The sequence below is a fragment of the Caulobacter sp. LjRoot300 genome, assembly GCF_964253875.1.
In the GTDB taxonomy this organism is placed as follows: Bacteria; Pseudomonadota; Alphaproteobacteria; order Caulobacterales; family Caulobacteraceae; genus Caulobacter.
Genome location: NZ_CAXUSA020000002.1, coordinates 836,409 through 950,097, shown reverse-complemented (window position 1 = coordinate 950,097; position 113,689 = coordinate 836,409). Strand labels below are relative to the sequence as shown.

The 113,689-nt window shown below is 69.4% G+C and carries 97 protein-coding genes and 1 riboswitch (2 of these 98 only partly in view); of the genes, 52 read left to right on the top strand and 45 right to left on the bottom strand.

Annotated elements, in window-relative coordinates; all coding sequences use genetic code 11:
* Together ACSQ2G_RS09705 and ACSQ2G_RS09700 are read left to right on the top strand one after the other, a co-directional pair.
* Window positions 1-464, top strand: partial view of a penicillin acylase family protein gene (locus tag ACSQ2G_RS09705; RefSeq protein ID WP_436030337.1) — the 3' portion only. It extends 1,747 nt beyond the left edge of the window; only the last 464 of its 2,211 coding nucleotides appear in the window; its start codon lies off the left edge, out of view; the stop codon is at window positions 462-464.
* A gap of 39 nt (window positions 465-503) precedes the next feature.
* On the top strand, window positions 504-2,210 hold the full coding sequence (locus ACSQ2G_RS09700; protein ID WP_436030335.1) for a carboxylesterase/lipase family protein: 1,707 nt from the start codon (window positions 504-506) through the stop codon (window positions 2,208-2,210).
* 111 nt (window positions 2,211-2,321) lie between these two features.
* Here ACSQ2G_RS09700 and ACSQ2G_RS09695 read toward each other — a convergent pair whose 3' ends face one another.
* The 3 genes from ACSQ2G_RS09695 to ACSQ2G_RS09685 all read right to left on the bottom strand — a co-directional run bounded on the left by ACSQ2G_RS09695 (window position 2,322) and on the right by ACSQ2G_RS09685 (window position 5,993).
* Entirely contained in the window at window positions 2,322-3,551 is a 1,230-nt protein-coding gene (locus tag ACSQ2G_RS09695; protein WP_436030333.1) for an argininosuccinate synthase, read from the bottom strand.
* Between the two features lie 122 nt (window positions 3,552-3,673).
* A complete protein-coding gene (locus ACSQ2G_RS09690; protein WP_310082878.1) occupies window positions 3,674-4,033 on the bottom strand; it encodes a hypothetical protein in 360 nt (119 codons plus the stop codon).
* A 1-nt stretch (window position 4,034) separates the two neighbouring features.
* Window positions 4,035-5,993, bottom strand: coding sequence for a potassium transporter Kup (locus tag ACSQ2G_RS09685; protein ID WP_436030331.1), 1,959 nt, complete (start codon window positions 5,991-5,993; stop codon window positions 4,035-4,037).
* A gap of 171 nt (window positions 5,994-6,164) precedes the next feature.
* On the opposite strand from ACSQ2G_RS09685, the gene ACSQ2G_RS09680 reads away from it, so the two are divergent.
* The 3 genes from ACSQ2G_RS09680 to ACSQ2G_RS09670 all read left to right on the top strand — a co-directional run bounded on the left by ACSQ2G_RS09680 (window position 6,165) and on the right by ACSQ2G_RS09670 (window position 8,460).
* Window positions 6,165-6,602 (top strand): Rrf2 family transcriptional regulator, encoded by a 438-nt coding sequence (locus ACSQ2G_RS09680; RefSeq protein ID WP_028038899.1) that lies wholly within the window; start codon window positions 6,165-6,167, stop codon window positions 6,600-6,602.
* Between the two features lie 210 nt (window positions 6,603-6,812).
* Window positions 6,813-7,418 (top strand): flavodoxin family protein, encoded by a 606-nt coding sequence (locus ACSQ2G_RS09675; protein ID WP_436030328.1) that lies wholly within the window; start codon window positions 6,813-6,815, stop codon window positions 7,416-7,418.
* Between the two features lie 241 nt (window positions 7,419-7,659).
* Window positions 7,660-8,460 (top strand): SDR family NAD(P)-dependent oxidoreductase, encoded by an 801-nt coding sequence (locus ACSQ2G_RS09670; protein ID WP_436030326.1) that lies wholly within the window; start codon window positions 7,660-7,662, stop codon window positions 8,458-8,460.
* 106 nt (window positions 8,461-8,566) lie between these two features.
* Here ACSQ2G_RS09670 and ACSQ2G_RS09665 read toward each other — a convergent pair whose 3' ends face one another.
* Window positions 8,567-9,262 carry a MarC family protein gene (locus ACSQ2G_RS09665; protein ID WP_436030325.1) on the bottom strand — a complete coding sequence of 232 codons (696 nt, stop codon included), beginning with the start codon at window positions 9,260-9,262 and terminating at the stop codon, window positions 8,567-8,569.
* Between the two features lie 85 nt (window positions 9,263-9,347).
* Between ACSQ2G_RS09665 and pyrF the strand changes: the two genes are divergently transcribed.
* Both pyrF and ACSQ2G_RS09655 read left to right on the top strand, forming a co-directional pair.
* Complete coding sequence (pyrF, locus tag ACSQ2G_RS09660) at window positions 9,348-10,049, top strand: orotidine-5'-phosphate decarboxylase (RefSeq protein WP_436030323.1); 702 nt, start codon at window positions 9,348-9,350, stop codon at window positions 10,047-10,049.
* Between the two features lie 419 nt (window positions 10,050-10,468).
* Window positions 10,469-13,582: a GH12 family glycosyl hydrolase domain-containing protein gene (locus tag ACSQ2G_RS09655; protein WP_436030321.1), complete on the top strand. Its 3,114-nt coding sequence runs from the start codon at window positions 10,469-10,471 to the stop codon at window positions 13,580-13,582.
* A 6-nt stretch (window positions 13,583-13,588) separates the two neighbouring features.
* On the opposite strand, the gene ACSQ2G_RS09650 is transcribed toward ACSQ2G_RS09655, so the two are convergent.
* Window positions 13,589-13,789, bottom strand: a complete 201-nt coding sequence (locus ACSQ2G_RS09650; RefSeq protein ID WP_028038906.1) for a DUF1674 domain-containing protein — start codon at window positions 13,787-13,789, stop codon at window positions 13,589-13,591.
* 69 nt (window positions 13,790-13,858) lie between these two features.
* Here ACSQ2G_RS09650 and ACSQ2G_RS09645 point away from each other — a divergent pair, with 69 nt between their 5' ends.
* The 6 genes from ACSQ2G_RS09645 to purH all read left to right on the top strand — a co-directional run bounded on the left by ACSQ2G_RS09645 (window position 13,859) and on the right by purH (window position 23,810).
* Window positions 13,859-15,139 carry an RsmB/NOP family class I SAM-dependent RNA methyltransferase gene (locus tag ACSQ2G_RS09645; protein WP_436030318.1) on the top strand — a complete coding sequence of 427 codons (1,281 nt, stop codon included), beginning with the start codon at window positions 13,859-13,861 and terminating at the stop codon, window positions 15,137-15,139.
* 206 nt (window positions 15,140-15,345) lie between these two features.
* Complete coding sequence (rpe, locus tag ACSQ2G_RS09640) at window positions 15,346-16,005, top strand: ribulose-phosphate 3-epimerase (RefSeq protein WP_310082887.1); 660 nt, start codon at window positions 15,346-15,348, stop codon at window positions 16,003-16,005.
* 9 nt (window positions 16,006-16,014) lie between these two features.
* Window positions 16,015-17,778 (top strand): heparinase II/III family protein, encoded by a 1,764-nt coding sequence (locus ACSQ2G_RS09635; RefSeq protein ID WP_436030316.1) that lies wholly within the window; start codon window positions 16,015-16,017, stop codon window positions 17,776-17,778.
* Between the two features lie 112 nt (window positions 17,779-17,890).
* On the top strand, window positions 17,891-19,618 hold the full coding sequence (locus tag ACSQ2G_RS09630; protein ID WP_436030314.1) for a PAS domain S-box protein: 1,728 nt from the start codon (window positions 17,891-17,893) through the stop codon (window positions 19,616-19,618).
* A 544-nt stretch (window positions 19,619-20,162) separates the two neighbouring features.
* The gene (locus ACSQ2G_RS09625) at window positions 20,163-21,977 is read left to right on the top strand and encodes a heparin lyase I family protein (protein WP_436030312.1); all 1,815 of its coding nucleotides are present in this window, start codon (window positions 20,163-20,165) and stop codon (window positions 21,975-21,977) included.
* A gap of 134 nt (window positions 21,978-22,111) precedes the next feature.
* Window positions 22,112-22,192: riboswitch (ZMP/ZTP riboswitch) on the top strand.
* A gap of 28 nt (window positions 22,193-22,220) precedes the next feature.
* A complete protein-coding gene (gene purH, locus ACSQ2G_RS09620) occupies window positions 22,221-23,810 on the top strand; it encodes a bifunctional phosphoribosylaminoimidazolecarboxamide formyltransferase/IMP cyclohydrolase (protein WP_436030310.1) in 1,590 nt (529 codons plus the stop codon).
* Between the two features lie 45 nt (window positions 23,811-23,855).
* Here the strand turns inward: purH and ACSQ2G_RS09615 are convergent, their stop codons facing one another.
* From ACSQ2G_RS09615 to ACSQ2G_RS09605, 3 genes are all read right to left on the bottom strand, one after another.
* Window positions 23,856-26,102 (bottom strand): TonB-dependent receptor, encoded by a 2,247-nt coding sequence (locus tag ACSQ2G_RS09615; protein WP_436030308.1) that lies wholly within the window; start codon window positions 26,100-26,102, stop codon window positions 23,856-23,858.
* Between the two features lie 197 nt (window positions 26,103-26,299).
* Window positions 26,300-27,022, bottom strand: a complete 723-nt coding sequence (locus ACSQ2G_RS09610; RefSeq protein ID WP_436030306.1) for a TetR family transcriptional regulator — start codon at window positions 27,020-27,022, stop codon at window positions 26,300-26,302.
* Window positions 27,023-27,097: 75 nt separating this feature from the next.
* Window positions 27,098-27,655 (bottom strand): DUF2306 domain-containing protein, encoded by a 558-nt coding sequence (locus ACSQ2G_RS09605; protein ID WP_436030304.1) that lies wholly within the window; start codon window positions 27,653-27,655, stop codon window positions 27,098-27,100.
* Window positions 27,656-27,742: 87 nt separating this feature from the next.
* On the opposite strand from ACSQ2G_RS09605, the gene ACSQ2G_RS09600 reads away from it, so the two are divergent.
* Window positions 27,743-28,546, top strand: coding sequence for a LytTR family DNA-binding domain-containing protein (locus ACSQ2G_RS09600; protein ID WP_436030302.1), 804 nt, complete (start codon window positions 27,743-27,745; stop codon window positions 28,544-28,546).
* 92 nt (window positions 28,547-28,638) lie between these two features.
* Here ACSQ2G_RS09600 and ACSQ2G_RS09595 read toward each other — a convergent pair whose 3' ends face one another.
* The gene (locus tag ACSQ2G_RS09595; protein ID WP_436030300.1) at window positions 28,639-30,549 is read right to left on the bottom strand and encodes a methyl-accepting chemotaxis protein; all 1,911 of its coding nucleotides are present in this window, start codon (window positions 30,547-30,549) and stop codon (window positions 28,639-28,641) included.
* Between the two features lie 288 nt (window positions 30,550-30,837).
* Window positions 30,838-33,756, bottom strand: coding sequence for a DNA polymerase I (gene polA, locus ACSQ2G_RS09590; protein WP_436030298.1), 2,919 nt, complete (start codon window positions 33,754-33,756; stop codon window positions 30,838-30,840).
* Window positions 33,757-33,898: 142 nt separating this feature from the next.
* Here polA and ACSQ2G_RS09585 point away from each other — a divergent pair, with 142 nt between their 5' ends.
* Window positions 33,899-35,233 (top strand): TonB family protein, encoded by a 1,335-nt coding sequence (locus tag ACSQ2G_RS09585; RefSeq protein ID WP_436030297.1) that lies wholly within the window; start codon window positions 33,899-33,901, stop codon window positions 35,231-35,233.
* On the opposite strand, the gene ACSQ2G_RS09580 is transcribed toward ACSQ2G_RS09585, so the two are convergent.
* Entirely contained in the window at window positions 35,230-36,030 is an 801-nt protein-coding gene (locus ACSQ2G_RS09580; protein ID WP_436030296.1) for an isocitrate lyase/PEP mutase family protein, read from the bottom strand. The two genes, ACSQ2G_RS09585 and ACSQ2G_RS09580, sit on opposite strands and share 4 nt — an antisense overlap.
* Window positions 36,031-36,308: 278 nt before the next feature.
* Here ACSQ2G_RS09580 and ACSQ2G_RS09575 point away from each other — a divergent pair, with 278 nt between their 5' ends.
* From ACSQ2G_RS09575 to rplS, 3 genes are all read left to right on the top strand, one after another.
* A complete protein-coding gene (locus tag ACSQ2G_RS09575; protein ID WP_028038807.1) occupies window positions 36,309-36,503 on the top strand; it encodes a hypothetical protein in 195 nt (64 codons plus the stop codon).
* Between the two features lie 70 nt (window positions 36,504-36,573).
* Entirely contained in the window at window positions 36,574-37,311 is a 738-nt protein-coding gene (trmD, locus tag ACSQ2G_RS09570; RefSeq protein WP_436030294.1) for a tRNA (guanosine(37)-N1)-methyltransferase TrmD, read from the top strand.
* A gap of 4 nt (window positions 37,312-37,315) precedes the next feature.
* A complete protein-coding gene (gene rplS / locus ACSQ2G_RS09565; protein WP_436030293.1) occupies window positions 37,316-37,711 on the top strand; it encodes a 50S ribosomal protein L19 in 396 nt (131 codons plus the stop codon).
* A 282-nt stretch (window positions 37,712-37,993) separates the two neighbouring features.
* Here rplS and ACSQ2G_RS09560 read toward each other — a convergent pair whose 3' ends face one another.
* Window positions 37,994-39,556, bottom strand: a complete 1,563-nt coding sequence (locus ACSQ2G_RS09560) for an MFS transporter (RefSeq protein WP_436030292.1) — start codon at window positions 39,554-39,556, stop codon at window positions 37,994-37,996.
* 125 nt (window positions 39,557-39,681) lie between these two features.
* Between ACSQ2G_RS09560 and leuC the strand changes: the two genes are divergently transcribed.
* The 6 genes from leuC (at window position 39,682) to ACSQ2G_RS09530 (ending at window position 46,975) form a co-directional block, all read left to right on the top strand.
* A complete protein-coding gene (gene leuC, locus ACSQ2G_RS09555) occupies window positions 39,682-41,124 on the top strand; it encodes a 3-isopropylmalate dehydratase large subunit (RefSeq protein ID WP_436030290.1) in 1,443 nt (480 codons plus the stop codon).
* Window positions 41,124-41,732: a 3-isopropylmalate dehydratase small subunit gene (gene leuD, locus ACSQ2G_RS09550; RefSeq protein WP_436030288.1), complete on the top strand. Its 609-nt coding sequence runs from the start codon at window positions 41,124-41,126 to the stop codon at window positions 41,730-41,732. The genes leuC and leuD overlap by 1 nt, the downstream gene beginning before the upstream one ends.
* A 136-nt stretch (window positions 41,733-41,868) precedes the next feature.
* Window positions 41,869-42,171, top strand: a complete 303-nt coding sequence (locus ACSQ2G_RS09545) for a putative quinol monooxygenase (protein ID WP_436030286.1) — start codon at window positions 41,869-41,871, stop codon at window positions 42,169-42,171.
* Window positions 42,172-42,183: 12 nt separating this feature from the next.
* Complete coding sequence (gene leuB, locus ACSQ2G_RS09540; RefSeq protein WP_436030284.1) at window positions 42,184-43,242, top strand: 3-isopropylmalate dehydrogenase; 1,059 nt, start codon at window positions 42,184-42,186, stop codon at window positions 43,240-43,242.
* Window positions 43,243-43,339: 97 nt separating this feature from the next.
* Entirely contained in the window at window positions 43,340-45,244 is a 1,905-nt protein-coding gene (locus tag ACSQ2G_RS09535; RefSeq protein WP_436030282.1) for a methyl-accepting chemotaxis protein, read from the top strand.
* 99 nt (window positions 45,245-45,343) lie between these two features.
* Entirely contained in the window at window positions 45,344-46,975 is a 1,632-nt protein-coding gene (locus ACSQ2G_RS09530; protein WP_436030280.1) for a long-chain fatty acid--CoA ligase, read from the top strand.
* A gap of 3 nt (window positions 46,976-46,978) precedes the next feature.
* On the opposite strand, the gene ACSQ2G_RS09525 is transcribed toward ACSQ2G_RS09530, so the two are convergent.
* The 5 genes from ACSQ2G_RS09525 to ACSQ2G_RS09505 are packed head-to-tail and all read right to left on the bottom strand — an operon-like array spanning window position 46,979 to window position 49,341.
* Window positions 46,979-47,455, bottom strand: a complete 477-nt coding sequence (locus tag ACSQ2G_RS09525) for a GNAT family N-acetyltransferase (RefSeq protein WP_436030278.1) — start codon at window positions 47,453-47,455, stop codon at window positions 46,979-46,981.
* Window positions 47,452-47,850, bottom strand: coding sequence for an SRPBCC family protein (locus ACSQ2G_RS09520; protein ID WP_436030276.1), 399 nt, complete (start codon window positions 47,848-47,850; stop codon window positions 47,452-47,454). The genes ACSQ2G_RS09525 and ACSQ2G_RS09520 overlap by 4 nt, the downstream gene beginning before the upstream one ends.
* Before the next feature lie 3 nt (window positions 47,851-47,853).
* Window positions 47,854-48,264, bottom strand: a complete 411-nt coding sequence (locus tag ACSQ2G_RS09515; RefSeq protein ID WP_436030275.1) for a PaaI family thioesterase — start codon at window positions 48,262-48,264, stop codon at window positions 47,854-47,856.
* Between the two features lie 11 nt (window positions 48,265-48,275).
* Complete coding sequence (locus ACSQ2G_RS09510) at window positions 48,276-48,911, bottom strand: lysoplasmalogenase family protein (RefSeq protein ID WP_436030274.1); 636 nt, start codon at window positions 48,909-48,911, stop codon at window positions 48,276-48,278.
* Window positions 48,904-49,341: a YkvA family protein gene (locus tag ACSQ2G_RS09505; protein WP_310082915.1), complete on the bottom strand. Its 438-nt coding sequence runs from the start codon at window positions 49,339-49,341 to the stop codon at window positions 48,904-48,906. Before ACSQ2G_RS09505 ends, ACSQ2G_RS09510 begins: the two co-directional genes overlap by 8 nt.
* Before the next feature lie 54 nt (window positions 49,342-49,395).
* On the opposite strand from ACSQ2G_RS09505, the gene ACSQ2G_RS09500 reads away from it, so the two are divergent.
* Window positions 49,396-50,178, top strand: coding sequence for an SDR family NAD(P)-dependent oxidoreductase (locus ACSQ2G_RS09500; RefSeq protein ID WP_436030273.1), 783 nt, complete (start codon window positions 49,396-49,398; stop codon window positions 50,176-50,178).
* 171 nt (window positions 50,179-50,349) lie between these two features.
* Here the strand turns inward: ACSQ2G_RS09500 and ACSQ2G_RS09495 are convergent, their stop codons facing one another.
* From ACSQ2G_RS09495 to ACSQ2G_RS09485, 3 genes are all read right to left on the bottom strand, one after another.
* A complete protein-coding gene (locus tag ACSQ2G_RS09495; protein WP_436030272.1) occupies window positions 50,350-50,955 on the bottom strand; it encodes a CC0125/CC1285 family lipoprotein in 606 nt (201 codons plus the stop codon).
* A 112-nt stretch (window positions 50,956-51,067) separates the two neighbouring features.
* The gene (locus tag ACSQ2G_RS09490) at window positions 51,068-51,703 is read right to left on the bottom strand and encodes a LysE family translocator (RefSeq protein WP_436030270.1); all 636 of its coding nucleotides are present in this window, start codon (window positions 51,701-51,703) and stop codon (window positions 51,068-51,070) included.
* Window positions 51,704-51,749: 46 nt separating this feature from the next.
* Window positions 51,750-52,154, bottom strand: a complete 405-nt coding sequence (locus tag ACSQ2G_RS09485; RefSeq protein ID WP_436030269.1) for an MAPEG family protein — start codon at window positions 52,152-52,154, stop codon at window positions 51,750-51,752.
* A gap of 162 nt (window positions 52,155-52,316) precedes the next feature.
* On the opposite strand from ACSQ2G_RS09485, the gene ACSQ2G_RS09480 reads away from it, so the two are divergent.
* From ACSQ2G_RS09480 to ACSQ2G_RS09460, 5 genes are all read left to right on the top strand, one after another.
* A complete protein-coding gene (locus ACSQ2G_RS09480; protein ID WP_436030267.1) occupies window positions 52,317-52,517 on the top strand; it encodes a KTSC domain-containing protein in 201 nt (66 codons plus the stop codon).
* An 87-nt stretch (window positions 52,518-52,604) separates the two neighbouring features.
* Complete coding sequence (locus ACSQ2G_RS09475) at window positions 52,605-53,921, top strand: PQQ-dependent sugar dehydrogenase (protein WP_436030266.1); 1,317 nt, start codon at window positions 52,605-52,607, stop codon at window positions 53,919-53,921.
* Between the two features lie 35 nt (window positions 53,922-53,956).
* Window positions 53,957-54,925 carry a cation diffusion facilitator family transporter gene (locus ACSQ2G_RS09470; RefSeq protein WP_436030264.1) on the top strand — a complete coding sequence of 323 codons (969 nt, stop codon included), beginning with the start codon at window positions 53,957-53,959 and terminating at the stop codon, window positions 54,923-54,925.
* Window positions 54,926-55,024: 99 nt separating this feature from the next.
* Complete coding sequence (locus tag ACSQ2G_RS09465; RefSeq protein ID WP_436030262.1) at window positions 55,025-55,159, top strand: DUF3606 domain-containing protein; 135 nt, start codon at window positions 55,025-55,027, stop codon at window positions 55,157-55,159.
* A 10-nt stretch (window positions 55,160-55,169) separates the two neighbouring features.
* Window positions 55,170-55,409, top strand: a complete 240-nt coding sequence (locus ACSQ2G_RS09460) for a DUF6894 family protein (protein WP_436030261.1) — start codon at window positions 55,170-55,172, stop codon at window positions 55,407-55,409.
* Window positions 55,410-55,439: 30 nt separating this feature from the next.
* On the opposite strand, the gene ACSQ2G_RS09455 is transcribed toward ACSQ2G_RS09460, so the two are convergent.
* Complete coding sequence (locus ACSQ2G_RS09455) at window positions 55,440-59,774, bottom strand: Ig-like domain-containing protein (RefSeq protein ID WP_436030259.1); 4,335 nt, start codon at window positions 59,772-59,774, stop codon at window positions 55,440-55,442.
* A 1,433-nt stretch (window positions 59,775-61,207) separates the two neighbouring features.
* Between ACSQ2G_RS09455 and ACSQ2G_RS09450 the strand changes: the two genes are divergently transcribed.
* Window positions 61,208-62,779 carry a response regulator gene (locus ACSQ2G_RS09450; RefSeq protein ID WP_436030257.1) on the top strand — a complete coding sequence of 524 codons (1,572 nt, stop codon included), beginning with the start codon at window positions 61,208-61,210 and terminating at the stop codon, window positions 62,777-62,779.
* 34 nt (window positions 62,780-62,813) lie between these two features.
* Entirely contained in the window at window positions 62,814-64,529 is a 1,716-nt protein-coding gene (locus ACSQ2G_RS09445) for an AmpG family muropeptide MFS transporter (protein WP_436030255.1), read from the top strand.
* A gap of 148 nt (window positions 64,530-64,677) precedes the next feature.
* Here the strand turns inward: ACSQ2G_RS09445 and ACSQ2G_RS09440 are convergent, their stop codons facing one another.
* Window positions 64,678-65,517, bottom strand: coding sequence for a S1 family peptidase (locus ACSQ2G_RS09440; protein WP_436030253.1), 840 nt, complete (start codon window positions 65,515-65,517; stop codon window positions 64,678-64,680).
* Window positions 65,518-65,540: 23 nt separating this feature from the next.
* Window positions 65,541-65,969: a DUF350 domain-containing protein gene (locus tag ACSQ2G_RS09435; RefSeq protein WP_436030251.1), complete on the bottom strand. Its 429-nt coding sequence runs from the start codon at window positions 65,967-65,969 to the stop codon at window positions 65,541-65,543.
* Between the two features lie 191 nt (window positions 65,970-66,160).
* On the opposite strand from ACSQ2G_RS09435, the gene ACSQ2G_RS09430 reads away from it, so the two are divergent.
* A complete protein-coding gene (locus ACSQ2G_RS09430; protein ID WP_436030250.1) occupies window positions 66,161-66,616 on the top strand; it encodes a VOC family protein in 456 nt (151 codons plus the stop codon).
* Between the two features lie 5 nt (window positions 66,617-66,621).
* On the opposite strand, the gene ACSQ2G_RS09425 is transcribed toward ACSQ2G_RS09430, so the two are convergent.
* Window positions 66,622-67,047 carry a hypothetical protein gene (locus ACSQ2G_RS09425; RefSeq protein WP_436030248.1) on the bottom strand — a complete coding sequence of 142 codons (426 nt, stop codon included), beginning with the start codon at window positions 67,045-67,047 and terminating at the stop codon, window positions 66,622-66,624.
* Window positions 67,048-68,250, bottom strand: a complete 1,203-nt coding sequence (gene rlmN, locus ACSQ2G_RS09420; RefSeq protein WP_436030246.1) for a 23S rRNA (adenine(2503)-C(2))-methyltransferase RlmN — start codon at window positions 68,248-68,250, stop codon at window positions 67,048-67,050.
* Between the two features lie 309 nt (window positions 68,251-68,559).
* Between rlmN and ACSQ2G_RS09415 the strand changes: the two genes are divergently transcribed.
* Entirely contained in the window at window positions 68,560-70,227 is a 1,668-nt protein-coding gene (locus tag ACSQ2G_RS09415; RefSeq protein WP_436030244.1) for a pilus assembly protein TadG-related protein, read from the top strand.
* Between the two features lie 85 nt (window positions 70,228-70,312).
* Here ACSQ2G_RS09415 and ACSQ2G_RS09410 read toward each other — a convergent pair whose 3' ends face one another.
* Window positions 70,313-71,248 (bottom strand): isopenicillin N synthase family dioxygenase, encoded by a 936-nt coding sequence (locus tag ACSQ2G_RS09410; protein ID WP_436030242.1) that lies wholly within the window; start codon window positions 71,246-71,248, stop codon window positions 70,313-70,315.
* A 211-nt stretch (window positions 71,249-71,459) separates the two neighbouring features.
* On the opposite strand from ACSQ2G_RS09410, the gene ACSQ2G_RS09405 reads away from it, so the two are divergent.
* Entirely contained in the window at window positions 71,460-72,143 is a 684-nt protein-coding gene (locus ACSQ2G_RS09405; protein ID WP_436030562.1) for an OmpA family protein, read from the top strand.
* Window positions 72,144-72,816: 673 nt separating this feature from the next.
* Here ACSQ2G_RS09405 and ACSQ2G_RS09400 read toward each other — a convergent pair.
* The 3 genes from ACSQ2G_RS09400 to ACSQ2G_RS09390 form a co-directional block, all read right to left on the bottom strand.
* A complete protein-coding gene (locus ACSQ2G_RS09400; RefSeq protein WP_436030240.1) occupies window positions 72,817-74,367 on the bottom strand; it encodes a YifB family Mg chelatase-like AAA ATPase in 1,551 nt (516 codons plus the stop codon).
* A 130-nt stretch (window positions 74,368-74,497) separates the two neighbouring features.
* Complete coding sequence (gene gshB / locus ACSQ2G_RS09395) at window positions 74,498-75,445, bottom strand: glutathione synthase (protein WP_436030238.1); 948 nt, start codon at window positions 75,443-75,445, stop codon at window positions 74,498-74,500.
* 110 nt (window positions 75,446-75,555) lie between these two features.
* Window positions 75,556-76,128 carry a DUF308 domain-containing protein gene (locus ACSQ2G_RS09390; protein WP_436030237.1) on the bottom strand — a complete coding sequence of 191 codons (573 nt, stop codon included), beginning with the start codon at window positions 76,126-76,128 and terminating at the stop codon, window positions 75,556-75,558.
* Window positions 76,129-76,290: 162 nt separating this feature from the next.
* Between ACSQ2G_RS09390 and ACSQ2G_RS09385 the strand changes: the two genes are divergently transcribed.
* Window positions 76,291-76,752, top strand: a complete 462-nt coding sequence (locus tag ACSQ2G_RS09385) for a MarR family winged helix-turn-helix transcriptional regulator (protein WP_436030235.1) — start codon at window positions 76,291-76,293, stop codon at window positions 76,750-76,752.
* Between the two features lie 91 nt (window positions 76,753-76,843).
* Here ACSQ2G_RS09385 and ACSQ2G_RS09380 read toward each other — a convergent pair whose 3' ends face one another.
* The 5 genes from ACSQ2G_RS09380 to rdgB form a co-directional block, all read right to left on the bottom strand.
* Window positions 76,844-77,659 carry a SirB1 family protein gene (locus ACSQ2G_RS09380; protein ID WP_436030234.1) on the bottom strand — a complete coding sequence of 272 codons (816 nt, stop codon included), beginning with the start codon at window positions 77,657-77,659 and terminating at the stop codon, window positions 76,844-76,846.
* On the bottom strand, window positions 77,656-78,087 hold the full coding sequence (locus tag ACSQ2G_RS09375; protein ID WP_436030232.1) for a YraN family protein: 432 nt from the start codon (window positions 78,085-78,087) through the stop codon (window positions 77,656-77,658). Before ACSQ2G_RS09375 ends, ACSQ2G_RS09380 begins: the two co-directional genes overlap by 4 nt.
* Window positions 78,084-78,953: a 16S rRNA (cytidine(1402)-2'-O)-methyltransferase gene (gene rsmI, locus ACSQ2G_RS09370; RefSeq protein ID WP_436030230.1), complete on the bottom strand. Its 870-nt coding sequence runs from the start codon at window positions 78,951-78,953 to the stop codon at window positions 78,084-78,086. Before rsmI ends, ACSQ2G_RS09375 begins: the two co-directional genes overlap by 4 nt.
* 100 nt (window positions 78,954-79,053) lie before the next feature.
* Complete coding sequence (gene hemW / locus ACSQ2G_RS09365; RefSeq protein WP_436030560.1) at window positions 79,054-80,184, bottom strand: radical SAM family heme chaperone HemW; 1,131 nt, start codon at window positions 80,182-80,184, stop codon at window positions 79,054-79,056.
* Between the two features lie 174 nt (window positions 80,185-80,358).
* Complete coding sequence (rdgB, locus tag ACSQ2G_RS09360; RefSeq protein ID WP_436030228.1) at window positions 80,359-80,964, bottom strand: RdgB/HAM1 family non-canonical purine NTP pyrophosphatase; 606 nt, start codon at window positions 80,962-80,964, stop codon at window positions 80,359-80,361.
* A gap of 27 nt (window positions 80,965-80,991) precedes the next feature.
* Between rdgB and ACSQ2G_RS09355 the strand changes: the two genes are divergently transcribed.
* The 3 genes from ACSQ2G_RS09355 (at window position 80,992) to ACSQ2G_RS09345 (ending at window position 82,708) form a co-directional block, all read left to right on the top strand.
* Window positions 80,992-81,582 carry a glutathione S-transferase N-terminal domain-containing protein gene (locus tag ACSQ2G_RS09355; protein ID WP_436030226.1) on the top strand — a complete coding sequence of 197 codons (591 nt, stop codon included), beginning with the start codon at window positions 80,992-80,994 and terminating at the stop codon, window positions 81,580-81,582.
* Between the two features lie 338 nt (window positions 81,583-81,920).
* Window positions 81,921-82,454 (top strand): DUF2975 domain-containing protein, encoded by a 534-nt coding sequence (locus ACSQ2G_RS09350; protein ID WP_436030224.1) that lies wholly within the window; start codon window positions 81,921-81,923, stop codon window positions 82,452-82,454.
* 23 nt (window positions 82,455-82,477) lie between these two features.
* Complete coding sequence (locus ACSQ2G_RS09345; protein ID WP_028040500.1) at window positions 82,478-82,708, top strand: helix-turn-helix domain-containing protein; 231 nt, start codon at window positions 82,478-82,480, stop codon at window positions 82,706-82,708.
* Between the two features lie 160 nt (window positions 82,709-82,868).
* Here the strand turns inward: ACSQ2G_RS09345 and rph are convergent, their stop codons facing one another.
* The gene (rph, locus tag ACSQ2G_RS09340; RefSeq protein ID WP_436030222.1) at window positions 82,869-83,585 is read right to left on the bottom strand and encodes a ribonuclease PH; all 717 of its coding nucleotides are present in this window, start codon (window positions 83,583-83,585) and stop codon (window positions 82,869-82,871) included.
* A 113-nt stretch (window positions 83,586-83,698) separates the two neighbouring features.
* Here rph and hrcA point away from each other — a divergent pair, with 113 nt between their 5' ends.
* Window positions 83,699-84,775 (top strand): heat-inducible transcriptional repressor HrcA, encoded by a 1,077-nt coding sequence (gene hrcA, locus ACSQ2G_RS09335; RefSeq protein ID WP_436030220.1) that lies wholly within the window; start codon window positions 83,699-83,701, stop codon window positions 84,773-84,775.
* Window positions 84,776-84,783: 8 nt separating this feature from the next.
* Window positions 84,784-85,419, top strand: a complete 636-nt coding sequence (gene grpE / locus ACSQ2G_RS09330; RefSeq protein ID WP_436030219.1) for a nucleotide exchange factor GrpE — start codon at window positions 84,784-84,786, stop codon at window positions 85,417-85,419.
* Window positions 85,420-85,507: 88 nt separating this feature from the next.
* On the opposite strand, the gene ACSQ2G_RS09325 is transcribed toward grpE, so the two are convergent.
* On the bottom strand, window positions 85,508-85,978 hold the full coding sequence (locus tag ACSQ2G_RS09325) for a low molecular weight protein-tyrosine-phosphatase (protein WP_436030217.1): 471 nt from the start codon (window positions 85,976-85,978) through the stop codon (window positions 85,508-85,510).
* A gap of 98 nt (window positions 85,979-86,076) precedes the next feature.
* Between ACSQ2G_RS09325 and msrA the strand changes: the two genes are divergently transcribed.
* The 10 genes from msrA (at window position 86,077) to ACSQ2G_RS09275 (ending at window position 95,680) form a co-directional block, all read left to right on the top strand.
* Window positions 86,077-86,595 carry a peptide-methionine (S)-S-oxide reductase MsrA gene (msrA, locus tag ACSQ2G_RS09320; RefSeq protein ID WP_436030215.1) on the top strand — a complete coding sequence of 173 codons (519 nt, stop codon included), beginning with the start codon at window positions 86,077-86,079 and terminating at the stop codon, window positions 86,593-86,595.
* A gap of 160 nt (window positions 86,596-86,755) precedes the next feature.
* Window positions 86,756-87,874 carry a DNA polymerase III subunit beta gene (dnaN, locus tag ACSQ2G_RS09315; protein ID WP_028040494.1) on the top strand — a complete coding sequence of 373 codons (1,119 nt, stop codon included), beginning with the start codon at window positions 86,756-86,758 and terminating at the stop codon, window positions 87,872-87,874.
* Between the two features lie 144 nt (window positions 87,875-88,018).
* Window positions 88,019-88,522: a hypothetical protein gene (locus tag ACSQ2G_RS09310; RefSeq protein ID WP_436030213.1), complete on the top strand. Its 504-nt coding sequence runs from the start codon at window positions 88,019-88,021 to the stop codon at window positions 88,520-88,522.
* A 327-nt stretch (window positions 88,523-88,849) separates the two neighbouring features.
* Window positions 88,850-89,224: a VOC family protein gene (locus ACSQ2G_RS09305; protein ID WP_436030211.1), complete on the top strand. Its 375-nt coding sequence runs from the start codon at window positions 88,850-88,852 to the stop codon at window positions 89,222-89,224.
* 78 nt (window positions 89,225-89,302) lie between these two features.
* Window positions 89,303-90,052 (top strand): SDR family NAD(P)-dependent oxidoreductase, encoded by a 750-nt coding sequence (locus ACSQ2G_RS09300; RefSeq protein WP_436030209.1) that lies wholly within the window; start codon window positions 89,303-89,305, stop codon window positions 90,050-90,052.
* A 68-nt stretch (window positions 90,053-90,120) separates the two neighbouring features.
* On the top strand, window positions 90,121-90,276 hold the full coding sequence (locus ACSQ2G_RS09295; RefSeq protein WP_436030208.1) for a hypothetical protein: 156 nt from the start codon (window positions 90,121-90,123) through the stop codon (window positions 90,274-90,276).
* Window positions 90,277-90,334: 58 nt separating this feature from the next.
* Window positions 90,335-91,513, top strand: a complete 1,179-nt coding sequence (gene recF / locus ACSQ2G_RS09290) for a DNA replication/repair protein RecF (protein WP_436030206.1) — start codon at window positions 90,335-90,337, stop codon at window positions 91,511-91,513.
* Entirely contained in the window at window positions 91,510-94,002 is a 2,493-nt protein-coding gene (gene gyrB, locus ACSQ2G_RS09285; protein ID WP_436030204.1) for a DNA topoisomerase (ATP-hydrolyzing) subunit B, read from the top strand. Before recF ends, gyrB begins: the two co-directional genes overlap by 4 nt.
* Before the next feature lie 352 nt (window positions 94,003-94,354).
* Complete coding sequence (locus ACSQ2G_RS09280) at window positions 94,355-94,585, top strand: DUF5961 family protein (protein WP_436030203.1); 231 nt, start codon at window positions 94,355-94,357, stop codon at window positions 94,583-94,585.
* A 135-nt stretch (window positions 94,586-94,720) separates the two neighbouring features.
* The gene (locus ACSQ2G_RS09275) at window positions 94,721-95,680 is read left to right on the top strand and encodes a bifunctional helix-turn-helix transcriptional regulator/GNAT family N-acetyltransferase (protein ID WP_436030201.1); all 960 of its coding nucleotides are present in this window, start codon (window positions 94,721-94,723) and stop codon (window positions 95,678-95,680) included.
* Window positions 95,681-95,806: 126 nt separating this feature from the next.
* On the opposite strand, the gene ybaK is transcribed toward ACSQ2G_RS09275, so the two are convergent.
* The 8 genes from ybaK to ACSQ2G_RS09235 form a co-directional block, all read right to left on the bottom strand.
* Window positions 95,807-96,280, bottom strand: coding sequence for a Cys-tRNA(Pro) deacylase (gene ybaK / locus ACSQ2G_RS09270; RefSeq protein ID WP_436030199.1), 474 nt, complete (start codon window positions 96,278-96,280; stop codon window positions 95,807-95,809).
* Between the two features lie 211 nt (window positions 96,281-96,491).
* Entirely contained in the window at window positions 96,492-98,963 is a 2,472-nt protein-coding gene (locus ACSQ2G_RS09265; RefSeq protein ID WP_436030197.1) for a glycoside hydrolase family 3 protein, read from the bottom strand.
* 386 nt (window positions 98,964-99,349) lie between these two features.
* Window positions 99,350-100,855, bottom strand: coding sequence for a tryptophan halogenase family protein (locus ACSQ2G_RS09260; RefSeq protein WP_436030196.1), 1,506 nt, complete (start codon window positions 100,853-100,855; stop codon window positions 99,350-99,352).
* A gap of 177 nt (window positions 100,856-101,032) precedes the next feature.
* Window positions 101,033-103,945, bottom strand: coding sequence for a TonB-dependent receptor (locus ACSQ2G_RS09255; RefSeq protein WP_436030194.1), 2,913 nt, complete (start codon window positions 103,943-103,945; stop codon window positions 101,033-101,035).
* Between the two features lie 266 nt (window positions 103,946-104,211).
* Entirely contained in the window at window positions 104,212-104,955 is a 744-nt protein-coding gene (locus tag ACSQ2G_RS09250; RefSeq protein WP_436030192.1) for an SGNH/GDSL hydrolase family protein, read from the bottom strand.
* The gene (locus tag ACSQ2G_RS09245) at window positions 104,955-108,398 is read right to left on the bottom strand and encodes a glycosyl hydrolase 2 galactose-binding domain-containing protein (RefSeq protein WP_436030190.1); all 3,444 of its coding nucleotides are present in this window, start codon (window positions 108,396-108,398) and stop codon (window positions 104,955-104,957) included. Before ACSQ2G_RS09245 ends, ACSQ2G_RS09250 begins: the two co-directional genes overlap by 1 nt.
* A gap of 56 nt (window positions 108,399-108,454) precedes the next feature.
* Window positions 108,455-109,951: a carboxylesterase/lipase family protein gene (locus ACSQ2G_RS09240; protein WP_436030188.1), complete on the bottom strand. Its 1,497-nt coding sequence runs from the start codon at window positions 109,949-109,951 to the stop codon at window positions 108,455-108,457.
* On the bottom strand, window positions 109,938-110,864 hold the full coding sequence (locus ACSQ2G_RS09235; protein WP_436030186.1) for an ROK family protein: 927 nt from the start codon (window positions 110,862-110,864) through the stop codon (window positions 109,938-109,940). Before ACSQ2G_RS09235 ends, ACSQ2G_RS09240 begins: the two co-directional genes overlap by 14 nt.
* Before the next feature lie 182 nt (window positions 110,865-111,046).
* Between ACSQ2G_RS09235 and ACSQ2G_RS09230 the strand changes: the two genes are divergently transcribed.
* On the top strand, window positions 111,047-112,270 hold the full coding sequence (locus ACSQ2G_RS09230; RefSeq protein WP_436030185.1) for an ROK family transcriptional regulator: 1,224 nt from the start codon (window positions 111,047-111,049) through the stop codon (window positions 112,268-112,270).
* A 15-nt stretch (window positions 112,271-112,285) separates the two neighbouring features.
* Here ACSQ2G_RS09230 and ACSQ2G_RS09225 read toward each other — a convergent pair whose 3' ends face one another.
* A protein-coding gene (locus ACSQ2G_RS09225; RefSeq protein WP_436030183.1) for a flavin monoamine oxidase family protein crosses the window boundary here: on the bottom strand, window positions 112,286-113,689 show its 3' portion. 192 nt of this gene lie beyond the right edge of the window; 1,404 of the gene's 1,596 nt are visible here — the last part of the coding sequence; its start codon lies off the right edge, out of view — the gene reads right to left on this strand; its stop codon occupies window positions 112,286-112,288.

The following is a 113,689-nucleotide window of genomic DNA, read 5'->3' as shown; positions in this document are numbered from 1 at the left end:
CCGAGCGCACGACGCCGGCCCAGAAGCTGGCGGCCCTGGCCGAGGCCTCGGACCGCCTGACGGCCGACTTCGGCGACTGGCGCACGCCGTGGGGCCGGATCAACCGCTTCCAGCGCAACGACGGCGCCATCGTCCAGACCTTCGACGACGCCAAGCCCTCGACCCCCGTGCCCTTCACCTCGGGCCAATGGGGCTCGCTGGCCTCGTTCGGGGCCAGGCGCTATCCGGGGACGAAGAACTACTACGGGACCAGCGGCAACAGCTTCGTGGCCGTGGTCGAGTTCGGGCCCAGGGTGAAGGCCCTGGCCGTGTCGGCCGGCGGCGAAAGCGGCGATCCGGCCTCCAGGCACTTCGCCGACCAGGTCCAGCGCTATGCGAAGGGCGACCTGCGGACGGTCTATTTCTATCCGGACCAGCTGGCCGGCCATGTCGAGCGGACCTACCGGCCGGGCGAGATCAAGTGACGGACCAGGCTTGAGGCCGGCGTTTCGTCGACACTGTCGGTGAAATCGAAGATGGAAATCTCGGTCGGTATTGTGGGCCGGGTGTTTTCGATCGAAAAGTCGCGAACAGAAAAACAAGCCGATCGATGGCGTGGCCGAAAGATACCGCAGGGGGATGAAATCGTGAAACATTTGGGGATGAGGACCGCCGCCGCCGGCCTCTTGAGCCTGTTCCTGGCTCATGCCAGTTACGCCTTGCCGGCAACCCGCCCCGTGAAGGTGACCGGGGGTGCGATCGTGGGATCGCAAGACGGCGGCCTCAATGAATATTTCGGAATCCCGTTCGCGGCGCCGCCCCTGGGTGAACTCCGCTGGCGCGCGCCGCAACCCGTCGTCGCGTGGGAAGGGCAAAGGGCGACGCGGGAATTCTCAGCCGCATGCGCTCAGACGGCGACCTGGATTTCAATCCCCAAAAGCGAAGACTGTCTGTATTTGAACCTATGGGCGCCGGCCAAGGCCGAAAAACTGCCGGTCGTCGTGTGGATCCACGGGGGCGCCATGGACAGCGGCGCCGCCGCCGTGCCCGTGCAGAACGGCGCCAACCTGGCGAGGCGCGGGGCCATCGTGGTCACCCTCAGCTATCGCCTGGGCATATTCGGTTTCTATGCGTCTCCCGAACTGAGCGCCGAGTCGCCGGACCACGTGTCCGGAAACCAGGGCATTCTCGACCAGATCGCGGCCTTGCATTGGGTCAAGACGAACATCGCGGCCTTCGGCGGGGACCCCGATCGCGTGACGATCATGGGCAACTCCTCGGGGGGCGAGTCGGTCGCGCTGCTGGTCGCGTCTCCCCTGGCCAAGGGCCTGTTTCAGCGCGCCATCGCCGAGAGCGGAAACGATGCGATGCCGATCAACCCCGAGGACGACCACCGCTTCGACCAGAAGTCGGTCGCCGAAGCAAAAGGCCTGGCCTTCGCCAAGGCCGTCGGCGCGGAACGTCTGGCGGATCTGCGCAAGCTGAGCGTCGAGGACCTGCAGAAGCAGGCATGGCTGCCACGCGTCTATGTCGACGGGCGCCTGCTGCGCTCGGATCTGACCACCACCTATCGCGATCGCGGTCAGAACGACGTGCCCCTGCTGGTGGGATGGACCGCCGAGGAAGGCAAGGACCTGATCGGGTTCTACCTGGACCCCCGTGCGTCCACCTCCGCCGGACGCCGCGACCAGATGGCCAAGCTCCTGGGCCATCCGCCGTCCGATCGCCTGCTGGCCGCCTATCCCGGCGCGACCGATTCCGAGGCCGCCGCCTCCATCAACCAACTGACCAACGACTGGTGGGGCTGGCGCATGGAGCACTGGGCCGCCCTGCAGGCGAAATTCGGCCGCTCCAAATCGTATGTCTACTACTTCGCACACCGTCCGGCGGAACCGCCGACGCCCTGTTCCTGGGGCTGTGGCGCCGGCCACGGCGTCGACGTCCAGTACATGTTCGACAATCTCGCCGTGGACCCGCGGTCCTGGACCGCGGAAGATCGGCGATTGGCGGATCGGCTGGCCGACACCGTGGTTCAGTTCGCGCGAACAGGAAGCCCGACGGGCGATGGGCTGCCGGCCTGGCCGGCGTTCGATGGGTCGAGGGCGTCCATACTGCCGATCGGGAACGACGCCGAACTCCAGGCGCATCCGCTGCCGGATTTCTCGGTTTTTTCGCAACGGGCGGAGACGACGCCCCCAACCCGATCGGCCCCCGCGGCCCCTCGAAAGTAGGCCGTGGCCGAGAACGGCGTTTGCTGACGCCCGACTTGGGTCGAAAGCGGATCCAGCAAAAAAGCCCCGCCGTCGCCGGCGGGGCTTTGTCGTGCCGCAAGGCCGTGAACCCTAGCCTTCGCGCTTGTCGCGCTTGGCCAGGACGCGCAGGCGCAGGGCGTTGAGCTTGATGAAGCCGCCGGCGTCGCGGTGGTCGTAGGCGACCTTGCCCTCCTCGAAGGTGACCAGGTCCTGGTCATAGAGGCTGTAGCGGCTGGTGCGGCCGATGACGGCGACGTTGCCCTTGTAGAGCTTGACCCGCACCTGGCCGGTGACCTTCTGCTGGCTGTAGTCGATGGCCGCCTGCAGCATCTCGCGCTCGGGGGCGAACCAGAAGCCGTTGTAGACCAGCGATGCGTATTTCGGCATCAGCTCGTCCTTCAGGTGCATGGCGCCGCGGTCCAGGGTGATCGACTCGATGCCGCGGTGGGCGGCCAGCAGGATCGTGCCGCCCGGGGTCTCGTAGACGCCGCGCGACTTCATGCCGACGAAGCGGTTCTCGACCAGGTCCAGCCGGCCGATGCCGTTGTCGCGACCCAGTTCGTTCAGCTTGGTCAGCAGGGTGGCCGGGCTCATCGCCACGCCGTCGATGGCGACGGGGTCGCCCTTCTCGAAGTCGATGGTGATGACCGTCGGCTTGTCGGGGGCGTCCTCCGGCGCGATCGTGCGCATGTGGACGAACTCGGGGGCCTCGACCGCCGGGTCTTCCAGGACCTTACCCTCGGACGAGCTGTGCAGCAGGTTGGCGTCGACGCTGAACGGGGCCTCGCCGCGCTTGTCCTTGGCGATCTGGATCTGGTGCTTTTCGGCGAACTCCAGCAGGGCCTCGCGGGACTTGAAGTCCCATTCACGCCACGGGGCTATCACATGGATGTCGGGCTCCAGGCCATAATAGCCCAGCTCGAAGCGGACCTGGTCGTTGCCCTTGCCGGTCGCGCCGTGGCTGACGGCGTCGGCGCCGGTCTTGCGGGCGATCTCGATCTGCTTCTTGGCGATCAGCGGGCGGGCGATCGAGGTGCCCAGCAGGTACTGGCCCTCATAGACCGTGTTGGCCCGGAACATCGGGAACACGAAGTCGCGGACGAACTCCTCGCGCACGTCCTCGATGAAGATGTTCTCCGGCTTGACCCCGGCGGCCAGGGCCTTGGCGCGCGCCGGCTCGATCTCTTCGCCCTGCCCCAGGTCGGCGGTGAAGGTGACGACCTCCGCCCCGTACTCGGTCTGCAGCCACTTGAGGATGATCGAGGTGTCGAGACCGCCCGAATAGGCGAGCACGACCTTCTTCACGGGCTTGCCAGCCATGAGGGGGTCCTTCCGGGAAACACAAAGTCGCAGCGTGTTTCTCCGCCGGAGAAACACAAGGTCGCGGGGCGTTTAGCGCGGTTTCGCGACGATTGAAACGGCGTCGCGCGACAAGGGCGGCGTCAGAGCTTGATCTGGCCTTCGGCGGCCAGCTGGTTGAGGGCGCGGCGCACCTGGGTCAGGTGAACCACCGCGAAGATCGCCGCCACGATGGCGCGCACACACAGCAGGATGATCCCGACGTCCAGGCTTGTCGGCCGGCGGCTCTCGACCAGCAGCCACAGGCTGAGCAGGAAGGCGAAGGTCGGCAGCGAAGCCAGGGCCACGGCGCGCGGCGCCCGCAACACGGTCTGGCCCGAAGGCGCCCACAGCACCGGCACCAGCACGTCCTTGACCTTGCCCCAGGCCATGCGCGAGGCGCCGCCCATGATCGACAGGGCCAGCAGCCACAGCACGTCGCCGATGACGCCGAGGATGTTCATCCTACACCGTCACCTGCGCGCCCAGCTCGACCACGCGGCCGGGCGGGATCTTGAAGAAGTCGGTCGGGTTGGTGGCGTTCTTCATCAGGAAGATGAAGATCCGGTCCTGCCACAGCGGCATGCCGCTGTTGGCCGACGGCACGATCGAGCGGCGGCCCAGGAAGAAGCTGGTGGCCATGATGTCGAACTTCAGGCCCTGCTGCTTGCGCAGGATGGCCAGGGCCTTGGGCACGTTCGGGCTTTCCATGAAGCCGTAGAAGATCTCGACCTTCTTGAAGTCGGCGTTGATCGCCTGGGTGCGGACGCGATCCTCGTCGGCGACCCGCGGCGTCTCGGCCGTGCGGACGGTCAGGATGACGTTGCGCTCGTGCAGGACCTTGTTGTGCTTGAGGTTATGCATCAGGGCGACGGGGGTCATGTCCGGGTCGGAGGTGAGAAAGATCGCCGTGCCCGGGGCGCGGTGCGGGGCGCGGGCCCGCAGGATCTCCATCAGGTCGACCAGCGGCACGCTGTCGCGGCGGGTCTTGTCGGTCAGGATCTGGGCGCCGCGCGTCCAGGTCCACATGACCAGCACCAGCACCGCGCCGAAGGCCAGGGGCAGCCAGGCGCCGTCCGGGATCTTCAGCATGTTCGAGGCGATGAACACCAGGTCGATCATCGCCAGCGGGATCAGCAGGGCGGCGGTCTGCCAGAGGTTCCACTTCCACACCAGGCGCAGCACCACATAGGCCAGCAGGGTGTCGACGAACATCGCCCCGGTCACGGCGATGCCGTAGGCGCTGGCCAGCCTGTGCGAGCTTTGGAACATCACCAGCAGGACCAGCACGCCGACCAGCAGGAAGGTGTTGACGGCCGGAACGTAGATCTGGCCGGCCTGGGTCTCGGAGGTGCGCTTGATGTCCAGGCGCGGCAGCAGGCCCAGCTGCACCGCCTGCTGGGTCATCGAGAAGGCGCCGGTGATCACCGCCTGGCTGGCGATCACCGTGGCCACCGTGGCCATCAGCAGCACGGGCCAATAGGCGAAGGTCGGCACCATGTCCCAGAACGGGTTGTGCCGCGAGGCCGGGTGGTCCAGCACCAGCGAGCCCTGGCCCAGATAGTTCAGGGCCAGGCAGGGGAAGGCCAGCCACAGCCAGGCGGCGCGGATCGGGCCTTTCCCGAAATGGCCCATGTCGGCGTACAGCGCCTCGGCGCCGGTCACCGCCAGGAACACGCTGCCCAGGATCACGAAGCCCAGGAAGCCGTTCTCGAGCAGGAAGCGCACGCCGTACCAGGGATTGAAGGCGCGCAGGATCGACAGGTCGTCCACCAGGTGGAACAGGCCCAGGGCCCCCAGGATCAGGAACCAGGCGGCCATGACCGGTCCGAACAGGGCGGCCATCCGGTGGGTGCCCTTGGCCTGGACCAGGAACAGCGCCACCAGGATCCCGGCCGAGATCGGCAGGATGTAGGGCGTCAGGGCGTGGCCGACGTGCGGCGCGTCCTTCATGCCCTCGACCGCCGACAGCACCGAGATCGCCGGGGTGATGATGCCGTCGCCGTAGAACAGCGCCGCGCCGATCACGCCCAGGAAGAACACCGCGGTCGAGCGCCGGTTGCCGACTTTGCCCAGCGCCCTCTGGGCCAGGGCCATCAGGGCCAGGGTGCCGCCCTCGCCCTTGTTGTCGGCCCGCATGAAGAAGATCACGTACTTGATCGTGACGAACAGGGTCAGAGTCCACAGCACCAGCGACACCACGCCCAGCACGGCGTGCTCGGTGGCGGTGGTGCTGCGCGAATGAGCCAGGGCCTCGCGCATCGCGTACAGCGGACTGGTGCCGATGTCGCCGAACACCACGCCCACCGCGCCGAGCGCGAGGGCGAGGAAGCCGTGCCCTTTCAGGTCATGGCCGGCTTGCGGAGGGACGTCACATGAGGCGGCGCTTTCGGGAGCGGGGGCGCCAGAGGCTTCGGAAGCCATTCAATCCCTCCGGGGTCGCCCTCGCAAAACGCGGTGCGGAGCCCCATATCGATCAAGCGGGGCGCGATACACCCAATCCCGTCCCGGTTCAATCGCGACCTGCCGCCGAACCGCGGTGACAGTTTTTGGTTGAACGCACGAGCGACGCCCTTAGGGTCCTGCCATAGAAAAATGTCTGACAGTCAGAAATTCCCCGTCGCCGCGCACGCCCTGGCCTATCTGGCGCACAAGAGCGCCTTTTCGGCCGACCGCGCCGTGGCCAGCGCGGAGCTCGCCGCCTCGGTCCCGACCAACCCGGTCGTGGTGCGTCGCGTGACGGCCATGCTGGGCAAGGCGGGGCTGATCGGCGCGCGCGCCGGCGCCAACGGCGGGGCCTGGCTGCTGAAGCCGCCCGAGACCATCACCCTGGACGTCGTGCTGCGGGCCGTGAACGGCTGCGCCCACCTGGGCGTCGCCCCCAAGGGCGTCAAGGGCTGCCCGGTCGGCGAGAAGATCCCCGACGCCGTGCGCGGGGCGATGATCGCCGCCGACACCGCCGTCGCCGACCGCCTGTCGCAGATCTCGGTCGCCGACCTGCTCAACAGCGCCTCGGTCGAGGCGGCGGCTTAAGCGCTCCCCCAAACGTTTTCCTGGATCGGCGGCCCGAGCGCGCGGCGGGCGGCCGCCTGTTCGGCCGCGTTTTTATCCGCGCTGAATCGGCCCGCAGAATAACTGCATCAACATCTGTTGCCGATCCTCCTGGAAAGTCGCGGCGGGCGCCATATGTAATCGCCACGGTTTCAGTTGCGAGACCGCGAAACATTTTCAGGGCTCACCACCATGACCAAGGTCGCCATCGTTTATCACTCGGGTTACGGCCACACCGCCGTCCTGGCCGACAAGATCGCCGAGGGCGTCCGCGACGCCGGCCAGACTCCCGTGGTGCTGAAGATCGACAACGCCGCCCAGGACTTCGCGCCGATCATCGAAGAGATCACCGCCGCCGACGCCGTGGTGTTCGGCGCCCCGACCTACATGGGCGACGTCTCGGGCGTGTTCAAAGTGTTCGCCGACGCCACCGCCGGGGTGTTCTTCACCGGCGCGTGGAAGGACAAGCTGGCCGCGGGCTTCACCAATTCGCACAGCTTCGCCGGCGACAAGGGCCACGCCCTGGAAAGCCTGACCATCCTGGCGGCCCAGCACGGCATGAACTGGGTGAACCTGGGCCTGGCCCCTCCCGGCGTGATCGCCGCCGAACGCGGGCCCGACACGATCAACCGCGTCGGCTCGTTCATTGGCCTGGCCGGCCAGTCCGACAACGCCTCGCCCGAGATCAGCCCGCCGGCTGGCGACCGCGAGACCGCCCGCCTGTTCGGCGTCCGCATCGCCGAGGCCGCCGTACGCTGGACGCGCGGCGCCCAGCCGGCCCTCAGCGAGGCGGCCTAACACGACAAGCTCCGTCCTTCCTGATCCCCCAGCCCGAAGGACGGGCCCGCGGCGCTCCGGCGCCGCCGAGGGGGCGCTTGAGCCCGAGCGCCCCCTCCCCCTCTCCTCACCCGCGTAGCGGGGGAGGTGGCGCGCTGTGAATACGCAGCGTGACGAAGGGGCGTCTCGCGCACGTGCTTGAACCAAATCGGCGGTCGTGCTTCGTCTCGGTGACGTTTGCAGTTGCCTGGACACACGCCGCATGGCCCGCCGTCTCGCCCTGATCACCGGCGCCTCCGCCGGCATCGGGGCCGCCTTCGCCCGCATCTACGCCAGCCACGGCTACGACGTGGCCCTGACCGCGCGCCGGCTGGACCGGCTGGAGGCCCTGGCCGCCGAGATCCGCCTGCGGTTCGGCGTCGAAGCCTATCCGATCGCCGCCGACCTGGCCCAGCCCGACGCCGTCGACCAGGTGCTGGCCGCCATCGAGGCCGAGGGCCGGGTGGTCGACGCCCTGGTCAACAACGCCGGCTACGGCCTGCCCGGCGCCTACGCCCAGACGACCTGGGCCGACCAGAGCGCTTTCCTGCAGGTGCTGCTGGTCTCGGTCTGCGGCCTGACCCACAAGGTGCTGCCAGGCATGGTCGAGCGCGGCTTCGGCCGGATCGTCAACGTCGCCTCCCTGGCCGGCCTGGCCCCCGGCGCGGCCGGCCACACCCTCTATGCGGCGACCAAGAGCTTCCTGGTGAAGTTCTCCCAGAGCCTGCACCTGGAGACGCAAGGCGCCGGCGTCCACGTCAGCGCCCTGTGCCCAGGCTTCACCTATTCGGAATTCCACGACGTCAACGGCACCCGCGCCCAGGTCAGCCAGAGCCTGCCGACCTGGCTGTGGCTGGGCGCCGACGAGGTGGCCGCCGCCGGCTACGAGGCGGCCGAGGCCAACCGCGCCATCTGCGTGCCGGGTTCGCCCAACAAGGCCATCGCCGTGCTGGCCAAGCTGATCCCCGACGACTGGGCCCTGGCCCTGATGGCCAGCCAGGGATCGCGGTTCAGGAAGGTTTAGACGGCTTCTGAAGGCGGGGACACACACTCGCCCCCGCGCCTATCGAGAGAACTCACCCACGCCGTGCGGCGAGTGTGTGTCCCCAGTTTGGTCCCAGTTTGGTCCGCTATCGATGATCCGCGTACGGCGCCTTGGCGTCGGCCCGGATCAGGCCCCGCGTCGCGTCGCCCACGCCGATCAGCACGAACTGCACCGCCAGGGCGCAGAGGATCAGGCCCAGCACCCGCACCACGATGCTCATACCGATCCGGCCCAGCACCCGGCTGATGATCGGCGAGGCCCAGAAGGTGGCGACCAGCACCACCGCGACGGCCGCGATCACCCCGCAGCCGATGGCCATGCCGGCCAGGCCGAAGCTCTTGGCCTCGCTGGCGTAGATGATCACCGTCGAGATCGCGCCCGGCCCGATCAGCAGCGGCATGGCGAACGGCACGATCAGCCGCTCGAACCGCTGCTTGGCGTAGACCCGCGCCGACTGGCCCTCGATTCCCTCGGCCGCGTCGGCGAACATGGTGGTGAAGTCGTCGCGCACCATGTCCAGGCCCAGGATGAACAGGATGATGCCGCCGGCGATGCGGAAGGCCGGCATCGAGATGCCGAAGAACTCCAGCAAACCGACGCCGGTGAAGTAGAAGAAGATCAGGAAGGCGGCGACGAACAGGCCGATATAGACCGCCACCATCCGCCGGCCGGCGGCGGCCGCGCCCAGGGTCGCGGCGGCGAACAGCGGCACGTTGCCGATCGGGTCGATCAGGGCGAACAGGGCGACGAAGAAGTTGACGGCGAGCTCGGCCTGGCTCATTCGGGGTGCTTAGCTTTCAATTCGCGCGGATCCGCACCCTTCTTAGGGTGATGCGACCCCGCGCGCCACACCCCGGGAAACGCCCATGACCCCCAAACTCCTGGCAGATCCGCGCCTGATCCTGCCGCTCGACCTGCCCAGCGTCGCCGAAGCCCGAGCGATGGTCGACACGCTGGGCGACGCGGTGTCGTTCTACAAGATCGGGCTGGAGCTGCTGGCCACCGACGGCATGGCCCTGGCGCGCGACCTGAAGGGCGAGGGCAAGTCGATCTTCCTGGACTGGAAGCTGCACGACATCGGCGCGACCGTGGAACGGTCGGCCCGGGTGCTGGCCGGGGCCGGCTGCGACCTGCTGACCGTCCACGCCGAGCCGCAGGTGATGCAGGCCGCCGTCAAGGCCAAGGGCGGCTCGGACCTGAAGATCCTGGCCGTCACCGTGCTGACCAGCCTGAACGACGCCGACCTGATCGAACTTGGTTATGCTTTTTCGGCCCGCGACCTGGTCGCCCGGCGCATCCGTCAGGCCGTGGACTGCGGCGTCGACGGCATCGTCTCCTCGCCGCACGAGGCCGCCCTGGCCCGCGAGATCGCCGGACCCGACTTCCTGGTGGTGACCCCCGGCGTGCGCCCCTTCTGGTCGGCCAAGAACGACCAGGTCCGCGCCGCCACCCCGGCCGACGCCCTGAAGGCCGGCGCCAGCCACCTGGTCTGCGGCCGCCCGATCACGGCGGCCAACGACCCGCGCGAGGCGGCCCTGAAGGTGGTCGCGGAGATGGCGGAAGCCTGAACCGAAAACAGGACTCGAACCGGCGCCCGCGAGGCGCGGTCCGAACCGCGCGACAAAATGGCGCGCCGGCCGCTTTGCCCCGAGCAGCTCGTGGCGAATTTCGAACCTTGACCATGCCGCTATGGCGTTCGAGCGCCGCGGACTCTGCGTCCGCGGCGCTCTGCTTTTGGCCTACGCCCAACCGGAGCCCCGGCAACCGCCCATCTATACTGGCATATGCCAGCATTTTCGCGGCTATGTTTAGTAAGATCGTAGCAAGTCTCGATCTATACACTTTGTAGAAGCGAGCATGATTGGGTACTTTCGGCCAGGTTGCAGATCTTAACGCTACATTATACTTCAGTAACTGCAGATTAATCACGAAGATCTACTCATCGTTCAGGCCAAAAGCCTAGACCCTCCGGTGTTCGGAGGGGTACATGCCTAAATACATCACCGCCAAGGGGCTCGAGCTGACGCTCTCGGGCGCGGCCAGCAACTGGGTGGCCAACAGCTCGGCCAAGGAAACCCAGCTCGGATCGAGCAGGAACGACGTGTTCCACGGCTCGGGCGGCGACACCCTGATCGGCGGAGCGGGCGACGACACCTACTACCTGTGGGACAGCGCCTCGGTCGTGGTCGAGAAGGCCGGCGAAGGCGTCGATACCGTCGACGCCCGGTTCTGGGGCCCGGCGACGCTGGCGGCGAACGTCGAGAACCTGCTGCTGAACTCCCCCGGCTCGACGGCGGGAACCGGCAACGCCCTCAACAACATCATCGTCGCCGGCGCGGTCGGCGCGACGCTGAACGGCCTGGCCGGCGACGACGTGCTGGTTGGCGGCGCGGGCGCGGACCTGTTCAAGGTCGCCGCCGGCAACGGCTCCGACGCGATCATGAACTTCAAGCCCGGCAGCGACGTCATCCAGCTGGGCGGCTATGGCGTCAGCACCTTCGCCCAACTTCAGGCCGTGGCCACCCAGAGCGGCGCCGACGTCAAGCTCGGCTTCGCCAATGGCGAGACCCTGGTGATCCGCGACGTCGCCCTGTCCAGCCTGACCGCCTACGACTTCGGCCTGAAGGCCGACCCCGTCGCCATTCCCGCCGGCTATTCCCAGCTGACGGGCCCCGGCGCGGCCTGGACGGCCCACGGCTGGTACGTCCTCAACAACGTCTGGAACCCCGGCGACCTCGTCTACAAGACGGATTACGTGATCGACAGCGCCTACAGCGCCTCGGACATGACGGCCAAGACCACCTTCAACTGGTCCTTCCCCGTCGTCACCGAACCCTACCCGACCATCCGCGCCTATCCCGAAGTGATCTTCGGCCCGGCTCCGATGAGCGGCGGTCACAAGGCCAGCGACATCGGCGGCGTCTTCCCGGTCCAGGTGAGCACGCTGAGCCAACTCACCGCCGACTACGACGTCAGCTACAAGGGCAACACCAGCGGCTTCAACGTCTCGTTCGACATCTGGCTGACCGACACGCCCAACGGCGGCGCCGACACCATCACCAGCGAGGTGATGGTCTGGGTGCACAAGGGCGGCTTCGATCCCACGGGGGAGGTCGTCGGGACCTATTCCAACGGTTCGGTCACCGGCAAGATCTACGCCAGCAAGGCCGGCGACTGGACCTACACCGCCGTGGTCCTGGACGCCGACACGCCCAAGGGCCAGATCGACATCGCCAGCATCCTCAAGACCCTGGAGGGGCTGAAGCTGGTCTCCTCGGCGGACTACGTCGCTTCGGTCGAGCTGGGCGCCGAGGTCGTGTCGGGCGCCGGTTCGCTGACCATCAACAACCTGGACCTCGACGTTCGGGCCCACAACACGGACGGCTCGACCAAGGTCATGCACGTCGAGGGTTCGGGCACGACCACGACGACGATCCTGGCCAGCCCCGACCCTGTCGCCACGCCGGAGAAGGCGCTGGACCTGTCCGGCGACGACACCTTCACCTACGACCGCGCGGTCGCCGCCATCAGCGGCGGCGCGGGCCATGACACCCTGGTCCTGAAGGCGTCCGCCACGGTCAATCTCGGCGACGCGGTCAACCAGGTGGCGGGTGGAACCGCCGTGGTCACCGGCTTCGAGGACGTCGACGCCTCGGCCGCCAGCGGCGCCGTCGTCCTGACCGGATCGGCCGCCGACAACAGGCTGATCGGCGGAGCCTATGCCGACGTCCTGACGGGCGGCGGCGGCGCGGACATCCTGAGCGGCGGCGCGGGCGCCGACTCGCTCGACGGCGGAACCGGTTCGGACCAGCAGCGCGGCGAGGCGGGCGACGACCGTATCGTCTACGACGCCGCAGACACCGTCATCGACGGCGGGGCCGGTCGCGACACCCTGGTGCTGAACACCGCCGCCACGGTGAACCTGGGCAACTTCTCGACCACCCAGATCAGCGGCGGATCGGCCTATGTCGCGGGCTTCGAGGACGTCGACGCCTCGGCGGCCAACGGGGCGGTTGTCCTGAACGGCTCGCAGTTCAACAACACCCTGACTGGCGGAGCCTTCGCCGACACCCTGATGGGCGGAGCGGGCTTCGACATCCTCAAGGGCGGACTGGGCAATGACTTCCTCGACGGCGGGGCCGACGCCGACCAGGTGCGCGGCGAGGCCGGCGATGACCGCATCGTCTACGACGCCGCCGACACGGTCATCGACGGCGGGGCCGGTCGCGACACCCTGGTCCTCAAGGCGGCGGCCGTCGTGCATCTGGAAAACTTCTCGTCCAGCCAGGTCACCGGCGGCTCGGCCTATGTCTTGGGCTTCGAGGACGTCGACGCCACGAACGCCGCCGGCGGGGTCACCGTCACCGGCTCGCAGTTCAACAACACCCTGACCGGCGGAGCCTTCGCCGACACCCTGAGGGGCGGAGCGGGTTTCGACGTGCTCAAGGGCGGACTGGGCAATGACTTCCTCGACGGCGGCGCCGACGCAGACCAGCTACGCGGCGAGGCCGGCGACGACCGCATCGTCTACGACGCCGCCGACACCGTCATCGACGGCGGGGCCGGCCGCGACACCCTGGTGCTCAACACCGCCGCCACGGTGAACCTGAGCGCCTTCTCGTCCAGCCAGGTCGTCGGCGGAACCGCCTATGTGTCGGGCTTCGAGGACGTCGACGCCTCGGGCGCCACCGCGGCGGTCAGGCTGAACGGATCGGCGTTCAACAACACCCTGATCGGCGGAAGCGGCGCCGACACCCTGGCCGGGGGCGCGGGCTTCGACACCCTGACCGGCGGCGCGGGCTCGGACCTGTTCGTGTTCGGCGCTTTCAACCCAGGCGACGTCGACAAGATCACCGACTTCTCGCACGCCCAGGGCGATCGCATCGACCTGTCGGCCATCGACGCGGTGGTCGGCGGCCTCGACGACCCGTTCGCCTTCATCGGCCAAAGCGCCTTCCACCACGTGGCCGGCGAGGTCCGCTACGGCGCTGCCGCCGGGGGCCTGATGGTCCAGGCCGACGTCAACGGCGACGGCTTAGCGGACTTCTCGATCCTGGTGGCCAACACCACCTCGCTGGTCCACGGCGATTTCATTCTGTAGCCAGGGCTAGAAATCGACCGCGACCCCCTTGCGCTCCCAGTCGCCGAACCGCGTCGGCTCGGGCCCGTCGCGGCCGCCCTCCTCGGTCGGCAGCGTGGCGGCGTGGTCGGCCGCGCGGCGGGCGGCGGCCTCTTCCAGGGCGCGGCGGGCGGCGGGGCTGAGCGGCTTGTCGGGCGCCGCGCCGGGCGGCAGATCGGTCTCGGACATGACCGCCTTCCTAGCACCGTCGACGCCAAAAAGCTTGCGCTCGTCGTCGCCTCGGGGCACGGCGGGCGGGTGACTCAGGAACTCAATGACGGCCTCCCGGCACGGGAAGGCGCCCTCGCCCTCATCGACGCGGCCCTGTCGCGGCGCGGCGGCCTCGACGAAGCCGCCTCGGCCAACGCCTTCCGCTTCCTCGAACCGCGGGAGCGGGCCTTCGCGCGCGCCCTGGCCATGGCCGCCCTGCGCCACCTGGGCCCCATCGACCGCGCCCTGGCCGGCAAGCTGGCCAAGGAGCCGCCGCCGCGCGTGCGCAACCTGCTGCGCCTGGGCGCCACCCAGGCCTTCTTCCTGGAGGTTCCGGCCTTCGCCGCCGTGGCCACCAGCGTCGAGCTGGCCGGCGTCAACAAGGCCAGCCGCCCGTTCAAGGGCCTGGTCAACGCCGTGCTGCGCGGCCTGCTGCGCGACGGCCCGCCCTCGGCGGAGCCCGAACATCTGGCGCCGCCGTGGCTCTACGCTCGCTGGGTCGGCGCCTGGGGCAAGGAGACCGCCGACGCCGTCGCCGCCCAGATCGGCTTCGAGCCCGCCACAGACCTGTCGCTGAAGCCTGGCGTCGACGCCGCCGCCCTGGCCGCCGAACTGGAAGGCGAGATCCTGCCCGGCGGCACGCTGCGCACCGAGCGCCGGGGCGACGTCTCGGCCTGGCCGGCCTTCGATGACGGGGTCTGGTGGGTGCAGGACGCCGCCGCCGCCATCCCCGCCCGCCTGCTGGACGTCCAGCCCGGCCAGACCGCCCTGGACCTGTGCGCCGCGCCCGGCGGCAAGACCCTGCAGCTGGCCGCCGCCGGCGCGGCCACCGTCGCCGTCGACCGCTCGGCGCCCCGTCTGCAGCGCGTCACCGAGAACCTGGCCCGCCTGAAGCTGGCCGCCGAGGTGGTCGCCGCCGACGCCGGAGCCTGGGAGGACGACCGGACCTTCGACGCCGTGCTGCTGGACGCCCCGTGCTCGGCCACCGGCACCTTCCGCCGCCATCCCGACGTGCTGTGGGCCGCCCGCCCCGGCGACGTGGCCAGCCTGGCCGCCGTCCAGAGCCGCCTGCTCGACAGCGCCGCCGGCCGGCTCAAGCCCGGCGGCCGCCTCGTCTACTGCGTATGCTCGCTTGAACCCGAAGAGGGCGAGGCCCAGGTCGAGGCCTTCCTGGCCCGCCGCCCGGATATCGCCCTGGACCCGATCGCCCCGGAGGAAGGCGGCGCCCCGGCCGCCAGCCTGACGCCGCGCGGCACGCTGCGGATCCTGCCGCATCACCGCGAAGGCGGGCTGGACGGCTTCTTCGCGGCGCGGTTCGTGAAGGTCTGAGTCTCAAGGCTGTCATCCCGGACAAGCCCGGCGAAAGCCGGGCGCAGATCCGGGACCGCCGCACGCGCCGAGTTCACGCGTCGGTCCCGGATCTTCGCGCTGCGCGCTCGTCCGGGATGACAAGTTTTGGGGAAGTGTGAAAGCAGCGCCCCCACACGACAACGGGCTCGCTTGTGGCGCGAGCCTTAGCCCGCTAAGCCATGGACATGACCGCGCCGCTGATCGCCCCGTCCATTCTCGCCTCCGACTTCGCCAAGCTGGGCGAAGAGGTCGCCGCCATCGAGGCGGCCGGCGCCGACTGGGTGCATGTCGACGTCATGGACGGCCATTTCGTGCCCAACATCACCCTGGGCCCGGACATCGTCAAAGCCATCCGGCCGCACGCCAGCATCCCGTTCGACGTCCACCTGATGATCAGCCCGGCTGATCCGTACCTGGAGGCGTTCCGCGCCGCCGGCGCCGACCTGATCAGCATCCATCCCGAGGCCGGCCCGCACCTGCACCGCTCGCTCAAGCGCATCCGCGAGCTGGGGGCCAAGGCCGGGGTGGTGTTCAACCCCTCGACCTCGATCGACCACGTCGAGTGGATCCTGGAAGACGTCGACCTGCTGCTGGTGATGTCGGTCAACCCCGGCTTCGGCGGCCAGAGCTTCATTCCAGGCCAGCTGCGCAAGGTCGAGGCCCTGCGCCGGATGGTCGACAAGGCGGGCGCGGACATCATCATCGAGGTCGACGGCGGCGTCACCCCGGTCACGGCCCCGCAATGCGTGGCGGCGGGAGCCACGGCCCTGGTCGCCGGCTCGGCGGTGTTCAAGGGCGGACCGTCGGCCTATGCCGACAACATCCGCGCCCTGAAGGGGGGCTGATCCAGCGGCATGGAGGGGGCTCCAGAGACAGGTTCCGCCCGCAAGACCTCCGCCCTGGCCGGCGGCCCTAAAGCCCGTGGTCGCGGCAGGCGCACCCGGGGGGTGTTCCTCAAGGCTCTGGGCGCGGCGATCAAGGGCAACGTCGAACGCGAGTGGTTCGGCTCGCCGCCGCACCGGGCGCTGATCAGCCGGCCGCGCCCGGTCGGCCTGGCCGGCCATCCGCACGACCCCCGCCCCGTCGACGCCGAGCGCGGCCGCCAGCTGCTGGAAGGCCTGATGGTGCTGGACGGCGGCGCCCTGCGGCTGGGCGAGACCGGCGACCCGTTCGACCAGCCCAGCCCGACCCGCCAGTTCGCCACCGCCCTGCACGGCTTCGACTGGCTGCCGCACCTGCTGGCGGCCGGCCCGGGCTCGGCTCGGCTGGCGCTGCGGCTGCTGCAGGACTGGCGGCGGGTGTTCGGAACCTGGAACGAATTCTCATGGAGCGGCGAGCGCCTGGAACGGCGCACCTTCCACCTGGCCTGCGCGGCTCGCGCCCTGTCGCCCGAGGCGTCCGACGCCGAGATCTCGGCCATGGCCCTGGACATCGCCCGCGGCGCGCGCCAGCTGCTCAAGGCCTCCGACGCCCCCGAGCGCAAGCTGGAACGGGCGGCGGTCGCGACCATCGCCGGCTGCGCCCTGACCGGCAAGGCCAGCGACCGGCTGATGGCCCGGGGGCTGAAGCGGGTGATCGCCCTGCTGGAGGCGACCGTCCTGCCCGACGGCGGCCACGCCAGCCGCTCGCCGGAGGCGGGGCTGGAACTGCTGTTCGACCTGCTGACCCTCGACGACGCCCTGGGCCAGCGCGGCCGCCCCGCGCCCGAGGGCCTGAGCCGCGCCATCGACCGCCTGAGCGCGTCGGTGCGGTTCTTCACCCTGGCCGACGGCTGCCTGGCGGCCTTCCAGGGCGGCGAAGCGGTCGAGGCGCGCCGGATCGCGGCGGCCCTGGCCCATGACGACCATGGCCCGCGCCCGCCCGAGACCGCCCCGCACGTCGGTTACCAGAAGATGCAGGGCGGCAGCCTCCAGGTGATGGCCGACGCCGGTCCGCCGGCCGTCGGCCCGCTCAGCGTCGCCGCCTGCGCCCAGCCGGCCGCGGTCGAGATCGTCTTCGGCAAGGACCGGCTGATCACCAGCTGCGGCTGGAGCCCCGAGGCGACCGGGGCCAACGCCTTCCGGCTGTCGGACGCCGCCTCGACCGTGTCGGTGGGCGACGGCTCGGCCGGACGACCGCTGTCGGGCTGGCGCGCCCGGGCCCTGGGGCCGTGGCTGATCGACGGCGCCGCCGAGGTCGAGATCAAGCGGCACGACGCCGATACCGGCGTCTGGCTGGACATCGTCCACGACGGCTGGCGGCGGCTGGGCCTGACCCACGCCCGGCGTCTCTATCTGGACATCAAGGCCGACGAACTGCGTGGCGAGGACAGCCTGATCCCGATCGGCTCGGCCAATCCCGACGGCCCGCGCCGCTACCTGCCCTTCTCGGTCACCTTCCACCTGCACCCGGACGCCCGGGCCTCGCTGGCCCGCGACGGCAAGAGCGTGCTGATCAAGGGCCCGTCCAATGTCGGCTGGTGGCTGCGCAACGACGCCGTCGACGTCAGCATCGCCCCCTCCGCCCATTTCGACCACGGTCACGTCCGGCGGGCCGGCGCCATCGTGCTCAAGAGCCAGGTCCGCCCCGAGAAGGGGGCCAAGATCCGCTGGAAACTGGCCCGCGCGGCGGACCACTAGGATCGGGCAAGGCTGCGACATTACGTCCCACACCCGGGTTTGGTGACGGAATTCACAGTCAACATCCCGTCCTGTAGCTGTTTTCGACCGCGTCAGCCGGAGGGAGGGGCAGATGTCGAATCTCACCGCCCTGTCGCCCATCCTGCGGACCGCGATCGATCCCGTGGTGGTCCTCGACCCCCAGGGCGTGATCCTGGACTGGAGCGCCCGCGCCGAAGCGGCCTTCGGCTGGCCGCGCGAGGAGGTCCTGGGCCGGGGCCTGATCGAGGTGCTGGCCCCGTTGCGCCACCAGACCGCCTATCGCCAGATCCTGAGCCGGCGGCTGGCCTCGGCCGAGCCGCCGGTCGAGCGTCAGAAATCCCAGCTGATGGCGGTGCGCAAGGATGGCGTGGAGATCCCCATCGAGGTGTCGCTGGCCGCGTTCGGGGAGGCCGACGCGACGGTGTTCCTGGGCTTCATCCGCGACGTCACCGATCGGGTCGTGGTCCATGAGCGGCTGGCCGCCGGCGAGGCGCGGTTCCGGGCCGCCATCGGCGCGGTGAACGGCATCCTGTGGACCAATGACGCCTCGGGCCGGATGGTCGGCGACCAACCCGGCTGGTCCGCGCTGACCGGCCAGACGCCCGAGCAGCACCAGGGCTTTGGCTGGGTCGACGCCGTCCATCCCGACGACGCCGGGCCGACCCTCCTGGCCTGGAACGCCGCCGTCGCCCGGGGCGGCCCCTTCACCTTCGAGCACCGGGTGCGGCGCCACGACGGCGCCTGGCGCGACTTCGCGGTCCGCGCGGTCGCCGCCCTCGAAGCCGACGGCTCGATCCGCGAGTGGATCGGCGTGCACGCCGACATCACCGAACGCAAGCGGGCCGAGGAACGTCTGCGCGAAAGCGAGGCCCGGTTCCGGGCCATGGCCGACTCGGCCCCCGCCCCGGTCTGGATGACCTCGGCCGCCGGCGGCATCACCTTCGCCAACGAAGCCTTCGCCGAGTTCGCCGGCATAGACGCCGAGGCCCTGCTGGGCGACGCCTGGGTCGGCATGATCCATCCGGAGGACATCGCCGAGGTCGGGGCTCGGCGGGCGGCGGCGCGCGGCGCGCCCGAGGGTCCTCGGGCCTACGGCTTCGAGGCGCGGTTCCGGTGCGGCGACGGCGGCTATCGCTGGATGGTGGCCAACGCCCGGCCGCGGATCGACGCCCGAGGCCAGTTCCAGGGCTATATCGGCATGGCCATGGACATGACCGAGACCAAGGCGGCCGAGGCCCGCCAGCGGCTGCTGATCAACGAGCTCAACCACCGGGTCAAGAACACCCTGGCCTCGATCCAGTCGATCGTCCGCCAGACCCTGCGCGCGGACGAGACGCCGGTGCGGGTGCGCGAGCGGCTGATCGACCGGCTGCTGGCCATGTCGGCCGCCCACGACGTGCTGACCCGCGAGAGCTGGGAAGGCGCGGCGCTGGACGACATCGTGCGCCAGGGGGTCGCCCCGTTCATCGACGATCGCGAGCCGGGGCGTGTGAGCATCGACGGCCCCAGCCTGCGGGTCGGCGCCAGCACCGCCCTTTCCCTGGCCCTGGCCGTGCACGAGCTGGCCACCAACGCGGCCAAGTACGGCGCCTTATCGACCCCGGCCGGCAAGGTGGCCATCGCCTGGGACCAGACGGGCGAGGACGGGGCGGTCCTGACCTGGGCCGAGCGCGACGGCCCTCCCGTGGTCCCTCCCGACCGAAAGGGCTTCGGCACCCGCCTGCTGGATCGCGGCCTGTCGGCCGACCTGGGCGGCCAGCCCAAGCTGACCTTCGCCGTCGAGGGCGTGCGCGCCGTATTGCCGGTCAGGCTGGCCTAGGAGCGCCTTCCAGACCGCCCGTGAAATGGCGACAATCGCCCCCGCGTCGCGCCTTGAAGTGTTCGGACATCTTCGGATCCCAATGGAAACGCGATTTCCGTCCAAATTTTTCGCTGCGATGCAGCGCGTCGTTTCGCCACGCCCGGACAACGGCGGGGCGACGACGCGTTCGCAATGGCTAAGCTTAACAAGCGCCGCGGGGCCCCAAGCCGCGCCGACACGACGCATCGACAAAAGCATGCGCCAGATCTCGGCGATCGTTAACGCGTTTCGTCGTCCCCAGTATTTCAGTTTTTAGAGCGAAAGCGCCTCATCAACTCGATCTATTAGAGACCATAATGGGTCATTGCAGATCGTACACTTTGTATAATTAGGTCCATATCTTTGCTATTTACTCAAAATTAATTTAACAAAACGCTCGATAAGTGGAACGAAAGCCAGATCACGGCCCAGCGTTATCTTGTTAGGACTCTTTTATCCGACTTTCTTAAACGCGAATATAGGACGCCCAGCCATTTTCCCCACGGGTCGGGGAGCAAGGTCCATGAATTCGGAAAACCAAGTCTATTACGTGCAAAACGTCGGGAACGCCTGGAACTATCAGGCCGCCAACGGCGTCTCGCGCTTCGAGGTGCGGGCGGGCGACAACCTGGCCGGCGACGGCGCGACCAAGGAACGGTCGGAGATCGCCAGCGCCGCGAAGCTGCAGGCCGGGCAGACCTACGAGATCAGCTTCAGCGTCATGATCGAACCGGGCGCGAAGAACACCGCCGACTGGATGACGCTGGTTCAGCTGCAATCGACCTTCGACAAGGGCGAAGCCGGCCACAGCCCGGCCTTCGCGCTCGAGATGGTCGGCGACAAGATGCGCATCGTGACCCGCGACTCCAGCGCGGCGATCTCGACCGAGGCCGACATCCGCTATGTCCGGCACTACACCGACACCGCGGACGTCGTCCGGGGCCAATGGTACGACTTCAAGCTCCAGATCAAGTTCGACCCCTTCGGTCAGGGCCACCTGGTGGTCTGGCGTAACGGCGTCGAGCTGGTCGACTTCCACGGCGCCCTGGGGTTCAACGACCTTGTCGGCGCCTATTTCAAGGAAGGGGTCTATCGGGAGTCTTCGCCCGAGACCTTCGCGGCCAACTTCAAGGGCCTTTCCATCACGACCGTCAGCGACAAGGTCCTTCCCCAGCCCTCGGCCGGCATCGGACTCGCCGACAGCGTCTTGGCCGCGCCGGCGGCGCCGGCGGCGCCCGTGACGCCGGCCGCGCCGGTCCACGCCATCCTTTCGGGCACGGCGAACGCCGACACCCTGACGAGCGCGTCCAAGACCGACATCCTGCACGGCGAGGCCGGCAACGACATCCTGATGGCCGCGAACGGCGCCTACGAGCTGGATGGCGGCGCGGGCGTCGATACGGTCTCGTTCAAGGGGCTGACCAGCGCCATGATCGTCGACCTGGGCGTGACCACCGCCCAGACCACCGTGCTCGGCTCGATGACCTTCATCAACATCGAGAACCTGACGGGCGGGTCGGGCGCCGACAGGCTCACGGGCAACGACTTCGCCAATGTCCTCGACGGCGGCGCCGGAAACGACTTCCTGTACGGCAAGGCCGGGGACGACATCCTGCACGGCGGCGCGGGCAACGACGTGCTCGACGGCGGCCTGGGCCGCGACACCGGCGACTGGTCGGACGTCACCACCGCCATCGTCGGCAACGAGGCGGCCGGCGTGGTCAACACCGGCGACGGCTTCGTCGACACGGTCAGCTCGATCGAGGTCTGGAAGCTGGGCAGCGGCTCGGACACCCTGGTGACCCAGGGCGCCAGCACCGTCTATGCCGGGGCAGGTAACGACACCTTGTCCGACAGCGGAGCCCAGGCCAACACCTTCTACGGCGAGGCGGGCGACGACCGTATCGACGGCATGGGCGGCAACGACTTCATCAGCGGCGGCGACGGTAACGACCGCCTGCTGGGCGGCAGCGGCAACGACATCCTGGTCGGCGGCGCCGGGGCCGACACGATGGACGGCGGCGCCGGCAAGGATGTCTTCCAGTTCCTGGCCATGGGCGACCTGCCGATCGGCAAGTACGAGACCATCAATGCGTTCGAGTCCGGGATCGACAAGCTGGACTTCAGCGCCATCGACGCCGACGGCAAGGCCGCCAACGGCGACACCGCCTTCAAGCTGGTGAGCCAGTTCCACGGCGTGGCGGGCGAGATCCTGATCTCGCACCCGGCGGGCGCCAACTACTACACCGTCCAGCTCGACAACAACCTCGACCACATCGCCGACGCGACCCTGATCGTCTACGGGCCGACCCTGGTCGCCACCGACTTCATCCTCTGAACCGGACCAACGCGCCGACCCCTCGGGTCGGCGCGAAGGCGGCGTATGGGAAGTTCGCGCGGCCGCCGACGCGGACCGTGTCCGCGGCGGCCGGAAACCCGCATTGACTCCCCCGCCGACCCCCGTATTTTCCGCGCCGTCCGCGTGACTGGCGCTAGTGATGGGCAACCATCGGGGAGCGCGGACCTCAACCGCCGCGCGCCTGGGCTCCATTCCGTCGTCAACAGACCCGAGGAGTCCGCCGTGCCCGCCGCCCCCGACTATCCGTCCGCCCCCGATCTCGTCGCCCCCCGGCGCGCCCTGCTGTCGGTTTCAGACAAGACCGGCCTGGTCGAGGCCGCCCAGGTCCTGCACGCGGCGGGCGTCGAGCTGGTCTCGACCGGCGGCACCAAGGCGGCGATCGCGGCGGCCGGGATCCCGGTCAAGGACGTTTCGGACCTGACCCAGTTCCCCGAGATGATGGACGGCCGGGTCAAGACCCTGCACCCGATCGTCCACGGCGGGCTGCTGGGCGTGCGCGACGCGCCCGAGCACGCCAAGGCCATGGCCGACCACGGCATCGGCGGCATCGATATCCTGTACGTGAACCTCTATCCGTTCGAGGCCACGGTCGCCAAGGGCGGGTCCTACGCCGAATGCGTCGAGAACATCGACATCGGCGGCCCGGCCATGATCCGTTCGGCCGCCAAGAACCATGGCTATGTCGCCGTCTGCACCGATCCGTCGGACCTGGCCGAGGTGCTGGACGCCCTGAAGGCCGGCGGCACCACCCTGGCCCTGCGCCAGACCCTGGCGGCCCGCGCCTACGCCCGGACGGCGGCCTATGACGCGGCGATCTCCACCTGGTTCGCCGCCCAGCTGGGCCAGGACTTCCCGGCCCGCAAGTCGATCGCCGGCGAGCTTCGCCAGACCATGCGCTACGGCGAGAACCCGCACCAGAAGGCGGCCTTCTACACCTTCCCCAACCCGCGCCCCGGCGTGGCGACGGCTGTCCAGCTGCAGGGCAAGGAACTCAGCTACAACAACATCAACGACACCGACGCGGCCTTCGAGCTGATCGCCGAGTTCGATCCGGCCGCCGGTCCGGCCGTGGCGATCATCAAGCACGCCAACCCCTGCGGCGTGGCGGTCGGCGCCACCCAGCGCGAGGCCTACGAGCGGGCCCTGGCCTGTGACCCGACCAGCGCCTTCGGCGGCATCGTCGCGGTCAACACCCGCCTGACCCGCGAAGCGGCGCTGCAGATGGTCGAGATCTTCACCGAGGTGGTGATCGCCCCGGAAGCCGACGACGACGCCGTCGCGGTGTTCGCCGCCAAGAAGAACCTGCGCCTGCTGGTCACCGGCGGCCTGCCCGACGCTCTGTCGACCGGCGACACCTTCAAGTCGGTGGCCGGCGGCTTCCTGGTCCAGTCCCGCGACGACGCCCGGATCAAGGCTTCGGACCTGAAGATCGTCACGAAGCGTCAGCCGACGGACGAGGAGGTGCGCGACATGCTGTTCGCCTTCACCGTGGGCAAGCACGTCAAGTCCAACGCCATCGTCTACGCCCGCGCGGGCCAGACCCTGGGCGTCGGGGCCGGCCAGATGAACCGCAAGGACTCGGCCCGCATCGCGGCCCTGCGGGCCGCTGATTTTGGCTTGGACCTCCGTGGGTGCGCCTGCGCCTCGGAAGCCTTCTTCCCGTTCGCCGACGGCCTGATCCAGGCGGCGGAGGCCGGGGCCACGGCGATCATCCAGCCCGGCGGCTCGATGCGCGACCCCGAGGTCATCGAGGCCGCCGACCGCCTGGGCCTGACTATGGCGTTCACCGGCGTGCGGGTGTTCCGCCACTAGGGCAAGCCGCGCGGAAAAGCGGATGTCGATCTTCCGCGCGACGCTCTAGAACTTGACCTCGAGCGAGGCCGAATAGGTGCGCGGCGGGCCGTAGAAGCCGATCACCGAGTTGTTGTAGGTCGCGACGCCGAAGTTGTAGCCGCCGGTGCGATAGCGTTCGTCGGTCAGGTTCTTGCCGGCCACCGAGATCTTGTAGCGGCCGCCTTCCGGCGCCCAGCTGGCGGTCAGGTCCACCAGGGTGAAGGCCTTCTGGTCCAGCAGCGGCAGGGGCAGCTCAAACTGCTGGTAGTCGTCGCGATAGCTGACCATTGGGGTGACCTGCAGCTGGCCGCCGGCCACGGTCCCGCGCCAGGTCAGGCTGGCGTTGCCCGTCCATTCCGGGGTGTTCTGGAAGCCGTAGAGGTCGGCCACGTTGACGACCTGGCCGCCGGCTGGGATCGTCTGCGACGGGTTGACCGGGTTCGGCGCCCCGGCCGGCACGAAGCGGTTGAAGGTGTCGTACTTGGCGTGGATGTAGCCCAGGGCCACCGTGCCCGACAGGTGCTGGCTGAACGCCGCCTTGGCCTCGAACTCGACGCCGTACAGGGTGGAGGCGCCGGCGTTGTCGACCGAGCTGGCGATGCCCGAGGGCACGACCACCTGGGTGGTGACCTGCTGGTCCTTGTACTTGGACAGGAAGGCGGCCGTGGCGAACGACACCCGGCGATCGAACAGGTTGCCCTTCAGGCCCACCTCGTAGGCGTTGACCGTCTCAGGATCGTAGCCCTCGACCGTCTGGGGGGTCAGGAAGGCGTCGCCGCGCATGTCCCAGCCGCCCGACTTGTAGCCCTTCGAATAGGACACGTAGGTGTTCAGGTCGTCGGTCAGCTCGTACGAGGCCGACAGGCGGGGGGTGAACTCCTCGAAGGTCTTTTCGGCGCTGTAGTTGGTGCGCACCTGCAGGATCGGCCGCGGCGTTCCCCCCTGGTAGGGCGAGCGGGTGGCGCCCAGGTAGAAGAACCGGAAGGTGTTGCTGCGCTTGTGGTCGCGGGTGGCGCGGGCGCCCAGCGAGACCTTGAAGCGGTCGGTGAAGCTGGCGGAAACGTCGAAGAAGGCCGCGAAGCTCTGGGTGCTGACCTTGCCGCCGTCGGCGATCGAGACGCCCAGGTTGCCGGCGATGGTGTCGAACTCGCCCGAGGCCTGGCTGTTCATGTAATAGAGGCCGAACACGCCCTGGACGGTGTCGTCCGAATAGACCGCCTGCAGTTCCTGCGAGAACGAGCGGTCGTCATAGGTGGCCGGCACGTCCAGGGTCGGCAGCGGCGTGCCGTCGAAGTCGATCAGGGTCTGGGTGTGGCCCTTGCGACCGGCGGTGATCGACTTGAAGGTCAGGAACTCGCTGGCGTGATACTCCCCGGCCAGCGACAGCCCCTCGGTCTTGACCGCGTTCTTGTCCCCGAGGCCCGCCTGGGTGTCGTAGGCGTCCAGCACCTTGTAGCCGCCGACCAGGGCCGGCAGCTCGCGGTGGCCGTGGCGAGGATTGGAATCATCCTGCACCTTGTCGTAGGCCAGCCGGAAGAACAGGTCGTCGTTCGGCTTGTACTCGGCGCTCAGCCGATAGGCCTGGACGTCCTTGTTATAGTGCTCGGCGCCGGTCGTCAGGTTCGTGCCGTAGCCGTCGCGCTTGTAGAGGGCGTAGGCGCCGCCCACCGACAGGCCGCCGCCGACCGGCGTATGCCCTTCGACCAGCAGGTCGGTCTGGTTGTAGCTGCCGTAGGTCCCGCGGATCTTGCCGCCGGCCTCGTCGCCCAGGCGGTTGGTCACGTACTTGATCGCCCCGCCGATGGTGTTGCGGCCGTAGAGCGTGCCCTGCGGACCGCGCAGCACCTCGATCCGCGAGACGTCGAACACGTCCAGCACCGCGCCCTGCGGGCGATAGATGTAGACGTCGTCGACATAGAGGCCGACGCCGGGCTCGTAGCCCCACAGCGGGTCCTGCTGGCCGATGCCGCGGATGTAGGAGATCAGGGTCGAGTTCGAGCCGCGCGCGGTCTGCACGGTGATGTTCGGCGTGGTCTGCGACAGGGTGGTGATGTCGTTGGCGGCCTGGCGCTCCAGGGTCTCGGCGCTGAAGGCCGAGACGGCGATCGGCACGTCCTTGAGGGTCTCCTCGCGGCGGCGGGCGGTGACGACCAGTTCGTCGACCGCGACCTGGTCGGCGCCGGCGGGCGCGGCGTCCTGGGCGAGCGCGGTGGAAGCGGCGGTCGACCAGGCCGCGCCGGCCAGCAGCGCGAGCTTGAGCATCGTCTTCATGGGTTTTCCCCTCCCCTATGCGTTCCGTCCCGTGCCGGACAGCCCCGTCGAACGGACGCATTTCCCGGCGTTCGCGAATTCATGCGTTCGCGAATTGGAGAACACTGTCACCCAGAGTTGCGCTTCGCGCCAGCCCTTTTTCACCAACTGATGAAATGAGCGCACGGGACAGCGGAAGACGTTGGGAAGGTTCGGAATCAGCCCCGCGGCGCGCGGGCGATCACGGCCTCGAAGCCGGCGGCGCAGTAGGCGAACAGTCGGGCCCGCACCGCGCCCAGGTCGCTGGAATGGCACTCCCCGCCCGACAGGGAATCGATGCGGCCGGTCTCCGACAGGGCCAGCATCATCGAACCGGTCAGGAACTGGTAGCTCCAGTAGAGGTCGCGATAGGCCGCGTCCGGACGAACCACCTTCAGGGTCTCGACCAGCCGGTGGACGACGGGGTCGAAGAACCGCGCCATAGTTTCGCCGCCCCAGGCCGGGGTGTTGTTCACCTGGGCCACGAGGGCGAAATAGCTTTTCCAGCCCTGGCCGCCGTCCTGGGAGATGCGCAGCAGGGGCTCGATGAAGGCCTCGATCACCCCTTCGACCGTCATGACCCCGGCATGGCGCTTCTCGTAGGCGTCCATCGACACGCTGCGGGCGGTGTTGAGGATCTCGGCTCGGCGCAGGAACACCGCGTCGAACAGCTCGCGCTTGGCGCCGAAATAATAGTGGATCAGGGCGGTGTCGACGCCGGCCTCGGCGGCCACCTGGCGGATGGTGACGCCGTGGAAGCCGTGGCGCGCGAACAGCCCCTCGGCGGCGTCGAGGATGGTCTCCTTCAGGTCCCGTCCCGCGGCCTTGGATGGTCGGCCGCGTCCGGCCGGCTTGGCGCGGGCGGCGGGCTGGGCGCGAGGGGCTCGAACTTGCGACGTCATGTTCCGTGGTCCGCGCATGGCTTGACCGTTCGTAGGCCTCCCGGCGCGGACCTGGCAAGCGCGACGCGCTCCCGTCTAGCCGAACGCCATCTGCCACATCAGCCGACCGGGCAGGAAGGCGAAGGCGCCGGCGATCAGCAGGCCGCCGACGAACAGTCCCGTCATCGTCCGGCCATGCAGGCGGACATTGTGCTTGCGAGCCGCGAACACCCCCATGGGCAGGGCGATCAGGGTCCAGCCGGCGAACAGGTGCAGGAAGCTGTAGCCGCCGGGATTGGACCGGTGGATGAACAGCGACGAGATCGCCGCGGTCGCCATGGCCACGACCCACAGCCAGCCCAGCGTGCGGTGGACGGTGTTCCCCTTCAGGCCCAGCAGCAGGACGACGCCGATCGCCAGGGCGGTGGTCACCGCCGCCACATGAAGCTGGATCTGGATCGGCGCGGCCGCCAGCAGGCCCAGGTGGGGCGCGTGCAGGTGGCCCTTGAGGTGCGCGAGGCCGCCCAGCACCGTCCCCGGCCCATGGCCCCGGGCGGCGCCCGTCGCCAGGATCAGGCCCACCGTGACGGCCAGGCCGATGGCGACCATGCGGATAAAGCGGGCCGGACCGATTGACAGGCTGGTGTCGGACATCTTGTTTCTCCCGAAGCGATCGCGCCGTGCCGGGGCGATCAAGGTCGGGTCCGGCTTAGGATCGGCGGCGACGGGGGTCATCCGAAGGTGCGTGAGAAAGCGTCGGCAGTTCGTGAACGGCGGGCCGCCGCCATTGGCGAAGCGCCAACGGACACGCCCGTCCCGGCGCTCCTGCGCGGCTACCTGCGGCCGCTGGCCGTGGCGGTGGTCGCCGGCGCCTTCCTGGCTCTGGTCGGCGCGCTGGGCACCAGCGACACGCCGCTGGTTCCGCGCCTGGGCTACTGGATCGGACTGTCCACCCTGGGCGCGGTGCTGGGCACGACCGTGGCCCAGGCGGTCGGCGGACTGTGGCCGGGCCTGGCCTCGACCTGGTGGCGGGCCCTGATCATCGTCGTCGTGCTGACCCCGCTGTTCACGGTTCTGGTCTGGCTGGCCGGCGGCCGCTCGCCCCCGACCCCGCGCGTCGCGGCGACCTATTTCGGCGTCACCCTGCTGATGACCGGCGGCATGACCGCCCTGATGACCCTGGCCACCCGACGGGTGATCGAGACCCACGCCGCGCCGCCGGAAGCGCCGCCGCCCCGCTTCCTTGAACGCCTGCCTCCGCGCCTGCGCGGCGGCGAGATCTACGCCGTCGAGGCCGAGGACCACTATCTGCGCCTGCACACCTCCAAGGGCCAGGACCTGATCCTGCTGCGCCTGTCCGACGCCGTGGCCGAGCTGGAGGGCATCGAGGGCGCCCAGACCCACCGCTCCTGGTGGGTGGCCAAGGCGGCGGTGCGGGACGCCCGGCGGGGCGACGGCCGCGCCACCCTGGTCCTGGCCAACGGCGTCGAGGCGCCGGTCAGCCGCGCCTACGCCCGGACGCTGCGCGAGGCGGGCTGGTACTAGGCAAGCGCTGGATCCAGCCGCTGAAAAGCAGAAGGCTCCCCGGGGGCGAATCCGGGGAGCCTTCGTTCATCCGATCGTCGAGGGGACGCCGATCAGAACTCTTCCCAGTCGTCGACCTTGGTGGCCAGGGCGGCGTTGCTGGCCCGGCCGGGCCGGGCGGCGGTGGCGGCGCGGGGCTGGGCCGGCCGCGCGGCCGGCGCCGTCGCGGACGCGTCGCCGACCCGGAAGCGGTCGACCAGGGCCGCCAGCTGGCTGGCCTCGTTCTTCAGCGAATGGCTGGCCGCCGTCGCTTCCTCGACCATGGCGGCGTTCTGCTGCACCACCTGGTCCATCTGGTTCACCGCCTTGTTGACCTCCTGCAGGCCGGTCGACTGCTCGACGGCGGAGGCGGCGATCTCGGTGACCAGGCCATCGATCGAGGCCACCTGGGCGACGATGCGCTGCAGGGCCTTGCCGGTCTGGCCGACCAGGTCGACCCCGGCCCCGACCTGCTGGGTCGAGGTCGAGATCAGGGTCTTGATCTCCTTGGCGGCCTCGGCCGAGCGCTGGGCCAGGGCCCGCACTTCCTGGGCGACGACCGCGAAGCCGCGGCCCGCGTCGCCGGCCCGGGCGGCTTCGACACCGGCGTTCAGGGCCAGCAGGTTGGTCTGGAAGGCGATCTCGTCGATCACCCCGATGATCTGGCTGACCTGGGCGGACGAGGTCTCGATCTCGGTCATGGCATGGACCGCCTGGCCGACGATACGGCCGGACTCCTCGGCGTCGGTGCGGGCGGTGGCGACCACGGAGGAGGCCTCCTTGGCGCCGGACGCGGTCTTGCGGACCGTGGCGGTGATCTCGTCGAGCGCGGCGGCGGTCTCTTCCAGGCTGGCGGCCTGCTGTTCGGTGCGGCGGGCCAGGCTGTCGGAGGCGTCGGCGATCTCGTCGGAGCCGCTGCGCACGCCGTTGGTGGAAACGATGATGGCCGCCATGGCCTCGCGCAGCTTTTCGACCGCCAGGTTGAAGTCCTCGCGCAGTTGGCGGTAGCGGCCGGCGAAGTCGGCGTCGATGCGGCAGGTCAGGTCGCCCTGGGCCAGGCGCGCCAGGCTCGCGGCCAGTTGGTCGACCACGGCGCTCTGCTCGGCGGCGACCACGCGGCGCTCGTCGTCATTGGCGGCGCGCTCGCTTTCGGCTGTCAGGCGGGTCTGTTCGGCGACGGCCTCCAGCCGGATCTTGGCGATCGCCGCTTCCTTGAAGGTGGCGACGGCGGCGGCCATCTGGCCGATCTCGTCCTTGCGGCCAGTGGCCGGGATGCCCACGCCGTTGTCGCCCGAGGCCAGGCGGCGCATGGCCGCCGTCATGGCGGTGACCGGCGCGGCGATGACGCCCGACAGCAGCAGGCCGCCGCCCAGGGCGATGGCGATGGCGACGCCGATCCCGATCGCCAGGGTCAGGCGGGCCTCCAGGGCGGACCGCTTCTGGGCCGCGGCCTCGGCGGCGACGACGGCTTCCGAATTCTTGACGATCAGCTCGATGTCGTCCTCGACGACCGAGACCGCCTGGTCGGCGACGCCGTCGTGCTTGACCAGGTCTACCGCCTGCTGGTGGGTGGCCGGATCGCGCGCCAGGGTCTCGCCCGGCTCGATGGCCTTCTTGCGGTAGTCGGCGTAGGCGGCGTCGACGTCGGCGATCCGGGCCAGCTGGGCCTCGTCACCCTTGGCCAGGGTGCGCAGTTGCTCCAGCGCGGCCAGGAACTTCGGCTTGTGGGCCTCTTCCAGGCGCTTGACGTAGTATTCGTCGCCCGACAGCAGGAAGCCGCGCAGCGAGTTTTCCTGGCGGGTCAGCCGGAAGGCGGCGGTGTCGGCGGCCCGCAGCGACAGGTAGGCGCGCTCGGTGCGCTCGATCGAAGCTTCGTATTTGGTCTGGTTGACGAAGAGCGTCACGCCCATCACCGCGATCGCCGAAAGCATCACGGCGAAGACCGCCATCAGCTTATGGGGGATTTTCAGATCGCCGAAGGTCATGGACGCGCTCCACTTGAGATCGCGACGCAAAAACTTCATGGACCACGGACAGTTAGGCGGCAGTCGGAAGCGCGCGTCGCACGTCCCATCTGTTGCGGCGGCAGGGTTTCCACGGCCTTAACCGTGCTGTGACGCAAGGTCGCAGGCGCAAAGCGGAAGGTCAGACGACGGCGGCGTTTCGCGGCGCCGCCCCAATTCAGGATTGCATGCCCAAAGGCTTCGAGCGTGACACAAGCCGAGACGTTCTACCTGAAGCGGTAGCCGCCGAAGGTCGCAAAAAATTTCGCCTTAGTGCGCCTCGTCCCAGTTGGCGGCGGCCCGGGCTTCGACCGTCAGGGGCACCGAGATGGCCACCGCCGGCGCGGCCGCGCCCTGCATGATCTCGCGGGCGACCCTGATCGTGGCCTCGGCCTCGGCCTCCGGCGCCTCGAACACCAATTCGTCGTGCACCTGCAGCAGCATCTTCGCCGAGAGGCCCGCCGCTTCCAGCGCGCCCGGCATGCGGATCATGGCCCGGCGCATGACGTCGGCCGCCGCGCCCTGGATCGGGGCGTTGATCGCCGCCCGCTCGGCGAACTGCCGGTGGGCCACCGACTTGCCGCCGATGTCGGGGATGTTGATCTTCCGCCCGAAGATGGTGGTGACATAGCCGTGCTCGCGCACGAAGGTCTTGGTCGCCTCCATATAGGCCTGGATGCCCGGGAAGCGCTCGAAATAGGTCTTGATATAGGCCCCGGCCTCGCCCTGCGGGATCGACAGCTGGTTGGCCAGGCCGAAGGCCGAGATGCCGTAGACGATGCCGAAATTGATCGCCTTGGCCCGGCGACGCACCTCGCTGGGCATGCCCTCGATCGGCACGCCGAACATCTCCGAGGCGGTCATGGCGTGGATGTCCAGGCCCTCCTGGAAGGCCGTCTTCAGCTGAGGGATGTCGCCGATGTGGGCCAGCAGGCGCAGCTCGATCTGGCTGTAGTCGGCGCTGATCAGCACCTTGCCCGGGGCGGCCACGAAAGCCTTGCGGATCTTGCGGCCTTCCTCGGTGCGGATCGGGATGTTCTGCAGGTTGGGGTCGGACGACGACAGGCGACCCGTGGTGGTCGAGGCCAGGGCGTAGGAGGTGTGCACCCGGTTGCCGCCGCCGGGCGCGATGGCCGCGATCAGGTTCTCGGTGTAGGTGCCCTTCAGCTTTGACAGCTGGCGCCAGTCCAGCAGCACGCGCGGCAGCTCGTGCTCCAGGGCCAGGGCCTCCAGCACGTCGCTGTCGGTCGACCACTGGCCGGTGGCGGTCTTCTTGCCGCCCTTCAGGGCCATCTCGCCGAACAGCACGTCGCCGATCTGCTTGGGGCTGCCCAGGTTGAACGGACGGCCGACCAGTTCCTGGGCCCGGGCCTCGAACTCGGCCATCCGCATCGAAAACTCGTTGGACAGCCGGCGCAGGGTGTCGGGATCGACCCGGATGCCCTCGTTCTCCATGGCCGCCAACACGGCCGGCAGCGGGCGCTCCAGGGTCTCGTAGACGGTCAGCAGACCCTCGCGGGCCAGGCGGGGCTTGAGCGCCTCATAGAGCCGCAGGGTGACGTCGGCGTCCTCGGCGGCGTAGGCGGTCGCCTCGGCCAGACCCACATGCTTGAAGCTGATCTGGCCCTTGCCCGAGCCGGCGACCTGCTTGAACGGAATGGGCTTGTGGCCCAGCCACAGCTCCGACAGCTCGTCCATGCCATGGCCGTGCAGCCCCGCCTCCAGCACGTAGCTGATCAGCATGGTGTCCTCGATCGGACCCACCTTGATCCCGTGGCGGGCCAGGACGGCGATGTCGTACTTGGCGTTCTGGGCCACCTTCAGCACCGCCGGATCCTCCAGCAGCGGCTTGAGAGCGGCGATGGCTTCTTCCAGTGGGATCTGCACGAGGTCGGCGGCGGCTTCCAGGGCCAGGCCGTCCTTCTCGCAGTGGCCGACCGGGATGTAGCAGGCCTCGCCCGGCGCGATGGCCAGCGACACGCCACACAGGCCGGCGGTGGCCGACGACAGGGCGTCGGTCTCGGTGTCGAAGGCGACGATCCCCTTGGCCGTGGCCTTGGCGATCCAGGCGTTCAGGGTCTCCAGGTCCTGGATGCGGACATAGGCGGCGTGATCGACGCTGGCCGGCTGGGCGACCGGATTGGCGGCGGCCCGGGCGGCGGCGCCCATGTAGGACACGCCCAGCACCGGAGCGGTCGGCGTCGCGGCCGGGCGGTCGAGCGTGCGCGGCGCGGCCGAGGCGTTGCCGTCGCCGACCCGGCGGGCCAGGGACCGGAACTCCATCGTCTCCAGGAAGTCGGCCAGCACCTGCTTGTCGGGCTCGCGCACGACCAGGTCGTCGATCGGCTCGGGCAGCGGGGTGTCGCAGTCCAGCTGCACCAGCTGCCGCGACAGCCGGATCTGGTCGGCGTATTCGATCAGGGTCTCGCGGCGCTTGGGCTGCTTGATCTCGCCGGCCCTCGCCAGCAGGGTGTCGAGGTCGCCGTATTCGTTGATCAGCTGGGCGGCGGTCTTGATCCCGATGCCCGGCGCGCCCGGCACGTTGTCGACGCTGTCGCCGCACAGCGACTGTACGTCGACCACCCGCTCGGGATAGACGCCGAACTTCTCGAACACCTGCTCGCGGTCGATGCGCACGCCCTTCATGGGGTCGAACATCGACACCCCGTCGCCGACCAGCTGCATCAGGTCCTTGTCGGACGAGACGATCACCGTCTCGCCGCCCTGCTCGCGCACCCGGCAGGCATAGGCGGCGATCAGGTCGTCGGCCTCGTAGCCCGGCAGCTCGATGGCCGGGACGCCGAAGGCGCGGGTAGCCTCGCGCACCAGCGGGAACTGCGGGATCAGGTCCTCGGGCGGCGGCGGCCGGTGGGCCTTGTACTTGTCGTAGAGCGTGTTGCGGAACGTCTTCTCGGAATGGTCCCAGATCACCGCCAGGTGGGTGGGCGTATCGCCCTGCATGTCGCGCATCAGCTTCCACAACATGTTGCAGAAGCCCTGGACGGCGCCCACCGGCAGGCCGTCGCTCTTGCGGGTCAGCGGCGGCAGGGCGTGATAGGCGCGGAACAGATAGGCCGAGCCGTCGACCAGGAACAGCCGTACGGCGGGGCCGTCCTGGGTCAGGGGACGGTCGGCTTCCACCGCGGTCGGCAGGGAAGCGGCGGAATCGGGCGCGAGCGTGTCGGTCATGGCCGGGAAGATAGGCGGTCACGGCCCGCGCGGAAACACCCTCGGAGGCCGCTGATGACAGTGGCGCTTCGACGAAAGGCGCCATAGGCTCCACCCTAGGCTGCAACCTGGTGCGCGGCCCGAAGCGTTCATTGGGGGAATGATGAGGATCTGGGTTCTGGCGGCGTTCGCGACGGCGGCGTTGAACGGCGTGGCGGCGGCGGACGACGGGAAGGTCCACCCCCAGCTATTGCGGCGGGTCACGGCCGCCGAGAAGGCGGCGGCCTATCCCAAGACGGCCTTCGACAGGAAGATCTCGGGCGAAGCGACGCTGGACTGCACGGCAGACGACGCCGGCCGCGAGGTCGATTGCCGGGTCATCGACGAGAAGCCCGCCGGTCTGGGCTTTGGTGAGGCGGCCCTGGCGCTGTCGGCCAAGGAGCGCGTCAAGACCACGGACGGCCAGGGCGGATCGATCGTCGGCAAGCGTTTCGAGACGGACTTCTCGTTCCTCGCCCCGGGCGATTCCAATCCCGACTGGTTGCGCAAGCCCTCGGCCCAGGATCTGGCCGCCGCGTTCCCGACCAAGGCCCTGCGGGATGGTGCGGCCGGCAAGGCGACGATCAAGTGCAACGTCACGATCGAGGGGTTCCTGGAGCGCTGCGCCGTGCTGTTCGAAAGCCCCGCGGACTTCGGCTTCGGCGCGGCCGCGCTGCAGCTGTCACCGCAGTTTCGCATGTCGCCGAAGATCCGCGGCGGCAAGCCCGTGCCCGGCGGCGACGTCACCATTCCGATCAATTGGGAAGCCCCCATCGCCAGGGGTCCCGCCGCCACGTTCGGTTCGCGTCGGCTGATGGTCGATCCGCCATGGGTCCGCGCGCCCAGCCTCGAACAGGTGCGCGCGGCCTGGCCGGCGGCGGCCAAGGACACGGCGTCGGGGCAGGCGGCGCTGCGTTGCGGGCTCAGCCCGACCGGCGCGCTGAAGGACTGCGAGGTGATTTCGGAAATCCCGTCGGGCAAGGGCTTCGGCCGCGCCGCCAAGAGCTTGGCGAGCGCCTTCCAGATCTATGTGCGGCCGGAAGACGCCAAGGCCGTTCGAAACCTCAACATCGACGTGCCCTTCCGCTTCCGCGACCCGGCCACGCCGGACACGCGACAACTGACCCGTCCGCGCTGGACCACCACCCTGACCGCCGAGGGCATGTCGGCGATCTATCCCGCCGCCGCGGTCAAGGCCGGCGTCTTCAGCGGCCTGGGCGTGGTCGACTGCGCCGTGGACGCCGGCGGCCGCCTGGTGGACTGCTCGGCCAGGCGCGAAGAGCCCGCGAGGCTTGATTTCGGGGCGGCGGCGCTGGAAGCCGCCAAGGTGATGGCGATGAACCCGTGGACCAAGGAGGGCGATACGGTCGAAGGTCTCCGGATCGCCTTGCCGATCCGCTTCACCTGGCAAGAAACGGCGGCCGAGGCCGCGGCGCCTTCTGCGCCCGCCAAGCCCTAGCCGAACCGGGCGTTCAGGTTGGGAAGGTTCTTGCCGAACGCCGCGTAGTCGGTGGTGTCGCCGTCGGCCAGATAGGTGCGGGTTCCCGCCAGCATTGCGCCATAGGCCGCGTTGAACGGGCCGGTGGCCGAGCTCAGCCGCCGAACGCCCAGTTCCGCCAGGCGCCGGGCCGAGGGCATGCCCGGGCGGCCCATGACGTTGAGCGGCAGGGTGATCCCGGCGGCGAGGGCCGACAACAGGTCCTCCTCGATCGGTAGCGGCACGAAGATCCCGCTGGCCCCGGCCTCAGCGTACAGCGCCGCGCGGCGCAGGGCCTCGGCCAGGGCCGCCTCGCCCTGCGCCAGGCCGGCCAGATAGACGTCGGTGCGGGCGTTGATGAACAGGTTCACGCCCGCCTGGTCGGCGGCGGCGCGGACGGTCTGGATCTTGCGCGCGTGCAGGTCCGGATCGCGGCGGCCGTCCTCGAAATTGATCCCCACGGCCCCGGCCCCGACCACGGCCTTGATCGTTTCGGCCAAGGTCGCCAGGTCGTCGGTGTAGCCGCCCTCGATGTCGGCGGTGACGGGGACCGACACCACCCGGGCGATGCCGGCGACGGTGTCGATGACCGCCGCCACGGGCACGGCGTCGCCGTCGGCATAGCCCCGCGCCCAGGCCACGGCGGCGCTGGAGGTCGCCACGGCCTTGGCCCCGGCGTCCTCCATCAAGGCCGCGCTGGCCGCGTCCCAGGCGTTGGGCAGGACCAGCACCTCGGGTCCGGCGTGCAGGGCGTGAAAGCGGTCGGCGGTCGTGGTCATGGCGGCGCTCCGAGGGTCAGGCGAGCGGACTATCGGCAATCGCGCCCCGGCCGTCTCGCGAAAATCGGACCTTATTGCCCCGTCGCCGACACGCCTTGGCGACGGGCGCCCGCGAAAACGGCGATCGTCGAATTACGGCAAACGCGTCGTATTGCCGCCTTGGCGAGGTCAATTGCCTCGCCTAGAGGCAGGAGGTTCGCCATGGCCGCAAAAACGGGAACCTCCCCTTCTCCCGGGCTTTGGTTTGAACGACCCGAAACACAGGAAGACCCTGGCCCATGGTTTCATGGAAGAAGATCCGTGTCGGTACGGCGCTCGTCGCCGCCACCCTGACCACCGCCGCCGTGCTGGCCGTGGCCCCCGCCCATCCTGTCGCGCCGCCCGCCGGCCCGACCAGCGAGCCGGTCAAGCTGACCCCGCCGCTGATGCCCGCCGAAGCGGGCAAACCGCTGCCCAAGACGATCCTGACCTGACGGACCGTCCTGGCCCAAGAATCCGGGCCTGACCTAGATTTCCAGCGGCTTTGGGCGCTATGGAGCGCCCATGCCCTTCACCGCCACCGTCCTGACCATGTTCCCCGAGGCCTTTCCCGGCCCGCTCGGCGTTTCGCTGATCGGCACGTCGTGGAAGGAACAGGACCTGTGGCGATTGGAAACACTGGACATTCGGGGGTTTTCCAAGGATAAGCGCGGCTTCCTCGACGACACCCCCGCGGGTGGCGGCGTGGGAGCGGTACTGAAAGCGGACGTCATCGCCGCCGCGCTGGACAGCGTGGATGTCGGTGGGCGGCCGCTTTTGTACATGAGCGCCCGGGGTCGGCCCCTGACCCAGGCGCGCGTCAAGGAATGGGCTAAAGCGCCGGGCGTCATCGTCCTGTGCGGCCGTTTCGAGGGGGTGGACCAGCGGGTGCTCGACGCCCGGGGGTTCGAGGAGGTCTCGGTCGGAGACGCTGTTCTTGCCGGTGGCGAGGCGGCGGCGATGGTCGTGATCGAGGCGTGCGTTCGATTGGCTCCAGGGGTTCTGGGCAATTTCGAGAGCACGCAGGAAGAAAGCTTCGAGGACGGGCTCCTCGAGCATCCGCAGTACACCAGGCCGCGGACGTTCGAAGGGCTCGACATCCCCGAGGTGCTGCTGTCGGGCGACCACAAGAAGGTGGCCCAGTGGCGGAAAAGCATGCGTGAAGAAACCACCCGCGAGCGGCGTCCAGACCTCTGGGAAGCGCATCTCGCCAATCAACAGGCAAAAGGCGGCCCGAAAACGGGTAAGCCCAAAGGAGACTAGAGTTATGGCTGCTAACATCATCAAGGAACTCGAGCGCGAAGAAGCCCAGCGTCTGCTGGCCGCCCGCGCCATCCCCGAGTTCGAGCCGGGCGACACCCTGCGCGTCAACGTCCGCATCAAGGAAGGCGAGCGCGAGCGCGTCCAGGCCTATGAGGGCGTCTGCATCGCCCGTTCGGGCGGCGGCGTGCACGAGAGCTTCACCGTCCGCAAGATCTCGTTCGGCGAAGGCGTGGAGCGTCTGTTCCCGCTGCTGTCGCCGAGCATCGAAAGCATCGAAGTCAAGCGTCGCGGCGTCGTCCGTCGCGCCAAGCTGTACTACCTGCGCGACCGTCGCGGTAAGTCGGCCCGGATCGCCGAACGCTCCAACATCCGCAAGGTGGAAGCCGCCGACGCCGAATAGGCTTGGCGACTTGCCGAAGATCAGGGCCCCGGCGAAAACGCCGGGGCCTTTTTCGTATGGGTTTCAGCGGCCAAGCTTGGGTGCAAGCGCACGAATGTATTGACAAAACGTCGTTGTCTGGTGTTTGGTGAACGCACCCCCACCGCTCTGCGACGGGCTTATAGACCGCCCCCTTGCTAGGGAGTGGCCCTCTTCAGGAACGGCGTCATGGCCCCTGAAGGAAATGCGATATGAGGGCGCGCCCCAAACACATGGGCGCGCCCTCTTTGCGTTCGGAAAGCCCTATCTGATCGTGGCCCGGTGCGGCGGCGAGCGGCGCTTGCGCGGCGGCGCGGCGGCCTGGGCGTCCCGGCGGTCGCGCATCCGCTGCAGGCGCTTGCGGACCCGCGCGTCGCGCAGCAGGGCGGCGGGAACGTCGGTCAGCATCTTCAGGCCGGCGATCGGCGAGACGTTGCGCACGTCGCGGCGGGCCTGGGCCAGCACCTCGCCGACCATCAGCCGGTTGTCGATCTCGCCCTGCTCCTTGACCATGGCCAGGCGGTGCAGGGCGTAGAGACCCAGGATCGCGGCGATCAGGAAATAGAAGTCCCAATTGGAGATCCGCAGCGGCATCAGGGTCAAGACGTCGCCGGGGCTGGTCCAGCGCAGCAGGATCTCCAGCTGGCGGGCGGCGAAGAAGTCGGCGAACATCCCGCCCAGCAGCGGCGCCAGGCCGGCGGCGGCCGAGCTGATCAGGGCGTTGGCGGCGATATAGGCCGTGGCCGAGCCGCGCGGCGACAGCTTCAGGGCGATATTGCCCGACGACAGGGTCACCCCGGCGGTGGCCAGCCCCATCAGGGCGTGCAGGCCCACCAGATAGGCCATCACCCAGGGCCGGTCGTGGATCTGCGAGGCGCCGACCATGGCGGCGATGCAGGCGATGAACAGCGGCGCGGCCACGGCCAGCACCGACTTGTTGGCGAAGCGGTCCGACAGCAGACCCCAGCTGCGCAGGGCCAGGACGTTGGTGGCCTGGCTGACCACGCTGAGCACCACCACGAAGGTGACCGAAAGCCCCAGCTGCTTGACGAAGAACACCGTGAAGAACGGCGTGGCCAGGTTCACCGCGAACTGCCAGCTGGCCAGGAAGGCGATCAGCCGGCGAAAGTTCCTGTCCTTCAGCGGGGCGCGCAGCAGCGGGACCAGCTTCACCCGCTCGGCCGGGGCGGGCATCTGCGGCTCGGGGGTCAGGGCCAGCTCGCGGCAGCTGAGCAGGCCGGCCAGGAAGGCGGCCAAGTACAGACCCGCGAACACGAACGGCCGCAGGAACGAGCCTTCCGGCGCGCGGTCCAGGGCCACGGCGGCGGCCAGGCTGGCGACCAGGCCGACGATGGTGGCGTTGATGGTCCGCTTGGCGAAGATCTGCCCCATCCGCTGCTCGGGGGCCAAGTCCCGCACCCAGGCGTTCCAGGCGCAGCCGCCGAAGGTCGCGACCCCGCAATAGAACACCTGCGCCGCGACAAGCCCCATCAGGGGCAGCTGGCCGCCGCCGGTCAGGGCCAGCAGGGCCATGCCGATCAGGGCGCAGCGGCTGATCAGGCTGGCCAGCACCGAGATCCGCTTGCGGGTGCGCAGCCCCTCGACCAGCAGCACGCCGGGCAGCTGCAGCAGTTGCACCCAGAAGGTTATCGCCGCCAACAGGCCGATGGTGGTGTTCGACGCCCCCAGTTGCAGAGCGAAGGCGGTCAGGATGACGCCGCTGGTCACCGCCGTGACGGCGTTCGAGAAGCCCGCCTCCCGGACCAGATGTCGCAGGCCGCGCTCGCGGTCGGCGTCGCTCAGGCTGGGCGTGGGGGCAAGAAACATGCGCTGCGCGGCCTTTGCATGGCTTCGCCGAGGCAGGTTTGATCCAACTTGCCGCCGGCGGGCGTTGATTTTCGGCGTTTCCTCGCTTTACGCGCCCCGTCTCAAGGCCTAGATGCCCGGGTATCATGACCCGCGCACCAAAGACCCTCTACGACAAGATCTGGGACGCTCACGTCGTCAACGAACAGGACGGCGAAGCGATCCTCTATATCGACCTGCACCTGATCCACGAGGTGACCACCCCGCAGGCCTTCGCCGGGCTTCGGGCGGCCGGCCGCAAGGTGCGCCGGCCCGACCGCACGCTGGCCGTGGCCGACCACAACATCCCGACCGAGGGCCAGGCCAAGGGCGTCGACGCCGTGGCCGACGACGAGGCCAGATTGCAGCTCAAGACCCTGGCCCGCAATGTGCAGGACAACGGCATCGAGTTCTTCCCGATGGGCGACATCCGCAACGGCATCGTCCACGTGGTCGGCCCCGAGCAGGGCCGCACCCAGCCGGGCATGACCATCGTCTGCGGCGACAGCCACACCTCGACCCACGGCGCCTTCGGGGCCCTAGCCCACGGCATCGGCACGTCAGAGGTCGAGCACGTCCTGGCCACCCAAACCCTGCGCCAGGAGAAGGCCAGGAACATGCTGGTCCGCGTCGATGGCCAGCTGGGCCCCGGCGTCACGGCGAAAGATGTCGCCCTGGCCGTGATCGGCGAGATCGGCACCGCCGGCGGCACCGGCTATGTCATCGAGTTCGCCGGTCCGGTGGTCGGCGACCTGTCGATGGAAGGCCGCATGACCCTGTGCAACCTGACCATCGAGGGCGGCGCCAAGGCTGGCCTGGTCGCGCCGGACGACAAGACCTTCGCCTATATCCAGGGCAAGCCCTCGGCCCCGAAGGGCGCGGCCTGGGACATGGCGCTGTCGTACTGGAAGAGCTTCGTCAGCGACGAGGACGCCCATTTCGATCGCACCGTGGTGATCGACGGCTCGGCCCTGGTCCCGATGGTCACCTGGGGCACCTCGCCCGAGGACGTCATCCCGGTGACCGGCAACGTCCCGGATCCGGAAAGCTTCGCCACCCCCGACAAGCGCGCCGCCGCCCACCGGGCGCTGGACTATATGGGCCTGACCGCCGGCCAGCCGATCTCGGACGCCCGCATCGACCGGGTCTTCATCGGCTCGTGCACCAACAGCCGGATCGAGGACATGCGGGCCGCCGCCGCCGTGGTGCAGGAGGCCTTCCTGCATGGCCGCCTGGTCGCGCCTCACGTCAAGGCCATGGTCGTGCCGGGCTCGGGCCTGGTGAAGGAACAGGCCGAGGCCGAGGGGCTGGACGCCATCTTCAAGGCCGCCGGCTTCGACTGGCGCGAGCCGGGCTGCTCGATGTGCCTGGCCATGAACCCCGACAAGCTGCAGCCGCAGGAGCGCTGCGCCTCGACCAGCAACCGCAACTTCGAGGGCCGCCAGGGTCGGGCCGGCCGCACCCACCTGGTGTCGCCGGCCATGGCGGCGGCGGCGGCGATCGCCGGCCACCTGGTCGACGTCCGCACCCTGCTTGAGGAGACCGCCTGATGCAGGCCTTCACCCGTCTGGACGGCCGCGCGGCGCCGCTGTCGCTGGCCAATATCGACACCGACCAGATCATCCCCAAGCAGTTCCTCAAGACCGTCGAACGCGAGGGCCTGGCCAAGGGCCTGTTCTACGACTTCCGCTTCGACGGCGAGGGGCACGAGATCAGCGACTTCGTGCTCAACCGGCCGGAGTACAAGGGCTCCAGCGTGCTGATCGCCGGCGACAACTTCGGCTGTGGAAGCTCGCGCGAGCACGCGCCGTGGGCGTTGATGGACTACGGGATCATGTGCGTGATCTCAACCAGCTTCGCCGACATCTTCAACAACAACTGCTTCAACAACGGCCTGCTGCCGGTGGTGCTGAAGCCCGAGGAAGTCGCCGTCCTGATGGACGAGGCCAAGGGCGGCAACCACATGGTCAGCATCGACCTGGCCGAGCAGACGGTGATCTCGCCCTCGGGCAAGAGCTTCCACTTCGACATCGATCCGGTGCGCAAGGACAAGATGCTCAAGGGCCTCGACTTCATCGGCGAGACCCTGATGCACAGCGCCGACATCGACGTCTACGAGAGCAAGCGGGCGTTGGATCGGCCGTGGCTGGAAGCGTGAACGCCCTGCGTCCTTCGAGGCCCGCTGCGCGGGCGCCTCAGGATGAGGTAACCAGTTGCACAAAGCTCCTCATCCTGAGGTGCGAGCCGAGGGCGAGCCTCGAAGGACGCAGGGTGCTGAAGTTGGGGCGCCGCCCATGACCGTCATCCTGGCCGGCACGATCCGCGTTCCGCCCGAACGCCTGGCCGAGCTGCGGCCGCACCTGCGCGCCCAGGTCGAGGGCAGCCGGGGCGAGCCGGGCTGCCTGGACTATGCGCTGAGCGAGGATCCTCTGGATCCGGGCCTGATCCGGGTGTTCGAGCACTTCATCGACGAGGCGGCCCTGGCCTTCCACCGCGCCAGCCCGCACATGGCCGCCTGGCGCGCCTGCTTCCCCGAACTGGGCGTCCACGACCGCCGCATGTCGTCGTTCGACGTCACCGACTATCGATCCATCTAAGAGAGCCTTCCGATGTCCACGCTTCTGCTCCTGCCCGGCGACGGGATCGGCCCCGAGGTCTGCGCCCAGGTGCGCCGGGTGGCCGCCGCCCTCACGCCCGACCTGAACGTCGAGGAGCGGATCTATGGCGGAGCCAGCTACGACGCCCACGGCACGCCCCTGACCGACGAGGTCCGCGACGCGGCCCTGGCCAGCGACGCGGTGCTGATGGGCGCGGTCGGCGGTCCGCAATGGGCCAACGCCCCCCGCCACCTGCGCCCAGAAGCCGGCCTGCTGAACCTGCGCAAGGCGATGGACGTCTACGCCAACCTGCGCCCGGCCTATTGCTTCGAGGCCCTGGCCGACGCCTCCAGCCTCAAGCGCGACCTGGTCTCGGGTCTGGACATCATGTTCGTCCGCGAACTGACGGGCGGGGTCTATTTCGGCCAGCCGCGCGGCATCGAGGACCTGGGCGACGGCCAGAAGCGCGGCGTCGACACCCAGGTCTACACCACCGCCGAGATCGAGCGCGTGGCGCGGGTGGCCTTCGAGCTGGCCCGCGGCCGCGGCAATCGCGTGGCCTCGGCCGAGAAGTCCAACGTCATGGAAAGCGGCCTGCTGTGGAAGCAGGTGGTCACCGACCTGCACGCTCGCGACTATGCCGACGTCCAGCTGGAGCACATCCTGGCCGACAACTGCGCCATGCAGCTGGTCCGCGCCCCCAAGCAGTTCGACGTCATCGTCACCGATAACCTGTTCGGCGACATCCTGTCGGACGCGGCGGCCATGCTGACCGGCTCGCTGGGCATGCTGCCGTCGGCGGCGCTGGGCGCGGCGGGCAAGCCGGGCCTGTACGAGCCGATCCACGGCTCGGCGCCCGACATCGCCGGCAAGGGCGTGGCCAATCCGCTGGCCGCCATCCTGTCGTTCGAGATGGCCCTGCGCTGGTCGCTGAACCGCGCCGACGCCGCCGACGCCCTGCTGGCGGCGGTCAAGGCGGCGCTGGACGGCGGGGCCCGCACCCGCGACCTGGGCGGCGAGCTGTCGACGGCCCAGATGGGCGACGCGGTGCTGTCCCACCTAGGGCGTTGAAATATCGACGTTATGCTTAAAGCTCCCGCAACGTAACCTTAACGGTTCTCGCTGAAACCCTGCGCGTCGTTTTCAACAGCGGCGCGCGGGGCAAGCGATGCGGTTCCAGGACCTGAAGATCTCCACCAAGCTCGGAATCGCGTTCAGCGCGTTGATCCTGGCGTTCGTGGTCTCGTCCAGCGTCGTCTTCACCAGCCTGCAGAGCATCGACAAGGCCTCGACCTCCAGCCAGCGCAGCCTGGTCCTGGCCGGCCAGGCCGAGACGATGATGGGCCTGATCCTTGAGCAGCAGAACGCTCTGCGCGGCTACGCCCTGACCGACGACCCGGCCTTCGCCGAGGTCTACCAGGACAACGCCGCCGCGTTCGACAAGGCGCTGGACGCCTTCGAGACCAAGACCACCCAGGCCGCCCAGAAGGAACGCATCCAGCGGATGCGGACCGCCATGGCTGACTGGCGGCACGACGTCGCCGAGCCGACCCTGACGGCGATGAAGGACCCGGCGAGCAAGTCCCAGGCCGCCGGGCTGATCGGCAAGAAGAACCTGGACGACCTGCGCGCCCTGCGGGACGAACTGTCGAGCGCCGCCCTCGAGCGCGTGACGATCCGCGCCAAGGAACAGAAGGGCGCCATGACGCTGGCCACCCAGTCGCTGGTGGTCGGCGGACTGGCCGCCCTGGCCATCGCCGGCCTGATGGGCTGGCTGCTGTCGAGCACCATCGGCGCCCCGGTGTCGCGGATGACCGCCGTCATGCGCCGCCTGGCCTCGGGCGACAACGACGCCGAGGTCCCGGCCATCGGCCGCAAGGACGAGGTGGGCCTGATGGCCGACGCCCTGCTCAGCTTCAAGGACGCCGCCGTCGCCAAGGCGCGGCTGGAGGGCGAGACCGTCGAGCAGCGCCGGCTGACCGAGGCCGAGCGCGCCCAGCGCGAGGCCGAGAAGGCCGCCGAGGCCCAGGCCGACGCCGTCGCGATCGGCGCTCTGGCCCAGGCGCTGGACCGTCTGGCCAACGGCGACCTGACCCACCGCATCGCCGTCGACTTCGCCCCCAAGGCCGCCCAGCTGAAGTCCGACTTCAACACCGCCGCCGACCGCCTGCGGGACGCCCTGCGCGGCATCAACACCGCCACCGACGGCATCCGTTCCGGCTCGGAAGAGATCGCCAGCGCCTCGGACGACCTGTCGCGCCGCACCGAGCAGCAGGCCGCCAGCCTGGAAGAGACCGCCGCCGCTCTCGACGAAATCACCGCCACCGTGCGCAAGACCGCCGCCGGCGCCAACGAGGTCTCGGGCCTGGTGGCCAACGCCCGGACCGGCGCGGAGAAGTCCGGCCAGATCGTCAGCCAGGCCGTCAGCGCCATGACCGAGATCGAAACCTCCTCGCAGCAGGTGGCGCAGATCATCGGCGTGATCGACGAGATCGCCTTCCAGACCAACCTGCTGGCCCTGAACGCCGGGGTCGAGGCCGCCCGGGCCGGCGACGCCGGCCGAGGCTTCGCGGTCGTGGCGCAGGAGGTGCGGGCCCTGGCCCAGCGCTCGGCGGACGCCGCCAAGGAGATCAAGGGCCTGATCTCGACCTCGACCGCCCAGGTCGGGACCGGCGTCAGCCTGGTCGGCCAGACCGGCCAGGCCCTGCAGGCCATCGTCGACCAGGTCGCCTCGATCGACAGCCTGGTCAAGGAGATCGCCGCCTCGGCCCAGGAACAGGCGACCGGCCTGCACCAGGTCAACAGCGCCGTGAACCAGATGGACCAGGTGGTGCAGCAGAACGCCGCCATGGTCGAGCAAGCCACCGCCGCCACCCACTCGCTGAAGGGCGAGGCCGGCGAACTGGCCGCCCTGGTCGGCCGCTTCAGGGTCGGCGGCGAAGCCCCGCGCCCCGCCGCGGCCACCCCCGCCTCGCGTCCGGTCGCCAGCCCGGCGCGGGCGGTCCGGACCAAGGTCGCGGCCGCCTTCAACGGCAACGCGGCGCTCGCCTCGGACGGCTGGGAAGAGTTCTAGGATCGGCTTCTCGACCCTTCGACAAGGGCGGGGAAATTGATCGCTCCCTTTCTCTTCCGCCGGCCCTAAGCTGCTCCCAACGACAAGGGAGGAGCGCCCATGATCCCGGGCCTGATGCAGACCACGCCGCTGCTGGTCAGCGGCATCCTGCGCTATGTAGCCTCGGCCCATGGCGGGCGCGAGATCGTCTCCCGGCTGATCGACGAGCCCGTCTGGCGCTACGACTATGCGGGCCTTGCCCGGCGCGCGGCCCAGGCCGCCAACGCCCTGGCGGGGCTGGGCGTACGGTCCGGCGACCGCGTCACCTCCCTGGCCTGGAACACCCACCGGCACCTGGAGCTGTTCTACGCCGTCCCCGGCCTCGGCGCGGTGCTGCACACGGCCAATCCCCGGCTGTCGGACGAGCAGATCGCCTTCACGATCAACCACGCCGCCAGCGGCGTCCTGCTGTTCGACCGCAATTTCGTCGAGCTGGTCGCCCGCCTGGCCCCACGCCTGACGACGGTGAAGACCTTCGTCATGCTGTCCGACGCCGCGCGGACCCACGACGCCGGGGTCGGGGCGGTCTCGTACGAGACCCTGATCGCCAGCGAGGCCGGAACCATCGACTGGCCCGGACTCAAGGATGGGCTGGACGAGAACGCCGGCGCCTTCCTCTGCTACACCTCGGGCACGACGGGCGATCCCAAGGGCGTGCTCTATTCGCACCGCGCCGTGGTGCTGCACGCCATGGCCGGCGGCCTGGCCAGCGCCTTCGGCCTCTCCGCCTTCGACGTGGTGATGCCCTGCTCCAGCCTCTACCACGCCACCGCCTGGGGTCTGCCGTTCACCGCCCCGATCTGCGGGTCCAAGCTGGTGCTGCCGGCCGACAGGATGGACGGGGCGTCGCTGCACGAGCTGATCCAGGGCGAGGGCGTGACCTTCACCGGCGGGGTGCCGACGATCTGGACGATGTATCTGGCCTGGTTGGAGCAGGCCGATCAGCGGCCGGACAGCCTCAAGCGCGTGGTGATCGGCGGCAGCGCCGTGCCGCGCGCCATGGCCGAGACCTTCAAGACGAAATACGGCGTCGACGTGCTGCAGATCTGGGGCATGACCGAGACCTGCCCGATCGGCGTGGTCGCCACCCCGACCCCGTCCCTGGCCGCCCTAGGCGAAGACGCCCTGAACGACGCCATCTGGACCCGCCAGGGCCGGCTGCAGTTCGGAATCGAGCTGCGGATCGAGGCCGAGGACGGGACCGAAGCCCCCCGCGACGGCCAGACCTCGGGCGCCCTGAAGGTGCGCGGCCCCTGGGTGGTCCAGCGCTATTACCGCCAGGCGCGCGACGCGGCCGACGCCGAAGGCTGGTTCGACACCGGCGACATCGCCACCCTCGACGAGCACGGTTTCATGCGCATCACCGACCGCCAGAAGGACGTCATCAAGTCGGGCGGCGAATGGATCAGCTCGATCGACCTGGAGAACATCGCCGCCGGCTGTCCAGGCGTGAAGATCGCCGCCGTGATCGGCGTGCCGCACCCCAAATGGGAGGAGCGGCCGCTGCTGGTGATCGAGGCCCACGCGGGGGCGTCGGTGGCCAAGGCCGACGTGCTGGCCTACCTGGCGCCCCGGATCGTCAAGTGGTGGACGCCCGACGACGTGGTCTTCGCCGCCGTCCCTCTGACCGCCACGGGCAAGATCGACAAGAAGGTTCTGCGCGAGGCCTGGCGAGGCCATCTGATGGGGTAGGCGTTAAAACCTCAGCCGCCAGGTTTCCGAGACCAGCCCTTCGCCGAAGCCGTCGTAGGGCCAGCTGTCCTCGAGCTCGAAACCGGCGCGCTCATAAAGGCGGCGGGCCGGCAGCAGATTGCTCTGGGTCCAGAGCACCACCTCGCGATAGCCGGCGAAACGGGCGAAGCTCACGCATTCGGCCACCAGCCTGTCGCCGACGCCCAGGCCACGCGCCGAGGGCTCGACCAGCAGCAGGCGCAGGCGGCCGACCGTATCGCTCTCGCGGGCCAGCAGGATCGAGCCGACCGGCGCGCCCCGGTGCTCGGCGATCCAGCAGGCCTCGCGCGCCGGGTCGAAGCCCTTGATGAACTCGGCCACGACGCCGGCCACCAGCCCCTCGAACCGGGCGTCCCAGCCCTGTTCCGCCGCATACAGAAGGCCGTGCCGCTGGACGATCCAGCCATAGTCGCCCGGCCGGGGTCCGCGCAGGGTGATCATGACTCCAGCAGCGCCTTCAGCCGGGCTAGGTCGTCGGCGACCATGCCCTGATCGCGCTCGAACCTCGCCGCGTCCATGCCCGGAGCCCGGAACAGGGTCAAGGTGACCTCGGCGCCGTCGCCATTGGCCACCACTCGTAGGGGAATGCTGATCTCGGTCCCGTCCGGCAGGGTCACCCAATGGTCGAGCACGCCATAGGCGTTGGGCGGCGAGAACCGCACCTGGACGTCGCCGTCCGGCCCGTGGGCGATCCAGCGGTCGCCGTCGCGGGTCAAGCCCGCGCCAAGACCGGCCGTCCATCTGGGGAAGCTCTCGGGCTTGTGAGCGAAGTCGTAGACCTGGTCGGCCGGGCGGGCGATCGACACGGTGATCGGGCGGGCTTCGAACAGGATCATGGCTCAGGCCTCCACCGTCATCTGGGCCACCGTCATCTGGGTCTGGGTGACCACGGCCACCAGCTTGCCGCCCTCGCCCTCGACGCGGGTGGTCCAGACGCTGGACCGGCGCCCCACATGCAGCGGGGTCGAGACCGCCGTCACCGTGGTCCCGACCCGGGCGCCGCCGATGAAGTTGGTCTTGCTCTCCAGCGTGGTGGTGCGCATCCCGGCCGGCGTGCTCAGGAAGGCGCCCACCGCCCCAAGACTGTCGGCCAGCGCCATGGCCGCCCCGCCGTGCAGGACGCCGCCCGCGGTGCACAGGTCGGGCCGGACGACCAGCCGGCCTTCGACGCCATCGGGCGCAGCGTGGGTGATCTCCACGCCCATAAGGGCGGCGAACGGCAGCACCGAGATGTCGAAGGCGTCGGACAAGGCTCGTCTCCCTAGCGCAGCATCCCCCGGGCGATCATCGCCTGGCCGCCGAAATAGAGGAACCACACCGCCCACGCCGTCAACCGGGGCGAGCCGGCCAGTTTTGCCCCCTTGAACAGGTCGAACGACAGCACCGCGTCCGACGCCATGAAGGCCAGCGCCCCGACCGTGGCCGGCCAGCGCAGGCGCGGCAGCAGCAGGCTGGTCGAGACCATGGCCACGATGGCCAGAACATAGAGGACCACGGCGGGCTTCAGCGCGCCCAGCGACCGCCACAGCCGCGCCAGCATCGCGGCGGCGGCCAGCACGACCAGCGGCGCGACCGCCCAGAACGCCGCGCCCGCCGCCGGCCCTCGCTCGCGCCAGAACAGCAGCACATAGACCACATGGCCGGCCAGGAAGGCGGCCAGGCCGAACGGCAGCCAGCGCTTGGGATCGCCGGCCAGGAAGGCGTCGCCCACCGCGCACAGGGCCAGGGCGATGGCCAGGGACGACCCGCCGCCTTCCAGATAGGCCAGCACGGCCAGGGCGGCGACCGCCAAAGTCTTGACCAGGGTGCGCGGGAACGACGGCGGCCGCTGGACCAGCACCAGGCCGTACAGCGCCGCGCAGAGCCCGGCTGCGCCCCACAGCCAGGCCTCAGTCATCCGCGCCCAGCTTGGCGAGGAAGGTCCGGGCCTCGTCCTTGTGGCGCGGCTTCAGGTTCTTGCCGACGATGGCGATCAGGGCGGCGATGACGGCGGCGTCGTCGGTGAAGCCGATGGCCGGCAGCACGTCGGGGATCGCGTCGGTCGGCAGCACGAAATAGGCCAGGGCCGCCAGGATCATGCCCTTGGCGGCGGTCGGGGTGGTCGGATCCTTGGCGCACCACCACAGCGACAGGGCGTCGGCCGCGAACGGAACCTTGGAAACGACCTTGCGGATCTTCGGCCAGAAGCCGCGCGCCACGCGCTGCTCGTTGACCTTCACCGTGGCGGGCACGAGGGCCTTCTTCGGATCCAGCACCTCGCGGGCGTTCGCGTCGGGGTCGACGCCCTTCGGGTTGACGTCGGGGGATGGTTTGGCGTCTGCGCTCATCGGGGTAAACCGCTCCTCAAGGTCCAATTAAACGCAGGCTCTGAGGAAACGTCCATGAAACTCGATAGCACCGTCGCCGCCGTCGTCACCGGAGGAGCCTCGGGCCTCGGCGAGGCCACCGCCCGCGCCCTGGCCGCCCAGGGCGTCAGGGTCGCGATCTTCGACATGAACGAGGCCAAGGGCGAAGCGGTGGCCAAGGCGATCGGCGGCGTGTTCTGCAAGGTCAACGTCACCTCCGACGACGACGTCGACGCCGGCTTCGCCAAGGCCCGCGCCGCCCACGGCCAGGAGCGGGTCCTGGTCAATTGCGCCGGAACCGGCAACGCCATCAAGACCGCCAGCCGCGACAAGGCCACCGGCGAGGCCCGGCACTTCCCGCTCGACGCCTTCAACATGATCATCCAGATCAACCTGGTGGGCACCTTCCGCTGCATCGCCAAATCGGCCAAGGGCATGCTGGACCTTGAGCCTCTGGAGGACGGCGAGCGCGGCGCGATCGTCAACACCGCCAGCGTGGCGGGCGAGGACGGCCAGGTGGGACAGGCGGCCTATTCGGCCTCGAAGGGCGGGGTCATCGGCATGACCCTGCCGATCGCCCGCGACCTGATGAACGACGGCATCCGGGTCAACACCATCCTGCCGGGCATCTTCAACACCCCGCTGATGAACGGCGCGCCCGAGAACGTGAAGGCCGCCCTGGCCGCCTCGGTGCCCTTCCCCAAGCGCCTGGGCAATCCCGAGGAATACGCCCAGCTGGCCCTGACCATGATCACCTGCGGCTATTTCAACGGCGAGGACGTGCGCCTGGACGGCGGCATCCGCATGGCGCCGCGATAGGGAGCGCTTCCTTCTCCCCTTGCGGGAGAAGGTGGCCCGCGCAGCGGGTTGGATGAGGGGTCTCTCAAACGACAACCGCCGCGACCGGCCTTTCGGCTGCTCGCGGCGGCTCTGTCTTTCGACCCGTCGGCTTCGCCGACACCTTCTCCCGCAAGGGGAGAAGGAAGGATGCTACTTCGGCACGGGCCGCTGGATGCTCGGGGCCAGGTTGGCCATGATCTCGTGGGCGTCATAGGCCCGCGGATCGCCCGCCGGCTTGCGGCCCTTGTGCATGACAATCTCGGCGCTGGCCTCGAACTTCTCGATCGTGCGGACCTCGGTGCGATCGAAGAAGGGGTCGCCCCAGTAGGGATCCCAGGCGCGCCAGCCGCCGTAGCGGGGGCCGTAATAGCGCCAGGCCGGACGCCAGTAGCCGTAGCCGCCGCCGTAATAGCCGAACGGCCGGCCGAAGGGGTCGCTCTCGATCACGGTGCGGGCGTCGCGGTCGGTCCGGCGGTCGGCCGTCTCGAACCAGTCGTAGCCCTGCTGGGTGGTCAGCTCGGCGGCGCGATACAGCAGATAGCGCTCGACGGTCTCGCGCGAGGTGAGGCTGTTACCGGCGAAAGTCACGCGATAGCGGTCGCCTTCGAGCCGTTGCTCGGAGAAGCCGCCCGTCGCCTGCTGGCCCCGGACGTTCGGTTGATAGGGGGTGGCGGTGGCGCAGGCCGTCAGGAGGGCGGCGAGCGCCACGGCCGCGACCATCCCGGCCTTGCCGCCTATGGTCTTGCGTTTAGTCATGGCGCATTCCTTTACTCGGAATCTTTGGCGAAAAGACTCGTTTCGTCCCGTCAGTCTAATGCATGGCCCAGCTTTATGGTTTCGCCAAGGCCATTGCGTTTCAGCGATGAGATCAGCCCCGGGCCACGATCAGTCCGGCGGCGGTGATCAGCAGCACCCCGACCATGATCGCGAACCCCTTGCGAAAGCCCGGTTCGTTCATCCGCGACGCCAGCGCCGCGCCCCCCAGGCCGTAGCTGCTCATGCTGATCAGATCCATGCCGATGGTCGCGACGGCGAACATCAGAAGTTGCGGCGCGAGCGGTCGCTGGACGTCGATGAACGGCGGCAGCACGGCGGTGAAGAACAGCAGGATCTTGGGATTGGCGATCTGCACGGTAAAGCCGTCGCGGAACGCCGAGCGGCCCATGCGGAACGATCGGTGGGCCTGGGCCTCGCCGCCCGGATCCTTCAGGCCCGACCCGATCGACTTCAGCCCCAGCCAGACCAGATAGGCCGCCCCGGCCAGGGCCAGCAGGTGGAAGGCCCTGGGGAAGGCGATGATCAGCGCGCCCAGTCCCAGGGCCGAACAGCCGAACCAGACCAGGGTGGCGGTGTTCATGCCCGCCACGCCCAGCAAGGCCGCGCCCTTGCCCCTCTGCATGCCGGTGGCGATGGCGAACAGGTTGGCCGGCCCCGGGGTGATGGCCATGACGAACATGGTCACCAGGAAGGCGCTGTAGCGGGCGGGATCGACGGGCAGGATCATGGCGCGACCCTCATAGCCAAGCCTCGCCCGGTGAACCAGACGGTAGCTAGGCCCCGACCGTCGCCAGCACCCAGATGACCCGTCCCAGGGCGCCGAACAGCAGGACCGCCGTCGCCAGGGCCTGGATGATGAAGCCGGCCTCGCGCTTGCCCGGATCGGCCACGTAGCCCAGGGCGTAGACGATGCGCCCGACGATCCAGACCACGCCGAGGACCGCGGCGACCAGGTCGCTCCAGTAGATCGCGAACAGCCACAGCGACGTCAGGAACAGCGGCAGCCACTCCAAGGTGTTGGCCTGTACGCGGATGTGGCGCTCCAGGACGGGATCGCCGGTCATGGTCGGGGCGTGGATGCCGCACTTGCGCCGGGCCCCGCCGATGCGGAAGGCCATCCAGACATAGACCAGCAGCGCGGCGATCGTGACGATCGCGACCCAGGAATGCGGTTGCATGCGCGTTTCTCCCCTGGCCCCGTGAAGCGGAGCCTTGTCCCGAGATTACACCCCAGTTCGCGGCGGTTTGCACGCTAAACGGGCGCCCGACGATCCCTGGGGAACCGCCCCAGGCGGCATGCGCTCTTCTGTCAGACGACCCCCATGCGGAGACCTTGAGCCATGCGTGTCGACTCCACCGCGATCCGGCGAATCGACTACGAGCCCGAGCACGGCAAGCTGTTCGTCACCTTCATCGACGGCGACGAATACGTCTATGTCGGGGTGCCGGCGCGGGTGACAGAGGCGTTCGAGCGGGCGCCGTCGAAGGGTCGGTTCTTCCAGCGGATGATCCGCGACCGGTATCCCTACAATCGGGTCTGACGCCCTTTCCTCGGCCGCGTTGCAACGCTAGATCGTAACGCCTGATCGGACGGGGGCGACGAGATGATGCGGGCGAGGATCGCCTCGATGCTGGGCTTGGCCCTGGGCTTGGTCTTGAGCTTGGGCGGGGGCCCGCTCGCCGGTCCCGCCCAGGCCGCGCCGCGCGTCGGCTACAAGGTCGAAGGGACCTGCGACGGCTGGCCTCGCCTGGCCATCGAGGCCGCGGCGGGCATGTGCGCGGGCCTGGTGCTCGGCCCAGTCCCCGGCGCCTTCGCGGGCCGCCAGCTGCGCCTGCCCCGCACCCTGGTCCAGCTGGACGGACAGACCTGGCTGGTCGCCGACCTCGCCGACTGGACCCGGCCGCGCGGCGTGATCTGGAAGCTGACCGCCGCCCCCGGCCAGCCCGTGCAGTTGCAGCCGTTGCTGACCGGCCTATCGCTGCCGCACGGCCTGGCGACCGGTCCCGACGGCCTGGTCTATGTCGGCGAGATGAGCCGGATCTTCCGCTTCGACCCGCGCGCCGCCGATCCAGCCGCCACCGTCCAGGAGGTGATCACCGGCCTGCCCGACAACAAGCTGCACGACAACCGCCACCCGCTGTCGCAGTTCGTGTTCGCCGCCGACGGCGCCTTGCTGGTCAATGTCGGCGCGCCGTCGGACCAGTGCCTGGACGCCAACGGCGCGCGGGTCGGGACCGACCGTTGCGACCAGTCGGAGGGCCAGGAGGCCACGGCCGGGATCCGCCGCTACGCCCGCCTCGCCCCCGGCCGCTGGGATCCGAAGTTCACGATGCTGGCCCGCGGCCTGCGCAACTCGGTGGCCCTGGCCGTGCATCCCTCGGGAACGGTCCTGCAGGCCGAGAACAGCTACGATTTCGCCGACCGCTGGAGCCCGTTCGAGGAGGTCAACCGCATCGAGGCGGGCCGGCACTACGGCTGGCCCTACTGCCAGGACCTGGCGACGCCGACCGCGGGCTGGGCCGGCGCCATGGACTGCGCGTCCAGCGCCCACACCCGGCCGGTCGCCTTGCTGCCGCCCCACGTCGCTCCGCTGGCCATGACCTGGTACCAGGGCGCGATGTTCCCCGGCCTCAGGGGCAAGCTGCTGATGAGCTGGCATGGCTATCGTTCGACCGGCGGACGCCTGGTCGCCTTCGCGGTCGACGCCCAGGGCGTACCGTTGACGCGGTTCAAGGCGACCTATCCGACCTATCCCAGCGGATCGCGGCCGTTCGGCGCCGGGCCCGCCGCCCTGGCCCAGGTGCTGACGCCGGGCTGGGGCCGCGTGGAGGACGTGCGGCCGCAGGGAACGCCCGTCGGGATCACCGTCGCCGCCGACGGCGCCATCTGGGTCGCCGACGACAAGAACGCCAGCCTGATCCGCTTCGCCGTCGATCGTCCCTAACCGGAACGGGCCGCTCTCCGCCGCGTTCGGCCCGCATGGCCGCGACGGGAACCCACAACAGCTCGACCACCGTGGTCTACGCGGCCTTGGCCGGCAACCTGGCCATCGCCGCCACCAAGTTCGTCGCCTTCGCCCTGACCGGTTCGTCGGCCATGCTGACCGAGGCCATCCACTCCAGCGTCGACACCGGCAACCAGGGCCTGCTGCTGCTGGGCCTGGCCCGGGCCCGCAAGCCGCCCAGCCAGACCCACCCGTTCGGCCACGGCATGGAGGTCTATTTCTGGGCCTTCGTCGTGGCCCTGCTGATCTTCGCCCTGGGCGGCGCCTTCTCGATCTACGAGGGCCTGCTGAAGATCGCCCGACCCGAGCCGATCGAACGGGCCTGGATCAACTTCCTGGTCATCGGCCTGGCCGTGCTGTTCGAGGGCGGCTCGTTCCTGGTGGCCTGGAAGGCGTTCAAGGTCGTCCGCAAGGGCACGCCGTTCTTCCGCGCCATCCGCGGCAGCAAGGACCCGTCGATCTTCGCGGTGCTGCTGGAGGACGGCGCGGCCCTGGCCGGCCTGGCGATCGCGGCGCTGGGCGTGGCCGGCTCGGCGATCCTGGGGATCGCCTGGGCCGACGGCGCGGCCTCGGTGGCCATCGGCGTGCTGCTGGTCGGGGTGGCGATCTTCCTGGCCAACGAGACCCGCAGCCTGCTGACCGGCGAGTCGGCCTCGCCGCGCATCGTCGAGGCGGTGCGCGACATGCTGGCCGCCGACCCTCGCATCGACACCGTGGCCGAGGTGCTGAGCATGCACCTGGGCCCCAGCGAGATCCTGCTGGGCGTGACGCTCGACTTCCACGACGCCCTGACCGCCGGCGAGATCGAGGACGCCGCCGACGACTTCGCGGCCCGTATCCGCGCGATCGATCCGCGGATCACCCGGGTGTTCGTCCGCTCCGGCCGGGCCCGCGCCGCCTATGCGCGGCCGTTGGAGCCCAATAGAGGTCCGTCTTCCCGGTGAGAGCGGAGGCAAGGAGGGCTCTAGGTGTAGTCCTTCAGGCGAACGGATCTCGGAACTGTCGGCCCGCCAAGCGGATTCCTTTTGGCAAAGGAGGATGTCATGGCCGACAATCCGCAGGGCCGCGCCCGGGTCAACGTCGACGAGCCGCACGAGCCGGCCTGCTGGACCGGCAGGTTCGGCGTCTCGGCCGACGCCACCGAGCAGGCGCTGAGGTCGCGCCGCGACAAGGTGTGAGGCAGGGCCGGTGCGCTACTTCTTCCAGCTCAGCGACGGCCATGTGCTGACCGACGACGAGGGCGAGGTGTTCGACGACCTCGACTCGGCCAAGGTCGAGGCGGCGCGGATCGCCGGCGAGTGGTTGCGCGACAACGCCGACGAGTTCGCCCACGACGGGACCTTGCTGGTCGAGGTTCTGGACGAACGCCGCGCGGTGCTGGCCACGGTCGCCGTCGAGGCCAACGCCCCGACCGGGACGGTGCACTGAGGCCCCGTCCCGGTCAGGTCGCGGGCCTGGTCAGAGAATGAAGTCCGACGTCGTCAGGCCGTGGGCGCCGGCCAGCTCGAGGATCGACGAGGCCTGGCCGCTGTTGTCGGTATAGAGCAGCACCACCGTGCGGTCGCCCTGGGCGTCGTAGAACATCGCCATGTCGCCGGCATGGCCGGTCTGGTTGTTCAGGGTGAAGCCCTGGTCGCCGGCCAGGCCGGTGTTGGCGTCGATCCCCGACAGGTCGATCCGGTCGCCCGCCCCGAAGTCGAGGATGACGTCCCGCGCGGTCGGGGCGGAGTCCGAGCTCGCGGCGAACACGAAGGTGTCGGCGCCGAAGCCGCCGGCCAGCAGGTCCGCCCCGCCGCCGCCGGTGATCACGTCCGCCCCCGCTCCGCCGACCAGGCTGTTGGCGAACTGCGAGCCGGTCAGGGTCACGCTCGCCGTCGCGCCCGAGGCGTCGACGTTCTCGAAGCTGGAGACATAGGTCGCCCCGGCGATCTGGCTGCCGGACAGGTTGGCCAGGTTGACGACCGCCCCGACCTTCAGCACCAGGGTGTCGCGGCCCGCGCCGCCGTCGATCACGTAGTCGGCCGCGTCGTAGACGATCCTGTCGTCGCCCTCGCCGCCGCGCTGTTGGTCGCCGTCGGCCCCGCCGTCGAGGACGTCGTTCCCCGCCCCGCCGGCCAGGCTGTCGAAGCCCGCGCCGCCGACCAGGACGTCCGCGAACGCCCCGCCCGTCAGGCTGTTGTTGTAGGCCGAGCCGGTCAGGGTCACGCCGGCCGTCGCGGCCGAGGCGTCGACGTCCTCGAAGCCCGCCACATAGGCCCCGCCCGCCACCTGGCTGGTCGACATGTTGGCCAGGTTGACGGCGGCGCCGACGTTCAGGATCAGCGTGTCGCGGTCCGCCCCGCCGTCGATCACGTAGTCGGCCGCGTCATAGACGATCCGGTCGGCCCCCGCGCCGCCGCGCTGGTAGTCGCCGTCCAGGCCGCCGTCGAGGAAGTCGGCCCCGGCCCCGCCGGTCAGCGTGTCGTAGCCGGCCAGCCCCCTCAGCGTGTCGGCACCGTCGCCGCCGTCGATCACGTCCTTGAGCAGCCCGCCGGTATAGGTGGTGTCCTTGCCGGCCGCGTCGGTGAAGCTGTTGACCTGCCACAGCCCGCCTGACAGGACGCGGTTGTCGCCGGCCTCGCCCACCGTGAGGCTGACGGTGATCGGGGCGGTGAAGCCGCCGTGGCCGTCCGAGGCGGTGTAGGTGAAGCTGTCGACCACCGACTGGCCGGCGGCCAACTGGTCGAAGGCGTCGGCGTCGGCCACGTAGCGGACCTGGCCGTTCTCGAGGCTGATCGAGGCGCCCAGGGCCGACTTGGCGCCCGACAGGGCCGCGATGACCAGGCCGTCCAGGTCGACATCGTGGTCGTTGGCCAGCACGTCGACCAGGATCGAGGCGTCCTCGGCCACGGAAGCGGTGTCGGCCGCGCCGACCGGGGCGTCATTGACCGCCGCGACGCCCAACTGGACCGTCACCACGCCCGACACCCCGCCGAACGCGTCGTGCGCGGTGTAGGTGAAGCTGTCGCCGCCGTTGTAGTCGGCGTTGGCCGTGTAGACGAACGAGCCGTCGGCGTTGAGCACCAGCGTGCCGTAGGTCGGGCCCTGGCCGAGCACGGCGCTGAGGGCGTCGCTGTTGGCGTCGCTGTCGTTGGCCAGCACGCCATGGGCCGCGTCGACGGTCAGGACCGCGTCCTCGTCGACCGTGAACACGCCATCCAGCGTCGCCACCGGGGCGGTGTTGATCGACAGCAGGGCCAGGATCGCGTCGTGGTCGGTGGGCTGGTCGATCGCCGCCTGGCCGGTGTTGAGGTGGACGTTGTCGAACACCGCCCCGTCCTTCAGGCTTTGCGAGACCAGCAGGTTGTCGATCTGCTGGGCGTTGCCCTCGAAGATGTAGGAGTAGCGCTCCTCGGGGGTCAGGGTCCGGGCCAGGTTGTAGAGGTCGCCATTAGCCTCCAGCAGGGTCAGGGTCTGCTCGTAATAATAGCCGTTGAAGTCGCCCATTACCGCGACATGGGCGTCCGGGTCGGCGGCCAGCAGGCCCTGGACGTAGTCGCGCACGGCCGTGGTCTGGTCGACCCGGCGGTCGTCGCCGTTGGTGACCGCCGGCTGGTTGGCGCCGAACAGCGGGTCGCTGCCGCCGCGCGAGTAGTTGTGCACGTCGATGGCCGTGACGGTCTCGCCGTGGAACACGAACTCGGCGGCCAGCGGGTTACGGCTGTTGTGGAAGGCGTCGGTGGTCCCGGTGGTGTCCTGGATCAGCCGGGCCGAGCCCTCGACATAGTCCACCCGGTCCTCGCGATAGAGGAAGGCGCTGCGGATGTTGCCGTTGCTCTGGCCGCCGGTGCTGTTGGGCGTGGTCGGGGCGACCTCGACCCAGCTGTAGTGCGGGCCGCCGGCCGCCTCGATGGCCGCCACCAGCTTGTTCAGGGTCGCCGCGCCGCTGAGGTCCGAACCGGTCCCGATCCCGTCGGAATCCTGGATCTCCTCGACCCCCAGGATATCGGGCGCGCCCAGGTTATGGGCGATGTCGGCGGCCAGGGCCGCGAACTTGGCGTCCGGGTCCAGCGGCGAGATGTTTTCCAGGTTGTAGGCGCCGATCGCCAGGTGGCTGGCGTCGCCGGCCAGGCTGGTGGTCTCCAGCGGCACGGGACCGTTGCTGGTGGTGTTCTGGACCGAGGTCGCCAGCACCTCGTACTCGCCGCCGAAATAGCTGACCACGCCGGTGACGTCGCCCAGATGGTCGCCCAGCACGTAGCCGGCCGAGAAGCCCGGGTTCACGCCGCTGTCGGCATAGACCAGGATCCGCTCGGGATTGTTGTCGCCGTCCGAGACGGTGACGCCGCCGCGGTCGTTCAGGCCGGTGGCGTCCGCGCCGTTGTCGGCCACCACCCAGGTCTGGCCCTGGTAGGTCGAACCGGTCGCCTGGGCGTTGTGGACGGTGACCAGCATGCCCTCGATCGACTCGTAGAAATCGACGCCGTCCGTGGCCGGATCGAAGCTGCCCAGATGGTCGTCGTCGATCACGGTGTTGGGGATGGCGCGGCCGCCCGCGCCCAGCACGGTGGCGGCGACCGTCCCGGTGCCGATCACGCTGACGGTCGGGGCGGCGATCTCGGTGATCGACAGGTTGCTGGCGACGCCGCCGTTATATTCGTCGACCGTGCCAGTCACCTGCACCAGGTCGCCGACATGGACCGTGGGGATGGCGTTGGTGAACACGAAGACGGCGTCCGAGGTGGCGTCGTTGCCGTCGCCGAAGGCGTCCTGGATCCAGAAGCCGCGCGAACCGGTGGTGTCGATGGCCGTCACCACCCCCCGGGTCGAGACCATCTGGCCGTCATAGGCCGAGACGTGGCCGGCGCCCTGGATGTCGTAGATCGCCACCGGGGCGAAGTCGTCGTTGACGATGGCGCCCTGGCCGACCGCGTCGACCAGGGCCGCCGCGCCGCTGGTGACCACCAGGTTGGAAAGATTGACCGTGAAGGTCTCGTTCGGCTCGGCCGTCACGTCGCCGTGGATCGTCACCGACACGGTCTGGCTGGCCGGACCGCCGGCCGCGAAGGTCAGGGTCCCGTGGGTCTCGGCGTAGTCGGTCCCGGCCTGGGCCGAGCCGTCATGGGTGGCGAAGTCGACCGTGAAGGCGCCGGTGGTGTCGGTGCGGGTGACCGTGAAGGTCATCACCTGGTCGCCGGGTTCGCCCTCGGCCAGGGTGACGTCGCTGATCGAGACATTGGCGCTGGGCACGCCGCCGTCGGTGACCGTGAAGCCGGTCTTGTAGGGAACCGGCACGCCGTCATCGAGCGTCCAGTTGGCCGAATTGCCGATGGCCGACAGGATCTCGGCCTTGGTCCCCGTGGTCGCGCCCACATAGGCGCCGTTGTCGGCCCCGAAGGCCAGGGCCGTGCTGCCCGTCGCCAGGCCGGTCGGGACGGCCGAGGTGTTGGAATTGGTCGCGTCGCCGGCGTAGGTCGTGTTGCCGTCGGCGAAGTCCAGGGCGAACAGCGGCGTCGCCGACGGGCCCGAGCCCTGGTAGGCGATGATCTGGTCGCCCGAGGTCGAGGGGTTCAGCGAGCCGGTCAGGCCCGTGACGGTGATCACCGTGCCCGCCGCCGCGCCGCCGGCTCCGGCCGTATAGGTGTAGACGCCCTCGCCGGCCCGGAACCCGCCCGCCGCCAGCCAGCCGCTGTCAGTGAAACTGATCACCGTGCCGGCCTCGACCGCCTGCAGCAGCACGAACGAGAACGACTTGCCGGCGGTGTCGGCGCTGTAGCCGATCAGGGCGAGATCGCCCGCGGTCAGGGTGGTCATGGGTTTCCTCCGAAGGGGGTCTTGTTCTGGGCGGTCGCCGCTGAGGTCCAAATCTGGGTGAGCCGATTGTTCTAGACGCTTTCAGCAAGCCCACGATCTCGATCCAGCCTAGAAGCGCTCGATGACAGGACGATGTCGAAGTTTTCAGCACTTCGCAATCGAGAGATCATGGTTTTGCTTTGATGAATTGATTTCATGGACTTATAGCAGAAAAAAAGTCGTGACGTTATTTGTTAGATCTGCATACGTCATGCCGATAGTCTTCCAGATCAAGATTGATCGAGAGTCCGCTCGAAGCGCCGCCATTTCGAATATCTTCGATGCGCCAAGCGGAACGACAACTCGCCACGGGCTTCCCGACGCCTCGAAACCCACCGCGAAGATTGCAACTGGTTGCGGCTCGCCTCGATCCAGAAGGAAATTCTTACTTACTTATTCATTAACGGGCGCGAGCGGGGCGCCGCACCGACGCTCGATGAATCGGCGCCGGTGATCGGGCCGGGGACGCGCTCTCACGGCAGGGGGACGGCCGGTTTGCAGGGCGTTAGTCGTGCGTGCGTGTCCCCAACGGACCCGCTGAGCTTGGTGTTGAAGTCTCGTGACGCCGTGGATACGGGTGGGGACATGCACTCACCCAGACGCCGTGAATCGATCCGCAAGACCTTGCCGTGAGAGCACGTCCCCGGCTTGCGCTCGGCGTTCAGCGAACAAACTCCGGCGATTTCAACGCCCTGAACTTTCTCGACCCAATTCTGTCCTCACCCTCCCAGACCGCCCTTATCCTGTCCTCACCTCGTCGCAGGGAAAGGGCGCATGGCCAGCGACCGATGCGGCGGCGGGGGGCGATCGAGCGGGACTGGGCTGGAGGGGGTTACTCCAGCGTGTCCGGGGAGCCTGGCGTTGCAGGCCCCGCCCGCCGTCGGCGTCGACCGGGGACAAAGCGCGAGTATGCCCATAGGCCCGCGCCCCCGGCGTCCGGTTTCTCCCGAAAGGGATCGAGACCGGGTCCGGCTAAGCCTCAACAGGGCTGCCCACCGGACGCTGGCGGATAACGACCGCGCGGAGCGAGCGGCTTCGTCGAAACGGTAACAACTTAAAGAACTCCGGACGATGTCCGGCGCTCCGCGTCCCTTTCCGATAGCTCAGCGGCCAGCCGCGTGAGGCGGCGAAGCCGCGCCAATCAGATCCTCCCCCTGTGGGGGAGGTGTCGGCGCAGCCGACGGAGGGGGGAGTGATCGGCCGATGGCCACAATCCGGATCGACGACCTCAAAACTCCCCCCACCGATCGCTGCGCGATCGCCTCCCCCACAGGGGGAGGAGCGTCGAAAAGCGGTCCGGGGGGGCAAATGAGCACCACGCCAAGGATCCCGGCATGTCGCCCCCCCCCTCACGAACACCCGTCGTTAAGCCGCCAGCGCTACAGTCTCCCGCCATGAGCAACCGTCCTTCCTCCGCCGGGGTCACCCCCGAACAGCTGGCGACCCTCAGCCACGAGTTCCGCACCCCGCTGAACGGCGTGCTGGGCATGGCGCGGCTGCTGGAAGGCACGCGGCTGACCGCCGAACAGCGGGCCTATGTGGGCGCCCTGCGCGAAAGCGGCGACCACCTGCTGTCGCTGGTCAACGATGTGCTGGACTTCGCCCGCCTGGGCGCCACGGCCATCGAGCTGCACGCCGCCCCGGTCGACGTCGAGAACCTGCTGCGCCAGGTGGCCGAGCTGCTCAGCCCCCGCGCCCACGAAAAGGCCATCGAGATCGCCTGGGCCGCCGCCCCCGGCCTGCCGACGATCCTGGCCGACGAGGGCCGCCTGCGGCAGGTGCTGCTGAACTACGCCGGCAACGCCATCAAGTTCACCGAAACCGGCGGCGTGCTGCTGAGCGCCGAGCGGGTCGCCGACGGCCGCCTGCGGTTCAGCGTCCGCGACACCGGGCCGGGCGTCGCCCCCAAGGCCCGCGCCGCGATCTTCGAGGCCTTTGTCCAGACCGACCCCTCGCACCAGGCCCAGCTGGGCGGGGCGGGTCTGGGCCTGGCCATCGTCGCCCGGCTGGCCGGCGCCATGGGGGGCGAGGCCGGGGTGGGCGGCGAGCTGGGCCAGGGCGCCGACTTCTGGTTCGAGGCCCCGTTCGAAGTCGCGTCCACCGCGCCCGCGCCGGCCGACCTGCCGCTGGCGGGTCGCACAGTCGCCATCGCCTCGCCCAACGCCATGGTCCGCGAGGCGGCGATCCGCCAGGTTCGGGCCAGCGGCGGCCAGGCCTTGTCTGGCGAGACCGTCGCCGTCGCCCTGAAGGGCGCTCCGGCCGACGCCGTCCTGCTGCTGGACGCGGCGCCCATAAACACAAAGGGGGCCGGTCCGCGCGGCGCGCTGAAGGCCCCGGCCGGCCGCGCCTGCGTGGCCCTGCTGACCCCCGACCAGCGCGACCGCATCCCCAAGCTGAAGGCCGCCGGCCTGGGCTACCTGATCAAGCCGCTGCGCCGGGCCTCGCTGATCGCTCAGGTGCTGGCGGCGCGCCCTGCCACCAAGATCCAGGTCGTCGAGACCACCGCTTCGACCGCCCACGAGGACGACCGCATCGCCCCGGCCGCCGCCCCCGGCGTCCGCGTGCTGCTGGCCGAGGACAATCCGATCAACGCCCTGCTGGCCCGCGCCCTGCTGGAGCGCGAGGGCTGCAAGGTGGATCGCATCGCCAGCGGCGACGAGGCCGTCTCGGCCCTGTCGCGCGGCTTCTACGACCTGATCCTGATGGACCTGCGCATGCCCGGCCTGAACGGCCTCGAGGCGACCCGGGCCCTGCGCGAGCGCGGCGTGACCACGCCGATCGTCGCCCTGACCGCCGACGCCTTCGACGAGGACCGCCGCGCCTGCCTGGCGGCCGGCATGAACGACTTCCTGGCCAAGCCGCTGACCCCCTCGGCCCTGCGCGGCGTGCTGACCAACTGGGCCCATCTTGGACAGAGCGGCCTCGGCTGGACGAAAGCCGCGACGCGCGCCAAGGTCGCCGGCTGATGCGGGGGCGTTTCCCCCGAAGGGGCGACGCCGCATGACCGACGAAACTCAGGCCAAGGCCCCGCCGCCGAAAAAGACCCTCCTCCAGACCCTGGCCTTCTTCGGCGAGCGCCGCAGCCTGGTGATGCTGGGCCTGGGCTTCGCCTCGGGCCTGCCCTTCATGCTGATCTTCGACACCCTGTCGCTGTGGCTGCGGGACGCGGGGCTGTCGCTGGCGGTGATCGGCTTCTTCAGCCTGGCGACCCTGTCGTTCTCGTTCAAGTTCCTGTGGGCCCCGCTGATCGACCGCACCAAGGTGCCGGTCCTGCACGGCCTGGTCGGCCACCGCCGGGCCTGGATGCTGGTCTGCCAGGCGGTGATCATCCTGGGCCTGCTGGCCATTTCCGGCGTCAATCCCGCCGCGAACCTGCCGCTGATGGCCGCCATCGCGGTGATCGTCGGCTTCGCCACCGCCACCCAGGACATCGTCATCGACGCCTGGCGGATCGAGGTGGTCGACACCGACCGCCAGGGCCAGATGGCCGTGGCCGTGCAGTGGGGCTATCGCGGCGCGATGATCATGGCCGGCGCCGTGCCGCTGCTGCTGGCCGAGCGGTTCGGCTGGAACATCTCCTACCTGGTCATGGCCGGGGTCATGCTGGTCGGGGTGGTCTCGACCCTGCTGGCCCCGCGCGAGCGGGCCCACGCCATCCGGCCGATCCACACCGACGGGGTCGCCCAGCCCAAGGCGCTGGAGATCCTGGAATGGCTGGCCCGGCTGGCGATCCTGATGGTCGGGGCCCTGCTGGTCGGCTCGGGCCTGTCGGGCGACGCCAGCCTGCTGTCCAACATCGTCGGCGGCGACGCCCTGGCCGAGGCCTGGAAGGCCAAGCCCAATGGCGTCTGGCTGCAACTGGCCGGCGTGCTGGCGGGCCTGGGGGTCATCGTGGTCGCCGCCTGGCCAATCCCCAAGGTCAAGACCAAGCCCGGCGTCTATCTGTCGACGGCGCTCTACGCGCCGCTCAAGGACTTCCTGACCCGCTTTTCGGGCGTGGCCGGCCTGATCCTGGCGGCGATCTGCGTCTACCGGGTCTCGGACTTCGTGCTCAACATCATGAACCCTTTCTACCGCGACATGGGCTTTTCCCTGACCGAGATCGCCGAGATCCGGAAGGTGTTCGGCATCATCGCCTCGATGGCCGGGGTGTTCCTGGGCGGGGTGGTCGTCGCCCGGTTCGGCCTGATGCGGGCCCTGATCGTCGGCGCCTTCGCCCAGCCGATCAGCAACCTGATGTTCGCCCTCTTGGCGATGAGCGGCCACGACGTGCCGATGCTGTTCGCCTCGATCTGCATCGACAACATCGCCGGCGGCGTCGCCGGCACGGCCCTGATCGCCTACATGTCCAGCCTGACCACGGCGGGCTTCACGGCCACGCAGTACGCCCTGTTCTCGTCGCTCTACGCCCTGCCGGGCAAGCTGATCGCCTCGCAGTCGGGACGGATCGTCGAGGCCTCGGCCCTGGCGGCGGAGGGCGGCGGCCCGATCGGCGCGCTGAAGGCCCTGTTCACCCGCCTGCCGCCCGAGAGCTTCACGGCCGCCGGCGCCAAGCTGGGAGTCAGCGCCCCGGCCATGGCGGCCGGCTACACGGCCTTCTTCATCTACACGGCGCTGATCGGCGTCGTGGCCATCGCCCTGTCGTTCCTGGTCGCGGTGCGCCAGCCCAGACACATGGCCGCCAAGGCGGCCGCGGAGGTGGAGGTTTCGGTCTAGGGCGTATCGACGCTCAATGCCTGAGACAAAACCTCGTCCTTCGACAAGCTCAGGATGAGGTTTTTCTAACGCTGAGACCCATCAATGGTCCTCATCCTGAGCCTGTCGAAGGACGAGGACCACGCACCAAGCGTGAAGGCAGTTCGCCTCAGGTCTCGCTCTTGAGGCACACCACCTGGGCCACGCGCAGGTCGCGGCGCAGGCCGTCGGCGACGCGGCCGTAGTTCTCGGTGGTGATCGCCTCGCCCAGGGCGAAGCTGGCCGGTCGCCGGCGGCTCTGCCGGAGCAGGTCGTCGACGGTCTCCTGGGCCGTCGTGTAGATCCGGCCCCGGCGCGGCGACTCCGCCACCGTCACGCCGATCACCCGGCCGGCGCTGTCCAGGGCCGGGGCGCCCGACAGGCCCGACAGGGTGCCCTTCAGATTGCCGGTGCGACCGACCTCGGCCCAGACCAGCACCGGCTCGACCCGCGCCCCGCGCCCCCGGATGACCAGGTTCTCGCGGCCCAGCAGGCGCGAGGTGACCTCGCCGGGATGGCCTTGCGGGAAGCCCGGGTGATAGGCCCGCTCGCCCCGGCGCGGCGGCTCGCCCATGCCCCGCAGCGGCACGGCGGGCGCCCCGCCCACGGTGGTCAGGATGGCGGCGTCGCCTGTGGGGTCCAGGGTGATGCGGGCGGCCACGCCCCGGCCGTCGGCCACGACGATCGCCGCCTCGCGGCAGCCGTCGACCACGTGCCGGGCGGTCAGCCACGAGCCGCCGTCGTCGACCGAGAAGGCCGTGCCGCTGCCGGGCTGGCCCTTTTCGGGCACCTGGACGACGACGGACGGATCGAACGGCGAGGCCGGACCCAGCGGCAGGCCCTCGCCGCCCGGGACCGGCGGCGGCGGCGGCGGGGCGTCGGAGCGCTCCTGCCGCCCCACGGCCACGACCAGCAGGGCGGCCACCACCGCCCCGTAGATCAGCCAGTCCGGAAGCTTCGGAAAATTCACGGTGCGCCCCGCTCGCCTGGCCGTCAGCCGGCGACCGCGGCGGCCAGGATCAGGGCGGTGGCGAGCTTGGCCCCGACCAGCAGGGCGGCGGCGGCGACCTCGCCCTCGTTGATCCGCTCGGGCAGGCCCTTGAGCAGCATGTCAGTGACGCGGAAGACCAGCAGCTGCACGGCGATCGTCGAGACGCCCCACAGCACGATCTCCAGCGGCGACACCGAGGCGCGCAGCGAGGTGGCCAGCGGAATGGCCAGGCCGACCATCACCCCGCCCAGCGACAGGGCGGCGGCGGCGTTGCCCTCGCGGATCAGCTTGATCTCCCGATGCGGGGTCAGCAGGGCGTACAGCGCCGTGCCCACCACCAGCATCACCAGGGTGATGGCGGCGTGCATCAGGGTCAGCGGCAGGCCGCTGGCGAAGGCCTGGATCTCGGGCGACTGGAGCTGAGACGGCATGAAGACGGTAATCCCCGAACTTGAGGGACGCATTGCTAGCACGGGACCGAGCGCCGTGCGTAGGGGGCTGGGGATGCGGTCGACGACGGACCCATGCGGCGCATCGTCCGCGACAGCGCCGCCGGAGCCGTTGGACGCGCCGACCTCGCGACGACAGCTTGAACCAGGACCTGCGTCAGAGGGGAAGAAGCATGGCGGTTCACCGCAAGGACCTGGGCTGTCTGGCCGTCATACTGGCGCTCGGCCTTTGCACGACCGTCCACGCCGAGCCAGCCGGACATATCACCGGCGTCGGGGGTGTTTTCGTCAAGAGCAAGGACCCCAAGGCCCTGGTCCGCTGGTATCGCGACGTACTGGGCGTGCCGCTGGAATCCTGGGGCGGGGCGACGCTCGCCTACGATGCGCCCGGACACCCGCCGGCCGTCGTCTGGAACGCCGTTCCGAACACGAGCGGCTACATGGGCCCGTCGACCCGCGAGTTCATGATCAACTTCGCCGTCGACGACCTGGACGCCTATCTCGCCCGCCTGAAGGCGAAGGGCGTGGCCGTCCTCAAGCGTGACGACAGCGATCCGACCGGCAAGTTCGCGTGGATTCTCGATCCGGACGGCACGAAGATCGAACTCTGGCAGCCCAAGGCCGACTGATCGGGCTATTGCTCGAAGCTCACCACCGACCAGCCATAGGCCCGGATCCGCCAGAGGCCGTCTTCGAGCATCAGCACGAACGACCAGCCGCCGTGCTCGTCGAAGGCCTTGCCGTCGCGAACCCCGGTCCAGCGGGTGGGCAGGGAGAAGTAGACGGTGTCGCCCGTCCGTCCGAAATCCTGGGGCGGGCCGAACCTATGCCGAAGATCGCCGACCGCCCCGACATGGCGCGCCATCAGGCCGCGCCAGCGCGCCAAGCCGTCCTGGCCGGTGAAGACGTGCGGCGGGAAGTTCTCGAGGATGACCAGGTCGCCAGTCGAGAACACGCCCTCCAGGACGCCCTCGTCGGCCGTTTCCAGGAATCGCGCCAGCGCTTCGGGGCCCGCCATCATGGCGGTGTCGGGACCGGACGGGCCCGCCGGCTCCGGCATCTAGGCGGCCGCCTCGTCCTCGTCGTCGTCCAGCACGCCGGCCATGGCGGCCATCGACAGTTTGCGCATCGCCGAGGCGCGGACCTTTTCGCTCTCGCTCTTCAGCTGGCCGCAGGCGGCCAGGATGTCGCGGCCGCGCGGGGTGCGGATCGGCGAGGAGTAGCCGGCCTTGTTGAGGATCGCGGCGAAGGCCTCGATCGCGGCCCAGTCGGAGCACTGGTAGTCCGTGCCCGGCCAGGGGTTGAACGGGATCAGGTTGACCTTGGCCGGGATGCCCTTGATCAGCTTGACCAGGGCCCGGGCCTCGTCGGGACTGTCGTTGACGCCCTTGAGCATCACGTATTCGAACGTCACCCGCCGGGCGTTGCTGAGGCCTGGATAGGCGCGGATGCCGGCCATCAGCTGGTCCAGCGGATACTTCTTGTTCAGCGGCACCAGTTCATCGCGCAGGGCGTCGTTGGTGGCGTGCAGGCTGATGGCCAGCATGGCCTGGGTCTTCTCGCCCAGGGCCTCCAGTTGCGGGACCACGCCGGAGGTCGAGACCGTGATCCGGCGGCGCGAGATGGTGATGCCCTCGTTGTCGCTGATGATCTCGATGGCGTCGGCCACCTGGCCCAGATTGTAGAGCGGCTCGCCCATGCCCATGAACACGATGTTGCTCAGCAGGCGGTCTTCCTTGTCGGACGGCCATTCGCCCAGGTCGTCCTTGGCGATCTGCACCTGGGCGACGATCTCGGCGGCGGTCAGGTTGCGAACCAGGGCCTGGGTGCCGGTGTGGCAGAAGCTGCAGTTCAGGGTGCAGCCCACCTGGCTGGAGACGCACAGGGCGCCGACCCGGCCGACCGACGGGATGTAGACGGTCTCGACCTCGATACCCGGGGCCATGCGGATTAGCCACTTGCGGGTGCCGTCCTTGGACACCTGGCGCTCGACCACCTCGGGGCGGGCGATCGTGAAGTGCTCGGCTAGGCGCGCCCGGGTCTCCTTGGCCACGTCGCTCATCTGGGCGAAGTCGGTGATCCCGCGGTGATGCACCCAACGGAAGATCTGGGTGGCGCGCATCTTGGCCTTGCCGTGCTCGACCACGCCGCTTTCGGTCAGGGCGGCGACCATCTGCGGCCGCGTCAGGCCCGACAGGTTGATCAGCGGCTTGGGAGCATCGACGGCGGGCGCGACGCGGGACAGGTCGAGGGTGACGCTCAAGGGGCGGTCCAGGGGCAAGACATTTCGGGGTCGAGGCGAGGATATAGCAGCTCTCGCGGCTTTTTCCAAAAGGACGGGGCGTCGCGGCCCCAGACGCTCGACGCTCGGGCCCGCGCCTCATTCCATGCGCCTTTCGATCCTGCGGGATCGCCAAAGCCCGGGGAGGCTGCATGAAGTCCCGCTTGCTGGCCGCTTGAAACCGACCTGAACGGCGCCGACCGAAGGCGGAATGATTTACCATCGTCGTTTGCGGCCCGTTCACCGTCTCCAGCGATAATGCCTGTTCTCTGGGGGAATCGGGCCTTGCTCATGACCATGTGGAAACGCCTTGCGGCGCGCCTTCGCGACGACGAGCGCGGGGCCATCGCCGTGCAGTTCGCGCTGCTTCTGATCCCGATCGCCATCCTCACGTTCGGCCTGATCGACCTCAGCCGCGCCAGCCTCCAGAAGCGCCAGTTGCAGGACGCTCTCGACGCGGCGACCCTGATGGCCGCCCGCTCGACCGCGACCACCAACGCCGATCTGGACGCCGTCGGCGACGCCGCCCTGGCCACCGAGATGGCCGGCCTGGGCGTGCCTCTCACGGCCGACAACTCCACCTTCACCCTCGGCGACAACAACACCGTCGTCGGCTCGATCCAGAACGTGACGATCAAGCCGATCATCTCCAACCTCTGGAGCACCGGCGACGCGAACGTCTCGGCCGGCGCCACGGTGATGCGCTCGGTGAACAAGCTGGAAGTGGCCCTGGTGCTGGACAACACCGGCTCGATGGGCAGCACCCTGGGCTCGGGGACCAGGAAGATCGACGCCCTGATCACCGCCTCCAAGTCGCTGGTCGACGTTCTGGCCGCCGCCGCGGCCCGGGCCAGCGAGACTGACGCGGTGAAGATCAGCGTCGTGCCGTTCTCGATGACCGTCAATATCGGTTCGGCCTACCAGAACGACCCCTGGATGGCCGGCGAGATGCCGACCACCGGCTACGGGACCGACGTGTTCGCGACCAACCAGAACCGCTTCACCCTGCTGTCGAACCTGGGCCTGACCTGGGGCGGCTGCGTCGAAAGCCGGCCCGCGCCCTACGACGTCACCGACGACGAGCCCAATCCCTCCGTCGGTGCGTCGATGTTCGTGCCGTTCTTCGCCCCGGACGAGCCCGACGACAACGTGGTCGGCGTCAATCAGTCGAAAACGACGATGTATCGTGACGCCCGGCGCTACAGCACCTCGTATCCGATCAAGAACAACTGGCTGCCGGACACGGTTTCGCCGAAGGCCACCGACGCGACGGCCTGGTCCAGCCGTTCGACGGTGGTCGCCAAGTACAGCCAGGACAAGAAGAACGTACTCGGTCTCGCGAAGACGGGAACGGATTTCGGTCCGAACGCCGGCTGCGGCCTGACCAGCCTGATGCGCCTGACCAACGTCCGCACCACGACCGAGCGGGATGCGGTCAAGACCAAGCTCGGCCAGATGATCGCCAACGGCAACACCAATGTCGCCATGGGGCTGGCCTGGGGCTGGCACACCCTGTCGAACAACGCGCCATTCGCCGACGGCGTCAATCCGGGTTCGGCCGACGGCAGGAAGACCACCAAGGTCATCGTGCTGCTGACCGACGGCGACAACACCAACGACACCTATAACAACCCGAACAATTCGATCTATACGGGCTACGGCTACATCGGCCAGGGCCGCCTGAAGAACGCTAGCGGGACCGCCCTGACGGCGACCTCTTCGGCGACCGAGCGGCTCGCCGCGATCGACAGCCGCGAGAAGCTGCTGTGCGACAACGCCAGGGCCAAGAACATACAGATCTACGCCATCGGCGTGGGGGTTTCGTCCCATTCCAAGGGCATCCTGCAGTACTGCGCCACCAAGCCCGACATGTATTACGACGTCACGGACGCGGCCCAGCTGACCTCGGTGTTCAACACCATCGCCGGCTCGATCCAGAACCTGCGGATCACCAAGTAGGACAAAGCCCCGGAGCGTCGCTCCGGGGCTTTCTTGCTGGCGGCGTCTCGCCTCCGGCTCGTTCCGGGACTGATGGAGGTTCCGGTTAGGCCAGCTTGATCTCGCGCAGGCGCTGCTGGAGGAAGGCGTCGGCGGTGATCGGCTCGGGATAGCGGTCCGGGTTCTCGTCGGTGACGCAGCTGGGCAGGGTCTTGATCAGATAATCCGAGGCGAAGTGCAGGAAGAACGGCGTCGAATAGCGCGGCACGCCGCGACGTTCCGGCGGCGGATTGACCACGCGGTGGATCGTCGAAGGCAGGACGTGGTTGGTCAGACGCTCGAGCATGTCGCCGATGTTGCAAACCACGCAGCCGGGCGGCGGGTTGATCGGCAGCCAGTCGCCGTTGCGGTCAAGCAGCTCGAGGCCGCCCTCCTCTGCGCCGAGCAGCAGGGTGATGGTGTTGATGTCGCCGTGCGCCCCAGCCCGCACGCCGGTGGCGTCCTTGGGGATCGGCGGATAGTGCAGCAGGCGCAGCACGCTGTTGCCGTCCTTGACCGTCGGGTCGAAGAAGTCGCGGCCCAGCTCCAGATAGGTGGCGATGGCCTTCAGCACCCGCACGCCCAGGCTGTCGAGCGCGCCATACAGCCAGCCGACATTGTGGTGGAAGCTGGGAATCTCGGCCGGCCAGATGTTGTCGGCCATGGTGGCGCGGAACGGGTGGCCCGGCGGCAGGTCGCGGCCGACGTGCCAGAATTCCTTCAGGTCGTAGTGGTCGGCGCCCTTGGCGGTCTCGATGCCGAACGGGATGTAGCCGCGCGAGCCGCCCTTGACGCCGGCGTACTGGCGCTTGATCTCCTCGGGCAGGGCGAAGAAGGCCTTGGCGTCGGCGATGGCCGCGTCGATCCGCGCCTGGGCCAGGTCGTGGTCCGAGATCACCGCGAAGCCGTAGCGCTGGAACGACGCGCCCAGCGCCTGGGCGAACCTGTCGAAGTCCTTCGAATACAGGGTGAACGAGACGGGTTCGATGGCGGATGCGGACACGGGCGTGGGCCTCGAAGCTGGCAGGGTGGAGATTAGTAAGGCCGCACTTACTACACCGTCAGGCGGCCGGCGCGAAGTCCGTTCATCCTGGCGTCATGTGGCCTGTTGGAACTTGGCCGTGGACGAGGCGTTCTGCCTCGCAAGGATCAAGACGCCAAGGATCACGGGCGATGGCTCGGGATCAAGGCCGCATGAGGGAAAGACCGCGATGATGACCAAGACCGCGCCCAAGACCGCGCCATGGATCGCCCTGGCGGGCGCCCTGACCCTGGCCGCCTGCACCACCACCGACCCCTATACCGGCATGCCGGTGCGCAACAACACCGGAACCGGCGTCCTGACCGGCGCGGGTGTCGGCGCGGTGCTGGGCTACCTGACCAACACCAACAAGGGCGAGCAGGGCCGCAAGAACGCCCTGATCGGCGCGGGCGTCGGCGCCCTGGCCGGCGGCGCGGTCGGCAACTACATGGACCGCCAGCAGGCCGACTTCCGCCGCAGCCTGGAAGGCTCGGGCGTGATGGTCCGCCGCAACGGCGACCAGATCGTGCTGGTCATGCCCAGCGACGTGACGTTCGCGGTCGACAGGTCCGAGGTCCAGCCGCAGTTCACCCGCGTGCTCGACGATGTCGCTCGTACCCTGAACGCCTATCCGCAGACCACGATCGACGTGGTCGGCCACGCCGACAGCAGCGGTCCGGACGACTACAACCAGACCCTGTCCGAGCGCCGCGCCAGCTCGGTGGCCGGCTACCTGACCGGTCCTGGGCGGGTGCTGCCCGACCGCATCTTCGTGGCTGGCCAGGGCGAACGCCAGCCGATCGCCTCCAACGACACCGCCGAAGGCCGCGCCCAGAACCGTCGGGTCGAGATCATCCTGCGGCCGCTGACGCGGTAGGGCGTTCAACCCTCCCCCTATGGGGGGAGGCGATCGCGCAGCGATCGGTGGGGGGGGAGGTTTGGGGTCGTTTATCCGGGATCTGGCCATCTGCCGATCACTCCCCCCTCCGTCGGCTTCGCCGACACCTCCCCCACAGGGGGAGGATCTGATTGGCGCGGCTTCGCTGCCTCACGCGGAACCCCGCTGAGCGTGATGGGAAGGGTGCGAAGCGCCCGGGCCTCGCCCGGAATAGCTTTGATGTTTTGTACCGTTTCGACGAAGTGCAGGCGCTCCGCGTGGAACCGTTATCCGGAAGCCTTCGGATCGCGGATTTTTAACCCGCTCCGATGGAGGCCCCCGACGGGCGGAGAGTTGGCGCTCTCCGGACCGCATGGGCGATTTCAGCCCGTGCCTGTTGCGCTTGCCGATCCTCCGCCGCCTGGGTTTCGTCCCGACCAAGGGGAACCTGCCCAGGACCGTCACGAAAGGTTGTCACCGAAGACCACCAACAAACGCTTCCCGCTCGACCACCCCCAAAAGCCGCATCGGTCGCCGTACGTGCGCCCTTCCCGTGCTTTCAGGTGGGATCAGTATGCGGGCGGTCGGAAGGGGTGGGGATCAAAAAGGGTCGAAAAAGTTCAAGGCATTGAAATCGCGGGAGTTCGTTCGCTATGCGCAGAGCATGGACTTCCTAGAAGGCCGCCTCGCCCGCCGCCGCGCCCAGGGCGCTGGTCCGCCGGTGGGCCAACGCCTCGGCCACGTGCACCCGCTTCACGCCGGCCGCGCCCTCCAGGTCGGCGATGGTGCGGGCCAGGCGCAACACGCGGGTCCAGCCGCGGGCGCTGATCTGGCCGGCCTCGGCGGCGCGGGCCAGCAGGCCGCGCCCGGCCTCGTCCAGGTCGGCGATCCTCTCCAGATAGCGGCCCTCGGCCCGGCCGTTCAGCGCCTCGGCGCCCGCCGGCGCGTTCTCGATCGCCTCGGCCCGCTCCAGCTGCAGGCGGCGGGCCCGGGCGACCCGGGCGGCGGCCTCGGCCGTGCCTTCGGACGGCGGCGGCAGGGCTAGGTCGGCGGCCGTGACGGCGGGCATGTCGACGGCCAAGTCGATGCGGTCCATCAGCGGCCCGCTGACCCGGCCCTGGTAGTCGCGGAGGCAGCGCGGGGCCTTGCCGCACGCCCCGCGCCCGGCCCCGCCGTGGCCGCAACGGCACGGGTTCATCGCCGCCACCAGCTGCACCCGGGCCGGATAACGGACATGGGCGTTGGCCCGCGCCACCATGACTTCGCCCGTTTCCAGCGGTCCCCGGAGGCTGTCCAGGGCCTGGACGCCGAATTCGGGGAGTTCGTCCAGGAACAGCACGCCATTGTGGGCCAGCGACACCTCCCCCGGCTTGGCCTTCAGCCCGCCGCCGGTCAGGGCCGCCATCGAGGCGCTGTGGTGCGGGGCGCGATAGGGCCGGGCCCGGGTCAGGGTTCCCTTGGCGATCAGCCCGGCCACCGAATGGACCATCGAGGTCTCCAGCAGTTCCTGCGAGCTCAGGGGCGGCAGCAGTCCCGGCAGGCGCTGGGCCAGCATCGACTTGCCCGAGCCGGGCGGGCCGCAGAACAGCAGGTTGTGCGAACCGGCGGCGGCGATCTCCAAGGCCCTCTTGGCGTGCTCCTGGCCCTTGACGTCGCGCAGGTCTTTCGCCGCCTCGCCCTCGACCACCGGACCGGGCGACGGCGCCGACAGGATCTGGCCGCCCCGGAAATGGTTGATCAGCGCCACCAGCGAGCGCGGCGCCAGGATCCGCGTGCCGCCCGCCCAGGCCGCCTCGGGCCCGCAGGCTTCCGGACAGATCAGGCCCAGGTCCATGGCCCCAGCGGCCATGGCGGCCGGCAGCGCCCCCGCGCAGGGCGCGATCCGTCCGTCCAAGGACAGCTCACCCATCGCCGCCCAGCCGTCCAGGGCGTCGATCGGGATCACGCCCATGGCCGCCATCACCGCCAGGGCGATCGGCAGGTCGTAGTGCGAGCCCTCTTTCGGGAGGTCGGCGGGCGCCAGGTTGGCGACGATGCGCTTGGGCGGCAGGGCCAGGCCCAGGCCGGCGAACGCGCCGCGCACCCGCTCCTTGCTCTCGGCCACGGCCTTGTCGCCCAGGCCGACGATCACCATGATCTGGGCGCCGCCCGTCAGTTGCACCTCGACATCGACCCGGCGCGCCTCCACGCCTTCGAACGCCACCGTCACGACCCTTGCCGCCATTAGCTTTCCCGTCCCGTTGCCCACCGTTTTATCCACAAGCCAACCATGGCCGTTGGAGCGGAGCAAGAACGAAAAACGAACGTTTCAGGAAAGTGTGACGATTCAGTCGTCTAGCCGACGTTCCTCATTTTTAGCTGGAACTCAGCTCGGCGATCCGATCCCAGAGGATCGCGGCGGCGTCGGCGCCCCCGAACCGCTTGAGCTGCTGGGCCCCGGTCGGCGAGGTGACGTTGATCTCGGTCAGGTATTCTCCGATCACGTCGATGCCGACAAACAGCAGGCCGCGCCGCTTCAGTTCCGGGCCGATGATCGCGCAGAGCTCCAGGTCGCGCGCGGTGAGTTCCACCGCCTCGGCCCGGCCGCCGACCCGGAGGTTGGACCGCACCTGGCCGGCGGCCGGCACGCGGTTGACCGCCCCCACCGGCTCGCCGTGCACCAGCAGGATGCGCTTGTCGCCCTTGCTGACGGCCGGGACGAACTTCTGGGCGATCACCTGCTCGCGGCCGATCATGGCGTGCAGTTCCAGCAGGGCGTCCAGGTTGGGGTCGTCGGCCAGCAGCCGCGCCACGCCCGACCCGCCGCCGCCGTAGAGGGGCTTGAGGACGATGTCGCCGTGCCGGGCGCGGAAGTCGTAGATCGCCTGGTGATCGCTGGTGATCAGGGTCGGCGGCTGGACGCCCGGGAAGTCGGTGACGAACAGCTTCTCCGGCGCGTTGCGCACCTCGGCCGGATTGTTGACCACCAGGGTGTGCGGATGGACCTTTTCCAGGAAATGGGTGGCGGTGATGTAGGCCATGTCGAACGGCGGGTCCTGGCGCATCAGCACCACGTCGACGTCGTCCTTCATGTCCAGGATCACGGCCTCGCCCAGCTCGGCATGGGCGCCCTGGGTCTTGGTTAGCTTCAGCGGCTGGGCGCGGGCGAACACCCGGCCATCCTCCATCGACAGCTTGTCGGGGGTGTAGAACCACAGCCGGTGGCCCCGCGCCTGGGCTTCCCACATCATCAGGAAGGTGGTGTCGGTTTCGATGTTGATCCCCAGGACGGGATCCATCTGGACGGCGACTCTCAGCGACATGGGGGCTCCGGATCGGCTAGGGGCGGCGCGGGGAGGGCCCGCGCCGCGACTGCCTAGTTAAGGCGGCCCGCGCCCGAATGCGAGAGGCCGCCGCGATCCGCGCGCGCCGGTCAGGCGGTTTCGGCGCGCCGACGGGTCTTCACGGCCAGCAGGATCGCCGAGACCAGGAAGTAGAACGCTCCGAAGGCCGCATAGGGCGCGACGACTGTGATGACCGAGGCGACGGGCCCGGTGGCGCTCTTGAGGAAGAACCCGCCGGCCAAGGCCGACTGGGCGCCGCTCAGCACCATCGCCCATTGGGCGCCATAGGCGCGCCACCGTCGCACGCCGGCAACCAGCTGCAGCAGACCCGCCAGGATGGCCCAGGCGCCGAACAGCCCGAGCACTAGCCGCATGTCGATCTGGAGAGCGACCAGCACCGCCAGCGCGACCGCGGCGCTGACGGCGGTGTTGAGGGCCTGGGCGATGTTGGCGCGGAAGCCGCCGTTGGCCTTGGCGTCCCGCGCGTTGGCGAACGCGTCCCAGGCCGGATAGGCCACCAGCAGGGCGCCCGCGAGGACGGGGTTGGATCGGGCGATCGTGAAGGCGAGCGCGACCCAGGCGGCGGCCACGCCGGCGCGGAGGAAGTAGTAGCGCACGAGGGCGCCGGCGTCGGTGCGCGAGCGCGAGGTGTCATTGGCCATGAGGGCCTCCATCGGGGCGAGGGTCGGAGAATGAAATATGTTACAGCATTTAATGTCGCGACATATGATGCGACCTACCCGACCTTCCGAACGTCTGTCGAGTCATTATTTGTCACGACATCTATTTTCGCGCTAAGGCGAACGCGTTCGCAGGAGCCTTCCGTGCCAGACGCCGCCCGCACCCTCACGCTCGACGACCAGCTGTGCTTTTCGCTGTACGGGGCGAGCCTGGCGATCAACCGCGCCTACAAGCCGCTGCTCGACGCCCTGGAGATCACCTATCCGCAGTACCTGGTGCTGAGCGCGCTCTGGGAGATCGACGGCCAGAGCGTCGGCGCGATCGCCGAGCGGCTGGGCCTGGACTCGAGCAACGTCACGCCGCTGGTCAAGCGCATGGAGGCCGCCGGCCTGCTGTCGCGCGAACGCAACCCCGCCGACGAGCGCCAGGTGGTCGTCAGCCTGACCGACCACGGCCGCGACATGCAGGCCCGCAGCGCCTGCCTGGGCCAGACGCTGTTCGAGTCGGCCGGAACGAGCGTCGAGAAGCTGATCCAGCTGAACAAGGACGTGCAGGCCTTCCGCGACTCGGTGGCGCGCTTCGTCGCGGAGCGGCCGCAGCACTGAGGTCGGGGACATGCCCTTGTGGCGTGTCCCCATTTCCGGACGCGACGCTTGCTGTTGGGGACACGCCGCGAGGGCATGTCCCCGACCACGCCTAGTTCAACCTAAGCCGCATCCGCTCGCGCGCCGCCCGCGCGGCGATGGTCGCGCCGCCGTCCAGGACCTGGGCGCGCGACAGGGCCTGCAGGGCGCCGGCCAGGGCGCCCTGGCCCTCGCGGGCGGCGGCGACGTCCAGCCAGGGATGGTGGTCGGTGGGGTCCAGCAGGGCGCGGCGCAGGGCCGAGCGCTCGGCCCGGGCCCAGTCGCGGGCCTGCTGGGCGCGGGCGAAGATGTTGTTCTGCAGGCGGATCAACACGGCGCGGTCCGGGATCGGGCTCATCAGCACGTCCAGCTTGGCGGCGACGTCGGGCATCAGGCCGGTGCGCAGGGCCCGGCGCGACAGCTCGGACGGCAGCACCACCCGGCCCTCGCTGAACGGGTCGAGCGCCAGGGGGCCCTCCTCGGTCTCGATGCGCAGCAGGAAGTGGCCCGGGAAGTCGACGCCGTGCAGGTCCAGGCCGCAGGCCCGTCCGGCGTGCAGGTAGAACACCCCCAGGGTGACGGGCAGGCCCTTGCGCCGCTCGGCCACGGCGACCACGTCGGCGTTGTCGGGATGGTCGTAGGTGATCAGGTCGCCCGACAGCCGCAGGTCGCCGGCCATGGTCTCGGCCAGGGCCTCCTCCGGGGACTCGCTCTTCAGCCGGTCGGTCAGCCGGTCGATCGAGGCCTTGGCCATGTCGAGCACGGGAGCCAGGTCGCGGTCGGGATCGTCGTGCACGGCGCAGGCCAGGGCCGCCTCGAACAGCGGAAAGGCCTTGTCCGAACGCTCGCCGGCGTCGGTCAGCAGGGCTTCGGCCTCCTCCCGCGTCATTGATCGCCCATCCAGGCGTTGGGGACGTGGCGCGGACGGCGGCCGGGGGCCAGGGCGATCAGGTCCAGCCGGACCACCGCGCCGCGCAGGCCGGCGCGATGGGCGGCGATGTGCGCCCCGGCGCGACGCAGCCTGGCCCGCTGCTCGTAGGTCACCGCTTCCAGCGCCGCCTCCAGACTGGTCCTGCTCTTGACCTCCACAACGGCCAGCACGCCGCCCCGTTGCGCCAGCAGGTCGATCTCGCCCAGCGGGGTGGCCAGGCGGAAGCCGAGGATACGATAGCCCTTGACCATCAGCCACAGGGCCGCGATCACCTCGGCGCGACGTCCCGACAGCCGCGCGGCCGCGCCCCTGGCCTGCCTTTGGGCCTGCCTCTCGGCCTGTCTTTGGGCCTGGCGGTCAGGACGGGCGGGGCGGACGACGCTCATCCGGCCGCCTTCATCGCCAGGGCCTGACGATAGAGGTCCTTGCGCGACAGGCCCAGGGCCTTGGCCACCTCCGAGGCGGCCTCGCCCAGCGGCAGGCGGGCCATGGCCTCGCGCAGGGCGGTCTCGGCGTCGGCGGCGCTGGCGACCTCGTCCTCGCCCGGTCCGACCAGGATGACGATCTCGCCCTTGGGGGCCTCGAAGCGGGGGTCGGCGGCCAGGACGTCGAGCGGGCCGCGGACGCAGGTCTCGTAGAGCTTGGTCAGTTCGCGGGCCACCGCGCCCGGACGAGGTCCGAACACGGCGGCCATGTCGGCCAGGCTGTCGGCCACCCGCGAGGCGCCCTCGTAGAAGATCAGTGTGGCGCGGACATTGACCAGTTCCTCGAAGAACGTCTTGCGAGCGGCGGTCTTGGTCGGCGGGAAGCCGGCGAACAGGAAACGGTCGGTGGGCAGGCCAGCCAGGGTCAGGGCGGCCAGCGCCGCCGAGGCGCCGGGGATCGGGAACACCGGCAGGCCGGCCGCGATCGCCGCCTGGGCCAGGCGCAGGCCGGGGTCGGAAACCATCGGCGTGCCGGCGTCCGAGACCAGGGCGATCCGCTCACCGGCTTGCAGCCGCTCCAGAATGCGCGGCGTCTCGCGGTCGGCGACGTGTTCGTCATAGCGCTGCAGCCGCTTGGAAATGGCGTAGGCGGCCAGCAGCTTGCCAGAAACGCGGGTGTCCTCGGCCAGCAGGACGTCGCAGCCGGAGAGAACGTCGAGCGCCCGCAAGGTGATGTCGCGCAGGTTCCCGATCGGCGTCGCCACGAGGTACAGCCCCGGCGCCAGCGGCGCTTCGGACAGGACGGGCGGGGCAAGCTGGCGGCTCAAGGGCGGACTTTCAACACGGGCCTGGGCAACGCAGGACTGGCAACACGGGACTGGCCGACGCGGACTGAGCGGCCACGAAGCGGCGCGCCTACAAGGGTTATCAGGTCGCGAGCGTTCCTGTCAGCCGATCCAGCACCAGGCGGCCGGATCGGGTGGCCCGCAGGCGCAGAGGATCATCGACCAGGAGGCCGGACTCCACCAGAGATTTCACCTTCGGCGTGTCCGGCGACAGGTCCAGGGCGGCGATTTCGGCGAAGCTCACGCCGTCATCGATGCGCAGGCCCAGCAGCAGGCGCTCCTCGGCGGCCTCCAGCGGCGTGAGGGCTTCGCGCTCGAAGCCGACGCCGGTTTCGGTCACCGCCTGGATATAGTCGGCGATCCCGCGCCGGGCCGTGGTCGCCAGCTTTCCGTCAGTCAGGGTCAGGCGGCCGTGGGCGCCCGGGCCGACGCCGACATAGTCGTGGCCGCGCCAGTAGACGAGGTTGTGGCGCGAGCGGGCCGCCTCGCTCCGGGCGTGGTTGGAGACCTCGTAGGCGTCGAAACCAGCCGCCTCCAGCACCGCTTGGGTGGTCTCAAACAGGGCGGCGGCCAGGTCCTCGTCGGGCACGACCAGCTTGCCGCGCCCGACCGCGCGATCGAAGGCGGTGCCGGCCTCGATGGTCAGCTGGTAGGGCGAGACGTGCTCGGGGCCCATGACCAGCAGTTCGCCGAGCTCGGCCGTCCAGGCCTCGACCGTCTGGCCGGGACGGGCGTAGATCAGGTCGGCCGACAGGCGCGGAAAGGCCCGGGCGGCCACGGTGATCGCCCGCCGGGCCGAGCCGGCGTCGTGGTTGCGGCCGAGCAGGGCCAGGGCGGCGTCATCGAGGGCCTGGACCCCCAGTGACAGCCGCGCCACCCCCGCCGCCGCAAGCGCGTCGAAGCGGTCGGTCTCGGCGTCGGTGGGATTGGCCTCGAGGCTGATCTCCAGGTCGTGGGCGGGCGTCCACAGCGCCTTGGCCGTCTCGATCACCCGGGCCACCTGGGTGGGGTCCATCAGCGAGGGCGTGCCGCCGCCAAAGAAGATCGACAGCAGGGTTCGCGGCCCGGTGAGTTCCCGCTGGGCCTTCAGGTCGGCGACGATGGCGTCGGCCAGGGCCACCTGCTCGTCGGTCCGCCCCCGGTCACGCACGACGTTGAAGTCGCAATAGGGGCAGATCCGGGCGCAGTAGGGCCAGTGGACGTAGACGCCCAGAGGGGGGAGGTCGGGAGGGGGCGGTTGGGTGGTCACGCCTCACCCTCGTATGCGTTGTCATCCCGGAAGCGCGCAGCGCTGTCCGGGACCCAGGTGAACCGCACCGCATCCGCCCAGTCCTCTGGGTCCCGGACAGCCCCTGCGGGGCTTCCGGGATGACAGCGATGGGGGCTTCTACTCAAACAGCGCCGCCTTCAGCTTCGCGAACGCCGCGGCCCGGTGGCTCATGGCGTCCTTGGCGGCCGGCTCCATCTCGCCGAAGGTCTGGGTGAAGCCGGCCGGGATGAAGATCGGGTCGTAGCCGAAGCCCCGGTCGCCGCGCGGCGGGAAGGTCAGGGTCCCGTGGACCTCGCCCTGGACGACCACCGCCGGGCCGCCGTTCGGCCAGGCCACGGCCAGGGCGCAGGTGAACCAGGCCGAACGGTCCTGCGAGCCGGTCTCCTCGACCCGCTCGGCGACCTTGTCCATGGCCGAAGCGAAGTCCTTGCCCGGCCCGGCCCAGCGGGCGGAATAGATGCCCGGCGCGCCGTCGAGGGCGGCGACCGAAAGGCCCGAATCGTCGGCCAGGGCGATCTGGCCCGACAGCTCGGCCGCGTGGCGGGCCTTGAGCAGGGCGTTGCCGACGAAGGTGGTCTCGGTCTCGTCGGGCTCGGGCAGGCTCAGGGCCCCGGCCGCCAGCACCTCGAACCGGCCGTCGAGCAGGGCCGCCAGTTCCTTGGCCTTGCCAGGGTTGTGCGTGGCGGCGACAAGCTTCGTTCCAGTTTCCAGCTTCAGCGTCATCGCGCGACTCCTTTCCGGGACAAGACCATGCAGCTTCTCTACTCCCCCATGTCGCCCTTCGCCCGCAAGGTTCGCGTCGCGGCTTTCGAGCTGGGCCTGGCGGATCGGCTGGCGCTGGTGGTGGTCAGTCCCTACACCGACGAGAGCGTGCGGGCGATCAATCCGCTGTCGAAGATCCCCGTGCTGCTGACGCAGGACGGGTCGCCGATCTTCGACTCGCCGGTGATCTGCGAATATCTCGAGCACCTGGCCGGCAGGGCCCTGACCCCCGCCGCGGGTCCCGACCGCTGGGCCGCCCTGACCGTCCAGGCCATGGCCGACGGCATGGGCGACGCGGCCCTGGCCATCGTCCGCGAGCGCCTGCGCGAGGGTCCGCACCGCCAGGATCTGTTCGACCGCCAGGCCGCCGCCCTGGTCGCCGCCCTCGACCTGCTGGAGCGCCAGACGCCGCCGTCCGACCGCTTCGAGATCGGCGAGATCGCGGTCGCCGCCCAGCTGGCCTACCTGGATGTCCGCCAGGTGATGGACTGGCGCGAGGGCCGCCCGAACCTGGCGGCCTGGTACGAAACGGCCAGTCGCCGGAGCGCGATGGTGGCCACGGCGCCACACCTGGCGTAATCCGTTCGGTGAGCGCGATCATTGCTAAAGTTTAATATCGTTTATCGATAAGCGACATTGGCGCTGGCGGAATCGACCCCTATCTTCGGAACCTGGGAGACACGCCATGCCGGCGCGGTCCCGCACCCGACCCGAAGGCCCGCCATGTCCGCCGCCAGACTGATCCGCATCGTCGACGCCGTCGCCACCCGCATGGCCACGCTGACGCTGATCGCCGGTCTGCCGCTGGCCGCCGTGACCTTCGCGATCAAGACGTTCTGACCCGAGGTCCAGCTCGCCTTTGACCGGTCCCGATCCGCCGGGGCATGGTCGGCGTTTCTGCGTGAGGGGAAGAGCGGATGCGCGCCTTGGGGCCTGGCTCGGTATCGAGTTTCCTGAAGATCATCCTGGACGTGATCTATGTGGGCCTGTGGGTCTGGGTCAGCCTGCTGGCGATCTTCACGGTCGCGGTGCTGCTGCTCAGCTTCAATCCCGAACTGATCACCTCGAAACTGCACATCGGCAGCTCGATCGACGAACTGATCAGCAAGGGGCCGCTGTTCGCCGGCGCCCTGGGCGCCTGGGCGCTGCTGTCGGGCGGCTGGATGGTGATCGTCGAGCGCCTGCGGCGGGTGTTCTCCACCCTGACCGCCGGCGATCCGTTCCATCCGGACAATGTCCGCCGCCTGCGGGTGGTGGGCCTAGTCCTGGCCGCCCTGGAGATCGGCCACTACATCTTCGCCGCCCTGGCCAAGTGGCTAGCCCCGGACGCCAAGATCGTCGACGGCTCGTTCAGCCTCAGCGCCTGGTTCCCGGTCCTGGTGGTGTTCGTGCTGGCCGAGGTCTTCCGCGAGGGCGCGCGCCTTCGCCGCGAAGCCGAACTGACAATCTGACGACGCGGAGACGAGAGAACCCCATGGCCATCCGCGTGCAACTGGACCGCATCCTGCTGGAGCGACGGATGTCGCTGACCGAACTGTCGGACCGGGTCGGCGTGACCATCGCCAACCTGTCGATCCTCAAGACCGGCAAGGCCCGCGCCGTGCGCTTCACCACCCTGGACGCCCTGTGCCGCGAACTGGACTGCCAGCCGGGGGATCTGATGACGTATGAGCCGGGGCCGGGCGAGGTTCATGAGGAGGACTGAGGGCCCGCCCTCGCGCTCACCTTTTAGCCGTCATTCCGGGCCTTGTGCCCGGAACCCCTGGTTCAGCCGAGGGTGAGGCGCCTTGGCGCGCCAGCGCGCCCCCCTCCTGCCCATGCGGCGGACGGAGGGGTCCCGGGCACGAGGCCCGGGATGGCGGAGATTATTTGGACACCGCTTCCCGCTGCTTGACGAACAGCTCGCCGATCCCCTTCTCCGCCAGGGCGAACAGGCTCTCGAACTCCGCCCGCGTGAAGCCGCGCTTCTCGCCGGTGGCCTGGATCTCGACGATGTCGCCGGCGTTGGTCAGCACGAAGTTGCTGTCGGCCTCGGCCTGGCTGTCTTCCTCGTAGTCGAGGTCCAGCACCGGGGTGTCCTTGAACACGCCGCACGAGACGGCCGCCACCTGGCCCAGGATCGGATCGGTCTTCAGCACGCCTTCCTCGATCAGGTAGTTGACGGCGATGCGCAGGGCCACCCAGGCGCCGGTGATGGCGGCGGTGCGGGTGCCGCCGTCGGCCTGGATGACGTCGCAGTCCAGGCTGATCTGGCGTTCGCCCAAGGCCTTCATGTCGACCACGGCGCGCAGGGAGCGGCCGATCAGGCGCTGGATTTCCTGGGTGCGGCCGCTCTGCTTGCCCAGGGCGGCTTCACGGCGACCGCGGGTGTGGGTGGCGCGGGGAAGCATGCCGTACTCGGCCGTGACCCAGCCCGCGCCCTTGTTGCGCATCCAGCCCGGGACGCTTTCCTCGACCGTGGCGGTGACCAGCACCTTGGTGTGGCCGAAGCTGACCAGGCACGAGCCTTCGGCATAGCGGTTGACGCCGGTCTCCAGCGTGACTTCGCGCGTTTGGTCGGGGGCGCGTTCGGACGGACGCATGGAACAACTCCGGGGCTTTGCGTGATAGGATGGGGCCGCTTATCCTAACTTCAGCGGGGTCGTCCAATCCCGTCGGAACCTGGGGAGCCCGCCAGGGCGCGTTCGAAGGCTAGATGACACAGCTTTTTTCGGGTTTTTCCGCTCAGACTCCCAGTCTCACCGACCTGGACGCCCGCGCCCGCGACATCTTCCGGCGGGTGGTCGAATCCTATCTCGAAACCGGCGAACCGGTCGGTTCGCGGACCATTTCACGCGGCGGGGTGGCGCTGTCGCCGGCCTCGATCCGCAACACCATGCAGGACTTGGCCCAGCTGGGCCTGCTGGACGCCCCCCACACCAGCGCCGGGCGCATCCCCACCCATGCCGGCCTGCGGATGTTCGTCGACGGCCTGCTGGAGGTGGGCGACATCGGCGAGGAGGAGCGGCGGACCATCGAGTCGCGGCTGTTCGCCCACGGCCGCTCGTTCGAGGAGGCGATGGGCGAGGCCAGCGCCATCCTGTCGGGCCTGGCCGGCGGGGCCGGGGTGGTGGTGGCGCCGGTCCGCGAGGGCGGGGTCAAGCACGTGGAGTTCGTCGCCCTGGGCGCCGACCAGGCCCTGGCGATCATGGTGTTCGACGACGGCACGGTCGAGAATCGGCTGATGAAGCGCGCCGCCGGCGTCACGCCCGCCGCGCTGCAGGAGGCCTCCAACTTCCTCAACGCCCGCCTGCGGGGCCGCACGCTCAACGAGGCCAAGGTCGAGATGGCCGCCGAGCTGGACGCGGCTCGGCGTGAACTGGATACGACGGCGGCGCGTTTGGTCGAGGACGGCCTGGCCGCCTGGAGCGGCGGCGACGACGCCGACCGCGCCCTGATCGTCCGGGGTCGCGCCAACCTGTTGGCCGACACCAGCGCCCGGGAGGACCTGGAGCGCGTGCGGCGGCTGTTCGACGACCTGGAGCAGAAGGGCCAGCTGATCGGCCTGCTGGACGACGTGCGGACCGCCGAGGGCGTGCGCATTTTCATCGGGGCCGAAACGCGACTCTTTTCGCTTTCGGGTTCCTCCCTGATCGCGGCGCCCTATATGACGGGCCGACAGAAGGTGCTGGGGGCGATCGGCGTGATCGGTCCCACCCGCTTAAACTATGCCCGGGTGATCCCGCTGGTGGACTATACCGCCCGCGTGCTCGGCCGGATGATGGACGGATAGAGGACGAGATGACCGACGAACAGACGCCGGCCGAAGACGTGGCCTTCGAGGCCGACCAGGCTTCTTGGGAAGACGCGTCGCAGGAGATCGAGGCGCTGAAGCTGGAAGTGGCCAACCTGAAGGATCAGGCCCTGCGCTACCTGGCCGACGCCGAGAACACCAAGCGCCGGGCCGAGCGCGAGAGCAACGACGCCCGCGCCTACGCCATCCAGAAGTTCGCCCGCGACCTGCTGGGCGTGGCCGACAACCTGTCGCGCGCCACCGCCCACAGCCCGCGCGAGTCGCAGGACGCGGCGGTGACCAACTTCATCATCGGCGTCGAGATGACCGAGAAGGAGCTGCTGGCGGCCTTCGATCGCAACGGCCTCAAGAAGATCGACCCGGGCAAGGGCGAGAAGTTCGATCCCCACCTGCACCAGGCGGTGATGGAGCAGCCCTCGGACGAGGTCTCGGCCGGCGGCGTCGTCCAGGTGCTGCAGGCCGGCTACGAGCTGATGGGCCGCCTGGTCCGCCCGGCCATGGTCGCCGTGGCCGCCAAGGGCTCGAAAGGCCCGGACGCCCCGGCCGAGCCGACGGCGGGCGCGGCGAACCCCTACGCCAGCACCGACGCCGATACCGGCGGGGCTTTCGACACGAAGGCTTGAGGCCGGCCTGAGCTGCAATTTGGTTGTCATCCCGGACAGCGCTACGCGCTTCCGGGATGACAACTTCTGTAGCGTGTAGGGCAAACCCTCAGCCCTCCCCCTCGATCCGATCCGCCAACCCCTTGGCCCCCGCCACGGCGTCGGCCCAGGTCACGTCGAAATCGGCGTCCTCGCCAAGGTAGGGATCGGCCACCGACTTGCCCTGGCGCCCTTCGACCACATCCAGCAACAGCAGCAGCTCGGCCGTCGCGTCGGCCGGCCGCAAGGCCTTCAGGTCCGCCAGGTTGGCGCGGTCCAGGGCGACGACGTGGGTGAACCGGCGGAAGTCGTCGGGCGTCACCTGCCGTCCGCGATAGCCGGAGATGTCGATCCCCCGCCGCAGCGCCACCGCCTGGGCCCGGCGGTCGGGCGGATGGCCGACGTGCCAGGAACCGGTGCCGGCCGAATCGACCTCGACCTCCAGCCCGCGCCGCGTGGCTTCCTGGCGGAAAGCCGCCTCGGCCAGGGGCGAGCGGCAGATGTTTCCCAGGCAGACGAACAGGACGGCGGGTCGCGGCACGGGCAGCCTTTCCAGCAAAAGACCGCGCCGCTTGCGCGCACGGCCGTCAGGCCCAACATGTAGCCTCGCCCACGCTGACGATGAAAGGACATCACCCCATGACCACCGAGACCGCGATCCTCGCCGGCGGCTGCTTCTGGGGCGTCCAGGACCTGCTGCGCCGCTATCCCGGCGTGCTGAAGACCCGCGTCGGCTATTCCGGCGGCGACGTGCCCAACGCCACCTATCGCAACCACGGGACCCACGCCGAGGCGATCGAGATCATCTTCGATCCCGCCGTGATCAGCTATCGCCGGATCCTGGAGTTCTTCTTCCAGATCCACGACCCGACCACCCTGAATCGCCAGGGCAACGACATCGGGCTCAGCTACCGCTCGGCGATCTTCTACACCAGCGAGGAGCAGAAGCGGGTCGCCGAGGAGACCATCGAGGACGTCGAGGCCTCGGGCCTGTGGCCGGGCAAGGTGGTGACCGAGGTGGCTCCCGCCGGCCCGTTCTGGGAGGCCGAGCCCGAGCACCAGGACTATCTGGAGCGGATCCCCAACGGCTATACCTGCCACTTCATCCGCCCGGGCTGGACCCTGCCGACCAAGGCCGAGCGCGCGGCGGCCGTCTAGGCCGGATCGGCTCTGCGCGACGGGGCGCGCATTTCGCCGCACCCCGTCGCGCGCCCCCTCTTCCCCAGCGGCGCGATTACGCTAATGTCGCAAGTCCATTCATTGCGGGGCCGCGGGGGATTCTCTCTGTCGGCGGCGGCCCTGGGACCTGGACCGAGATATGAAGCTTACCATCGAGCGGGCGGCGCTGCTGAAGGCGCTGGGTCACGTGCAGAGCGTCGTTGAGCGCCGCAACACCATCCCGATCCTGTCGAACATCCTGCTGTCGGCCGATCGCGACACCCTGTCGTTCTCGGCCACCGACCTGGACATGGAGATCATCGACGAGGGCCTGGCCCAGATCGACGTGCCCGGCCAGATCACCGCCCCGGCCCACACCCTGTATGAAATCGTCCGCAAGCTGCCCGACGGCTCGGACGTCTCGCTCAGCTTCAGCGGCGACGACCCGCGCCTGGTGATCCAGGCCGGCCGCTCGCGCTTCAACTTGCCGGTGCTGCCGGCCGGCGACTTTCCGGTGATGAGCAGCGACGGCCTGTCGGGCCGCATCTCGGTCGACACCAACGAGCTGATCCGGCTGATCGACAAGACCCGATTCGCGATCTCGACCGAAGAGACCCGCTACTATCTGAACGGCCTGTACCTGCACACCGTCAACGACGGCGGCGTGACCAAGCTGCGCGCCGTGGCCACCGACGGCCACCGCCTGGCCCTGGCCGAGATGGACGCTCCCGAGGGCGCGGCCGGCCTGCCCGGCATCATCGTGCCGCGCAAGACCATCCAGGAGGCCCGCCGCCTGATGGAATCGGCCGGCGAGCAGGTCGACCTGCAGGTCTCGGCCCAGAAGGTCCGCTTCGAGTTCGGCCGCGCCGCCCTGACCTCCAAGGTCATCGATGGCGCTTTCCCGGACTATTTGCGCGTCATCCCGCGCGACAACGCCAAGATCCTGACCCTGGACAACGACCTGTTCGCCAAGGCCGTCGATCGGGTGGCCACCATCTCGGCCGAGAAGAGCCGCTCGGTGAAGCTGGCCGTCGAGCCCGGCCGCATCACCCTGACGGTCCGCAACATGGAGGCCGGCCAGGCGGTGGAAGAGGTCGAGGTCGACTACGACGGCGAGGCCTTCGAGATCGGCTTCAACGCCCGCTACCTGCTGGACGTCTGCGGCCAGATCGGCGGGCCGATCGCCGAGTTCCGCTTCGCCGACCCGGCCTCGCCCACCCTGGTGGTCGACCCGACCGACCCGGGCGTCAAATACGTGCTGATGCCGCTGCGGGTGTAAGGCTTCCAGCGTCGAATCTTCTGGAAACGGGCGCCGCGTGCGCCCGTTTTGCCGCGGAAATTCGAACCTCCCGCCCGATCAATCCAGGATTGACGGACTCCCCAAAGTCCCCTCCCACTGTGTCCACAAGACGAGGGGGGACGATTGGGCGATCCGAAGGGGCCACTGTCGAGCCAAAGCGCCGAGGCCGACCGGCGCGGGCGTCGGAACATCCTCGACAGCGGCATGAGCCTGGGCGGATGGATCGTGATCGCCGCGTCGCTGGGCCTCTGCGCCGCGTTCTATCTGGCCCAGAAAGACGCGTCGACGGACGAGGCGACGTTCTGGAGCCTTCGCGGTCCGCCCTGCCCGTCCCTGGACCAAGCCAGCTACCAGCGCGCCTGGGGGACGGCTCAGGTCACGCGGTACGACGGGGCGAGCTTCGAATACCGGGTCGGCCACATGATGTGCACCCGACGGCCCGACGAACGCGGAGCGGGCCTGCATCCCGTCTGTCAATTCACGGGACCGGTCTTTCTGGGCGTCGAAACCGGCGGCGAGCGCTACTATTTCGCGCCGCCCTCACGCTATGCGGCCCGCGTGGCGATCCTGGACGGCCAGCCCCGTTGCGTGCTGATCCCACGCTTCAAAATGAACGCTCATCGATAGAGGCAGACCGCCTGGCAGACGGCGTGATCTCAAGCGACCCCGAGAACCCGCACGACCAACCAGAGCGCTCCGCAAACGACCGCCCAACCGATCGCGATACCGAGTTCGGGATTGTTTTGCCACCACTGACGCGTGGCGTCGGAAGCCTTGAGTCTCATGTTCCCTCCCCAGGGTTTGTTACCGCTATTCAGGCCCTAGACACGCCGCCGCGCAAGCAACTTCCGGTACCTGCGACGACTTGCGCAGTCGTATCCAGGTCGAGCACGCCCCTTGTCGCAGTCTTTTCGCGTGCTAGCCTCCGTTTCTAAGAAGACGGGAGGGATGCGCATGGCCAGGGTCAGCTACATGACGGTGGGGTCCAACCGGCTCGAGGAGGCCAAGGCCTTCTACGACGCCCTGCTGGGATCGATCGGCATGAGCGGCGTCTTCGAGCACCCGTCGGGCGGGCGGCTCTATCGTGGCAAGGGCACGGGCCTGTTCGGCGTGCTGGGCCCCTATGACGGCCAGCCAGCCTGCGTGGGCAACGGCGTGATGGGCGGTTTCGACTTCGAGAGCCGCGAGGCGGTCGACGCCTTCCATGCTCAGGCGATCGCGCTGGGCGGGACCTGCGAGGGCGCGCCGGGCGAGCGCATGCCCGGCGCCTATTTCGCCTATTTCCGCGATCTCGATGGCAACAAGCTCTGCGGCTACAAGTTCGGCTGAGGCTCGGCTTCCGATCGGGGGCCGAACCCCCATATCCTCGCCCAGGCGCCCTTCCGGCGCCGGCGAGGAGCGTTCCCCATGGGCATGGACATCAGCGGCCGCGCGGCCTTGGTCACTGGGGCGTCGTCGGGTTTCGGCGAGGCCGTGGCCCTGGGCCTGGCGCGGGCCGGAGTCAGGGTCGCCCTGGCGGCGCGGCGAGAGGATCGCCTGCAGGCCCTGGCCCGGCGGATCACCGAGGCGGGCGGCGAGGCGAAGGTCATCGTCGCCGACTTCAGCGATGAGGCCCAGGCCCAGCGCGCTGTCCGCGAGGCCGAGGCCGCCTTCGGCCAGCTGGACATCCTGATCAACAACGCCGGGGTCATGTACCTGGAGCCGGTGGCGGGCGCGGACCTGGCCCGCTGGCGGTCGATGATCGAGCTGAACCTGCTGGGCCTGATCGCCGCCACCCAGGCCGCCCTGCCCGGGATGATCGCTCGCAAGGATGGCCATGTCGTCAACATCGCCTCGACCGCAGCCCACGTCTCCAATCCCCTGGCCGCCGCCTATTCGGCCACAAAATTCGGCGTGCTCGGCTTCTCCGAATCCCTGCGCAAGGAGGTCCACAAGAGCAACATCCGGGTCACGGTGATCTCGCCCGGCATGGCCGCCACCGAGCTGCGCGACCACATCGCCGTCGATGCGATTCAAACCACCATCAACGAGGCCGCCGCAGCCATGCGCCAGCTGACCGCCGAGGACGTCGCCGACGCCATCCTCTACGCGGTCACGCGCCCGGCCCACGTGACCATCAACGAGATCCTGATGCGCTCTACCGACCAGGAGCGGTAGGCCCCGGCTTCGACCCAGTTCCGCCATGATGCGGGCCTAGCCAGCGATCCTCGCCGAAGGAGTCCGCCATGCGCGTGATCTGGGAACGAATTAGCGTCGTCGTGTTCAGTGGCGCCGGCTGGCTGCTCGTCCTGCTGGGCGCCCCGCACATGCTCCACGCCCTGCGCGGTCCGCCGCAGCTGATGGCCCACGCCGGCGTCGGTCGGCGCCGCGACCAGGGCTGACCGGTTCCCGCGCATCGACGGATTTAGACCTGCGGCCCGAATAGGCTAGAAGGCGCGAGTGAGCCGCGCCGCCCTTCTTTCGCTGACCCTGACCGACTTCCGCTCGTACGAGCGCGCGCGGCTGCGCCCCGAGGGCGCCAGCGTCTACCTGTTCGGACCCAACGGGGCGGGCAAGACCAACCTGCTGGAGGCCATCAGCCTGCTGTCGCCGGGCAAGGGCCTGCGCGGCTCCAGCCTGACCGAGGTCGGCCGCCGCCTGCCGGGCGAAGCGGCGGGGCGGGCCTGGGCGGTCGCGGCCGAGGCCCAGGCGCCTCAGACCGATCCTGGCGACGACGAGCCCGTCCGCCTGGGCACGGGCGTCGAGCTGGCCGGGGCCGCGCGCCGCATCGTGCGCATCGACGGCGAGACCGTGCCGCCTGGCCGCCTGGCCGACCACGTCCGCCCGATCTGGCTGACCCCCGCCCAGGATCGGCTGTTCCTCGAGGCGGCCGGCGAGCGCCGCAAGTTCTTCGACCGCCTGGTGTTCGCTGGCGAGCCCGACCACGCCCGCCACGCCAACGCCTATGACAAGGCTCAGCGCGAGCGCATGCGGCTGCTGACCGACGCGGCCGAGACCGGCCAGCCGGCCGATGCGGTCTGGCTGACCGCCCTGGAAGCTCGGCTGGGCCAGGCCGGATCCCTGATGGCCGGGGCCCGGGCTCGCACCCTTCTGGCCCTGCAGGCCGAGATCGACGGCCGCGGCGACCGCCCCTTCCCCCGCGCTCGCCTGGCCCTGACCGGCGAGTGGGAAAAACTGGCGCTGGAGGGCGTCGAGACGAGCGAAATCGAGGCCCGGCTCGCCGCGGCCCTGGTGGCGGCCCGCCCCCGCGACGGGGCCGCCGGACGCGCCCTGACCGGCCCGCACCGGGGCGATCTGGCCATCCACCACGTCGACAAGGACCGTCCCGCCGCGGAATGTTCGACCGGGGAGCAGAAAGCGCTGATTCTGAACCTGGTTTTGGCCCAAGCGGCGCGACTTTCGCGTGCGAACGACGCGCCGAATCCTATATTGTTGCTCGACGAAGTCGCCGCGCATCTCGACCTGAAAAGGCGGGCCGCCCTGGCCGACGAAATCACGGCGCTCGGCCTGCAGGCTTTTCTGACAGGCACCGACGAGTCGCTGTTCGACCATCTGAAAGGTCGGGCTCTCGGCGTTCGCGTCAGCGAACTCGGCCTGACCGCATTGGAAGACGTATGACCGAAGAGACCAAAGGCCCTGAAGCCGACGCCAACACCGATCGCCTGACCACCGCGGACGGTTCGGAAATGTCGGCCCCCGAAGTGATGACCGGCGAATACAGCGCCGACTCCATCAAGGTGCTCAAGGGCCTGGACGCGGTGCGCAAGCGCCCCGGCATGTACATCGGCGACACCGATGACGGCTCGGGCCTGCACCACATGGTCTACGAGGTGGTCGACAACGCCATCGACGAGGCCCTGGCCGGCCACGCCACCAAGGTCGAGGTGATCCTCAACGCCGACGGCTCGGTGACGGTCACCGACGACGGCCGAGGCATCCCGGTCGACATCCACGAGGGCGAGGGCGTCAGCGCGGCCGAGGTCATCATGACCCAGCTGCACGCCGGCGGTAAGTTCGACCAGAACAGCTACAAGGTCTCGGGCGGCCTGCACGGCGTGGGCGTCTCGGTGGTCAACGCGCTCAGCGACTGGCTGGAGTTGAAGATCCATCGCAACGGCCGCAGCCACCAAATGCGCTTCGAGCGCGGCGACGCGGTGACCTCGCTGAAGGAAACCGGCGATTCGCCCGTGCGCGCCGACGGCCCCAAGGCCGGCGAGGTGCTGACCGGCACCGAGGTGACGTTCTTCCCGTCGCTGGAAACCTTCGCCTTCATCGAGTTCGACCGGAAGACGCTGGAGCATCGCCTGCGCGAGCTGGCCTTCCTGAACTCGGGCGTGACGATCTATTTCCGCGACCTGCGCGACGCCGAGACCTGGGAAGAGAAGCTGCACTACGAGGGCGGCATCGAGGCCTTCGTGCGCCATCTGGACAAGGCCAAGACCCCGCTGCTGAAGACTCCGATCGTCATCCGCGGCCGCAAGGACAAGGTCGAGGTCGACCTGGCTGTCTGGTGGAACGACAGCTATCACGAGCACATGCTGTGCTTCACCAACAACATCCCGCAGCGGGATGGCGGCACGCACCTTTCGGCGTTCCGCGGCGCGCTCACGCGGATCATCACCAACTACGCCGAGAGCTCGGGCATCACCAAGAAGGAGAAGGTCAATGTCGGGGGCGAGGACGCCCGCGAAGGCCTGACCTGCGTGCTGTCGGTCAAGGTGCCCGACCCCAAGTTCAGCTCGCAGACCAAGGACAAGCTGGTCTCGTCCGAAGTGCGCCCGGCCGTCGAGAGCCTGGTGCAGGAAGGCCTGGCAACCTGGTTCGAGGAGCACCCGAACGAGGCCAAGGCCATCGTCTCCAAGATCGCCGAGGCCGCCGCTGCCCGCGAGGCCGCCCGCAAGGCCCGCGAACTGACCCGCCGCAAGAGCGCGCTCGACATCACGTCGTTGCCGGGCAAGCTGGCGGACTGCTCGGAGCGCGATCCGGCCAAGTCCGAGATCTTCATCGTCGAGGGCGACTCGGCCGGCGGCAGCGCCAAGCAGGCCCGCAACCGCGACAACCAGGCCGTCCTGCCCCTGCGCGGCAAGATCCTCAACGTCGAGCGTGCCCGCTTCGACAAGATGCTGTCGTCCGACCAGATCGGCACCCTGATCACCGCCCTGGGGGCCGGCATCGGCCGCGACGACTTCAACCCGGACAAGGTGCGCTACCACAAGATCGTGCTGATGACCGACGCCGACGTCGACGGCGCCCACATCCGCACCCTGCTGCTGACCTTCTTCTATCGTCAGATGCCGGAGCTGATCGAGCGCGGCTACATCTACATCGCCCAGCCGCCGCTCTACAAAGCCGCCAAGGGCAAGTCGTCGCGCTACCTGAAGGACGACAGCGAGATGGACGCCTTCCTGGTCGACGAAGGCGTCGACGGGGCCGAGCTGGACCTGCCGTCAGGCGAGCGCCGCACCAGCCAGGACCTGCTGGCCCTGGTCCAGCTGTGCCGCCAGGCCAAGGGCAACATCGACCGCCTGTCGCAGCGCGCCCCGGCCTTCGCCATCGAGCAGGCGGCCCTGGCCGGCCTGTTCGGGGACACGCCGGACATCGCCGCCGCCGCCAGGCGTCTTGATCTGTATGCGGAAGAAGGCGACGGCCCGTGGTCGGGTGAGCGCGGCGACACCGCCTATGTGTTCAAGCGCATCCGCCGCGGCGTGACGGAAAGCGTGGTGCTGGACGACGGCCTGCTGCACGCCGCCGACGCCCGCCGCCTGGCCGAACGGGCCGGCGCCCTGGCCGAGGTGTTCTCGGGCTCGGCGATCTTCCGCCGCAAGGACAAATCCACCACCGTGCGCGGCCCGCTCGACCTGGTGGGCGCGGTGCTCGACGCCGGCCGCAAGGGCCTGTCGATCCAGCGCTACAAGGGCCTGGGCGAGATGAACCCCGACCAGCTGTGGGAAACCACCCTGGACGTCGAGGCCCGCACCCTGCTGCAGGTCCGCGTCAACCACGCCGACGACGCCGACGACATGTTCAGCCGCCTGATGGGCGACCTGGTCGAGCCCCGCCGCGAATTCATCCAGGAAAACGCCCTGGACGCCGAGGTGGACGTCTAAGGCTGCGCAGCCGTTGGTCCGCGCCAAATCTTCTGAGAACGCCGCGGAAAGTTCTGAGAGTTCGGTCAAGCGAACGAGAACGAATTAGCGATTTCGTCCGCACCACAGACTGTAGACTGGGAATTGAACGGTGGAACGGCCCTTGGTCGGTCCACCGTTCGGGGCTGCTCGAGGTCCAACTCGAGGCGGTCGTTCGTCGCATGAGGCCGTTCCTAGAGCGTATGCTCGGCCCACGACCGAATGGGTGAGCGTCCGAACGTCAAACCAGACCTGCATTTGCGATCCCCCCCCCCCCCCCGCGCGAATGAATCCATTCGCGGATTCGGGCGTTTCCGGGATGGAGGAGCGACCGATGCCCGAGATCCAGACCTATCGCGTTCATGCTCGCGACGACCGTAGCCACGGCCACGTCGTGGACGCCGCCAGCTTCGAGGAAGCGGCGATCGCGTTCGTGGAGACGTGGCGCCCGCCCGTCGACGCCGGCAACGAGGTTTCGGTCATCGTCCGCGAGGCCGACAGCGGCCTGGAGCTTTGCTATCGGATCGACCTGGACAGCGGCGACGCCGCGCCTTGCCCCCCATAGTCTTTGAAGGCTCGGCCGCCGGCGAAGATCGTCGGTGGAACACTGCGCCCGCGGCGGCGCGGTCGGGTGTAACCCGCAGCTTGCTCCCGTTTCCACATAGGCTGTATATAGCGCGCTATATTGATGAGGCGCGTAATGACCCCAGACACCCTCGCCGACCTTGGGCCAGCCTTTCTCGGCAGCCGGCTCAAGCGGCTCTCCGACCGGCTCCAGGCCGAGGCGACGGCCGTGCTCCAGGCGCACGACCTGCCGATCCAGCCCGCGCAACAGGTGCTGCTGGCGGCGCTGAAGCAGGACGGCGCCCTGACGATCGGCGCCCTGGCCCAGCGCCTGCGGATCAGCCAACCGACCATCACCCGCACCGTGCAGGGCCTGGTGGACCAGGGTCTGGTCGGGGTCAGCCGCGAGGCCCGCGACCTGCGCCACAAGACCTTGTCGCTGACCGAGGACGGCGCGCGGGTGATCGGCGCGGCCCAGCGCGAGATCTGGCCGCGCGTCGCGGCGGCCGTGACCGAGCTTTGCCAGGGCGGCGAGCAGGCGTTGCTCGACCAGATCGCGGCCCTGGAGGCGCGGCTCGACGCCAGGTCGCTGCTCGACCGCGTGACCTCGGCGCGCGGCCTGACGGTTCGCGACTTCTCCGACGACCTAGCCGGAGCCTTCTACGCGATCAACGCCGCCTGGATCTCGCAGATGTTCGCCCTTGAGGAAAACGACGTCACCCTGTTGGAGAACCCGCGCGCGCTGATCGTCGACAAGGGCGGGGCGGTGCTGTTCGCCGAAACTCCAGACCTGGGGGTGGTGGGGACCTGCGCCATCATGAAGATGAAGGACGGCTGGTTCGAGCTGACCAAGATGGGCGTCCTGGAAGCGGCGCGCGGCCGAAAGGTCGGCGAGTTCCTGCTAGCGGCGGCGCTGGACCGGGCCAAGGCCATGGGCGTGGCCGACCGGCTGTACCTGCTGACCAACCGCAAGTGCGGGCCGGCCATCCACCTCTACGAGAAGCTGGGCTTCCAGCACGACGCCGAGATCATGGCGCTGTTTGGAAGCCGCTATGAGCGGTGCGACGTGGCGATGCGGTACAAGCCCGCCTCATAATCACCGGTGTCATCCCGGACGAGCGCGTAGCGCGAAGATCCGGGACCGACGCGTGAACGCAGGCGCTTCCGGCGGTCCCGGATCGGCGGCCCTCCGGGCCTTGTCCGGGATGACAGGCTTTGGGCTTCAGCCAGAAACCTGCGCCGCCATCGCCTTCAGCACCTCGCCGGCCGCGTTCGGGTCGAGCCGAACCTGCAGGCCGCGCTGACCGCCGTTGATGTAGACGCGCTCCTCTGCCAGCGCGTCGGCCTCGATCACCGCCGGCAGCGGCTTGCGCTGGCCGAACGGACTGATGCCGCCGACCCTGTAGCCGCTGATCCGCTCGGCGTCGGCCGGCTTCATCATCTGGGCCGACTTGCCGCCGACCGCCGCCGCCAGCTTCTTCATCGCCACCTCGCGGTCGGAGGGGACGATGACCAGCACCGGCTTGCCGTCGACCAGGGCCATCAGGGTCTTGAGCACCCGGCTGGGCTCCTCACCCAAGGCCGCGGCCGCGGCCAGGCCGATGCTGTCGGCGTCGGGATCGTAGTCGTAGGCATGGACCGTGAAATCGACCCCGGCCTTGGTCAGGGCGAGGGTGGCGGGCGTGGTGCGGGACATGGCGCCACTATAGCCAAGCCGGGCTAGGCGGGGCCAGACCCCGGACGGGCCGAAGCCCTCACCGTTGTCATCCCGGAAGCCTCGCAGAGGCTGTCCGGGATCCAGGGGACTGGGCTGAAGCTGTGCGGCTGTCCTGGGTCCCGGACAAGCGCTGCGCGCTTTCCGGGATGACAACGGTATTGAATTCCAGCTTCCAACTTCCGCACACGCCCTACTTCGGGCAGATCGCGTCGCCCTCGTTCGAGGCCAGTCGCACCTCGGTCAGGGACAGCGAGAACGGCCCGCCGGCGCCGACCACGAACGGCGCGGTGACATGGTCCATCTTCGCGCCGGCCGCCTGGAAGCAGGACAGCTTGATCTTGACGCTTTGCCAGGCGTTCAGCGGCGCTTCCTTGACGGCGGAGGTGACGTCGATCGTCCCGGCGCACGAGGCGTCGTCCGCGCAGCCGATGCTCAGGGTCACCGGACCGGTCGGAGCGGCGTCGATCCGGTAACGGACCATCACCGCCATGTCGCCGGTGGTCTGGCGCGACAGGTCGACGGCCGGGCCGTGGATGGCCAGCGTGCCCTGTCCGGTCCAGGTCGCCTGGCGGGCGTTCTCCTGGGCGCCGGCGTCGATCGCCTTGACCGAGCCCGCCCCCACGAAGTCCATCCGCCAGGGCGCGGGCAGCCGGCCGTCGACGAAATAGCGATCGACGCTGCCGGCGGCCGCCACGTCGCCCGCGACCTCGGGCAGGACGCCGACCTTGCCCGGCTTGGCGTAGGACAGGCCGTAGCCATAGGCGAACTGCGGATCGTAGCCCGGCTGGCCGCGGTTCAACGGCCCCTGGTCGGCGCGCTTGGGCCAGGAGAAGCCGAGCTTGCCCTGGAAGTCGCGCCTGGGCTTGCCGTTCTGGCCGGCCACCAGCACGTCGGCGACCCCGCCGCCCTCGCTGCCCGGTAGCCAGGCGGCGACGAAGGCGTCCGAGGCGTTGATCTCGGGGTTCACCCACAGCGGTCGCCCCGACAGGAACACCGACACCACCAGGATTCCTTGCGCCTTCAGTTTCTTGAGCAGGGCCAGGTCGGTCTTGTCGCCCAGATGGTAGCCGAGGTTGGTCAGGTCGCCCTGGAACTCGGCGTAGGGATCCTCGCCGAACACCACGATGGCGACATCGGGTTTGGTCTTGAACGCGCCGTCGGGCGCCAGCTCTGCCTGGCCGCCGGCGGCCTTCACCGCCTGCTCGAGGCCGCCCCAGATCGACTGGCCTTGGGGGAAGTCGCTGTTCTTGTTGCCCGTGCCCTGCCAGGTCAGGGTCCAGCCGCCCGACGCCTTGCCGATGTCGTCGGCGGCCCCGGCCACCAGCACCTTGGCGCCCGGCTTGACCGGCAGCACGCCGTCGTTCTTCAGCAGCACCAGCGACTTGGCCACCGCCTCTCGGGCGATCGCCCGGTGCTCGGCCGCGCCCAAGCGGTCGAACCGGCCCTGGATCGTGGGGGCGACGCGCTCGAACAGTCCCGTCTTGACCTTGACCCGCAGGATCCGCCGCACGGCGTCGTCCAGCCGCGCCATCGGGATCTCGCCCGCCTTCACCTGGGCCAGGGTGCTGTCGTAGAGGCCCCTCCAGCTGTCGGGAGCCATGTACATGTCGAGCCCGGCGTTCATCGCCTGCGGGCAGCTGGTGTTGGTGCAGCCGGCGAGCTGGCCGTGGGCGTTCCAGTCACTGACCACGAAGCCCTGGAAGCCCATCCGCCCTTTCAGCACGTCGGTCAGCAGGCTCTTGTCGCCGGTGATCTTTTGGCCGTTCCAGCTGGAGAACGAGGCCATCACCGTCAGGATGCCGGCGTCGATGCTGGGCGGATAGCCCTGGGCGTGGATCGCCACCAGCTCGGCCTCGGGGATCCTGGCGTCGCCCTGGTCCTTGCCGCCCTCGGTGCCGCCGTCGGCCAGGAAGTGCTTGGCCGACCCGGCGATATGGCCCGCCGCCAAAGGCTGCCCGGGCTTCAACGCCCCCTGCAGGCCCAGGGTCATGGGGCCCGAATAGGACTTCACCACCTCCGGGTCCTCGGCATAGCCCTCGTAGCTGCGCCCCCAGCGGTCGTCGCGCGGCACGGCCACGGTCGGGCCGAAGGTCCAGTCGCCGCCGACCACAGCCACCTCCTCGGCCGTCGCCTGGCCGATGCGGCCGATCAGGGCCGGATCTCGCATGGCGCCCAGGCCGATGTTGTGCGGGAAGATCGTCGCTCCGACGATGTTGTTGTGCCCGTGCACGGCGTCGATGCCGAACAGCAGGGGAATGGGGACATGGCTGGGCCGGGCGGCGAGGGACTGCTTGCGGTAGGCGTCGATCAGGTCGGTCCAGGCCTGGGGCGGGGCGCGGTCGTTGCCGCCCGGGGCCGAGTTGCCGCCGGCCAGGATCGAGCCCAGCGGATATTTCTCCAAGTCGGCCGGGGTCATCGAGGCGATGTCGCCCTGGATGGTCTGGCCGACCTTTTCCTCGACGCTCATCCTGGCCATCAGCTGGCTGATGAAGGCCTCGGTCTTGGCGTCGGTGATCGCCGCCGGACTGGCGGCCGCGGGCCATTGGGCGGGATGGGCGACGCTGGACTGGGCGTAGGCCGGAGCGCTCGCCAGGCCGGCCGAGGCAATGAGGGTCGAAGCGAGCAGGGCCGAGATCGCAGGACGACGGGAGCGGACGGTCATTCAACACCTTCGGGAAGCGGCCCGGGCGCGCGGGTGCGGGCGCGGGCGCGGGCGGACATTGCGCGGCAAAGAACCGGCGCGACGGGGAGAACATCGTCGCGCCGGAGTTTGGAGAGCCCCCGATGAAAGGGGATCCAGGGCGCGCCGCCGCCGGAGGGTTTGGCGAAGGCGCGTCGTCCCCGCCGGCAGTTCGGCGCTGGAACGGGACGGATCGGAATGGAGCGGACGCCGCTCGCCATCGGGCGCGCGGGCCTGGGGTGGGTGTTTCCTTCCCTGAAGCGGAGGCTGGCGCCCCTCTGACAACGTGACCTCACCACGAATTGACAGCGCTGTCTAGCGGAAGTGTGAACGATATCGGACGGGCGAGGCTCGCGGTGCGCCATGGCTCAGGCGGCGCTGCGGCGGACGATGGCGGCCAGGGCGGCGTCGTGGGTGGGACTTTGGGCGACGACCGTGTCGATCCGCGCCGTCAGGTCCGGCAGGATGGCTCGCACCTGCTCGAAATTCGACGTCTCGACCAGCGGGTCATAGGCCCTGGGCGTCACCCCCATGCCCTCGAAGATGTAGAACCAGGACAGGTCGGTGAACAGCTCGCCGGGCTTGGCGTCGACCCGGCCGCAGGCGCGATAGAGCTCCAGCCGCTCGGCCAGGCGATCGGGCAAGGGCGTGGCGGCCCGCTCGCGCCAGAACGCCGTGTCGTCGCGGGCTGTCGCGCAATAGTGCAGCAGGATGAAGTCGCGATAGGTCTCGTACTCGTCGGCCAGGGCGCGATTGTAGGCGGCGATGTTGACGGGGGCGAAGTCGCGGTCCGGGAAGTGGTCCAGCAGCTTGTAGAGGCCGCTGCACACCAGGTGGATGCTGGTGGATTCCAAGGGCTCCAGGAAGCCCGACGCCAGGCCCAGGGCCACGCAGTTTCGGCTCCACATCGTCTTGCGGCGACCCGCGGTGAAGCTCAGCTTGCGCGGCTCGGCCAGGGGCTGGCCGATCGCCGTCAGCAATTCGTCCTGGGCCGCGCCGTCGTCGATGAAGGCGCTGGAATAGACATAGCCGTTGCCCACCCGGTGCTGCAGCGGGATCCGCCAGCGCCAGCCGGCGTCCTGGGCCACGGCCTGGGTGTAGGGCGGCGGCGGACCGGCATGGGCGGTGGGCGCGGCCAGGGCGCGGTCGCAGGGCAGCCAGCGCGTCCAGTCCTCGTAGCCGGCGCCCAGGGCCTGCTCGATCAGCAGGCCGCGAAAGCCGCTGCAGTCGATATAGAGGTCGGCCGCCAGCTCGCCGCCGCCCTTCAGGGTCAGGGCCTCGATGAAGCCGTCGTCGCGCAGCCGCGCCTCGGCCACCTCGCGCTCCAGCCGCCGCACGCCCCGGCGCTCGGCGTGGTCGCGCAGGAAGCGGGCGACCAGGACCGCGTCGAAATGCAGGGCCTGGCGCAGGCCGGCCAGTGGACCGGGAACGCGCGGATCGGGATGGGCCAGCCGGCCGGCGTCGCCCAGGGCGGCGGCCAGGCTGAACTGCGGCACCGTCGGGTCCAACCCCTGGGCCCGCGCCTTGTGGAACACATGGTGGAAGGGTCGGCGATCGATCGATACGCCGAACGTCCCGAACGGATGCCAGTAGCTGTCGCCGATCGCGCGCCAATCGTCGAACTTGATGCCCAGCTTGAACGTGGCCTGGGCAGCCGGAATGAAGGCGTCGAGATCGACCTCGATCAGCTTCAGGAAGTCGAAGATCGGCGGGATGGTCGCCTCGCCGACCCCGACCGTGCCGATGTCGGGCGACTCGACCAGGGTGATGGCGCAGCCCGTGCCCCGCAGGGCCTGGCTCAGCAGGCAGGCCGCCATCCAGCCGGCCGTGCCGCCGCCGACGATGGCGATCGAGCGGATGGACCTGTCGCTCATGACGTCCTCCCGAACCGAGAGAAGAAGCGGCGCCGGCCCACTGAAGGCCGGCCGGCGCCAGGCGTTCGGCGGGCGACGGGGGATGAGCCGCCGCCTCGCCGGGGAACCTTCGCCCGACCGGCCGAAGGTTCCAACTCAAATCCTCGGAGCGCGCCGGACGTCGCGCCCCGGTCCGGCCTACATGCCGAACTTGAACCGCGCGCCCAGCACGACCCGGCGGTCGCCGGTGGCGTAGCGGAACGGCAGGTTCTTCCATTGCAGGTAGCGGCCGGTGTCTTCCTTGGTCAGGTTGATGCCTTCCAGCACCACCTTGATCCGGTCGTTGATCGCGTAGCCGACCTGGCCGTCGAGCTGGCCATAGGCCCGCTCCCAGGTCCCCAGCTTGTGGGCGTCGTTGACGCCGCCGCTGGCGCTGTTGTCGACGCCGAAGCCGAAGTTGCCCTGGAAGCTCTTGTCACGCCAGGCGTAGGACAGGCGGGCCTCGAAGCCGTGGCCCTCGTAGTAGCCCTGGACGTTGAAGGCGTTCTTGGCCACGCCGGGGATCGGCAGGTCGTCGTCATAGTCGTTGGAGACCGAAGTCTTGGAGTCCGAGTAGGTGTAGTTGGCGGTGAAGCCGAACCCATTGTCGAAGGCGTACTGCGCGGCCAGTTCGACGCCCTTGATCGTGCCGCCCTCGCCATTGATCGGCTGGTTGAAGATGCCGGTCGTCGCGCCCGCCACGGAACCGTCGGCCACCGTCCGCGAGACCGTCTCGGTCTGGATGAACGAGTCGACGTTCTTGTAGAACAGCGCGGCCGAGAACAGGCCCTGCGAGCCCATGTAGCGCTCGTAGGCGACGTCGAACTGCGAGGCGCGATAGGGATCGAGTTCCGCGTTGCCGCCGCTGCCGTTGGTGTAGAGGAAGCGGTTGAGGTTGGGCCCCGGCGTCGAGCTGCGGGTGAAGTTGTAGCTGGAGCCCGTGGCCAGCTGGAACAGGTTCTGACGCGACACCACGCGAGCCGCCGAGACGCGGACCTTGTCGGAGTCGTTGATGTCGAACACGCCGCTGACGCTGGGCAGGACGTCGGTATAGGAGCGCGACGTCGTGATGTTCTCCGGATTGGAGATCACGCCGTTCCAGCTGTCGGTCCCGTAGAAGTTGGGCACGGTCGGGGTGGCGCTGGCGTCGATAGTCAGCTCGGTCTTCACCACCCGCACACCGGCGTTCAGGTGATAGCCGTCATCCGCGCCGCCCGCATCGGCCATGGCGTAGCCGGTGGTGGTCTTTTCCTTGACCTTGAACGACTGGATCGGGTCCCGGTAGTACTTGAACGGCGTCGAGGGATAGAGCGCCGACAGCCACTGGACCGGGTTCTTCATCTGGTCGCGGTTCTGGAACAGGGCCGTGATCCCACCGACGGTCAGGGTCTCGAAGCGTTCCGGATTGGTCGCCGCCGTCTGGTACGGGGTGATCAGGGCCGGCGAGGCGCCGAAGCGGCCGTCGTCGGTCGCGGTCTGGCCGCAGTTGGGACGACCCGGCGTGCCGGCCGGCAGGCCGCACGACTTGAAGCCGATGGCCCCGTCCTGGAAGTAGCCCAGCGGTGTCCAATCCTGGCCCAGCGCCTTGCCGTTCAGCTCGCCCTTGCCGGAATAGTCGGCCAGCAGGAGCAGGAAGTCGGAATCCACCTTGCGCTCGGCGTAGCGGGCGCCGGCGCTGAGCAACAGGTTGCCGTTCTCGCCGAACTCGGGGCGGTACTTGAAGTCGGCCCGAATAGAGGTGTTCTCGATGTCAGTGCGCTCGCCAAACACCCAGTGCGACTTGGCGAAGACGCTGCTGGGGGTGGTGAACTGCGACGGGTTGGCTGGAGTGAAGGTCGGATTGTCGCCGTTGGTGTAGGTATAGGTGAAGGTCGATGGCGCCGTGGCGTTGGGAATGAGCCCGGCCGCGGTGCCGTTGCGCACGGTGTACTGGGTGTAGCGGACGTCGTTGTTGCCGCTGTCGCTTTCGTAGTTGGACTTCGAATAGGCGCCGCGAACGCTGCCGGTCAGGCGACCGCCGTTGTCCCAGTTGGCGGCCAGTTGGAAGTTGTCGGTCTTGGCCTCGGCGTTCTGCACGTACGAGGTGCCTTCGGCCGAGTTGGCGGTCACCGTGCCGGTCTGCAGGACGCCATTGGTATCCTTGGTGAAGCCCGCCGCCGAATAGTTGGCGTTCTCGTTGGCGAACGGGAACTTGATCGAGGCCTCGGAGGTCAGGATCTTCAGGTCGGAGTGGAACCAGTCGGCCGTCAATTGCAACGAGTCGGTCAGGGCGAAGTCGAGGTTGATCGAGGCGCCCAGGCGCTTGCGCTCCTGGTCGCGATAGGTCGCGTAGCGATATTCCGGCGACCAGACGTCGACCGTGCCCGCGCCTTGCGGACGGTCCTCGAAGGCCCAGCCGCCGCGGTTCTCGCCGGCCAGCACGTCGGTGTGGCTGTCGGTTTTGTCATACGAGATGGTGCCCAGCACGGCGAAGCGGTCGCTGAACTTGTGGCCCAGCACCAGCGAGCCGGTGGGGGTCCAGTCGGTGCCCGAACCCTTCTGGCCGCGGATGTCGCCGGCGATGGTGGTGTCGTCGGCCAGGTCGCGGGCGTTGCGGGTCTTCAGGTTGATGATGCCGCCCAGGCCGCCTTCCAGCAGCGAGGCGTCCGGCGACTTGTAGACGTCGACGCCGCCGATCAGCTGCGAGGGGATGCCTTCAAGCGAGTTGTCCTGGGTGATCTTGCCTTCGTAGAGGCGGAAAATCTCCAGGCCGCTGACGAAGATCTCGTTGTTCAGCACCGTGACGTTCTGGTCGAGGCCGCGGATGCGGACCTTGGTGCCCTGGCCGTTCTCGCGGTCGATCTGCACGCCCGGCAGGCGCTGCAGCGACTCGGCGATGTTCTGGTCGGGGAACTTGCCCATGTCCTCGGCGGTCACCGACTCGATGATCAGGTTCGAGTTCTTCTTCAGATTCAGCGCGTTCGCCAGCGAGGCCCGGAAGCCGGTGACGATGACCGCGTCAACCTGAGATGGCTCTTCCTTCTGGGCCGGCGCGGCCTGGGCCAGGGCCTGGCCGGCGCTCAACAGCACCATGGCCGAGGCAGCGCCAAGCAGAGCCGTGCGCGATCGATAAGACTTTGTCGTCATTATGCATTCCCCTGATGTGCGGCAGCAGTTCTCAGCCTCGATCAGCGGAGCCGAACGAGCCAAGACGCGGAGTTTGAGGGATGCCTGCGCATCCTCCCGTGGGTTTCCGGCTTTTTATGAGACGCCGGTAGCTTCAACCTATGGACAACCGACAGCGCTGTCAACTTGCGACAACGGAATTCCGGGGTGAATTCGTCGGTGCAGCTTTCAGGTCACACCCGGGCCAGGGCCGAAGCGATCGCCGCCAGGGTGACGGGCTCCATGACCGCGTAGCCCTCGCGGGTTGGGTGGACTCCATCATAGGCCAGGCCCGGCTTCATGCCCCCCGCCCCGTCGTCCAGCACGGCGGTATAGTCGGCCAGCATCACGCCGCGCTCGACCGCATACGCCTTGATCCAGGCATTCAGGGCCCGGACCTTGGCCGCGGGGCCCAGGCCCGGCCGCCATGGGAACTCCGCCGCCGGCGTGACCGTGGCCAGGATCACGGCGATCCCGTTGGCCTGGGCCAGGGTGGTCATGGCCTGGAGATTGGCCTGGGTGGCGGCGGGGTCGTAGGGGCCGGCGTTCTGGGCGATGTCGTTGATCCCCGCCAGGATGTGCACGGCCGCCGGCTTCAGCGCCACCACGTCGGGCCAGAACCGCACCAGCATCTGGGCCGTCACCTGACCGCTGATCCCGCGGCCCAGCAGGCCGTTGTCGGCGAACAGGGCCGGACGAGCGTCGCGCCAGCCCTGGGTGATCGAGTCGCCCATGAACACCACGCGCAGCCGTTCGGGCGGCAGGTCGCGGTCGACGGCGTTCTCGGCCGCGTAGCGCTGCAGGAACGGCCAGTCGGTGCGCAGCCGCTGCTCCTCGGGGCTCGGCGCGAGCGGGGCGACGGCCTGGGCCTGCTGGGCCCGGGCAAGGCCGGGGACGGCCATGAGCCCGGCCGCGAGCATCGCGCGACGATCCAGCATCAGCGTACCTCCGTCTTGGCGGCGGTCACGTTCCAGCCGCGCAGTTCGACCTTCGCTCCCGGTCGCGCCTGGCCCGGATAGCGGATCTCCACCGTCCGCCGCTCGCCGGGCAGCAGCGAGACATAGTTGTCGGCGTAGTAGGCCGGCAGGATCCGCGCGCCCTTGGCGTCGACCAGGGTCAGCTTGCCGTTCAAGGCCGGGGCCGAACCGGTATTGGCCAGGGTCACGGTGACCACCATCTCTTCCCCCGCCTTGGCGTCGGAGGCCGTGATCGACACCGGCTGGTTGGCCATGGCCGACAGCTTGCGCTCGCCCTGGGCGTCCTTGGCCACCCAGTAGAGGTTGCTCGACAACGGCGCACCGTCGGCGGCGGTCAGGTCCAGCCGCACCACCACCGCGCCCTGGGCCAGCGGGCCGGACAGGTCCAGCGTCTCGCCCAGCGCCGTACCGTTGGCGGGTGCGTCAATCCGCCAGGTTTGGTCGGCCAGCGGCTTGCCGTCCAGCCCCATCACCCGGGCGCGCAGGGTGGCGTCGAAGATCGGCGCGAGGCCGTTGTTGACCACGGCCAGCCGATGGTCGGCCAGGCCCATCTGGGCGTGGACCGTCTCGGCCGCCTTCTGGGTCCCGTAATAGGCGGCGTGGGTGTCGTAGTCGTGGCTGAGGATCTGCCACATGCTGCTGGGCCAGGCCGGCTGGGTCATCCACAGCAGGCGGCCCGAGGATTGGGTCCACAGCTCCTGGTTCATGCCCTCGAAGATCGCCCGGTGGGTCTCGTAGTTCATCAGCTGGGCCTTGCGCTCGAAGTCCTCGAGGCTGACGGCCGGACCCAGCTTGGCGGCCATGGCGTCCAGGAAGGTCTTGGTCGCGCCGTTCCCGGTCGCGTGCCAGTCGTGATAGGCCCAGACGTCGCTGATCGGCCAGCGGTCGGGCGCGGGCACGGCGGCCTCGAACGCCTCCAGGGTCGGGAACGACGGCGTGCCCACCTCGACCGAAAAGCCCTTGGCGTGCTCGGTGAAATAGGTCTCCGGCTCACGGTAGTTGTAGGGCCCGCTGTTCTGCAGGTTCACCCGGTTGGAGCTGCCGGTGTACCAGCGCGTGCCGTCCAGGTCGTGGACCAGCGCCTCAAGCCCCTCGTTGAGGATCGGCTGCGGCACGCCCTCGTTGCGGCCGAACCACAGGGCGATCGAAGGGTGATTGCGATAGCGGCTGATCACGTCGGCGGCGTTCTTCAGGAACAGCGGCACGTCCTGCGGCTCCAGCTGGAAGTCCTGGGTCGAGGCCCAGAAGTCGTTCAGCACCAGCAGGCCGTACTCGTCGGCCAGGTCGTAGAAGACGTCCTCGGTGTTCTGACCCACCCAGTTGCGGATGATGTTGAGGTGGGCGTCCTTGTGCAGGCGGAAATAGGGTTCGAGTCGCTCGCGCGACACCCGCTTGCGCCAGTCGTCCGTGCCCCAGTTGCCGCCGCGCGCGGCGATCTTCACGCCGTTGACCTTGATCACGAGGTAGGGCGTCAGGCCGGTATCGGGCACGTCGCGGACCGCCGGCGAGGTTTCGCCGACCTTGGTCAGCGAGGTCGCCCAGCCGTCGGTCACCTTGCGGACGCCTTCGTGACTGCCATCGGTGATGTCCTGGCCCAGCTGGCGGGCCTTGGCGTAGTCGACCTCGACGCGCCGCAGCTCGCCGTGCGTGTCCATCAGCGACAGCTCGTAGGTCATCTGCCGCAGGCCGATGCGGCTGTCCTTCTGGTCGGAGACCTTGCCGTCGACGCTGGCCAGCAGGCGCAGGCCGTACAGCGCCTGGGCGCCGTAGCCGTTGGGCCACCAAAGCTTGGGGTTCCGGATCGACAGCTGCGGGAAGTCGGCGGGGGTGAACACCACCTGGCTCCGCCCCGGCGCGACGGTGACGGTCTTCTCCACGGCGACCGTGTCGAAGGCGGCGCGGACCGTCGCCTGGATCGGGACGTCCGTCAGGTTCTCGACCGGCACGGCGATCTCGACCTCGGCGACGCTGTTGTCCGCTTTCGGCAGGGTCGTAACGACATGGCTGTCGCCGATCCGCACCGGGCCGGTCGAGCGCAGCACAACGTCCTGCCACAGGCCGGTGTTGCGGTCGCGGACGCTGGGGATCCAGTCCCAGCCCTCGCTGGCGATGAAGGTCGGACCGTCCAGGGCCTGCATGCCGCCGTTCTCGCCGACCCCGGCGGTCAGGGACTCCTCATGGGCCAGGCCCGGATGCGGCGGCGGCGAGACCTTGACGGCGATGGCGTTGGCCACGCCGGGCTTCAGCTTGCCGGTGACGTCGAACTGGCCGCGGATGAAGGCGCCTTTCAGGTCGCCCAGCTTCTCGCCGTTCAGCCAGACCTCGGCGGCGTAGTTGATGCCCTTGAAGACCAGCTGCTGGTGGCGGCCCTCCTGGCCGGCGGGCGCGACAAACTCGCTGCGGTACCAGTAGTCCTGCTTGTTCAGGCTTTCAGGGATGGCGGTGTTGTTCAGGCCGTAGTCGGGGTTCGGATAGACGCCGCGATCGACCAGGGTGGTCAGCACCGTGCCGGGCACGGTGGCCGCGTACCAGGCCTTGGCGTCGTAGCCGGGTTTAGACAGCGCTGTCGGAGCGTCGCCGACTTTCGGGGCTTCGGCCAGCGACCAGCGCTTCAGGGTCCAGGCGTCAGCGCCTTCCGTGGCGGGCGCGGCGACCAGGGCCGGGCCGGCGTAGGGGGCGACGGCGACCGGCTTGGAGAACGGGGCCTTGCTCTTGGGCCGCGTCCAGGCGTCCTGCGGGGACACCTGGCCGTACATCTGGCGCACCTGCACCGGCCAGGTCGGGCTGCCGGGCTCGTACACGGTCAGGTCGGGGTCGGGCTTGGTCGAAGCCAGGGTCTTGAGCTCTGCGGGGGCCAAGGCCGAGCCCTGGGCCGTGAAGCCCGCCACCTTGCCGCCGAACGGCGCCGTCCCGGCCAGCTTGCGCGGACCCAACTGGACGGTGGAGGCCGCGCTGACGGGCGAGGCACGCACTTCCGCGACCTTGGTTCCGTCGACATGGAGCGTGACCGTCGCGCCGTCCGACACCGCCGCCACGTGGCTCCAGGATCCCGGCTTCAGCGCCGTCGCGCCCTTGACCGTGGACGCTCCGGCCCAGACGGCCGGCGCGCCGTCTTCCAGTCCGATGAAGCGGCCGCCGCTAGCCGGGTCGCCGATCCCGGCCACGACCACCCGCCCGCTCGACGCGGACGCCGGCGCGATCCAGCCCTGCAGCGACCACGGCCCCTTGGCCGGCAACGGGCCGCCGGCCAGGGGCTTGACCAAGCCGTCGCCGCCGCGCGGCAGGTCGGCGTTGTAGGGTCCGTAGACGGACGATGTCTGGGCAACGGCCGGCAGGGCGACCAGGGCGGCGCAGGTCGCCAGCAGCGACAGGCGCAGCATCCGGCGGGCGAACTTGGTGGTCATGTCTTTCCTCCTCGGTCGGCCTCTTCGGGCCTTTGGTTGTCTTCAGGGACGTGTCTTCAAGGTCGGGGCAGCAGGCGGCAAAGCGCGCCGCGGTCGTCTTTCGTGGTTTGGGGTCCGGACGGGGCGAAGGCGACCGCCTCGGCCGCTGTCGTCTGGGCGGGCCAGGGCGCCAGGCCCGGCCCGTTCGGATCGCTGGTGCGGGCGAAATTGGCCCAATAGGCCTGGAGCGGCGGCCAGGCGGCCGGGGTTGCGTCGGCCGGCGGCGTGTCGAACACGAAGGGCAGCTCCGAGCCGTGCCGCACGGGTCCCGCGCCAGGGGCGGCGACGGCCAGTTCGTAGCGCCAGGTCCGCTGGCCGGCCGCGACATGGCGGGCCGCCACCCAGGTCGACGGGCAGCGGAAACCGGTGTCGGCGGCGATCTGGTCGGCGGTCTCGTCCGACGCCGCGCCCTGGGCGCCGATCGCGTAGAGCCGGAGCGCCTGGCCTGGGTCTTGGTAGTTGGCCTTCACCCAGGCCGAGGTGTTGGCTGCGCCGCCGTACAGCGACAGTTCGCGGGCGCTGTTGCCGATGATCAGCGGCACGCGGGCCTGGCGGCCGGCGGCCAGGGTCTTGGCCGGCGGCTCGCGGATCACCGCCCCGTCGACCACCGCCTGCAGCCAGACGAAGCCGTCGTCGGCGATCGGCGGCTTCAGGGCGTCAGCGGCGTCCAGCACGGCCGGACCGGGGGCGGCGCGCAGCCCGGCCAGGTCCTTGGCGCCCAGCGCCCGGCCCAGGGCCTGACCCAGCGCCTGGTTCTGGGCCAGGGACCGCGGGGGCAGGCCGAAACCCGCCGTGCCGCTCTGTTCGATGGCCTTGTGGAACAGGCCCCGCGCCGCCGGGGCCAGCATCAGCAGCCCGACGTCCTGGCCGCCGGCCGAGTGGCCGAACAGCGTCACATTGCCGGGATCGCCGCCGAACCGGGCGATGTTGTCCCGCACCCAGCGCAGGGCGGCGATCTGGTCCATCAGGGCGTAGTTGCCCGAGGCTCCTCCGCCCTCAGCGGTCAAGCCGGGATGGGACAGGAAGCCGAAGGCGCCCAGCCGGTACTGGATCGACACCAGCACCACGCCCTGCTCGACCAGACTCGACTCCACCGTGCCCCGCGCCGAGCCGGCCCGGTTGGCGCCGCCATGGATCCAGACCATGACCGGCAGCGGCCGGGCCGGGTTCAGCGCCGGCGTGCGGATGTCGAGATAAAGGCAGTCCTCGCGGCTATCGGCGGCGTCCTTGTCGTTCCAGCCATAGCCCCGCTGCAGGCAGGGCGCGCCCGAAACGGTGGCCTCGCGGGTTCCGGTCCAGGGTGTGAGGGGCGCGGGGGGCTTCCAGCGGCGGTCGCCGACCGGCGGCGCGGCGAAGGGCACGCCGCGGAAGACCGCGCCGGCGCCCCGCGCCCCGCCCTGAATCGTTCCGCTCGTGACCGTGACGATCGCCCCGTCGGCGGCGAAGGCCCTTCCCGCCGTCCCGAAGGCCAGCAGAGCCAGCAGGGCGACGGCGCGACGGTCAGGCGGCGGCATGGGCCGCCGCGGCCTCGGCGGGGGTCCACAGGCGCGCGGCGCCGCGCACGCCCGAGGAGTCGCCCCAGCGGGCGGGGGCCAATCGGGCTCGCCAGCCGTCGGAGAACACGTGGGGTTCGATGAAGCCAGGCAGGCGCTCGTACAGTTCGTCGACGTTCGACAGCCCGCCGCCGAACACGAAGGCGTCGGGATCGACGATGTCGGCGATCACCGCCAGGCCTCGGCCCAAGCGGTCGAGATAGCGGTCGAAGCTGATCACCGCCTCGGCGTCGCCGGCTCGGGCGGCGGCGATGATCGCCTCGCCGGCCAGGGCCTGGCCCGTGCGCTCGGCGTGATCGCGGCGGAAACCCGTGCCCGAGATCCAGGTCTCCAGACAGCCATGCCGGCCGCACCAGCAGGCCGGGCCCGGCGATTCTTCCGGCTTGGGCCATGGCAGGGGGGTGTGACCCCACTCGCCGGCCACGCCGTTGGCGCCCTCGACCAGCTTGCCGTCGACCGCCAGGCCGCCGCCGCAGCCGGTGCCGATGATCACCGCGAACACCGCCGCCAGGCCGGCGGCGGCGCCGTCGACGGCTTCCGACAGGGCCAGGCAATTGGCGTCGTTGGCCAGGCGCACCGGACGGCCCAGACCCGCCTCCAGGTCCTCGCGGAACCGCCGGCCGTTCAGCCAGGTGGAGTTGGCGTTGCGCATCACGCCCGTGCGCGGCGACACCGAGCCCGGCGCGCCCACGCCGATCGAGCCGCGGCCGCCGGCCTGCTGCTCGGCCTGGGCGATCAGGTCGCGGACCGTGACGATGGCCGCGTCGTAGGATCCCGGATTGGGGGCCCGCACGCGAGCCAGGAACCGGCCGTCCGCCGACAGCGCGGCGGCCTCGATCTTCGTGCCGCCAAAATCAACGCCGACCTGCATCAAACCGTATTTCCTCCAGCCGCCGTTCGCCGCCCTTCAGGGCTCGCGCGGCGCGCACATGCAGTTTGCCTCATAGTCAGCAGCCCCGAATAAAGAAAGCAATTTAAATAATTCCGCCGACAACGGCGCCGCTATCGCCATGGCCCGCCGCGATGCTACTACGACGTCAGGTCGAAGGTCATCGAATGCCGCCCTTGGAAGTCTCGCGAAAGTCGAACCGCAAGCGCACCGCCGGCGCAAGCCTGTCGGGGGCCAATCTCGAGCGGGTCGGCGACCACAACCAGCGGGTCATCCTGCAGGCCATCCGGGTCAACGGCCCGATCACCCGCGTGACCCTGGCCCAGATCACCGGCCTGACGCCGCCGGCCGTGGCCAACATCACCAAGCGCCTGCTGGACGACGGCCTGATCGTGGAGGCCGGACGGGTCCAGGGCGCGCGCGGTCAGCCGGCCATGAACCTGACGATCAATCCGAACGGCTGCCTGTCGATCGGCGTCAACATCGACCGTGACCACATCACCGTGGTCATGCTGGACCTGCTGGGCGCGGTGCGGGCCCGAGCCAGCAAGGAAATCGAGTTTCCCCTGCCCGCCGACGTCGCCAAGTTCTGCAAGACCCAGATCCACAAGATGCTGGCCGCCTGGAAGGGCGAGCCGCCGCGCCTGTCGGGCATAGGCGTCGCCCTGCCCGACGACCTGGGCCGCGTCGACCTGCCGCACCGGCCGGAGAACTACGGCGTCTGGAGCACGGCCGACATCGGCAAGCTGATGGCCGACATCCTGCCCCTGCCGGTGTTCGTGGAGAACGACGCCGCCGCCGCCGCCCTGGGCGAGCTGCAGTTCGGCCACGGCCTGCGCCGCCCCAGCTTCTTCTACGTCCTGGTCTCGTCGGGCCTGGGCGGCGGCCTGGTGATCGAGGGCGACTATTTCCGTGGCGCCCAGGGGCGCAGCGGCGAGATCGGCTTCCTGCCGGTCAGCTCGCCCGAGACTCAGGCCCGCTCGCTGCAGGAGGTGGTGTCGCTGTCGGCGCTCTACGCCCATCTCGAGGCCGGGGGTATCCTGGTCGAGCGTCCCGACCAGCTGATCGACCTGCCGCCCGAGGGCGAGACCAGGGTCGAGGCGTGGATCGACCTGTCGGCCCGACTGCTGGTCCAGCCGTTCGTGGGGATCAGCTGCCTGGTCAATCCGGAAGCCATCTATGTCGGCGGCCGGCTGCCCACCGCCCTGCTCGATCGCCTGGTGGTGGCGGTCAACGCCCGGCTGGCCGAAATCGTCGACGTGCCGGCCCTGGCCCGCGTCGAGCGGGCCGCCACCTCGGCCGACGGCCCGGCGGTCGGAGCGGCCCTGCTGCCGTTCACGGCCCAGTTGCTGCCCTCCCGCGCCGCCCTGATGAAGACCGGCCAAGTCTGATCGTCCGATCACGGACTATATTGTCCGCTGAGCGGTGACCGGCTGGCCCTTCCGGTGCTGGGCGTCGAGCGTGACGATGGCGCGGTGGGCCGCGCGGATCGCCCCCTCCTGCCAGGCGCCGACATGGCTGAGATATTCGCCGGCGAAGTGGATCGGCCCGTCGGGCTGGCCCAGCAGGCGATAGTCCGGCTCGTCGTCGCTGGCCCAGCCCACCCCGATGCCCAGGGTGTGGGGCACGGCGGCCCACTGCACCTGCAAAGGCTTCTCCAGCAGCTGGCCGCAGCCGGGGTGCATGGCCTCGATGACCTTGCGGGTGTGCTCGATCTGCTCGGCGCGCGGCAGCTTGGCCAGCTGGGCGGCCGCCGGTCCGCCGGTATAGGCGCCCAGGATCACGCCGGTCTTGGTGTGCAGGCCGTAGCTGGGATACCAGACCATGTTGGTCGGGCCCTTCACGAACGAGAGGCCGCCATAGATCTGGTACTTGGGGCCCTCCCAGAATCGCGGGGCCTGCCAGGCGATCTTGATGCTGTCGCGATAGGGCGTACGGGCGATCGCCGCCCTGTAGGCCGGGCTGAAGTCGGCGTCGATCTTGGCCAGCACCGGCAACGGGATGGTCGAGATGCAGTAGTCGGCCTCGATCGTGGCGTCGACGCCGGCCGAAAGGTCGCGATAGGCGATCCTGACGCCTTTTCCCGTCTTGCGGATCTGGCGGACCTCGCATCGGCGCTTGATGATCTTGGGTCCGAGCGCCTTGGCGAAGGCGTGGGGGATGGCGTCCATCCCGCCCTTGGGCTGGAACATGGTGGCCTGCATGTCGATGGTCTCCTCGAACAGCACGCCGTTCCACAGGTCCTCGTCGAGCAGGGCCTTCAGACTGACCGGGTCGTAGGGCGTGGCGCGCTCGTCGCCGGCCCCCGGCTCGATCCTCAGCCCAGCCCGCTGCGAGCCCTTGTAGAAAAGGTCGGGGGACAGGTCGCCATAGGTCTTCAGGAAGGCGACCATCCGCTGCTTGTCGTCGGCCGTCAGCTCCGCGTCGAGGGCGCCGGTGTTGATCGCCTTGGCCAGCAGTTCGGAGACGTGGCCGCGGGTGTCGTTGATCGCCGTCCGCATCTTGATCGGCTTGCCGCCGTTGGCCTCGGGGTTCAGCAGCAGGGCGCTGCGGCTGGTGTTGACCTCGACCTCCAGCTCCACCCCCAGCTCGCGACAATAGCCCAAGACGATCTGGTGGTGGCTGGGCAGGCGCGCGGCGCCGGCGTTCATGTACTGGCCTTCGTCGAACTCGCAGACCTGGCGCGAGCCGTCGGTCATCTCGATCTTGTCGCCCCGCCGCACGGTCCAGACCCGGCCGCCGGTGCGGGCCCGGGCCTCGAGGATCGTGCAGTCGTAACCGGCCTTGCCCAGCTCCCAGGCCGCCGCCAT

Bases quoted from the DNA above. Each gene is read 5' to 3' on its own strand.
- ACSQ2G_RS09695 (WP_436030333.1), bottom strand. From the start codon at position 3,551: ATGGCTGGCAAGCCCGTGAAGAAGGTCGTGCTCGCCTATTCGGGCGGT.
- ACSQ2G_RS09690 (WP_310082878.1), bottom strand. From the start codon at position 4,033: ATGAACATCCTCGGCGTCATCGGCGACGTGCTGTGGCTGCTGGCCCTG.
- ACSQ2G_RS09685 (WP_436030331.1), bottom strand. From the start codon at position 5,993: ATGGCTTCCGAAGCCTCTGGCGCCCCCGCTCCCGAAAGCGCCGCCTCA.
- ACSQ2G_RS09680 (WP_028038899.1), top strand. From the start codon at position 6,165: ATGTCTGACAGTCAGAAATTCCCCGTCGCCGCGCACGCCCTGGCCTAT.
- ACSQ2G_RS09675 (WP_436030328.1), top strand. From the start codon at position 6,813: ATGACCAAGGTCGCCATCGTTTATCACTCGGGTTACGGCCACACCGCC.
- ACSQ2G_RS09670 (WP_436030326.1), top strand. From the start codon at position 7,660: ATGGCCCGCCGTCTCGCCCTGATCACCGGCGCCTCCGCCGGCATCGGG.
- ACSQ2G_RS09665 (WP_436030325.1), bottom strand. From the start codon at position 9,262: ATGAGCCAGGCCGAGCTCGCCGTCAACTTCTTCGTCGCCCTGTTCGCC.
- pyrF (WP_436030323.1), top strand. From the start codon at position 9,348: ATGACCCCCAAACTCCTGGCAGATCCGCGCCTGATCCTGCCGCTCGAC.
- ACSQ2G_RS09655 (WP_436030321.1), top strand. From the start codon at position 10,469: ATGCCTAAATACATCACCGCCAAGGGGCTCGAGCTGACGCTCTCGGGC.
- ACSQ2G_RS09650 (WP_028038906.1), bottom strand. From the start codon at position 13,789: ATGTCCGAGACCGATCTGCCGCCCGGCGCGGCGCCCGACAAGCCGCTC.
- rpe (WP_310082887.1), top strand. From the start codon at position 15,346: ATGACCGCGCCGCTGATCGCCCCGTCCATTCTCGCCTCCGACTTCGCC.
- ACSQ2G_RS09635 (WP_436030316.1), top strand. From the start codon at position 16,015: ATGGAGGGGGCTCCAGAGACAGGTTCCGCCCGCAAGACCTCCGCCCTG.
- ACSQ2G_RS09630 (WP_436030314.1), top strand. From the start codon at position 17,891: ATGTCGAATCTCACCGCCCTGTCGCCCATCCTGCGGACCGCGATCGAT.
- ACSQ2G_RS09625 (WP_436030312.1), top strand. From the start codon at position 20,163: ATGAATTCGGAAAACCAAGTCTATTACGTGCAAAACGTCGGGAACGCC.
- ACSQ2G_RS09615 (WP_436030308.1), bottom strand. From the start codon at position 26,102: ATGAAGACGATGCTCAAGCTCGCGCTGCTGGCCGGCGCGGCCTGGTCG.
- ACSQ2G_RS09610 (WP_436030306.1), bottom strand. From the start codon at position 27,022: ATGACGTCGCAAGTTCGAGCCCCTCGCGCCCAGCCCGCCGCCCGCGCC.
- ACSQ2G_RS09605 (WP_436030304.1), bottom strand. From the start codon at position 27,655: ATGTCCGACACCAGCCTGTCAATCGGTCCGGCCCGCTTTATCCGCATG.
- ACSQ2G_RS09595 (WP_436030300.1), bottom strand. From the start codon at position 30,549: ATGACCTTCGGCGATCTGAAAATCCCCCATAAGCTGATGGCGGTCTTC.
- polA (WP_436030298.1), bottom strand. From the start codon at position 33,756: ATGACCGACACGCTCGCGCCCGATTCCGCCGCTTCCCTGCCGACCGCG.
- ACSQ2G_RS09585 (WP_436030297.1), top strand. From the start codon at position 33,899: ATGAGGATCTGGGTTCTGGCGGCGTTCGCGACGGCGGCGTTGAACGGC.
- ACSQ2G_RS09580 (WP_436030296.1), bottom strand. From the start codon at position 36,030: ATGACCACGACCGCCGACCGCTTTCACGCCCTGCACGCCGGACCCGAG.
- ACSQ2G_RS09575 (WP_028038807.1), top strand. From the start codon at position 36,309: ATGGTTTCATGGAAGAAGATCCGTGTCGGTACGGCGCTCGTCGCCGCC.
- trmD (WP_436030294.1), top strand. From the start codon at position 36,574: ATGCCCTTCACCGCCACCGTCCTGACCATGTTCCCCGAGGCCTTTCCC.
- rplS (WP_436030293.1), top strand. From the start codon at position 37,316: ATGGCTGCTAACATCATCAAGGAACTCGAGCGCGAAGAAGCCCAGCGT.
- ACSQ2G_RS09560 (WP_436030292.1), bottom strand. From the start codon at position 39,556: ATGTTTCTTGCCCCCACGCCCAGCCTGAGCGACGCCGACCGCGAGCGC.
- leuC (WP_436030290.1), top strand. From the start codon at position 39,682: ATGACCCGCGCACCAAAGACCCTCTACGACAAGATCTGGGACGCTCAC.
- leuD (WP_436030288.1), top strand. From the start codon at position 41,124: ATGCAGGCCTTCACCCGTCTGGACGGCCGCGCGGCGCCGCTGTCGCTG.
- ACSQ2G_RS09545 (WP_436030286.1), top strand. From the start codon at position 41,869: ATGACCGTCATCCTGGCCGGCACGATCCGCGTTCCGCCCGAACGCCTG.
- leuB (WP_436030284.1), top strand. From the start codon at position 42,184: ATGTCCACGCTTCTGCTCCTGCCCGGCGACGGGATCGGCCCCGAGGTC.
- ACSQ2G_RS09535 (WP_436030282.1), top strand. From the start codon at position 43,340: ATGCGGTTCCAGGACCTGAAGATCTCCACCAAGCTCGGAATCGCGTTC.
- ACSQ2G_RS09530 (WP_436030280.1), top strand. From the start codon at position 45,344: ATGATCCCGGGCCTGATGCAGACCACGCCGCTGCTGGTCAGCGGCATC.
- ACSQ2G_RS09525 (WP_436030278.1), bottom strand. From the start codon at position 47,455: ATGATCACCCTGCGCGGACCCCGGCCGGGCGACTATGGCTGGATCGTC.
- ACSQ2G_RS09520 (WP_436030276.1), bottom strand. From the start codon at position 47,850: ATGATCCTGTTCGAAGCCCGCCCGATCACCGTGTCGATCGCCCGCCCG.
- ACSQ2G_RS09510 (WP_436030274.1), bottom strand. From the start codon at position 48,911: ATGACTGAGGCCTGGCTGTGGGGCGCAGCCGGGCTCTGCGCGGCGCTG.
- ACSQ2G_RS09505 (WP_310082915.1), bottom strand. From the start codon at position 49,341: ATGAGCGCAGACGCCAAACCATCCCCCGACGTCAACCCGAAGGGCGTC.
- ACSQ2G_RS09500 (WP_436030273.1), top strand. From the start codon at position 49,396: ATGAAACTCGATAGCACCGTCGCCGCCGTCGTCACCGGAGGAGCCTCG.
- ACSQ2G_RS09495 (WP_436030272.1), bottom strand. From the start codon at position 50,955: ATGACTAAACGCAAGACCATAGGCGGCAAGGCCGGGATGGTCGCGGCC.
- ACSQ2G_RS09490 (WP_436030270.1), bottom strand. From the start codon at position 51,703: ATGATCCTGCCCGTCGATCCCGCCCGCTACAGCGCCTTCCTGGTGACC.
- ACSQ2G_RS09485 (WP_436030269.1), bottom strand. From the start codon at position 52,154: ATGCAACCGCATTCCTGGGTCGCGATCGTCACGATCGCCGCGCTGCTG.
- ACSQ2G_RS09480 (WP_436030267.1), top strand. From the start codon at position 52,317: ATGCGTGTCGACTCCACCGCGATCCGGCGAATCGACTACGAGCCCGAG.
- ACSQ2G_RS09475 (WP_436030266.1), top strand. From the start codon at position 52,605: ATGCTGGGCTTGGCCCTGGGCTTGGTCTTGAGCTTGGGCGGGGGCCCG.
- ACSQ2G_RS09470 (WP_436030264.1), top strand. From the start codon at position 53,957: ATGGCCGCGACGGGAACCCACAACAGCTCGACCACCGTGGTCTACGCG.
- ACSQ2G_RS09465 (WP_436030262.1), top strand. From the start codon at position 55,025: ATGGCCGACAATCCGCAGGGCCGCGCCCGGGTCAACGTCGACGAGCCG.
- ACSQ2G_RS09455 (WP_436030259.1), bottom strand. From the start codon at position 59,774: ATGACCACCCTGACCGCGGGCGATCTCGCCCTGATCGGCTACAGCGCC.
- ACSQ2G_RS09450 (WP_436030257.1), top strand. From the start codon at position 61,208: ATGAGCAACCGTCCTTCCTCCGCCGGGGTCACCCCCGAACAGCTGGCG.
- ACSQ2G_RS09445 (WP_436030255.1), top strand. From the start codon at position 62,814: ATGACCGACGAAACTCAGGCCAAGGCCCCGCCGCCGAAAAAGACCCTC.
- ACSQ2G_RS09435 (WP_436030251.1), bottom strand. From the start codon at position 65,969: ATGCCGTCTCAGCTCCAGTCGCCCGAGATCCAGGCCTTCGCCAGCGGC.
- ACSQ2G_RS09430 (WP_436030250.1), top strand. From the start codon at position 66,161: ATGGCGGTTCACCGCAAGGACCTGGGCTGTCTGGCCGTCATACTGGCG.
- ACSQ2G_RS09425 (WP_436030248.1), bottom strand. From the start codon at position 67,047: ATGCCGGAGCCGGCGGGCCCGTCCGGTCCCGACACCGCCATGATGGCG.
- ACSQ2G_RS09415 (WP_436030244.1), top strand. From the start codon at position 68,560: ATGACCATGTGGAAACGCCTTGCGGCGCGCCTTCGCGACGACGAGCGC.
- ACSQ2G_RS09405 (WP_436030562.1), top strand. From the start codon at position 71,460: ATGACCAAGACCGCGCCCAAGACCGCGCCATGGATCGCCCTGGCGGGC.
- ACSQ2G_RS09400 (WP_436030240.1), bottom strand. From the start codon at position 74,367: ATGGCGGCAAGGGTCGTGACGGTGGCGTTCGAAGGCGTGGAGGCGCGC.
- gshB (WP_436030238.1), bottom strand. From the start codon at position 75,445: ATGTCGCTGAGAGTCGCCGTCCAGATGGATCCCGTCCTGGGGATCAAC.
- ACSQ2G_RS09390 (WP_436030237.1), bottom strand. From the start codon at position 76,128: ATGGCCAATGACACCTCGCGCTCGCGCACCGACGCCGGCGCCCTCGTG.
- ACSQ2G_RS09380 (WP_436030234.1), bottom strand. From the start codon at position 77,659: ATGACGCGGGAGGAGGCCGAAGCCCTGCTGACCGACGCCGGCGAGCGT.
- ACSQ2G_RS09375 (WP_436030232.1), bottom strand. From the start codon at position 78,087: ATGAGCGTCGTCCGCCCCGCCCGTCCTGACCGCCAGGCCCAAAGACAG.
- rdgB (WP_436030228.1), bottom strand. From the start codon at position 80,964: ATGACGCTGAAGCTGGAAACTGGAACGAAGCTTGTCGCCGCCACGCAC.
- ACSQ2G_RS09355 (WP_436030226.1), top strand. From the start codon at position 80,992: ATGCAGCTTCTCTACTCCCCCATGTCGCCCTTCGCCCGCAAGGTTCGC.
- ACSQ2G_RS09350 (WP_436030224.1), top strand. From the start codon at position 81,921: ATGCGCGCCTTGGGGCCTGGCTCGGTATCGAGTTTCCTGAAGATCATC.
- ACSQ2G_RS09345 (WP_028040500.1), top strand. From the start codon at position 82,478: ATGGCCATCCGCGTGCAACTGGACCGCATCCTGCTGGAGCGACGGATG.
- rph (WP_436030222.1), bottom strand. From the start codon at position 83,585: ATGCGTCCGTCCGAACGCGCCCCCGACCAAACGCGCGAAGTCACGCTG.
- hrcA (WP_436030220.1), top strand. From the start codon at position 83,699: ATGACACAGCTTTTTTCGGGTTTTTCCGCTCAGACTCCCAGTCTCACC.
- grpE (WP_436030219.1), top strand. From the start codon at position 84,784: ATGACCGACGAACAGACGCCGGCCGAAGACGTGGCCTTCGAGGCCGAC.
- msrA (WP_436030215.1), top strand. From the start codon at position 86,077: ATGACCACCGAGACCGCGATCCTCGCCGGCGGCTGCTTCTGGGGCGTC.
- dnaN (WP_028040494.1), top strand. From the start codon at position 86,756: ATGAAGCTTACCATCGAGCGGGCGGCGCTGCTGAAGGCGCTGGGTCAC.
- ACSQ2G_RS09305 (WP_436030211.1), top strand. From the start codon at position 88,850: ATGGCCAGGGTCAGCTACATGACGGTGGGGTCCAACCGGCTCGAGGAG.
- ACSQ2G_RS09300 (WP_436030209.1), top strand. From the start codon at position 89,303: ATGGGCATGGACATCAGCGGCCGCGCGGCCTTGGTCACTGGGGCGTCG.
- ACSQ2G_RS09295 (WP_436030208.1), top strand. From the start codon at position 90,121: ATGCGCGTGATCTGGGAACGAATTAGCGTCGTCGTGTTCAGTGGCGCC.
- gyrB (WP_436030204.1), top strand. From the start codon at position 91,510: ATGACCGAAGAGACCAAAGGCCCTGAAGCCGACGCCAACACCGATCGC.
- ACSQ2G_RS09280 (WP_436030203.1), top strand. From the start codon at position 94,355: ATGCCCGAGATCCAGACCTATCGCGTTCATGCTCGCGACGACCGTAGC.
- ACSQ2G_RS09275 (WP_436030201.1), top strand. From the start codon at position 94,721: ATGACCCCAGACACCCTCGCCGACCTTGGGCCAGCCTTTCTCGGCAGC.
- ybaK (WP_436030199.1), bottom strand. From the start codon at position 96,280: ATGTCCCGCACCACGCCCGCCACCCTCGCCCTGACCAAGGCCGGGGTC.
- ACSQ2G_RS09265 (WP_436030197.1), bottom strand. From the start codon at position 98,963: ATGACCGTCCGCTCCCGTCGTCCTGCGATCTCGGCCCTGCTCGCTTCG.
- ACSQ2G_RS09260 (WP_436030196.1), bottom strand. From the start codon at position 100,855: ATGAGCGACAGGTCCATCCGCTCGATCGCCATCGTCGGCGGCGGCACG.
- ACSQ2G_RS09255 (WP_436030194.1), bottom strand. From the start codon at position 103,945: ATGGTGCTGTTGAGCGCCGGCCAGGCCCTGGCCCAGGCCGCGCCGGCC.
- ACSQ2G_RS09250 (WP_436030192.1), bottom strand. From the start codon at position 104,955: ATGCTGGATCGTCGCGCGATGCTCGCGGCCGGGCTCATGGCCGTCCCC.
- ACSQ2G_RS09245 (WP_436030190.1), bottom strand. From the start codon at position 108,398: ATGACCACCAAGTTCGCCCGCCGGATGCTGCGCCTGTCGCTGCTGGCG.
- ACSQ2G_RS09240 (WP_436030188.1), bottom strand. From the start codon at position 109,951: ATGCCGCCGCCTGACCGTCGCGCCGTCGCCCTGCTGGCTCTGCTGGCC.
- ACSQ2G_RS09230 (WP_436030185.1), top strand. From the start codon at position 111,047: ATGCCGCCCTTGGAAGTCTCGCGAAAGTCGAACCGCAAGCGCACCGCC.